The 109,811-nt window shown below is 65.6% G+C and carries 114 protein-coding genes and 1 pseudogene (1 of these 115 only partly in view); 68 read left to right on the top strand and 47 right to left on the bottom strand.

Translation table 11 applies throughout. The annotated features are described in order from the left end of the window. Positions 1–115: the 3' end of a LysR substrate-binding domain-containing protein gene (locus ACT6UX_RS11905; protein ID WP_444775360.1), read on the top strand. The gene continues 797 nt to the left of window position 1, outside the view; 115 of the gene's 912 nt are visible here — the last part of the coding sequence; the start codon falls outside the window, past its left edge; it ends in the stop codon at positions 113–115. Here ACT6UX_RS11905 and ACT6UX_RS11900 read toward each other — a convergent pair. The 10 genes from ACT6UX_RS11900 to ACT6UX_RS11855 form a co-directional block, all read right to left on the bottom strand. Next, on the bottom strand, positions 69–827 hold the full coding sequence (locus ACT6UX_RS11900; protein ID WP_444775359.1) for an SDR family NAD(P)-dependent oxidoreductase: 759 nt from the start codon (positions 825–827) through the stop codon (positions 69–71). The genes ACT6UX_RS11905 and ACT6UX_RS11900 overlap by 47 nt on opposite strands. Positions 828–854: 27 nt before the next feature. Then, positions 855–1,655, bottom strand: coding sequence for an SDR family NAD(P)-dependent oxidoreductase (locus ACT6UX_RS11895; protein WP_444775358.1), 801 nt, complete (start codon positions 1,653–1,655; stop codon positions 855–857). Position 1,656: 1 nt separating this feature from the next. Continuing rightward, positions 1,657–2,211 (bottom strand): carboxymuconolactone decarboxylase family protein, encoded by a 555-nt coding sequence (locus tag ACT6UX_RS11890; protein WP_444775357.1) that lies wholly within the window; start codon positions 2,209–2,211, stop codon positions 1,657–1,659. Between the two features lie 31 nt (positions 2,212–2,242). Next, complete coding sequence (locus tag ACT6UX_RS11885) at positions 2,243–3,064, bottom strand: SDR family NAD(P)-dependent oxidoreductase (RefSeq protein ID WP_444775356.1); 822 nt, start codon at positions 3,062–3,064, stop codon at positions 2,243–2,245. Between the two features lie 10 nt (positions 3,065–3,074). Beyond that, a complete protein-coding gene (locus ACT6UX_RS11880) occupies positions 3,075–3,914 on the bottom strand; it encodes an SMP-30/gluconolactonase/LRE family protein (protein ID WP_444775355.1) in 840 nt (279 codons plus the stop codon). A 100-nt stretch (positions 3,915–4,014) separates the two neighbouring features. Beyond that, complete coding sequence (locus ACT6UX_RS11875) at positions 4,015–4,893, bottom strand: MBL fold metallo-hydrolase (protein WP_444775354.1); 879 nt, start codon at positions 4,891–4,893, stop codon at positions 4,015–4,017. Positions 4,894–4,934: 41 nt separating this feature from the next. Further along, positions 4,935–6,047 carry an S-(hydroxymethyl)glutathione dehydrogenase/class III alcohol dehydrogenase gene (locus ACT6UX_RS11870; protein WP_444775353.1) on the bottom strand — a complete coding sequence of 371 codons (1,113 nt, stop codon included), beginning with the start codon at positions 6,045–6,047 and terminating at the stop codon, positions 4,935–4,937. Between the two features lie 57 nt (positions 6,048–6,104). Continuing rightward, positions 6,105–7,085 (bottom strand): NAD(P)H-dependent flavin oxidoreductase, encoded by a 981-nt coding sequence (locus ACT6UX_RS11865; protein ID WP_444775352.1) that lies wholly within the window; start codon positions 7,083–7,085, stop codon positions 6,105–6,107. 3 nt (positions 7,086–7,088) lie between these two features. Beyond that, positions 7,089–8,216: a CaiB/BaiF CoA transferase family protein gene (locus ACT6UX_RS11860; RefSeq protein WP_444775351.1), complete on the bottom strand. Its 1,128-nt coding sequence runs from the start codon at positions 8,214–8,216 to the stop codon at positions 7,089–7,091. Beyond that, entirely contained in the window at positions 8,213–9,307 is a 1,095-nt protein-coding gene (locus ACT6UX_RS11855; RefSeq protein ID WP_444775350.1) for a CaiB/BaiF CoA transferase family protein, read from the bottom strand. Before ACT6UX_RS11855 ends, ACT6UX_RS11860 begins: the two co-directional genes overlap by 4 nt. A gap of 77 nt (positions 9,308–9,384) precedes the next feature. Here ACT6UX_RS11855 and ACT6UX_RS11850 point away from each other — a divergent pair, with 77 nt between their 5' ends. Both ACT6UX_RS11850 and ACT6UX_RS11845 read left to right on the top strand, forming a co-directional pair. Beyond that, positions 9,385–10,599, top strand: coding sequence for an LLM class flavin-dependent oxidoreductase (locus ACT6UX_RS11850; protein WP_428685585.1), 1,215 nt, complete (start codon positions 9,385–9,387; stop codon positions 10,597–10,599). A gap of 52 nt (positions 10,600–10,651) precedes the next feature. Beyond that, positions 10,652–11,068, top strand: a complete 417-nt coding sequence (locus tag ACT6UX_RS11845) for a DUF4019 domain-containing protein (RefSeq protein WP_444775349.1) — start codon at positions 10,652–10,654, stop codon at positions 11,066–11,068. A 15-nt stretch (positions 11,069–11,083) separates the two neighbouring features. On the opposite strand, the gene ACT6UX_RS11840 is transcribed toward ACT6UX_RS11845, so the two are convergent. Next, complete coding sequence (locus ACT6UX_RS11840; RefSeq protein ID WP_444775348.1) at positions 11,084–11,896, bottom strand: metal-dependent hydrolase; 813 nt, start codon at positions 11,894–11,896, stop codon at positions 11,084–11,086. Between the two features lie 128 nt (positions 11,897–12,024). Between ACT6UX_RS11840 and ACT6UX_RS11835 the strand changes: the two genes are divergently transcribed. Together ACT6UX_RS11835 and ACT6UX_RS11830 are read left to right on the top strand one after the other, a co-directional pair. Next, on the top strand, positions 12,025–13,197 hold the full coding sequence (locus tag ACT6UX_RS11835; protein WP_444775347.1) for a thiolase domain-containing protein: 1,173 nt from the start codon (positions 12,025–12,027) through the stop codon (positions 13,195–13,197). Positions 13,198–13,200: 3 nt separating this feature from the next. Beyond that, complete coding sequence (locus tag ACT6UX_RS11830; RefSeq protein WP_444775346.1) at positions 13,201–13,596, top strand: Zn-ribbon domain-containing OB-fold protein; 396 nt, start codon at positions 13,201–13,203, stop codon at positions 13,594–13,596. 19 nt (positions 13,597–13,615) lie between these two features. Here the strand turns inward: ACT6UX_RS11830 and ACT6UX_RS11825 are convergent, their stop codons facing one another. After that, positions 13,616–14,869: an alginate O-acetyltransferase AlgX-related protein gene (locus ACT6UX_RS11825; RefSeq protein ID WP_444775345.1), complete on the bottom strand. Its 1,254-nt coding sequence runs from the start codon at positions 14,867–14,869 to the stop codon at positions 13,616–13,618. 59 nt (positions 14,870–14,928) lie between these two features. Beyond that, positions 14,929–17,265, bottom strand: a complete 2,337-nt coding sequence (locus ACT6UX_RS11820) for a xanthine dehydrogenase family protein molybdopterin-binding subunit (protein WP_444775344.1) — start codon at positions 17,263–17,265, stop codon at positions 14,929–14,931. A gap of 79 nt (positions 17,266–17,344) precedes the next feature. On the opposite strand from ACT6UX_RS11820, the gene ACT6UX_RS11815 reads away from it, so the two are divergent. The 3 genes from ACT6UX_RS11815 to ACT6UX_RS11805 are packed head-to-tail and all read left to right on the top strand — an operon-like array spanning position 17,345 to position 20,582. Further along, positions 17,345–19,042, top strand: coding sequence for a hydantoinase B/oxoprolinase family protein (locus tag ACT6UX_RS11815; protein ID WP_444775343.1), 1,698 nt, complete (start codon positions 17,345–17,347; stop codon positions 19,040–19,042). After that, complete coding sequence (locus ACT6UX_RS11810; protein ID WP_444775342.1) at positions 19,039–19,566, top strand: hypothetical protein; 528 nt, start codon at positions 19,039–19,041, stop codon at positions 19,564–19,566. The genes ACT6UX_RS11815 and ACT6UX_RS11810 overlap by 4 nt, the downstream gene beginning before the upstream one ends. Further along, complete coding sequence (locus tag ACT6UX_RS11805; RefSeq protein WP_444775341.1) at positions 19,563–20,582, top strand: asparaginase; 1,020 nt, start codon at positions 19,563–19,565, stop codon at positions 20,580–20,582. The genes ACT6UX_RS11810 and ACT6UX_RS11805 overlap by 4 nt, the downstream gene beginning before the upstream one ends. Here ACT6UX_RS11805 and ACT6UX_RS11800 read toward each other — a convergent pair. Continuing rightward, on the bottom strand, positions 20,579–20,965 hold the full coding sequence (locus ACT6UX_RS11800) for a DUF983 domain-containing protein (RefSeq protein ID WP_444775340.1): 387 nt from the start codon (positions 20,963–20,965) through the stop codon (positions 20,579–20,581). The two genes, ACT6UX_RS11805 and ACT6UX_RS11800, sit on opposite strands and share 4 nt — an antisense overlap. Before the next feature lie 74 nt (positions 20,966–21,039). Here ACT6UX_RS11800 and ACT6UX_RS11795 point away from each other — a divergent pair, with 74 nt between their 5' ends. The 4 genes from ACT6UX_RS11795 (at position 21,040) to argC (ending at position 26,204) form a co-directional block, all read left to right on the top strand. Next, the gene (locus ACT6UX_RS11795) at positions 21,040–22,413 is read left to right on the top strand and encodes an aminotransferase-like domain-containing protein (protein WP_444775339.1); all 1,374 of its coding nucleotides are present in this window, start codon (positions 21,040–21,042) and stop codon (positions 22,411–22,413) included. Positions 22,414–22,423: 10 nt separating this feature from the next. Beyond that, a complete protein-coding gene (locus ACT6UX_RS11790) occupies positions 22,424–23,857 on the top strand; it encodes a cytochrome ubiquinol oxidase subunit I (RefSeq protein ID WP_444775338.1) in 1,434 nt (477 codons plus the stop codon). Next, on the top strand, positions 23,854–24,861 hold the full coding sequence (cydB, locus tag ACT6UX_RS11785; protein ID WP_444775480.1) for a cytochrome d ubiquinol oxidase subunit II: 1,008 nt from the start codon (positions 23,854–23,856) through the stop codon (positions 24,859–24,861). The genes ACT6UX_RS11790 and cydB overlap by 4 nt, the downstream gene beginning before the upstream one ends. Positions 24,862–25,226: 365 nt before the next feature. After that, on the top strand, positions 25,227–26,204 hold the full coding sequence (argC, locus tag ACT6UX_RS11780; RefSeq protein ID WP_444775337.1) for an N-acetyl-gamma-glutamyl-phosphate reductase: 978 nt from the start codon (positions 25,227–25,229) through the stop codon (positions 26,202–26,204). Between the two features lie 36 nt (positions 26,205–26,240). On the opposite strand, the gene ACT6UX_RS11775 is transcribed toward argC, so the two are convergent. Next, positions 26,241–26,588, bottom strand: a complete 348-nt coding sequence (locus ACT6UX_RS11775; RefSeq protein ID WP_444775336.1) for an MliC family protein — start codon at positions 26,586–26,588, stop codon at positions 26,241–26,243. Positions 26,589–26,636: 48 nt separating this feature from the next. Between ACT6UX_RS11775 and ACT6UX_RS11770 the strand changes: the two genes are divergently transcribed. The 4 genes from ACT6UX_RS11770 to ACT6UX_RS11755 are packed head-to-tail and all read left to right on the top strand — an operon-like array spanning position 26,637 to position 29,747. Next, positions 26,637–27,431 carry an alpha/beta fold hydrolase gene (locus ACT6UX_RS11770; RefSeq protein WP_444775335.1) on the top strand — a complete coding sequence of 265 codons (795 nt, stop codon included), beginning with the start codon at positions 26,637–26,639 and terminating at the stop codon, positions 27,429–27,431. Between the two features lie 5 nt (positions 27,432–27,436). Then, a complete protein-coding gene (locus ACT6UX_RS11765; protein WP_444775334.1) occupies positions 27,437–28,612 on the top strand; it encodes a M20 aminoacylase family protein in 1,176 nt (391 codons plus the stop codon). Further along, complete coding sequence (locus ACT6UX_RS11760) at positions 28,609–29,142, top strand: hypothetical protein (RefSeq protein WP_444775333.1); 534 nt, start codon at positions 28,609–28,611, stop codon at positions 29,140–29,142. Before ACT6UX_RS11765 ends, ACT6UX_RS11760 begins: the two co-directional genes overlap by 4 nt. Then, on the top strand, positions 29,139–29,747 hold the full coding sequence (locus tag ACT6UX_RS11755) for a DsbA family protein (RefSeq protein WP_444775332.1): 609 nt from the start codon (positions 29,139–29,141) through the stop codon (positions 29,745–29,747). The genes ACT6UX_RS11760 and ACT6UX_RS11755 overlap by 4 nt, the downstream gene beginning before the upstream one ends. On the opposite strand, the gene ACT6UX_RS11750 is transcribed toward ACT6UX_RS11755, so the two are convergent. Next, a complete protein-coding gene (locus ACT6UX_RS11750) occupies positions 29,744–30,127 on the bottom strand; it encodes an HPF/RaiA family ribosome-associated protein (protein ID WP_444775331.1) in 384 nt (127 codons plus the stop codon). The two genes, ACT6UX_RS11755 and ACT6UX_RS11750, sit on opposite strands and share 4 nt — an antisense overlap. Before the next feature lie 127 nt (positions 30,128–30,254). Beyond that, positions 30,255–30,500, bottom strand: a complete 246-nt coding sequence (locus ACT6UX_RS11745; RefSeq protein ID WP_444775330.1) for a DUF6356 family protein — start codon at positions 30,498–30,500, stop codon at positions 30,255–30,257. Positions 30,501–30,590: 90 nt separating this feature from the next. On the opposite strand from ACT6UX_RS11745, the gene ACT6UX_RS11740 reads away from it, so the two are divergent. The 3 genes from ACT6UX_RS11740 to ACT6UX_RS11730 all read left to right on the top strand — a co-directional run bounded on the left by ACT6UX_RS11740 (position 30,591) and on the right by ACT6UX_RS11730 (position 33,202). After that, the gene (locus ACT6UX_RS11740; protein ID WP_444775329.1) at positions 30,591–31,070 is read left to right on the top strand and encodes an Lrp/AsnC family transcriptional regulator; all 480 of its coding nucleotides are present in this window, start codon (positions 30,591–30,593) and stop codon (positions 31,068–31,070) included. Positions 31,071–31,145: 75 nt separating this feature from the next. Next, positions 31,146–32,141, top strand: a complete 996-nt coding sequence (locus ACT6UX_RS11735) for a hydroxyacid dehydrogenase (RefSeq protein WP_444775328.1) — start codon at positions 31,146–31,148, stop codon at positions 32,139–32,141. Positions 32,142–32,221: 80 nt separating this feature from the next. After that, a complete protein-coding gene (locus tag ACT6UX_RS11730; RefSeq protein ID WP_444775327.1) occupies positions 32,222–33,202 on the top strand; it encodes an aldo/keto reductase in 981 nt (326 codons plus the stop codon). Here the strand turns inward: ACT6UX_RS11730 and ACT6UX_RS11725 are convergent. Beyond that, a complete protein-coding gene (locus tag ACT6UX_RS11725) occupies positions 33,175–34,341 on the bottom strand; it encodes an MFS transporter (RefSeq protein WP_444775326.1) in 1,167 nt (388 codons plus the stop codon). The genes ACT6UX_RS11730 and ACT6UX_RS11725 overlap by 28 nt on opposite strands. A 149-nt stretch (positions 34,342–34,490) precedes the next feature. On the opposite strand from ACT6UX_RS11725, the gene ACT6UX_RS11720 reads away from it, so the two are divergent. Genes ACT6UX_RS11720 through ACT6UX_RS11705 form a run of 4 tightly spaced genes read left to right on the top strand, consistent with a single transcriptional unit; the run spans position 34,491 to position 37,803 of the window. Beyond that, positions 34,491–35,249, top strand: coding sequence for a TerC family protein (locus tag ACT6UX_RS11720; RefSeq protein WP_444775479.1), 759 nt, complete (start codon positions 34,491–34,493; stop codon positions 35,247–35,249). A gap of 40 nt (positions 35,250–35,289) precedes the next feature. After that, the gene (locus ACT6UX_RS11715) at positions 35,290–36,042 is read left to right on the top strand and encodes an SDR family oxidoreductase (protein WP_444775325.1); all 753 of its coding nucleotides are present in this window, start codon (positions 35,290–35,292) and stop codon (positions 36,040–36,042) included. Position 36,043: 1 nt separating this feature from the next. Further along, on the top strand, positions 36,044–36,886 hold the full coding sequence (locus ACT6UX_RS11710; protein ID WP_444775324.1) for a phytanoyl-CoA dioxygenase family protein: 843 nt from the start codon (positions 36,044–36,046) through the stop codon (positions 36,884–36,886). 2 nt (positions 36,887–36,888) lie between these two features. Further along, positions 36,889–37,803: a polysaccharide deacetylase family protein gene (locus ACT6UX_RS11705; protein ID WP_444775323.1), complete on the top strand. Its 915-nt coding sequence runs from the start codon at positions 36,889–36,891 to the stop codon at positions 37,801–37,803. Positions 37,804–37,807: 4 nt separating this feature from the next. Here ACT6UX_RS11705 and ACT6UX_RS11700 read toward each other — a convergent pair whose 3' ends face one another. The 4 genes from ACT6UX_RS11700 to ACT6UX_RS11685 are packed head-to-tail and all read right to left on the bottom strand — an operon-like array spanning position 37,808 to position 42,786. Beyond that, on the bottom strand, positions 37,808–38,680 hold the full coding sequence (locus ACT6UX_RS11700) for a pentapeptide repeat-containing protein (RefSeq protein WP_444775322.1): 873 nt from the start codon (positions 38,678–38,680) through the stop codon (positions 37,808–37,810). Continuing rightward, on the bottom strand, positions 38,677–39,840 hold the full coding sequence (locus ACT6UX_RS11695; protein ID WP_444775321.1) for a serine hydrolase domain-containing protein: 1,164 nt from the start codon (positions 39,838–39,840) through the stop codon (positions 38,677–38,679). Before ACT6UX_RS11695 ends, ACT6UX_RS11700 begins: the two co-directional genes overlap by 4 nt. Continuing rightward, entirely contained in the window at positions 39,837–41,921 is a 2,085-nt protein-coding gene (locus ACT6UX_RS11690) for a S9 family peptidase (RefSeq protein WP_444775320.1), read from the bottom strand. The genes ACT6UX_RS11695 and ACT6UX_RS11690 overlap by 4 nt, the downstream gene beginning before the upstream one ends. A gap of 16 nt (positions 41,922–41,937) precedes the next feature. Then, positions 41,938–42,786: an HpcH/HpaI aldolase family protein gene (locus ACT6UX_RS11685; RefSeq protein WP_298309604.1), complete on the bottom strand. Its 849-nt coding sequence runs from the start codon at positions 42,784–42,786 to the stop codon at positions 41,938–41,940. Between the two features lie 112 nt (positions 42,787–42,898). Between ACT6UX_RS11685 and ACT6UX_RS11680 the strand changes: the two genes are divergently transcribed. Beyond that, on the top strand, positions 42,899–43,813 hold the full coding sequence (locus ACT6UX_RS11680) for a D-2-hydroxyacid dehydrogenase (RefSeq protein WP_444775319.1): 915 nt from the start codon (positions 42,899–42,901) through the stop codon (positions 43,811–43,813). A gap of 34 nt (positions 43,814–43,847) precedes the next feature. On the opposite strand, the gene ACT6UX_RS11675 is transcribed toward ACT6UX_RS11680, so the two are convergent. Further along, positions 43,848–46,157, bottom strand: coding sequence for a DUF6600 domain-containing protein (locus tag ACT6UX_RS11675; protein WP_444775318.1), 2,310 nt, complete (start codon positions 46,155–46,157; stop codon positions 43,848–43,850). Positions 46,158–46,244: 87 nt separating this feature from the next. On the opposite strand from ACT6UX_RS11675, the gene ACT6UX_RS11670 reads away from it, so the two are divergent. Continuing rightward, positions 46,245–46,826, top strand: a complete 582-nt coding sequence (locus ACT6UX_RS11670; RefSeq protein WP_444775317.1) for a hypothetical protein — start codon at positions 46,245–46,247, stop codon at positions 46,824–46,826. A gap of 220 nt (positions 46,827–47,046) precedes the next feature. Here ACT6UX_RS11670 and ACT6UX_RS11665 read toward each other — a convergent pair whose 3' ends face one another. Continuing rightward, the gene (locus tag ACT6UX_RS11665; RefSeq protein WP_444775316.1) at positions 47,047–48,066 is read right to left on the bottom strand and encodes an LLM class flavin-dependent oxidoreductase; all 1,020 of its coding nucleotides are present in this window, start codon (positions 48,064–48,066) and stop codon (positions 47,047–47,049) included. A gap of 23 nt (positions 48,067–48,089) precedes the next feature. Further along, entirely contained in the window at positions 48,090–48,938 is an 849-nt protein-coding gene (locus tag ACT6UX_RS11660) for an amino acid ABC transporter substrate-binding protein (protein ID WP_444775315.1), read from the bottom strand. Positions 48,939–49,014: 76 nt separating this feature from the next. Here ACT6UX_RS11660 and ACT6UX_RS11655 point away from each other — a divergent pair, with 76 nt between their 5' ends. Together ACT6UX_RS11655 and ACT6UX_RS11650 are read left to right on the top strand one after the other, a co-directional pair. Beyond that, a complete protein-coding gene (locus tag ACT6UX_RS11655) occupies positions 49,015–49,470 on the top strand; it encodes a VOC family protein (protein WP_444775314.1) in 456 nt (151 codons plus the stop codon). Between the two features lie 80 nt (positions 49,471–49,550). Beyond that, positions 49,551–51,053 (top strand): aldehyde dehydrogenase family protein, encoded by a 1,503-nt coding sequence (locus ACT6UX_RS11650; RefSeq protein WP_444775313.1) that lies wholly within the window; start codon positions 49,551–49,553, stop codon positions 51,051–51,053. A gap of 72 nt (positions 51,054–51,125) precedes the next feature. Here ACT6UX_RS11650 and ACT6UX_RS11645 read toward each other — a convergent pair whose 3' ends face one another. Genes ACT6UX_RS11645 through ACT6UX_RS11635 form a run of 3 tightly spaced genes read right to left on the bottom strand, consistent with a single transcriptional unit; the run spans position 51,126 to position 53,651 of the window. Beyond that, positions 51,126–52,547, bottom strand: coding sequence for an amidase (locus ACT6UX_RS11645; protein ID WP_444775312.1), 1,422 nt, complete (start codon positions 52,545–52,547; stop codon positions 51,126–51,128). Next, the gene (locus tag ACT6UX_RS11640) at positions 52,544–52,744 is read right to left on the bottom strand and encodes a hypothetical protein (protein WP_444775311.1); all 201 of its coding nucleotides are present in this window, start codon (positions 52,742–52,744) and stop codon (positions 52,544–52,546) included. Before ACT6UX_RS11640 ends, ACT6UX_RS11645 begins: the two co-directional genes overlap by 4 nt. Positions 52,745–52,754: 10 nt before the next feature. Continuing rightward, positions 52,755–53,651: an acyl-CoA thioesterase gene (locus ACT6UX_RS11635; RefSeq protein WP_444775310.1), complete on the bottom strand. Its 897-nt coding sequence runs from the start codon at positions 53,649–53,651 to the stop codon at positions 52,755–52,757. A gap of 185 nt (positions 53,652–53,836) precedes the next feature. Here ACT6UX_RS11635 and ACT6UX_RS11630 point away from each other — a divergent pair, with 185 nt between their 5' ends. The 6 genes from ACT6UX_RS11630 to ACT6UX_RS11605 all read left to right on the top strand — a co-directional run bounded on the left by ACT6UX_RS11630 (position 53,837) and on the right by ACT6UX_RS11605 (position 58,389). Then, on the top strand, positions 53,837–54,136 hold the full coding sequence (locus ACT6UX_RS11630) for an HU family DNA-binding protein (protein ID WP_298309615.1): 300 nt from the start codon (positions 53,837–53,839) through the stop codon (positions 54,134–54,136). Between the two features lie 159 nt (positions 54,137–54,295). Next, positions 54,296–55,084, top strand: a complete 789-nt coding sequence (locus ACT6UX_RS11625) for a YdcF family protein (protein ID WP_444775309.1) — start codon at positions 54,296–54,298, stop codon at positions 55,082–55,084. Further along, entirely contained in the window at positions 55,081–56,100 is a 1,020-nt protein-coding gene (locus ACT6UX_RS11620; protein ID WP_444775308.1) for an ABC transporter substrate-binding protein, read from the top strand. The genes ACT6UX_RS11625 and ACT6UX_RS11620 overlap by 4 nt, the downstream gene beginning before the upstream one ends. Before the next feature lie 20 nt (positions 56,101–56,120). After that, positions 56,121–57,281, top strand: coding sequence for an acyl-CoA dehydrogenase family protein (locus tag ACT6UX_RS11615; protein WP_444775307.1), 1,161 nt, complete (start codon positions 56,121–56,123; stop codon positions 57,279–57,281). A 58-nt stretch (positions 57,282–57,339) separates the two neighbouring features. Continuing rightward, positions 57,340–57,888, top strand: a complete 549-nt coding sequence (locus ACT6UX_RS11610; protein ID WP_444775306.1) for a hypothetical protein — start codon at positions 57,340–57,342, stop codon at positions 57,886–57,888. Positions 57,889–57,909: 21 nt separating this feature from the next. Next, entirely contained in the window at positions 57,910–58,389 is a 480-nt protein-coding gene (locus ACT6UX_RS11605; RefSeq protein ID WP_444775305.1) for an anthrone oxygenase family protein, read from the top strand. A 1-nt stretch (position 58,390) separates the two neighbouring features. On the opposite strand, the gene ACT6UX_RS11600 is transcribed toward ACT6UX_RS11605, so the two are convergent. Next, positions 58,391–59,077 carry a DJ-1/PfpI family protein gene (locus tag ACT6UX_RS11600; RefSeq protein WP_444775304.1) on the bottom strand — a complete coding sequence of 229 codons (687 nt, stop codon included), beginning with the start codon at positions 59,075–59,077 and terminating at the stop codon, positions 58,391–58,393. A 78-nt stretch (positions 59,078–59,155) separates the two neighbouring features. Between ACT6UX_RS11600 and ACT6UX_RS11595 the strand changes: the two genes are divergently transcribed. Then, positions 59,156–60,115 carry a GlxA family transcriptional regulator gene (locus ACT6UX_RS11595; RefSeq protein ID WP_444775303.1) on the top strand — a complete coding sequence of 320 codons (960 nt, stop codon included), beginning with the start codon at positions 59,156–59,158 and terminating at the stop codon, positions 60,113–60,115. Here the strand turns inward: ACT6UX_RS11595 and ACT6UX_RS11590 are convergent. The 3 genes from ACT6UX_RS11590 to ACT6UX_RS11580 all read right to left on the bottom strand — a co-directional run bounded on the left by ACT6UX_RS11590 (position 60,104) and on the right by ACT6UX_RS11580 (position 63,612). Further along, positions 60,104–61,423, bottom strand: coding sequence for an MFS transporter (locus ACT6UX_RS11590; RefSeq protein ID WP_444775302.1), 1,320 nt, complete (start codon positions 61,421–61,423; stop codon positions 60,104–60,106). The two genes, ACT6UX_RS11595 and ACT6UX_RS11590, sit on opposite strands and share 12 nt — an antisense overlap. 72 nt (positions 61,424–61,495) lie before the next feature. Continuing rightward, positions 61,496–62,371, bottom strand: coding sequence for a TauD/TfdA dioxygenase family protein (locus tag ACT6UX_RS11585; protein ID WP_444775301.1), 876 nt, complete (start codon positions 62,369–62,371; stop codon positions 61,496–61,498). A gap of 11 nt (positions 62,372–62,382) precedes the next feature. Further along, positions 62,383–63,612: a serine hydrolase domain-containing protein gene (locus ACT6UX_RS11580; protein ID WP_444775300.1), complete on the bottom strand. Its 1,230-nt coding sequence runs from the start codon at positions 63,610–63,612 to the stop codon at positions 62,383–62,385. Between the two features lie 75 nt (positions 63,613–63,687). Between ACT6UX_RS11580 and ACT6UX_RS11575 the strand changes: the two genes are divergently transcribed. The 3 genes from ACT6UX_RS11575 to ACT6UX_RS11565 all read left to right on the top strand — a co-directional run bounded on the left by ACT6UX_RS11575 (position 63,688) and on the right by ACT6UX_RS11565 (position 66,425). Continuing rightward, a complete protein-coding gene (locus ACT6UX_RS11575) occupies positions 63,688–64,587 on the top strand; it encodes an SDR family NAD(P)-dependent oxidoreductase (protein WP_444775299.1) in 900 nt (299 codons plus the stop codon). Between the two features lie 29 nt (positions 64,588–64,616). Then, the gene (locus ACT6UX_RS11570; protein ID WP_444775298.1) at positions 64,617–65,591 is read left to right on the top strand and encodes a Bug family tripartite tricarboxylate transporter substrate binding protein; all 975 of its coding nucleotides are present in this window, start codon (positions 64,617–64,619) and stop codon (positions 65,589–65,591) included. Positions 65,592–65,933: 342 nt separating this feature from the next. Then, on the top strand, positions 65,934–66,425 hold the full coding sequence (locus ACT6UX_RS11565; RefSeq protein WP_444775297.1) for a hypothetical protein: 492 nt from the start codon (positions 65,934–65,936) through the stop codon (positions 66,423–66,425). Positions 66,426–66,438: 13 nt separating this feature from the next. Here the strand turns inward: ACT6UX_RS11565 and ACT6UX_RS11560 are convergent, their stop codons facing one another. Beyond that, positions 66,439–67,860: an amidase gene (locus ACT6UX_RS11560; RefSeq protein ID WP_444775296.1), complete on the bottom strand. Its 1,422-nt coding sequence runs from the start codon at positions 67,858–67,860 to the stop codon at positions 66,439–66,441. Between the two features lie 105 nt (positions 67,861–67,965). Between ACT6UX_RS11560 and ACT6UX_RS11555 the strand changes: the two genes are divergently transcribed. The 3 genes from ACT6UX_RS11555 (at position 67,966) to ACT6UX_RS11545 (ending at position 69,585) form a co-directional block, all read left to right on the top strand. Further along, on the top strand, positions 67,966–68,274 hold the full coding sequence (locus ACT6UX_RS11555; protein WP_444775295.1) for a hypothetical protein: 309 nt from the start codon (positions 67,966–67,968) through the stop codon (positions 68,272–68,274). Positions 68,275–68,359: 85 nt separating this feature from the next. Beyond that, positions 68,360–69,247, top strand: a complete 888-nt coding sequence (locus tag ACT6UX_RS11550; RefSeq protein WP_444775294.1) for an MBL fold metallo-hydrolase — start codon at positions 68,360–68,362, stop codon at positions 69,245–69,247. Positions 69,248–69,258: 11 nt separating this feature from the next. Next, positions 69,259–69,585, top strand: a complete 327-nt coding sequence (locus ACT6UX_RS11545; protein ID WP_298309634.1) for an NIPSNAP family protein — start codon at positions 69,259–69,261, stop codon at positions 69,583–69,585. Positions 69,586–69,588: 3 nt separating this feature from the next. Here the strand turns inward: ACT6UX_RS11545 and ACT6UX_RS11540 are convergent, their stop codons facing one another. Then, positions 69,589–70,572 (bottom strand): tripartite tricarboxylate transporter substrate-binding protein, encoded by a 984-nt coding sequence (locus tag ACT6UX_RS11540; protein ID WP_444775293.1) that lies wholly within the window; start codon positions 70,570–70,572, stop codon positions 69,589–69,591. Positions 70,573–70,686: 114 nt separating this feature from the next. Between ACT6UX_RS11540 and ACT6UX_RS11535 the strand changes: the two genes are divergently transcribed. From ACT6UX_RS11535 to ACT6UX_RS11525, 3 genes are read left to right on the top strand one after another with little or no spacing between them, the layout of a single operon-like run. Beyond that, a complete protein-coding gene (locus ACT6UX_RS11535) occupies positions 70,687–71,592 on the top strand; it encodes a Bug family tripartite tricarboxylate transporter substrate binding protein (RefSeq protein ID WP_444775292.1) in 906 nt (301 codons plus the stop codon). 2 nt (positions 71,593–71,594) lie between these two features. Next, complete coding sequence (locus ACT6UX_RS11530) at positions 71,595–72,404, top strand: alpha/beta fold hydrolase (protein ID WP_444775291.1); 810 nt, start codon at positions 71,595–71,597, stop codon at positions 72,402–72,404. A 37-nt stretch (positions 72,405–72,441) separates the two neighbouring features. Further along, positions 72,442–73,809, top strand: a complete 1,368-nt coding sequence (locus tag ACT6UX_RS11525) for an ABC transporter substrate-binding protein (protein WP_444775290.1) — start codon at positions 72,442–72,444, stop codon at positions 73,807–73,809. A gap of 33 nt (positions 73,810–73,842) precedes the next feature. On the opposite strand, the gene ACT6UX_RS11520 is transcribed toward ACT6UX_RS11525, so the two are convergent. Then, entirely contained in the window at positions 73,843–74,742 is a 900-nt protein-coding gene (locus ACT6UX_RS11520) for a LysR family transcriptional regulator (protein ID WP_444775289.1), read from the bottom strand. 118 nt (positions 74,743–74,860) lie between these two features. Here ACT6UX_RS11520 and ACT6UX_RS11515 point away from each other — a divergent pair, with 118 nt between their 5' ends. Together ACT6UX_RS11515 and ACT6UX_RS11510 are read left to right on the top strand one after the other, a co-directional pair. Continuing rightward, positions 74,861–75,841, top strand: a complete 981-nt coding sequence (locus tag ACT6UX_RS11515) for a Bug family tripartite tricarboxylate transporter substrate binding protein (protein ID WP_444775288.1) — start codon at positions 74,861–74,863, stop codon at positions 75,839–75,841. 16 nt (positions 75,842–75,857) lie between these two features. Beyond that, entirely contained in the window at positions 75,858–76,742 is an 885-nt protein-coding gene (locus tag ACT6UX_RS11510) for a TauD/TfdA dioxygenase family protein (RefSeq protein ID WP_444775287.1), read from the top strand. 6 nt (positions 76,743–76,748) lie between these two features. On the opposite strand, the gene ACT6UX_RS11505 is transcribed toward ACT6UX_RS11510, so the two are convergent. The 3 genes from ACT6UX_RS11505 to ACT6UX_RS11495 form a co-directional block, all read right to left on the bottom strand. Next, positions 76,749–78,041, bottom strand: coding sequence for an MFS transporter (locus ACT6UX_RS11505; protein WP_444775286.1), 1,293 nt, complete (start codon positions 78,039–78,041; stop codon positions 76,749–76,751). 69 nt (positions 78,042–78,110) lie between these two features. Then, positions 78,111–79,400, bottom strand: coding sequence for an MFS transporter (locus ACT6UX_RS11500; RefSeq protein WP_444775285.1), 1,290 nt, complete (start codon positions 79,398–79,400; stop codon positions 78,111–78,113). A 160-nt stretch (positions 79,401–79,560) separates the two neighbouring features. Beyond that, the gene (locus tag ACT6UX_RS11495; protein WP_444775478.1) at positions 79,561–80,718 is read right to left on the bottom strand and encodes an ABC transporter substrate-binding protein; all 1,158 of its coding nucleotides are present in this window, start codon (positions 80,716–80,718) and stop codon (positions 79,561–79,563) included. 194 nt (positions 80,719–80,912) lie between these two features. Between ACT6UX_RS11495 and ACT6UX_RS11490 the strand changes: the two genes are divergently transcribed. From ACT6UX_RS11490 to ACT6UX_RS11465, 6 genes are all read left to right on the top strand, one after another. Beyond that, on the top strand, positions 80,913–81,671 hold the full coding sequence (locus ACT6UX_RS11490) for an ABC transporter ATP-binding protein (RefSeq protein WP_444775284.1): 759 nt from the start codon (positions 80,913–80,915) through the stop codon (positions 81,669–81,671). Continuing rightward, positions 81,664–82,368: an ABC transporter ATP-binding protein gene (locus tag ACT6UX_RS11485; protein WP_444775283.1), complete on the top strand. Its 705-nt coding sequence runs from the start codon at positions 81,664–81,666 to the stop codon at positions 82,366–82,368. The genes ACT6UX_RS11490 and ACT6UX_RS11485 overlap by 8 nt, the downstream gene beginning before the upstream one ends. A gap of 7 nt (positions 82,369–82,375) precedes the next feature. Next, complete coding sequence (locus tag ACT6UX_RS11480; RefSeq protein ID WP_444775282.1) at positions 82,376–83,257, top strand: branched-chain amino acid ABC transporter permease; 882 nt, start codon at positions 82,376–82,378, stop codon at positions 83,255–83,257. Then, positions 83,254–84,183, top strand: coding sequence for a branched-chain amino acid ABC transporter permease (locus ACT6UX_RS11475; protein WP_444775281.1), 930 nt, complete (start codon positions 83,254–83,256; stop codon positions 84,181–84,183). Before ACT6UX_RS11480 ends, ACT6UX_RS11475 begins: the two co-directional genes overlap by 4 nt. Positions 84,184–84,268: 85 nt before the next feature. After that, the gene (locus ACT6UX_RS11470) at positions 84,269–85,003 is read left to right on the top strand and encodes an RraA family protein (RefSeq protein WP_444775280.1); all 735 of its coding nucleotides are present in this window, start codon (positions 84,269–84,271) and stop codon (positions 85,001–85,003) included. Between the two features lie 9 nt (positions 85,004–85,012). Then, positions 85,013–87,139, top strand: coding sequence for an adenylate/guanylate cyclase domain-containing protein (locus ACT6UX_RS11465; RefSeq protein WP_444775279.1), 2,127 nt, complete (start codon positions 85,013–85,015; stop codon positions 87,137–87,139). A gap of 3 nt (positions 87,140–87,142) precedes the next feature. Here ACT6UX_RS11465 and ACT6UX_RS11460 read toward each other — a convergent pair whose 3' ends face one another. The 3 genes from ACT6UX_RS11460 to ACT6UX_RS11450 form a co-directional block, all read right to left on the bottom strand. After that, on the bottom strand, positions 87,143–87,772 hold the full coding sequence (locus tag ACT6UX_RS11460; protein ID WP_444775278.1) for a MarC family protein: 630 nt from the start codon (positions 87,770–87,772) through the stop codon (positions 87,143–87,145). A 219-nt stretch (positions 87,773–87,991) separates the two neighbouring features. After that, positions 87,992–88,810, bottom strand: a complete 819-nt coding sequence (locus ACT6UX_RS11455) for an efflux RND transporter periplasmic adaptor subunit (RefSeq protein WP_444775277.1) — start codon at positions 88,808–88,810, stop codon at positions 87,992–87,994. Between the two features lie 274 nt (positions 88,811–89,084). After that, positions 89,085–90,002, bottom strand: coding sequence for a LysR substrate-binding domain-containing protein (locus ACT6UX_RS11450; RefSeq protein ID WP_444775276.1), 918 nt, complete (start codon positions 90,000–90,002; stop codon positions 89,085–89,087). A 107-nt stretch (positions 90,003–90,109) separates the two neighbouring features. Between ACT6UX_RS11450 and ACT6UX_RS11445 the strand changes: the two genes are divergently transcribed. Both ACT6UX_RS11445 and ACT6UX_RS11440 read left to right on the top strand, forming a co-directional pair. Next, on the top strand, positions 90,110–90,433 hold the full coding sequence (locus ACT6UX_RS11445; protein ID WP_444775275.1) for a nuclear transport factor 2 family protein: 324 nt from the start codon (positions 90,110–90,112) through the stop codon (positions 90,431–90,433). Then, positions 90,430–91,209 (top strand): SDR family oxidoreductase, encoded by a 780-nt coding sequence (locus ACT6UX_RS11440; RefSeq protein WP_444775274.1) that lies wholly within the window; start codon positions 90,430–90,432, stop codon positions 91,207–91,209. The genes ACT6UX_RS11445 and ACT6UX_RS11440 overlap by 4 nt, the downstream gene beginning before the upstream one ends. Positions 91,210–91,227: 18 nt before the next feature. Here ACT6UX_RS11440 and ACT6UX_RS11435 read toward each other — a convergent pair whose 3' ends face one another. Next, positions 91,228–91,707 carry a MarR family winged helix-turn-helix transcriptional regulator gene (locus tag ACT6UX_RS11435; protein WP_444775273.1) on the bottom strand — a complete coding sequence of 160 codons (480 nt, stop codon included), beginning with the start codon at positions 91,705–91,707 and terminating at the stop codon, positions 91,228–91,230. 155 nt (positions 91,708–91,862) lie between these two features. Between ACT6UX_RS11435 and ACT6UX_RS11430 the strand changes: the two genes are divergently transcribed. Beyond that, a complete protein-coding gene (locus ACT6UX_RS11430) occupies positions 91,863–93,470 on the top strand; it encodes a GMC family oxidoreductase (RefSeq protein WP_444775272.1) in 1,608 nt (535 codons plus the stop codon). Positions 93,471–93,545: 75 nt separating this feature from the next. Here the strand turns inward: ACT6UX_RS11430 and ACT6UX_RS11425 are convergent, their stop codons facing one another. Together ACT6UX_RS11425 and ACT6UX_RS11420 are read right to left on the bottom strand one after the other, a co-directional pair. Next, entirely contained in the window at positions 93,546–94,169 is a 624-nt protein-coding gene (locus ACT6UX_RS11425) for a response regulator transcription factor (protein ID WP_444775271.1), read from the bottom strand. After that, positions 94,166–95,590 (bottom strand): sensor histidine kinase, encoded by a 1,425-nt coding sequence (locus ACT6UX_RS11420; RefSeq protein WP_444775270.1) that lies wholly within the window; start codon positions 95,588–95,590, stop codon positions 94,166–94,168. Before ACT6UX_RS11420 ends, ACT6UX_RS11425 begins: the two co-directional genes overlap by 4 nt. A 393-nt stretch (positions 95,591–95,983) precedes the next feature. On the opposite strand from ACT6UX_RS11420, the gene ACT6UX_RS11415 reads away from it, so the two are divergent. The 6 genes and pseudogenes from ACT6UX_RS11415 to ACT6UX_RS11390 all read left to right on the top strand — a co-directional run bounded on the left by ACT6UX_RS11415 (position 95,984) and on the right by ACT6UX_RS11390 (position 100,762). Further along, positions 95,984–96,826: a neuromedin U gene (locus ACT6UX_RS11415; protein ID WP_444775269.1), complete on the top strand. Its 843-nt coding sequence runs from the start codon at positions 95,984–95,986 to the stop codon at positions 96,824–96,826. 13 nt (positions 96,827–96,839) lie between these two features. Next, entirely contained in the window at positions 96,840–96,992 is a 153-nt protein-coding gene (locus ACT6UX_RS11410; protein ID WP_444775268.1) for a hypothetical protein, read from the top strand. Between the two features lie 54 nt (positions 96,993–97,046). After that, a complete protein-coding gene (locus tag ACT6UX_RS11405) occupies positions 97,047–98,369 on the top strand; it encodes an alpha/beta fold hydrolase (RefSeq protein WP_444775267.1) in 1,323 nt (440 codons plus the stop codon). Between the two features lie 3 nt (positions 98,370–98,372). After that, complete coding sequence (locus tag ACT6UX_RS11400; protein ID WP_444775266.1) at positions 98,373–99,761, top strand: OprD family outer membrane porin; 1,389 nt, start codon at positions 98,373–98,375, stop codon at positions 99,759–99,761. Between the two features lie 316 nt (positions 99,762–100,077). Continuing rightward, positions 100,078–100,335 (top strand): annotated as a pseudogene (locus ACT6UX_RS11395) (ferritin-like domain-containing protein); the annotation flags it as partial. A gap of 25 nt (positions 100,336–100,360) precedes the next feature. Continuing rightward, a complete protein-coding gene (locus ACT6UX_RS11390) occupies positions 100,361–100,762 on the top strand; it encodes a c-type cytochrome (RefSeq protein ID WP_444775265.1) in 402 nt (133 codons plus the stop codon). Between the two features lie 3 nt (positions 100,763–100,765). Here the strand turns inward: ACT6UX_RS11390 and ACT6UX_RS11385 are convergent, their stop codons facing one another. Together ACT6UX_RS11385 and ACT6UX_RS11380 are read right to left on the bottom strand one after the other, a co-directional pair. Continuing rightward, complete coding sequence (locus ACT6UX_RS11385; protein ID WP_444775264.1) at positions 100,766–101,452, bottom strand: 5-formyltetrahydrofolate cyclo-ligase; 687 nt, start codon at positions 101,450–101,452, stop codon at positions 100,766–100,768. Between the two features lie 10 nt (positions 101,453–101,462). Then, positions 101,463–101,918, bottom strand: a complete 456-nt coding sequence (locus ACT6UX_RS11380; protein WP_444775263.1) for a DUF6306 domain-containing protein — start codon at positions 101,916–101,918, stop codon at positions 101,463–101,465. Between the two features lie 87 nt (positions 101,919–102,005). Here ACT6UX_RS11380 and ACT6UX_RS11375 point away from each other — a divergent pair, with 87 nt between their 5' ends. Genes ACT6UX_RS11375 through ACT6UX_RS11365 form a run of 3 tightly spaced genes read left to right on the top strand, consistent with a single transcriptional unit; the run spans position 102,006 to position 103,325 of the window. Continuing rightward, positions 102,006–102,872 carry a LysR family transcriptional regulator gene (locus tag ACT6UX_RS11375; protein ID WP_444775262.1) on the top strand — a complete coding sequence of 289 codons (867 nt, stop codon included), beginning with the start codon at positions 102,006–102,008 and terminating at the stop codon, positions 102,870–102,872. An 18-nt stretch (positions 102,873–102,890) separates the two neighbouring features. Next, the gene (locus ACT6UX_RS11370) at positions 102,891–103,064 is read left to right on the top strand and encodes an MFS transporter small subunit (protein WP_444775261.1); all 174 of its coding nucleotides are present in this window, start codon (positions 102,891–102,893) and stop codon (positions 103,062–103,064) included. Between the two features lie 18 nt (positions 103,065–103,082). Beyond that, positions 103,083–103,325, top strand: coding sequence for a helix-turn-helix domain-containing protein (locus ACT6UX_RS11365; protein ID WP_444775260.1), 243 nt, complete (start codon positions 103,083–103,085; stop codon positions 103,323–103,325). A 167-nt stretch (positions 103,326–103,492) separates the two neighbouring features. Here the strand turns inward: ACT6UX_RS11365 and ACT6UX_RS11360 are convergent, their stop codons facing one another. Beyond that, positions 103,493–104,272, bottom strand: a complete 780-nt coding sequence (locus tag ACT6UX_RS11360) for a Crp/Fnr family transcriptional regulator (RefSeq protein WP_444775259.1) — start codon at positions 104,270–104,272, stop codon at positions 103,493–103,495. Positions 104,273–104,506: 234 nt separating this feature from the next. Between ACT6UX_RS11360 and ACT6UX_RS11355 the strand changes: the two genes are divergently transcribed. The 5 genes from ACT6UX_RS11355 to ACT6UX_RS11335 all read left to right on the top strand — a co-directional run. Then, positions 104,507–105,778, top strand: a complete 1,272-nt coding sequence (locus ACT6UX_RS11355) for a substrate-binding protein (protein ID WP_444775477.1) — start codon at positions 104,507–104,509, stop codon at positions 105,776–105,778. A gap of 78 nt (positions 105,779–105,856) precedes the next feature. Then, positions 105,857–106,702: a branched-chain amino acid ABC transporter permease gene (locus ACT6UX_RS11350; protein WP_444775476.1), complete on the top strand. Its 846-nt coding sequence runs from the start codon at positions 105,857–105,859 to the stop codon at positions 106,700–106,702. Between the two features lie 29 nt (positions 106,703–106,731). After that, positions 106,732–108,552: a branched-chain amino acid ABC transporter ATP-binding protein/permease gene (locus tag ACT6UX_RS11345; RefSeq protein ID WP_444775475.1), complete on the top strand. Its 1,821-nt coding sequence runs from the start codon at positions 106,732–106,734 to the stop codon at positions 108,550–108,552. After that, positions 108,549–109,247: an ABC transporter ATP-binding protein gene (locus tag ACT6UX_RS11340; RefSeq protein WP_444775258.1), complete on the top strand. Its 699-nt coding sequence runs from the start codon at positions 108,549–108,551 to the stop codon at positions 109,245–109,247. The genes ACT6UX_RS11345 and ACT6UX_RS11340 overlap by 4 nt, the downstream gene beginning before the upstream one ends. 200 nt (positions 109,248–109,447) lie before the next feature. Continuing rightward, the coding region (locus tag ACT6UX_RS11335) for a tripartite tricarboxylate transporter substrate-binding protein (protein ID WP_444775257.1) at positions 109,448–109,811 on the top strand (364 nt) is incomplete at its 3' end.

Here is a 109,811-nt window from a genome sequence, read left to right as displayed (position 1 = left end):
TCTGAAGGAGCGGCAGAAGGCGCGCCTCGTGCACGCCTTCCTTCAGGTGCTCACCGGCCTGCTGCCGGTCAGTTCGCCATCCAGCCGCCGTCGACCATCAAATTCTCGCCGGTGATGAAGCTCGCTTCGTCGGAGGCGAGGAACAAGGCGGCGTTGGCGACGTCCTCCGATCGGCCGAGGCGCGGCAGCGGCGTGCGGGCGTGGGAATAGTCGATCCAGCGCGGTTCGATCGCGCGGCCCGTCTTGCCGGTCAGGATCTTGCCCGGCGCGACGGCATTGCAGATGACGCTGTCGCGGCCGTAGTCGGAGGCGATCTGGCGCGTGATGTAGACCACCGCCGATTTGGAGACGCCGTAGGAGAAATCCTCGGGCGAGGAGATCATGCCGTGCTGTGAGGAGATGTTGACGATGCGCCCGCGCGCCTCGTTGCGGATTTCCTGTGTCAGCATCCGGCGCACGGCGGCGCGGCACATCAGGAAGACGCCGGTGACGTTCACCTCCATCACCCGGTTCCATTCCTCTAGGCTGGTGTCGGTGAGCTTCTTCGCCGATCGGATGGCCGCGTCGTTGACCACGATGTCGAGCCGGCCGGTCGGCAGGGCCGCCCGGCGGACGGCTTCCTCGACATCCTTCTCGTTCGAGACGTCGCCCTGGAAGAAGGGCACGTCGAGGATCCTGTGTGTCGGCTCGCCGCCTTCGACGACAGCTTCGGTGACGTCCATCAGCAGGAGGGTCGCCCCCTCGGCATGGAACTTCTTGGCGATGGCACGGCCGATGCCCGAGGAGGCACCGGTGATGAGGGCGGTCTTGCCGGCAAGTCGGTTCATGGCGTCACCCGACGCAAGGATCGTGCCCTAGCCGCGCCGCACGCTGGCGCCGCCGTCCACCGGCAGGGTGACGCCGGTGATGAAGCTCGCCTCGTCGGAGGCGAGGAAGAGAGCGGCATTGGCGACATCCCAGCCGGTGCCCATCTTCTTGCGCAGCGGCACCTTGGAGTCGCGTTCGGCCTCAACCTCGGCGCGGCTCTTCTTGAAGGTACGGGCGCGCGTGTCGACGGCCATGGGCGTGTTCATCAGACCGGGCAGGATGACGTTGGCGCGGATGCCGTATTGCGCGTTCTGGTAGGCGAGCTGCTCGGTGAAGGAAACCATGGCCGACTTGGTCGCCTTGTAGGCGACGTAGGGATAGGTGGTGATCACTGCCATCGACGAGATGTTGATGATCACGCCGCTCTGTTGCTCGCGCATGATCGGAAGCACGTGCTTGGCGGCAAAGATGCAGCTCTTGAGGTTGATCGCCACGCAGCGGTCGAAGGCCTCGCTGGTGATGTCGAGCAGCTCGGCGTCGCCGCCTGAGAGCGACACGCCGACATTGTTGTGCAGGATGTCGATCCGGCCCCAGCGGGCATGGGCGTCGTCGACCATCGCCTTGAGGTCGGCGTTGCTGGTCACATCGGCCTTGAAGGCGGCCGCCGTACCCTGATTGACGCCGATCATCTCGACGGTTTCCTTCGCCGAGTCGACATTGTGATCGACGCACAGGACCTTGGCGCCCTCGCGTGCGAAGGTGAGGGCGGTGGCGCGGCCGTTGCCCATGCCTTCGCCGGGGCTCTGCCCGGCGCCGACGACGATGGCGACTCGATCTTTCAGACGCATGTCACTTCACTCCGGGGATCGGGTACTGTTTGAGTACCTCTTTGTATTGCGGCTCGTTGTCGATCTGCATGGTAGCGAGCACGCGGACGACGGCGCAGTAGAAGGCGATGGTGAGCACCAGGTCGGTCATGTGCTCGTCCGACAGATCCTTCTTGATCTCGGCGAAGGTCGCGTCGGACATGGCAAGAGTCTTCACCATCTCGCGCGCGCCCTTGAGGATCGCCTTCGTGAGCGGCTCGAGTTGGGAAGGCTTGCCCTCGGTCTCGGCCATCAGGCCCTTTATGTCCTCGTCGGTGACGCCGAATTCCTTACCGATCTTCACATGGTGGGTGAATTCATATTCCGACTTCTCCAGCCAGCCGACTTGAAGGATCGCCAGCTCGCGCAGGCGAGGATCGAGCTTGCTCTTGAAGCGGATGTAGCCGCCCAGGCCGTTGAAGGCGCGCGCCATGTCGGGCGAGTTGACCAGAAGCTTGTGCAGGTTGGTGTTTCGCTTGAGCATGTCGCGATACTCGGGCGCGACCTGGTCGGGCTCGAGGTAGGGCAGGCGGGCCATCTTGGTTGTTCTCCCTTATTGGTTGGTTGCTTCAGTGATCTTGTGAATCGCGCTCCGGCCCCTGCAGCGTCACACCGCCGTCGACGACCAGAACTTGGCCGGTGATGTAGCGGGCATGGTTGCTCAGCAGGAAACGCACGGCGTGACCGACGTCCCAGCCCGTACCCTCGGTCTTGAGGACGGAGGCCCTGGCGCGCTGGGCGCGCGCCGCCTCGCTCATGCCGTTGCCGCGGGCATAGACCATCGGCGTGTAGACCGGGCCGGGGCAGATGCAGTTCACGCGGATATTGTCGCGGCCATGGTCGACCGCCATCGCCTGGCTGAGGCCGATGACGGCGGCCTTGGAGGTCGTATAGGTCGTCAGCCCGCGCGGCCGCAGCGCCGAGATCGACGAGATGTTCACGATCGAGCCGCCCTTGGCCGTCTTGATCATCGCCGGGATGGCATGCTTGGAGAGCAGGAACATCGTCTCGACGTTCACCTGCATCACGCGGCGATAGTCCTCGGGCTTCTCCTCGACCACCGAGCCGCGGCTGCCGATGCCGATATTGTTGTCGAGGAAGTCGAGCCGTCCCCAGCGATCGACCGCGGCATCGACCAGCCGCTTGCACTCGGTCTCCTGCGTCATGTCACCGGCATGAGCCGCGGCATGCTGGCCGCCCTCGGCCTGAATCATTTCGACCGTGCGCTGCGCCAGCTTCAGGTCCCGGTCGGCCACCAGCACATGGGTGCCGGCGCGGGCCAGCAGGATCGCTGCCGCGCGGCCATTGCCGATACCGTCCCCGGCCGCGCCGCCGCCGGAAATGATCGCCACCTTGCCGGCCAGCCCGGCATCGTCCTCTGGGCCTTTCATGAATTCCTCCCTAGGGCAGGCCGGCGCCGGGTACGTCGACCCGCATCGTCTCGATGCGGCCGTCCTTCTTCTCGGCGATGGCGGGGCCGCTGCCGCTGTTGGTCACGACGAACAGGGTGCGGCGGTCACGGCCGCCCAGCATGCAGGCATAGGCGGCACGTTCGCCGAGATCGAGATCGTGGGTGACCGTGCCGCCTTCGAGCACGCGGATCATGTGATGGGTGAAGGCGCCGGTGACCCAGATGCCGCCCTCGGCATCGAGGCAGATGCCGTCGGGATTACAGGTCGGCGTCTCCGCCCAGACGCGCCGATTCGACAAGGTGCCGTCCTCCCTGATGTCGAACGCCGTGAGCCGCTTGGCGAAGGTCTCGCCGATGATCATCGTCCTGCCGTCGGGCGTGATGACGGTGCCGTTGGGGAACATCAGCTCGTCGGCGGCGGCATGGACGGAGCCGTCGGGATCGACGCGGGCCAGTACGGCGGGGCGCGGCTTCTCGCCGGCGTGCCGGTCGAAGCCGAAATTGCCGACATAGGCGCGACCCTTGGCATCGACGATCATGTCGTTGCACAGGCCGGTCGCGATCGCGCCCAGTTCCGCCTCGACGGCGAGCTTGCCGCCTGCAAAGCGCATCAGCCGGCGGTCGGTCATGCTGACGATCAGCATCGTGCCGTCGGGGCGCCAACCCAGTCCGGACGGCTGGCCGGGCACTTCGACGATCGTTTCAGTCCTGCCGCTCTCGTCGACGGTCCGCACCTGGTGGACATAGAAGTCGGAGAAATAGAGCCGGTCGTCGCGCCAGCGCGGGCCTTCGCCGAAGGAGAGGCCGGCGAGCAGACGTTCGAGTTTCATGATGCGTCCTGCCGGGGGCGCGCCACTCCAGTCGCGCGTCTTTGTCGGTTCAGGAGACGATCGCGCCACTGGAGTGGCGCGCCCCCAGCGAAGATACGCGTCATCGATCCCACTCGATCCTGAAGGAATTGCCCTCGGGTCTGACGTAGCCCGCATTGGCGCCGGGGAAGTGGGCGGGGCAGAGCAGGGCGTTGCTCTCGACGCAATCCTCGAGAAGCTTGCGGCGCGAGACGGCCGACATCGCCTGGTCCCAGCAGAACTGGCTCGACCAGTCGGGATGATAGACCTGGATCGGGTGGTGCATGATGTCGCCCGAGAAGCAGGCCTGCTTGCCCTCGTCCTTCAGGTTGATCGCGATCGAGCCCGGCGTGTGCCCGGGATAGTCCCTGATGGTGAGCAGCGGATCGGGCTGGTGGTCGCTCTCGATCATCACGGCCTTGCCGGCCTCGACGATCGGCAGAACCGAATCGTCGAACGAGCCGTCGTTCACCTGGCTTTCGCCTTGAGACTTTCGCTCGCTTTCCCAGTGCGCGTATTCGCGCTTGGCGAACAGGTACTTCGCATTGGGGAAGGTCGGCACCCAGCGGCCGTTCTCGAGCTTGGTGTTCCAGCCGACATGGTCGACGTGCAGGTGCGTGCACATCACGAAGTCGACGGATTCAGGTGGACATCCGCAGGCCTTCAACCTGTCGAGGAACGGCGTATCGAGGTTGTTCCAGCCGGGATTGTGCCGCTGCTTGTGATTGCCGAGACAGGTGTCGATCAGGATCGTGTGCTTCGGTGTCCGGACGATCCAGGTATGGACCGAGCCGATCAGCCGGTCGCTGCCCTCCTGCACGTGCTCCGGTACCATCCAGCCTTTCTGGGCGTCGAAGGCTTCCTGGTCGAACCTGGGAAACATGCGGCCGGGCTTGAAGCCCGGGCCGCAGATTTCCTCGACCTTCTCGATGGTGGCTCCGCCCAGCTTTCGCACGGTCATGGCGTGGCTTCCTCCGGAACGCGGCAGCGAGAAGGGAACGATCAGAACGTGACGACGCTGCGAATCGACTCGCCCTTGTGCATCAGGTCGAACGCATCGTTGATCTTCTCGACCGGCATCGTGTGGGTGATCAGCGAATCGATGTCGATCTTGCCGTCCATGTACCAGTCGACGATCTTCGGCACGTCGCGGCGGCCCTTGGCGCCGCCGAAGGCGGTGCCCATCCAGGTCCGCCCGGTGACGAGCTGGAACGGGCGCGTGGCGATCTCCTGGCCCGCGCCGGCGACGCCGATGATCACCGACTTGCCCCAGCCGCGATGGCAGCATTCCAGCGCCTCGCGCATCAGCTTGGTGCTGCCGACGCATTCGAAACTGTAATCCGCGCCGCCGTCGGTCAACTCGACGAGGTGGGCGACCAGATCCTTGTCCCCGAGGGTCGAGGGATTGACGAAGTGCGTCATGCCGAACTTGCGGCCGAGCGCCTCGCGCGCCGGGTTGAGATCGACGCCGACGATCATGTTGGCGCCGACCATGCGCGCACCCTGCAGCACGTTGAGGCCGATGCCGCCCAGGCCGAACACCACGACATTGGCGCCGGCCTCGACCTTGGCGGTGTTGATCACGGCACCGATGCCGGTGGTGACGCCGCAGCCGATGTAGCAGACCTTGTCGAACGGCGCGTCGGGGCGAATTTTCGCCAGCGCAATCTCGGGCAGGACCGTGTAGTTCGAGAAGGTCGAGCAGCCCATATAATGATGGATCTTCTTGCCCTTGATCGAGAAGCGCGAGGTGCCGTCGGGCATCACACCCTGTCCCTGGGTGGCGCGGATCGAGGTGCAGAGATTGGTCTTGCCCGAGACGCAGGATTTGCACTGGCGGCATTCCGGCGTGTAGAGCGGGATCACGTGGTCGCCCTTCTTCAGCGACACGATTCCGGGCCCGACATCGACGACGACGCCCGCGCCCTCATGGCCGAAGATCACCGGGAACAGGCCCTCGGGATCGCCGCCGGACCGCGTGAACTCGTCGGTGTGGCACACACCCGACGCCTTGATCTCGACCAGGACCTCGCCGAACTTCGGCCCTTCGAGATCGACGGTCTCGATCTCGAGGTTCTTGCCGGCCTCGAAACAGACGGCTGCCTTTGTCTTCACGCGGATACCCCCTCGAAACTCTGGAGCCGAAACCTAGAGCAGGGGGGCGCCCACCGTCTACGCTGCGGCGCGGCCGGCGAGAGCACGTGCCATTTCAGACTTCGCCTCGCGATATTGGCTGACAAGGCGCCGGACGAGATCGGCGGCCGCCGGCACGTCCTCGATGTTGCCGACGCCGTGACCCGCCGTGAAGATATCCTTCCAGCGCTTCTTGTTCTCCTGCGCGCCGACGATCTTGCCAGGCAGGGTCGTGCGCAGCACGTCGAGGTCGATGCCGGCGGCCAGCAGGCTGGGCGTCAGCCAGTTGGCGGGCGCGCCGTCGATCGAGGCGGTGAGGAACACGTCGGTCGCGCGGGTGCCGAGGATCATGTCCTTGTGCGCCTGCGCCGCCATCGCCTCCTGGGTCGCGATGAAGCGCGTACCGATATAGGCGAGGTCGGCGCCCATCGCCTCGGCCGCCAGCACGTCGCGGCCCGTGGTCTGGCCGCCGGCCAACACGACCGCGAAACCGTCGCCCAGCTGTCGCACTTCGTTCATCAGCGCGAACGGATTGATGGTGCCGGTATGCCCTCCGGCGCCGCCCGCCACCGCAATCACGCCGTCGACGCCGGCCTCCAGCGCCTTTTCGGCATGGCGCCGGTTGGCGATGTCGTGCAGCGCGACGGCCCCCCAGCCATGGATGCGCTTGATGGCGTCGCCCGGCGCGCCCTTGGAGGTGAGCACGACCGGCACCTTGTACTTCTCGACCAGTTCGAGATCGCCCTGGTAGCGTGGGTTCGAGGCATGGACGACGAGGTTCACGGCCCAGGGCGCAGGCTTCTTGCCGGCATCCTCGAGTCGCTTCATCCCCTCGACCATCTCGTCGAGCCAGGCCTGGAATTCCTCGCGGCTGCGCGTGCCATGGGCCGGGAAGCTGCCCATCAGGCCCTCACCGCAACACGCCAGGGTCAGCGCGGGATTGGAGACCAGGAACATGGGGGCGGCGATGGCGGGGATCGCCATGCGCTCCATCAACTTGTGCACTTCGGCGCGTGGCATGGATCAAACCTCTCCGATGGTGGGCGTGGTCGACGTCACGCCGCTGTCGTTCAATTCTTTCAGGCGGGCGTCGTCGTAGCCCAGCAGTTCGCGCAGCACTTCGTCGGTGTGCTGGCCGAGATTGGGGGCAGGGCGCTCGATGGCGAGACCCTTGCCGTCGAGCCGGTAGGGCAGGCCCTTCACGAGGCCGCCGCTTTCGTCACGGACAAGCGTGACGCCCTGCAATCGGGTGTCGCGCAGCAGGTCGTTGCCATCGAGGCAAGGCGCGGCGGCAATACCCTTGTCGAGCAGCATCGCCACTGCGGTGTCGCGATCCTTGCTCGCACAGAAGGCTTCCATCGATGGATCGGGTGTGTCGAGGCTGACCGCCAGCCACTTGCCGTCGGCGCAACGGTAGGCGTCCTGCTGTGCCACGCCGGCTTCGCTGTTGCCCCGAGGCACGAACAGGTGTGCCGGATCGGCCGACGCGGCGAGAATCTCTTCGCCGAGCGTGAACGAGGCGACCTCGCGCTGGGAGAAGTCGAGGAACGCGCCCTTGCCGGTGTGGCGCGCCTCGGTGACGGCGGCGATTACGACGCCGGTGGCGAACAGCGATACGATCTGGTCGGGATAGTTCACGTCCATGCCCGAGATGCGCGGCTCCTCGCCTTCGTAGCCGGTGAGCGAGGCGATGCCCGATGTGGCGTCGAGCGTGCTGCCGAACGACACGTTCATGCGCTCTGGTCCCGTGTCGCCCTGGCTCGAGATGGCGGCGAACACGAGACGCGGATTGATCGCGCTCAGCTCCTTGTAGCCCAGGCCTGCGCGATCGAGCACGCCGCGCCGGAAATTCTCGACCACGACGTCGCAGTGCACCGCGAGTTCGCGGATGACGCGCTGACCCTCGGGGTCCTTCAGGTTCAACGCGAGCCCGCGCTTGTTGCGGTTGGTGAAACGGAACTGCGGCGAACGGTTCCACCATCCCTCGTCGCTGTCGATCTTGCCGACCACGCGGAAGGGATCGAGATAGGCGCCGGATTCGATCTTGATTACGTCGGCGCCGAGATCGGCCAGCATGGCCGAGGTGTTCGCGCCGGCTGTGAGCAGGCCGAAATCGAGGACGCGGATGCCGGCGAGGGGACGCTCGCTCATGGCGCGAGTTCCGGCGCAGGCCGCGGCGTGAAGGAGCGGCCGTTCCATTGCACGGGAAGTTGCGGCAGGCGCAGCCGGCCTTGCGTCGGATGTGTCATATCGGCCAGGAAGCCGCGCGCCACGTACTGCTCCGTCAGCAGCAACTCGGCCGGCGAGAAGATCGGGCCGAACGGCACGCCCTTGGCCTGCGCCACCTTCTGAATCTCGTCGCGCGTCTTGTCTTCGAACCAGGGCGCGAGCGCTGCATAGAGTTCGGCGATGTTCTGGCGACGGCCGGCCCGCGTACTGAATTTCGGATCATCGAGCCGCGCATCGCCGATCAGCGTGCGCGTCGCCGGCCACTGGGTGACCGTGTAGACGAGGGCGACATGGCCGTCGCGGCAGGGCAGGACCTGGAATTCCGAGTTCCTGCCCTCGCGACCGGGTGAGATGCCTGAGGCGGCGGCGCCGGACGCAGCCTTCCAGTTCACCCACTGCATGACTTCCGCGAGCGACACGCGCACCGGGGGCGCCCGGCGCCCGGCATCGCGCGCAGCGAGGGCCGTCATGAGCCCGGTGAAGGCGGTGAGGCCTGCGGCGTAGGAGGCCTGATGGCCGCCCAGCTTCAGCGGCTTGCGTGCCGGCTCGCCCACCATGTGCATCAGGCCGCCCAGCGCCTGGATCGCCAGTTCGCTGACGGGACGTTGCGCCGCATCCGTCTCGAGTGGAAAGGCCGCGATCTCGACCGGCGTTGCCTTGCCCGCGCGAAGTGCCGAGGCGATGGAAGCCGGCTCTTCGAACAGCACGACATCGGCTTTCTCGACGAGTTGCGTGAGCGCGGTGCGGCCGGACTCGCTCGCCAGATCGAGCATCAAGGAGCGCTTCGACGTATTGAGGAATTGAAACAGCGCGCTTCCGCCCTGCGGCAGCACGGGCGGCGCACGACGCACCGGATCGCCGCCCGACGGCTCGATCTTGAGAACGTCGGCACCGAGATCGGCCGCGATCTTGGCCGCGAGAGAGGTCGCAAGACGCAGGCAGAGCGGGATTTTTGCGTCGTTCACCTCGATGATCGTGAAGCGCGCGAGCGGTCGGGAAGAAGCCTCGGTCATTGCGCGATGATCTGCGCAAGCCGGTGCTGCGGTCAACGTCGCGCGCATGCTACCGTCGCGGGTGACGGAGGACTTCTATGGCACAGACCGGTAATCACAAGGGACTTACGTTCGGCATCTTCCTGGCGCCGTTCCATCGCGTCGGCGAGAATCCCACTCTCGCGATGGCGCGCGACATGGAGCTGATCGAGTGGATCGACGAGCTGGGCTACGACGAAGCCTGGATCGGCGAGCATCATTCCGCCGGCTGGGAGACGATCGCGTCGCCGGAAGTGTTCATCGGCGCCGCCATCGAGCGCACGCGCTACATCCGCCTCGGCTCCGGCGTGACCAGCCTGCCCTATCACCATCCGCTGATGGTGGCGAACCGCTTCGTGCAGCTCGATCACATGTCGCGCGGCCGCACGATGCTGGGCTGCGGTCCCGGGGCGCTGCCGTCGGACGCCTACATGATGGGTATCGATCCTTCGACCCAGCGCCCGCGCATGGAAGAGGCGCTGGAGGCGATCATGCGCCTGCTCGAATGCAAGGAGCCGGTCACCATGAAGACCGACTGGTTCGAGCTGAAGGAGGCGCGCCTGCATCTCGCACCCTACAGCTATCCGCATTTCCCGATCGCCTGCGCCAGCACCATCACGCCCTCGGGCATGATCGCCGCCGGCAAGCACGGGCTCGGCGTCCTGTCGATCGGCGCCGGCATCCCGGGCGGGCCGGAGATGTTGGGCAAGCAGTGGGGCATCTACGAGGAGACCGCCGCCAAGCACGGCAAGACGGCGGATCGCAGCAAGTGGCGCGTGGTTGTGAACTGCCATGTGACGGAGGACGACGAGCAGGCGTTGCGTGAAGTCCATGCCGGCGAACGCCGCGAGACCGTGACCTATTTCGAGGACACGCTCGGCCGTCCGCCGGGCCGGGCCGACGACCCGCTGCGCGATGGGGTGAAGATGGGCACGACCCTGGTCGGCAGCCCCGACACGGTGGCCAAGGGCATCGAGCGGCTGCTGGGCTTCTCCAACGGCGGCTTCGGCGGCGTCCTGTTCCGCGCCCACGAATGGGCGACGCGCGAGCAGATCCTGCGTTCCTATGAGCTGTTCGCGCGCTACGTGATGCCGCGCTTCCAGGGCTCGCTCGACACGATCGTCAATTCCAACCAGTGGGCGAAAGACAATCGCAAGGGCATCTTCGGTCCCAACGTCGCCGCGGTGAAGAAGGCCTTCACCGACGCCGGTCGCGAGGCCCCCGAGGAGTTCCGAAACCGCACGCCCGGCGCACGCGACGTGGCGGGGGACTGATTGATCGGAATGGTGGCCTCAAAAATGGTGGCTTCAAAACGAGTGACCTGAAATGCGTGCTTTTCTGAATGTGTTCCTCGCTTGCGCACTCTTCTTAACGGCAGCGTGCTCCAGTGCCGAGCAGTTGGCGGCGGCAGAACGTGAAGTCGAACGATTCCACAAGGCGTTTGACGAAGGGCAGTTCGGCGAGATTTACGACAAGGCGGCAGATGCGTTTCGCAAGGGGGCAACGAGGCAGGAATTCATCGCCTTCATGGAGACCGTGCAGCGCAAGCTGGGCAAGGTGGAAGAGGCCAAAAGAGGTAACTCCAACCTGAACTATAGCGCCGGAGGCACGCTGGTCTCGCTTGCCTATGCCACCACTTTCGCGAATGGCAAAGGCACCGAACAGTTTGGCTTTGCCGTCTCGGGTAAGAAGGCTGTGCTGGTCGGGTATAATCTCAACTCGAAGGATCTGCTCCTTCGATAGGAAGCCTCCTGCGATTCAGAACTGCTTCTTCGTGCCGGGCACGGCGTCGATCACTTCGATCGAAGACTGGCCCAGCGCTGCCTTGTATTCGGCCGGCGTGCCCCGGAGGAACGGGTTGCTGGCATAGTGCATGGGCCACGCCATTTTGGGCTTGATCAGCTCCTTGGTGGCATAGGCGGCGGCCTTCGGATCCATCACGTAGTGGCCGCCGATCGGGATCAGCACCAGGTCGGGCTTGTAGTATTCGCCGATCAGCTTCATGTCGCCGAACAGGCCGGTATCGCCCATGTGGTAGATCCTGAAGCCGTTCTCGAGCTCGATGATGAAACCGCACGGCTCGCCGGCGGCGAAGCTCGTGTCCTTGCCGGTCGCCGGGTCCTTGAGGATCATCTCAGAGGAATGGTCGGCATGGACCATGGTGATCTTCACGCCGGGAAAGGGCTCGATCGCGCCGCCCTTGCTCATGCGGGGCACGAGATTGGCGGGCATCAGCCCGAGCGTCGCGAGAGTCTGGTTGAGGCCGGCCGGCGCCCAGATGGGCGCATTGTTCCTCTTCGATATCTCCATCGCGTCCCCGAGATGGTCGCCATGGCCGTGGGTCACCAGGATCAGGTCGACCTTGCCGATCTTGTCGAGATCCTTCAGCTCCGGCGGGATCCTCGTGGCGCCCATGATCCAGGGATCGATCATGATGACCTTGCCGCTCTGGGTCGTGAGCTTGAAGGCGGCCTGGCTGTACCAGAGAAGCTCGGCCTTGCCTTGCGCCTGTGCGGCGCCGGCGGAGGCGACGACCGCGGCCAGGATGACGGAAAGAAGACGAAAGACCACGTGGCGTTGCTCCCCGTTCGTTTCGCAGAGCCTAGCATCGTTCTTCGGAGCGAAAGTGCGCACTTTCCTGTGAGGCTCCGATCCCCCACGATGTGCGCTGCACAATCGACAAGGGGGATGGCTCGCCGATGAGCATCAAGGGCAAGGCCTATATCGCGGGAATCTATGAGCATCCGACGCGCCTCGCGAAGGATATCTCGCTGGCCCAGATCCACGCGCAGTGCGCCAAGGGCGCGCTGGAGGATGCGGGTCTCACCAAGGACGATGTCGACGGCTATTTCTGCGCCGGCGATGCGCCGGGCCTCGGCCCGATGTCCATGGTCGAGTACATGGGCCTGAAGGTCCGTCACGTCGATTCGACCGACACCGGCGGCTCCTCCTACGTGCTGCATGTCGGCCACGCTGCCGAAGCGATCGCTTCGGGCAAGTGCAAGGTGGCCCTGATCACCCTGGCCGGCCGGCCGCGCGCCGAGGGCATGGCGACCGGCACCGTGCCGCGCAGCCGCGGCGGCACGCCGACGCCCGACGATCCGTTCGAGTTCCCCTACGGCCCGACGGTCGTGAACATGTACGCCAACTGCGCCATGCGTCACATGTACGAGTTCGGCACGACCTCCGAGCAGCTGGCCTGGATCAAGGTCGCGGCCTCGCACCACGCGCAATACAATCCGCACGCGCTGCTGAAGGACGTGGTCACGGTCGAGGAGGTCGTGAACTCGCCGATGATCTCCGATCCGCTGCATCGCCTCGACTGCTGCGTCATCACCGACGGCGGCGGTGCCATCGTCGTCGTGGCGCCGGAGATCGCGGCCAAGCTCAAGCGGCCGAAGGTCAAGCTGCTGGGAGCGTCGGAATTCATCAAGACGCAGATGGGCGGCAAGGTCGATCTCACCTATTCGGGCGCGCGCTTCACCGGCGCGGCGGCCTTCGCCGAAGCGGGCGTCAAGCCTTCCGACATGAAGTACGCCTCGATCTACGACAGCTTCACCATCACGGTGCTGATGCAGCTCGAGGATCTCGGCTTCTGCGAGAAGGGCAAGGGCGGCGCTTTCGTGGCCGACGGCAACCTGATCTCGGGCACCGGCAAGCTGCCGTTCAACACCGATGGCGGCGGCCTGTGCAGCAATCACCCCGCCAATCGTGGCGGCCTCACCAAGGTGCTGGAGGCCGTGCGTCAGTTGCGCGGCGAGGCGCACCCGAAGGTGCAGGTGAAGAACTGCGATCTGGCGATCGCGCACGGCACGGGCGGATCGCTCGGCCTGCGCCACGGCAGCGCGACCGTCATTCTGGAGAGAGAGTAGACCATGGCCGAGACCAAGGAACGCAAGCTGCCGCCTCCCGCCATCAGCGAAGAGACGCAGGCCTATTGGGACGCTGCCGGTAAGGGCAAGCTGCTGGTGCGCAAGTGCACGAGCTGCGGTCAGGCGCATCACTATCCACGCACGATCTGCCCGTTCTGCTTCAGCGACAAGACCGAATGGGTCGAGTCGTCGGGCAAGGGGACGATCTACTCCTACAGCGTGATGCGTCGCGCGCCGGTGCCCTACGCGATCGGCTATGTCACCCTGGCCGAAGGTCCGCGGATGCTGACCAACATCGTCGACTGCGACTTCGACAAGCTGAAGTGCGATCAGGCGGTGACACTGGTCTTCAAGCCGACCGATGGCGGCCCGCCGCTGCCGATGTTCACGCCGGCCTGACGCTCGATTGCGGGAGGCTCTAGCGAGCCTCCCGCAATTTCTGGAGCGCCGCGGCGAGACGCTTGGCGGCGATCTCGGTGCCGAGTTCGGTCCAGTGTCCGTCCGAGACCCGGTAGGTGCCGGGCACGCCTTTGAGATCGTCCTCGAGGTCGACGACCGTCACGCCCTGGGCCTCCAGCGCGGCGCGCAACAGGCGGTGCTTGGCCTCATTCTCTCTTGGATAGCTCATATAGCGCGGCCACGGGCGCCAGAATTCGGCGTAACTCGGATCCACCACGCCCACCGGCGCCAGCGCGATCAGGAACTTGATGCCGCGTTCGCGCGCCAGGTCGCGGGCGCCCAACAGCCAGGTCATGGTCGCGGCGACCTGTCGCTTGTCCATCGATTGCTCGATCTCCGCAGGTGTCACCGGCACCGTCCACGTGGCGGTCTCCCAGTCGACCATGCCGGCGAGCCACCAGGCCTGGAGATACTCCTGGTCCCGATCGCGCGGCTCGAACCGGTCCCAGAACTTGTCGCCGCCGCGCGACAGGATCTCGCGAATCACCTTCTCGTCCTTTTCCGGGTAGTAGCGGGTCTTGATGAGCCGGACCATGGCGTCGAGCCGTTCGGCGCGCGGCTTCTTCATGATCTCTTGCGCCGCGTCGGTTGTGCCCTTGTTGGCGCGCCCGAACTCCGACAGGCCAAGCCGGTTGACCAGCAGCCAGGTGAGACGGGGCGCAACCGCCCCGAGCCACGACGGCCGCGGACGCTCGGCGATGGGGGGTGAGATCCGCCAAGGCGACAGGGCATCGGACACGAAGTCGTTGCCCGAGTAGAACGTCAGCACGAGTGCGTCGGGCTGCAGCGACAGCGCGATGTTGCGGATGCGGTAGTAGTATTGCGGCGGCCCGGTTGCCGAGATGCCGAGACTCATCACTTCCCAGTCGCGGTGGCCTTCCGCTTGCCAGATCTCCTCGAGCCGCGCGCCAACCGACTTTCCGACGAAGGCACCTTCGAGGAAGCTGTCGCCGACGAGGACGGTGCGGGAGATGCCGGCAGGCTTCTGCAGCGGATGCTCGCGGTCACGCAAGCCCCAGCTATTGTATTCAGGGACCGCCGGCGCGCCGCCGAGGGTGCTCGCAACCGCGTTCTTGGACACCTCGATCGGGCGCAATTCACGGGCCGGCCACGGCGGCACGACGAAGGAGCTGAGGATCTCGAGCCCGGCCAGGGTGATCGCCACGAGCAGGGCCGCGAAAATGGCTGAGAACCAGAGACGCTTGTGCTTCATCGGCCCTGCTCATAGCCGATCGATGGCGTCTCTCCAACAGGACGGTATTGTCGCGCCTGTCAGCCGTTCAGCGCCTCCCAAACGCGTTCGGGCGTTGCCGGCATGTTGATGTGCCTGCCGCCCAGCGCGTCTGAAATGGCGTTCATCACCGACGGCAGGGAGCCCGCGCAGCCGGCCTCGCCGCAGCCCTTGGCGCCCAGCACGTTGGTCTTCGCCGGCACCGAGTGATAGTCGATCTTGAAGGACGGGGCGTCACCCGCCCGCGGGATCGCATAGTCGGTGAAGCTGCCGGTCAGCGGCTGGCCCTCTTCGCTGTAGACGACATGCTCGAAGATCGCCTGGCTGATGCCCTGGACCACGCCGCCATGGCTCTGACCCTCGACCAGCAGCGGATTGATGACCGTCCCGAAGTCGCCGACCATCGTGTATTTAACGACCTCGACATGGCCGGTGTCGGGATCGATCTCGACCTCCGCCACATGGGTGCCGTTGGGATAGGCCGACGGCGCCGCCTCGTGGACATGACTGACGTCGAGCGTGCTGGGCATGCCCTCGGGCAGCTTCAGGCCGCCGCGCAGCCTGGCTGCCAGCTCCAGGATGCCGATGCCGCGGTCGGTGCCGACGATCTCGAAGCGGCCGAGCTTGAACTCGATGTCGGCGGCCGAGGCTTCCAGCACGACGCCCGCGATCTCCTTGCCCTTTTCGATCACCTTGTCCGACGCTTCGACGATCGCCGCGCCCGAGGCCATGATCGACTTGGAGCCGCCCGTGCCGCCGCCGGCGATCAGCAGGTCGCTGTCGCCCTGCTTCAGCTTGATCCGGTGGAACGGGATGCCGAGCTTGGTGGTGAGCACCTGCGCGAAGGCCGACCAGTGACCTTGGCCGTAGTCCAGCGTGCCGGTGATGATCGTGACGTCGCCGTTCTCCTCGAAGCGCAGGCCGCCCATCTCGTTCGTGGGCGGCGCCGTCACTTCGAGATAGTCGCCGATGCCGAGGCCGCGCAGCTTGCCGCGCCGTGCGCTCTCCTCCTTCCGCGCCTCGAAGCCCGACACGTCCGCCAGCTCCAGCGCCTTGTCGAGCAGGACGGTGAACTCGCCGCTGTCGTAGGTGGTGCCTGACGCGGTCTTGTACGGCATCTCTTCGGGCTTGATGTGGTTGCGTCGGCGCATCTCCATCTGGTCGAGGCCCATCTCGCGGGCGGCGGTGGTGATCAGGCGCTCCATGAAATAGTTGGCCTCGGGGCGGCCGGCGCCGCGATAGGCGCCGATCGGCGAGGTGTGAGTGAAGGCCACCTTGGTCTGCACCTCGATCAGCGGCGTGCGGTAGACCGCGGCGAGATTACGCGAGACGCCCAGCGCGCCCATGGCCGCGCCGACATTCGAGAGATAGGCGCCGAGATTGGCGTAGCCCTTGAGGCGGACGGCGAGGAAGGTGCCGTCCTTGTCGAGGGCCAGCTCGGCGTCGAAATCATGGTCGCGCCCATGCTGGTCGCTGAGGAAGCTGCCCGACCGGTCGTCGGTCCATTTGACCGGACGGCCGAGAATCTTCGAGGCATGGAAGAGGCCGGCATATTCCGGATAGGGCGAGCCCTTCATGCCGAAGGAGCCGCCGACATTGCCCGTCACGACGCGCATCTGTGCGGGCTTGATGCCCAGCAGGGCCGCCATCTGGTTCTTGAGGCCGAACACGCCCTGGCAGCCGGCATAGAGGGTCGAGCGATCGGTCTCCTTGTCGTAGTGGCCAATCGCCGTGCGCGGCTCCATGGCGCAGACGACGATGCGGTTGCTGACGATGTGGAGCTTCGTCACGTGCGCGGCCTTGGCAAAGGCGTCGGCGACCACGGCGCTGTCGCCGAACTGGAAGTCGGCGCAGACATTGTCAGGCACGTCGTCGAATACGGTCGGCGCGCCGGGCTGGGCGGCGGCGCGCGCCTCGGTCACCGCGGGCAGTGCTTCGATGTCGAGCACGACCGCTTCGGCGGCGTCCCTGGCCTGCGCCTGGGTCTCGGCGACGACGAAGGCCACCGGATCGCCGACGAAGCGCACCTTGTCGGTGGCCAGCGAATAGCGCGTCGGCGTCTTCATCTGCGAGCCGTCGCGGTTGGGCACCATCATCACCGTCTTCAGCGCGCCGTAGCCTGCGGCGTTGAGATCGGCCCCGGTCCAGATCCCCAGTACGCCCGGCATGCCGCGCGCTTCCTCGGTGTCGACGCCTTTCAGGAGTCCGTGCGCCACCTGGCTGCGGACCATCACCGCATAGGCCTGCCCCGGAAGGTTGATGTCGTCGGTGTAGCGGCCCTGGCCCTTGAGCAGGGTCGGGTCCTCCTGGCGCGGCACCGGCTGGCCGACACCGAATTTCATCAAATCGAGATTGTCCGCATCGAGAGGCGCGTTCATGGGAATTCCGCTTCGAAAAGTGGGGGATTTGACCGCCATCATAGCGCAGCAAGGCACGGGCTGTGCTAGTGATTCGGATATGTCGAACCTCGATCCCGTCACATTGACAGTCATCCAGAACGGCCTGGTCCAGGTCTGCAACGAGATGGACCTGGCCTTCGTGCGAGCGGCCTTCTCGCCGGTGATCTCCGAAGGCATGGACCGCTCCGACGGGATCTACGACACGGTCGATGGCTCGCTGATCGCCCAGGGGGAACTCGGCCTGCCGGTGTTCGTCGGCACCATGCAGTTTTCCACCCGTGCCGTGATCGAGCGAGTGAAGACGCACTATGCGGGCAAGGTCGATCCGGGCGATGTGTTCATCGTCAACGATCCCTATCTCGGCGGCACCCATCTGATGGACGTGCGGTTCGTGAAGCCGTTCTTCTACAAGGGCGAGCTCTTCGCGTGGCTCGCCAATACCGGCCACTGGCCCGACGTCGGCGGCATGGTGCCCGGCGGCTTCTCCGCCAGCGCCACCGAGGTCGAGCAGGAAGGCTTGCGCCTGCCGCCGGTGAAGTTCTTCAAGAAGGGCGAGATGGACCAGGAGATCCTGTCCATCATCATGTCCAACATCCGCATCGCCGATCAGCGCATCGGCGACATCAAGGCGCAGGCCGCCGCGCTCACCACCGGCGAGGTGCGTCTCACCGAGCTGGTCGACCGCTACGGCGCCGACGTGGTGCGGGCGGCGATCGCCGAAATGCGCCACCGCGCCGAACGGCAGATGCGTGCCAAGATCGCCGGCATTCCCGACGGTCTCTATGAAGGTACCTCGCAGGTCGACAGCGACGGCGTCGTCGACGAGCCGCTCACCATCCAGATGAAGATCACGAAGAAGGGCGACGAGCTCACCTTCGACATGACCGGATCGAGCCCGCCCTGCCGCGGCCCGATGAACAGCGTCATCGCCACGACCAAGTCGGCGATCTATCTCGCGGTGAAGCACGTGTTTCCCGACGTGCCGATCAATGCGGGCACCTTCGAGCCGCTGCACATCGTCGAGCCCGAAGGCACGTTCCTGTATGCGAAGTATCCGCGGCCGGTCTCGGGCTGCGCGGCGGAGGTGAGCCAGCGTATCGCCGAGGCCGTGTTCGCAGCGTTGACCAAGGCCATTCCCGACCTGCTGTTCGCGGCACCCGCAGGAACCTCGGGCAACCTGGGCATCGGCGGCTACGATCCGGAGCGCAAGCGCAACTACATCATGTATCTCTTCACCGGGGGCGGCTATGGCGGCTTTCAGGGCGGCGATGGCTTGAGCAACGGCTGCTCGACGATTGGCATTTCCAAGATGCCGCCGGTCGAGGTGCTGGAACAGTTCTACCCCGTGCTGTTCGAGGAGTTCTCGCTGCGCGAAGGCTCCGGCGGTGCTGGCGAGTTCCGCGGCGGGTTCGGCATCAACTACGCCATCAAGCTGCGGCGCGGCGAGGCGCGTGTCTCCATGGTGATGGATCATGGCCGCACCGGCCCGCAGGGCGTGCTGGGCGGCAGTGCCGGCGGCACCAACACGGTGCAGATCGACCAGGGCGGCAAGGCCTATCACCCGCCGCACATTTCCAAGGACCAGGACATCGAGATCTGCGTCGGTGACGTGGTGCGCGTCTCGACCCCCGGAGGCGGTGGCTTCGGCGATCCCGCGAAGCGCAACGCCGAGGCGGTCGCCCGCGACGTGGCGCGCGGCTACTACAGCGCGGCGGAAGCGCGCGAGAAGTTCGCCCGGGCACAGGCTGCCGAATGAGCGCCCGTCGACGCGCGTTCCTCGCCCTGCCGGTGGTCTTGCTCGCGGCCGATGCCGCGGCGCAGTCGGCGTCGTGGTTCCCGGTCGAAGGGGCTGACAAGTCCTTCTTTGTCGAGATGCCCGGCGCACCGGTCTACAAGGTGCTCGACACGGTCTCGCCCGGTGGCACGCCGTTCGTCTATCACTCCTACAGTCTCGAATATCGGCGCCTGTCCTTCGTGGCGCAGAGTGCGCTCTATCCGGCCGACGTCGATGTACGACAGCCGAAACTCAATCTTCAATCGGCGCTCGATGACCGCGCGCAGCGTCTCGCCGGCGGCAAATGGACCAGCGTCGACTGGAAGACGGTGCAGGGCGCGCCGGCAGTCGAATCTATCGGCCCGCTCGCCGGCGGCAACGCGCTGCGCCAGCTGGTCCTGCTGAAGGGCAGTCGCTACGTCTCGCTCGGCTATCTCGCGCCGGCCGATGCCATGCGCGCCCCCGAGGCCGAGCGTTTCTTTCGTTCCCTGAGGCTTTTGTCATGACCCTTCCGCGTATCCAGATCCTGGCCCTTGGCGGCACCATCGCGACGGCGCCGGACGCATCGGGCGCGATGCAGATGGGCCTGGGCGCCGACGATCTCGTCGCCGCCGTGCCGCTGCTGGCCAAGCTGGCCGACATTCGCGCCGAGACGGTGTCGCGGGTCGGCAGCCATTCGCTGTCCTTCGACCAGATCCATGCGCTCGCGCAGAAGATCATGAGCCTCGAGGTCGACGGCGTGGTGGTGACTCAAGGGACCGACACGCTGGAAGAAACGAGCTTCCTGCTCGACCTTCTGGTCGAACGCGACATCCCCGTCATCGTGACGGCAGCGATGCGCAATCCCGCGCTCACCTCGCCGGACGGGCCGGGCAACCTGCTCGCCGCGGTGCGCGTCGCCTGCGATCCCTGGGTGAAGGCCCATGCGAAGGCGCTCGGCGTCGTCGTGGTCATGCTGGACGAGATCTACGCCGCGTCCGACGTGCTGAAGGTCCATCCGACCCGGATCAATGCCTTCGCCTCGCCGCAGACCGGACCGCTCGCGGCACTGGTCGAGGACCGTGTGGTGCCGCTGTCGCTGCCCGTCCGTGCGCCGATCGAAGCGGCGCGCAAGCGATTGGGTGCGGCTGCCGGGGGCCGGGAGCAGCCGGTGGCGCTGCTGTGGCAGGGACTGGACGAACCCGGCTACATTCTCGAGGCGATGGTCGATCATCGCGACCAGCTTGGCTATCGCGGCGTCGTCGTGGGCGCGATGGGCGGCGGCCACGTTCCCGAGCGGGTCGCCTCTCTGGTCGGGCAACTGGCCGAGATCATTCCGACCGTCGTGTCGCCGCGGGCCGGCGGCGGCCCCCTGCTGCATCAGACCTATGGCGGTCCGAGCTCCGAGATTGCGCTCCGCGAGGCCGGCCTCATCTGGGGCGGCCGGCTCAATCCGCTCAAGGCGCGCGTGCTGCTTCAGACTTGTCTGCGCGCCGGACTGGAAAAGGCCGCGATCGCCGAGGTCTTCGAGGCTTTCGCCTAACAGGGCTCGGCGCGCGCCTGCTTCGCCGCAGCGAAGCCGTGCATGCCCATGTGCCACTGCAGGGCGACGATCAGGCCCTTGATCGGCTGCAGCAGGCCGATCGACAGGATGATCACCATTGGCGCCCATAGGAAGGTATGGAGCCAGTAGGACGGCTGGTAGACGATCTCCACATACATGGCGATCGGGACCACCAGATGGCCGACCAGGAAGATCGTCAGATAGGCCGGGAAATCGTCGGCGCGGTGATGGTGCAGGTCCTCGCCGCAGGCCGGGCAACGATCGGCGACTTTCACGAAGGCGCGAAAAAGCTTGCCCTCGCCGCAGGCCGGGCAGCGACCCAGCATGCCCCGCAGAAGATAGAGACCACCTTTCTCAGCCATCATTCCCTCCTGAATTGTCGAGCTTGTATATCCATACAGTTGGCCATACATTCAAGGACAAGGAGTGATATTGTATGGATTGGAGCCCTACACTCGACGCCGACGGGCCGGTCTACGAGGGGATCGTCGAGGCGCTCGAGCGCGATATCGCCTCCGGTCGACTGCATCGTGGGCAACGCCTGCCGACCCACCGGGCCTTGGCGAATTCGCTCAACGTCGACCTCACGACGGTGACCCGCGCCTATAACGAGGCGCGCCGCCGGGGGCTCACCGATGCCAGAGTGGGGCAGGGCACCTTCGTCGCCGAAAACCGCACCCGGCCGGCCAGCCGCGTTGCCGCCGGCATAGACGTCGACCTGTCCATGAACCTCCCGCCGTCGCCTATCGAGGCCGATCTCGAAGGACGCATCGTGCGGGGACTGGCGGCCTTGCAGCGTGACCACGGCTTCTCCGATCTCATGAGCTACCAGCAGGCGGGCGGCAGTGTGGTGGACCGCGGCATTGCGGCCGAGTGGCTGCGGCGGCGCGTCCCCACGGTCGAGGCCGACCGGCTCGTCATCTCGCCCGGCACGCAGAGCGCGCTGGTGGCGCTCCTGCTGGCAGTGACCCGGCCCGGCGATGTCGTGCTCACCGACCGGCTCACCTATCCGGGCTTCAGGTCGGCAGCCGCATCGCTCGGTGTGCGCCTCGTGGGCGTGGTGTCGGACGACGAGGGCATGAATCCCGAGGCGCTTGCCGAAGCCTGTCGCCTGCACGCGCCCCGGGCCGTCTATCTCTTGCCGACCATTCACAACCCGACGACAGCAACGATCGGGTCACAACGTCGCGAAGAACTTGCGGCGGTCATTCGTCGTAACGATCTGATTTTGATCGAGGACGATGCCTATGGAAATTTCGAGCCGAAGGCCCTGCCGATCGCGACGCTCATTCCCGAGCGCAGCTACCTCGCCATGACGCTGTCGAAGTGCATGGCGCCGGGATTGCGCGTGGCGCATGTGCTAACGCCCGATCGTGCGGCCGCGTCGGGCGTCGCCAATGCCTTGCGCACGGTGTCGCAGATGCCGGCGCCGCTGATGGTCGCGCTGGTCTCACGGTGGCTTGCGGACGGAAGCGCCGACGCCATCGTGTCGGCCGTCGCGGCAGAGGCTGCGGCGAGACAGGGTCTGGCGACGAAGGCGCTTTCCGGCCAGAGTTATGCTGCTCACCCGAAGGGGCTTCACGTGTGGCTGAGATTGCCGAAGACGTGGACCCGCGCCGAATTCGCGGCACATGTTCAGCGACAGGGACTTGCCGTGGTCACGAGCGACAGTTTCAGCGTCGACGGAGAGCCGGAGCACGCCATTCGCATCGCGCTGGGCGCGGCGCGCAGTCGCTCGGACCTCGTGGCGGCGCTGGATGTACTGGTCGTTGCGCTGAAGTCGCCCGCATACGCGTCGCGCATCGTTTAGGGAGGACGTGATGTTCGAGGGATTGGACGCCATTTTCCTCGCGAGACTGCAATTCGCCTTCACCGTCTCGTTCCACTTCATCTTCCCGTCCTTCTCGATCGGTCTGGCGAGCTATCTCGCGGTGCTCGAGGGGCTGTGGCTGTGGACCGGACGACAGGTCTATCTCGATCTCTTCAAGTACTGGCTGAAGATATTCGCGCTCGCCTTCGGCATGGGCGTCGTCTCGGGCATCGTGATGTCCTACCAGTTCGGCACCAACTGGTCGGTTTTCTCCGACAAAGCGGGACCGATCGTCGGCCCGCTGATGGCCTACGAGGTGCTGACGGCCTTCTTCCTCGAGGCGGGTTTCCTGGGCGTCATGCTGTTCGGCATGAACCGCGTGGGCAAGGGACTGCATTTCGCGGCGACCCTCGCCGTCGCGGTCGGGACCTTCTTCTCGGCCTTCTGGATCCTCTCCGCCAACAGCTGGATGCAGACGCCGGCCGGTTACGCGATCAACGCCGGCGGCCAGTTCGTCCCGGCCGACTGGTGGGCGATCGTCTTCAACCCGTCCTTCCCGTACCGCCTCGTGCATACGGTGTTCGGCGCCTATCTGACGACGGCGCTGGTCGTCGGTGCGGTCGGCGCGTGGCACTTGCTGCGCGCCAGGCCCGCCGAAAAGGGTGCGAACGAGGGCGCGCGCGTCATGTTCTCGATGGCGATGGGCATGATCACCGTCGTGGCGCCGTTGCAGATATTCGCCGGCGACCAGCACGGGCTGAACACGCTGGAACATCAGCCGGTCAAGGTCATGGCCATGGAAGGCCACTTCCAGAGCCATCCCGACGGGGCGCCACTGGTTCTGTTCGGCTGGCCGGACGAAGCCGCGGGCAAGAACCTGTTCGCCGTCGAGATTCCCAAAGCCTCGTCGCTGATCCTGAAGCACTCGTGGGATGCGCCGCTGAAGGGGCTCGACACGGTCGACCGCAAGGACTGGCCGCCGGTGCCCGTCGTGTTCTGGTCCTTCCGAATCATGGTCGGCATGGGCATGCTGATGCTGACACTCGCAGCCTTCAGCCTGCTCGCGAGGATGCGCAAGCGTCTCTACGACTGGCCGCTGCTGCATCGCCTCGCGCTGGCGATGGGACCGGCGGGCTTCGTCGCCGTCATCGCCGGATGGGTGACGACGGAAGTCGGCCGCCAGCCCTACACGGTCTACGGCCTGCTCCGCACGGTCGATTCGGCGTCGGCGCTGGATGCGCCGGCCGTCGGAGCGTCGCTCCTTGCCTTTGTCGTCGTCTACTTCTTCGCCTTCGGCGCGGGCACCTATTACATCCTGAAGCTCATGTCCCACCCGCCGCATTTCGGCGAGGAGGGGCCACGGCGCGACCAGCCGGTGCGGGCCGCGGGCATCACGCCCGCTCCCGCGGTGGCCGAGTCGCTCGCGACCGGCAAGGAGGCCTGATCATGCCGTTCGACCTTCCGATGTTCTTCGCCTTCATCATCGCCTTCGCCATCCTGGCCTATGTCGTCATGGACGGGTTCGATCTCGGCGTCGGCATCCTGTTCCCGCTGCTGCCGGTCGGCCGCGAGCGCGACAGCGCCATCAACTCGGTGGCGCCGGTGTGGGACGGCAACGAGACATGGCTGGTAATGGGCGGCGGCGGCCTGCTGGCCGCCTTCCCGCTGGCCTACGGCATGATCCTCTCGGCGCTCTATGCGCCCATCATCGCGATGTTGCTGGCGCTGGTCTTCCGCGGCGTGGCCTTCGAGTTCCGCTGGCGCGATCCGCGTCATCGCCCTCTCTGGGACATGGCGTTCACCGGTGGCTCGATCGTGGCGGCGCTGGCGCAGGGCATCACCCTGGGCGCCCTGCTGCAGGGAATTGCCGTCCAGAACCGCAGCTATGCCGGCGGCTGGTTCGACTGGCTGACCCCGTTCAGCCTGCTGGTGGGGATCAGCCTCGTTTGCGGCTATGCGCTGCTGGGCTCGACCTGGCTCGTGATGAAGAGTGAAGGCTCGCTTCAGGAGCGTTGCCACCGCTTGGCCTTCCGCCTGGGTATCGCGACCATCGTGGCGATGGCGGCGGTGAGTGCCGCGACGCCCTTCCTCCGCGACGCCTACTGGATGCGCTGGTTCGCCTGGCCGCAGGTCCTGTTTACCGCGCAGGTGCCGCTGCTGGTGGCGATCGTTACCTTCGTGCTGTTCTGGAGCCTGCGCCGCGGCCACCATTACACGCCGTTCCTGATGGCGCTGGCGCTGTTCGGCCTCGGGCTCGCAGGCCTCGGCGTCAGCATTTATCCGTTCGTGGTGCCGCCGTCGGTCTCGATCTGGGATGCCGCCGCGCCGCATGACAGCCTGAGGTTCATGTTGCCCGGCGTGCTGATCATGGTGCCGATCATCCTCGCCTACACCGGCTATTCCTACTGGGTGTTCCGCGGCAAGACCGGACACGAGGGCTATCACTGAGATGCCGGGCCCGCGCCAGTGGCTGTGGTTCGTCGGCCTGTGGGCTGCAGGCGTCGGCGTGACGGCGCTGGTCGGCTACGTGATCAAGCTCTGGCTGAAGTAGCCGGTCGGCGGACATTCCGCTTGACGCTTGCTGGGTGTGGCGACAGTGTCGAATGACATGCTCAGGAACGGGACCTTCTGTGATCGACGCCGACGCCGCTTCATCAAAGCGGCGGCTCTTCGGGCTGCGCGTCGATCTGCGTCCGTCGGTGTGGTGACTTCGTCACCCTAAGTCCCGCCGGATACGACCCGGCTCGTTCCCGAACCCCCGCAGCCCCCGGCTCCGGGGGTTTTGTTTTGCCCGCACCTAAGAGGACATCACCATGAACATCCGTGTCGGTATCGTTGGGATCAGCGGCTTTGGCGGCGGCGAGGCCTTGCGCCTGGTCGCGAGCCACCCGTTCTTCGAACTGGTCTACGCCGCAGGCGAGGGCAGTGCGGGCAGCCGGCTGGTGGACCGTTTCCCCGGACTGCCGGCGAGGCTGGCGGGATTGACGATCGAGAAATGGGTTCCCGAGAAGCTGCCGAAGCTCGACCTGCTGTTCGCGTCCTTGCCCACGGGCGCTTCGGCCGATGCACTGGCGCGCGTTCCGAAGGACGTGAAGATCGTCGATATCGGCGGCGATCATCGCTACGTCGAGGGATGGGCGTATGGCCTGGCTGACGTCTGGCCGGGCGAGATCGCCGGGAAGACCCGCGTTGCCAATCCCGGTTGCTTCCCCGCCGCGACCCTGACTGCGCTGGCGCCGCTGCTCGTCGACGGGCTGATTGAGCCCGGCAACATCGTGATCGACGCCAAGACCGGTATCTCCGGTGCCGGCCGGGGCGGCGCCGACAGCAGGTTCGGCTACGCCGAGAGCAACGAGAACCTGGTGCCCTACGGTCTGCTGAAGCACACCCACATGCCGGAAATGGTCAGGACGATCGAGCGACTGAGGGGCGGCAGCGCCGACGGTCTGGTGTTCACGCCTCACCTGGTGCCCATGACACGCGGCGTGCTTGCCACCATCTACTGTCGCGGCCGTGCCACTACGGACCAGTGCCTGGACGCGGCCCGGCGCTTCTATGCCGGGCGGCCGTTCATCCGCGTCACCGACAAGCCGCCACAGACCAAGTGGGCAACCGGCTCGAACCTGGCTTTCGTGAGTTATGCGGCCGATCCGGAGCGCAACCTGGTGATCGCGTTGGGTGTCGTCGACAATCTCGGCAAGGGAGCCGCCGGGCAGGCGGTGCAAAATGCGAACCTGATATGCGCCCTTCCGGAAACCGCGGGGCTGGACGGTATGCCCGTTTGGCCCTGATGAAGCGGGCCACCTGCAGCCATGGAATCCGCCGCGTCAGGTCGTGCGGCGGGTCGGACGGCAGTTGAAGGCGAGGGGGTTGCCGGCGGTTTCCCGGAGCGTGGCGAGATCGTCGCGGCCCGCCCATTCGGTCGTCGTGCTGGCGTAGCGGAAGCCGGGCACGCTGCCCTGGTACTCGAGCCGCCAGGTCCGGTCGCCCATCGTCACCGAAGCGCGATTCTTGGCATAGACCACCGACACTTCCTTGCGGCCGTCACAGAGATAGGCGATGCCGGTCGGAGTCGCCTCGTCGGGCGACGGCCGCGGAATCGTGGTGGTCAACGGCTGCTCCTTCGGAGCGCAGCCTCCGATCAGGATCAACGCAAGAATCGACAGGCGCTTCATGGTGCGCTTACCTCCCGGGGCAACATAGCAAATCGCCGAGGAGACGGAATGGCCCTGTTCAAGCTGCGCGACGGCGCCGAACTCTACTACGAGGTTCATGGCGCCGGCCCCGCGCTGTTTCTGGTCGCTGGCCTCGGGGGCGATGGCCGCTGGTGGGGCGACAACGTGTCCGAGCTGGCGAAGAATTTCACCGTCGTCGTGCACGATCATCGTGGCACCGCGCGCAGCAGCCTGTCGCGGATCGACTACAGCGTCGAGCAGATGGCCGACGATGCGCGGCAGCTCATCGAGGGGCTGGGGTACGAGAAGGTCCACTGGTGCGGACACTCGACCGGTGGCGCGATGGGGCAAATTCTCGCGATCGACCATCCAGGGCGGATCGACCGGCTGGTACTGAGCGCCACCTGGGCGAAAACCGATGCTTTCTTCCGCCGGCTGTTCGAGATGCGGTCGCTGATGCTGCGCGAGCTGGGGCCGGCGGCCTATCTGAAGTCGAGCGCGCTGGCGCTGAATTCACCGGCCTGGGTGCGCGATCACGATGCCGCTCTCGTAGCCGCCGAGGCGAAGGCGCTGGAGACCATTCCGGTTCCCGAGATCGTCCTCTCGCGCATCGCCGCCATCGTGGCCCACGACCGGCGTGCTGAGCTGCAGAGGGTGACGGCGCGCACCCTGGCCGTCTGCGCCCGCGACGACACGGTCACGCCGCTCTATTTCACCGAGGAGCTGGTGCGCCTGGTCCCCGGCGCGCGCGCCTATGTGCTGCCGGACGGCGGCCATGCATATCCGAACGTGCACGGCGCAGAATTTCGTCGTGTAATGACCGCCTTCCTTTTGGAGTCCTGACCGCCATGAAGATCGAACCGCTGATCGCCGCCGCTGCCGCCGAGTTGACCGCCATCCGCCGCGACATCCATGCGCACCCGGAGCTGGGCTTCGAGGAGGAGCGCACCAGCACGATCGTGGCCCAGAAGCTGAAGGAGTGGGGCTGCGAGGTCACGACGGGCATCGGCAAGACCGGCGTCGTCGGCACGATCCGCGTCGGCAACAACCCGCGTGCCATCGGCCTGCGCGCCGACATGGACGCGCTGCCGATGGACGAGCTCAACACCTTCGATCATCGCAGCACGCACAAGGGCCGCATGCATGCCTGCGGCCATGACGGCCATACAGCGATGCTGCTGGGCGCCGCCAAGTATCTCGCCGCGACCCGCAACTTCGACGGCACGGTGCATCTCATCTTCCAGCCGGCCGAAGAGGGCCGCGGCGGCGCCGAGGCGATGGTCAAGGACGGGCTGTTCCAGAAGTTTCCCTGCGAGACCATCTTCGGCATGCACAACAGGCCGAAGCTCGACGTCGGCAAGTTCGCCATCCGCTCGGGCCCGCAGATGGCCGGCGGCGGCCTGTTCGACATCCACATCACCGGCAAGGGCGCGCATGGGGCGCGTCCCGAAACCGGCATCGATCCGGTGATCATCGCCACTCAGATCATCTCGGCGCTGCAAAGCGTCGTGTCGCGCAACGTGGCGCCGCTCGATTCGGCGGTGATCTCGGTGACGCAGATGCATTCGGGCGACGCCTACAACGTGATCCCGCAGGAGGCCGTGCTGCGCGGCACGATCCGCGCCTTCAGGAATGAGACGATGGCCCTGATCAAGGAGCGGATCGAGACCATCTCCAGCGGTATCGCGCAGACGTTGGGCGGCAGCGCCAAGGCCGATGTGCGCATCACCTTCCCGCCGCTCGTGAACGACAAGGACGCGGTCAAGTTCATCGCCGACGTGGCGGCGGAGATCGTTGGGCCGGAGAACATGAACCGCGAAGGCCCGTTCGTCATGGCCTCGGAGGATTTCTCCTACATGCTGGAGCAGGTGCCGGGCGCCTTCATCAACATCGGCAACGGTGGCGGCGAGGGCGGCTGCGAGGTCCACAATCCCAGCTACGACTTCAACGACGAGGCGCTCACACTGGGCGCGACGCTGTGGGCGCGCGTGGTCGAGACGCGGCTGGCAAAGGACCCGCGTTGAGCACCGCCGGCGAGGGCGCCAGCCGGCACTGGCTGGTCCGCGAACTCCCCTATGTGGCGATGCTGGCGCTGGCGGTCGGCGGCATCATTCTGACGGGATTTCGCGGGCCCACGACATACGCCTACTGGATGGTGCTGGCGCCGATCTACGGCCTCGCCTGCGTGATGTCGGGTTGGCGGGAGGTCGACAAGACCGCCGATCACCTGCGGCTCATCGTGACACAGGCGCTCCACTGGCTCGCCTTCCTGGCCGCGATGTGGCTGATGTTCCTGCCTGAGGTGCGTGGCGTGGTGAACGACAACGCGACCAGCCTCGCGCTGCTGATCCTGCTGGCGCTCGGCACCTTCGTGGCGGGCGTTCACGCACGGGTCTGGCGCATCTGTCTGGTCGGTCTCTTCCTCGCCGTGTCCGTGCCGGCCGTGGCGTGGATTCAGGATTCCGCCATGCTGCTCCTGGTCGGCACGTTGATGGTCGTCGCGGTCGGCGGCGCCTTCTGGTGGCTGTGGCGGCGGGAGACGCGCACACCGTGACGGGGCGCGCGAAGGTCGTCCTCTGGAGCGACTATGTCAGCCCCTATGCCTTCGTGGCCAAGGCGTGGGCTTACGAACTCGAGGCCGACTACGAGATCGACCTCGACTGGCGGCCCTACACGCTCGACATCGCCTCGTTCCAGGGCTCGGTCGAGCAGCGCGATCCGCATCACTGGCGCCGCGTGCGCTATGCTTACATGGACGCGCGGCGCTTCGCCAACAAGCAGGGCCTCACCCTGATGGGCCCGAAGAAAATCTATTACGCCCGCGCGATCAATACCGGGATGCTCTATGCCCAGCAGCACGGCGTCTTCCGCGCCTACAACGACCTGGCATTCGAGCGATTCTGGCGGCGCGATCTCGATCCCGAAAGCGTGCAGGCTGTCAGTGGCGTCCTCGAACAGGCGGGCGCACCAACGGGCTTTGCCGCCTTCCTTAACGGCGAAGGCGGTGCCCGCCATGACGCGCTTCGCAGCGAGGCCGAAGCCTCCGGCATCTTCGGCGTCCCGAGCTTCGTGTTCGATGGCGAGATTTTCTGGGGCGGCGATCGAGTCTTTCTCCTGAGAGAAAGACTCGACAAAAAAGGCGTGCCGCGCCGCTATTAGGGCTCTGGTCGATCCAGTGCGCGGTTGACCCGCTCATGGAGATTCTTCACCTCACCGCGTTGCTTGCGCGCGCGTTCCTTGATCTGGCGCTTGGCCCTCCGGAACGCGTCGTTCACCGCGAAGGTCGGATCTGCGAACCGCTCGTCGTCGTGCGAACTGTGGTCGATGTTCACGTCGATATGGCCCGGCAGGGCGATGTGAATGTTGACGCTGAATAGGTTGCTCGTGCGGTGGTGCCGGTCGGGCACCTGCACGATAACCTGGCAGGAGGTGAGCCGGCCGTGCAGCTTTTCGAGCGTCTCGATATGTTCGCCAATAAGCGTGTTCAACGCTTCGCTCGGCGTGCCGCCCTGATAGGTAATCCGTACGGGTGTTTCCATTCGAGCCTCCGCTGCTGTTAACTCCCCCACTCGGGAAACGTAACATGACGGAGAGAAGTTGCGGAAGCCGATGGTGGCAGGCCGGGCAGGTCTGCGCCTTGAGATCGCCGCGTTCGTCTGGCCGGAGCTACTCCGCCGCGACGACGACGGCGTCGTCCTTGGCCGGACGCACCACGCGATGGCTCACCATACGATGATGGAGCGTGCGGACCGTGTCGCTGCCGCGGGTCAGGCACATCCATGGGAAGATGCCATGGACGAAGCAGGCCAGCGAGCCGACCAGCATCCTGGCGCCGAAGCCGAAGGCCATGCCCATGTGTTGAAGGTAGGTCTCGTTGACCGAGGCGGGATGTTCGGTGAAGCGGCGGATCATGGAACGAATTCTACCGGCGGGGCCCGGAAACGGCTTGCTACCTTTGCGTCGCCGCAGCCAAACTTGAGAACGTCATTCTCAGGAAAGCCCATGGCTGGAAAATTCGTACTCGATTCCTTCGACAAGAAGATCCTGGATTGCCTGCAGGACAATTCGGATATCCCGCTCGCCGAAGTTGCAAAGCGCGTCGGCCTGTCGACGACGCCCTGCTGGCGCCGTATCAACCGCCTGCAGGAAGAGGGCATCGTGCGGTCGCGCGTGGCGCTGCTGAACCGCAAGGCCGTCAACGCGGGCGTCACCGTCTTCGTCGCGGTGCGCACCGCCCAGCACAGCGCCCAGTGGCTCACCCGATTCGCCAAGGCGATTGCCTCGTTCCCAGAGGTCATGGACTGCTATCGCATGAGCGGTGAAATCGACTACCTCATCCGCCTCGCACTGCCCGACATCGAGGCCTACGACGCCTTCTACAAGCGCCTCATAGCCAAGATCGAGCTGTCCGACGTGACCTCGATGTTCGCGATGGAGGAGATCAAGTCAACGACGCGGTTGCCCCTGAATTACCTGCCCTAGTTGCAGGCTCTGGCCTCCTGCGCCGGCCGGCCTTAGGATCGCGCCCGTTTGCATGACAAGATCGCAGGGGAAACGATGAATACGGGTCCGAATACAGGCAAGAACCGCAAGAAGGTGCTGATCGTCGGCCGCATGCCGGAGGCGGGAATTGCCGTCCTCAAGGCGCGTGACGATGTCGACTACGAGATCCTGACCGACGACACGGTGCCGTCGCTGCATCCCAAGCTCGTCGACGCCAACGCGGTGACCCTGGGCGCCACGCCGTTCCGCCAGGCCGAGCTCGACGCGGCACCCGGCATGATGGTGGTGGCCCGTCTCGGCGTCGGCTTCGATGCCGTTGAGATCCCGGCGCTGAACAAGCGCAAGATTCCGCTGATGACCACCGGCATCGCCAACTCGGTCTCGGTGGACCAGCATGCGATGTACATGCTGCTGGCCTCGGCGCGCCTGGTGAAGAAGTACGACCGGTTCGTGCGTGAGAAGGGCTGGCTGCAGCGTCTCACCGACCTGCCGGCCGATCTGTCGGGCAAGACCATCCTCGTCGTCGGCATGGGCCGCATCGGCTCACGCACGGTGAAGCGCTGCGTCGCCTTCGACATGGAAGTCTTCGTCCTCGATCCGAATATCTCGGAGGCCGATATCCAGAAGGCCGGCGCCACCAAGGTGACCGACCTCAAGGCGATCCTGCCCAAGGTCGATTTCGTGTCGATCCACTGTCCGAAGGCACCCGAGACGATCAACCTTTTCAACACGGAGACGCTGGGTCTCATGAAACCCGAAGCGTTCCTGGTGAACACCGCGCGCGGCGGCATCGTGAACGAGGATGCGCTTTACGAGGCGCTGAGCACCGGCAAGCTGCGCGGCGCCGGTCTCGACGTGCTCGACAAGGAGCCGCCGGATCCGGCCAACAAGCTGTTCACCCTGGAGAACGTGATCTTCAGCCCGCACATGGCCGGCGTCACCAAGGAGGCGAGCGACCGCATGGCCGTCACCGCCATCGAGAACATCCTGAGCGTGTTCGACGGCAGGCCCAATGCGGCGAACTGCGTGAACAAGGAAGTGCTGGGCTAGGAGTCCGCACACAGGCGGAGTCTGGATATGCGGCATCGGTCGGAAGCGACCGGTGCCGCAACTTTTTGGAGGGGGTAGCGATGAAGTATGGACCGCTCGGCCGTTCGGGCCTGATCGTCAGCCGGATCTGTCTCGGCGGAAACTCGTGGGGCGCCAAGGGCCGGCGGGGCTGGGGCAAGTTCGACGAGTCGGAGGCGCCGGCCTATTTCAAGCGCGCGCTCGACGTCGGCATCACCTTCTTCGATACCGCCGACACCTACAATTTCGGCCGCTCCGAGGAGATCATGGGCGCCACGCTCATGAAGATGGCGAAGCGCGAGGATTTCGTGCTGTCGACCAAGGTCGGCATCCGCATGAGCGAGAACCAGAACGATGTCGGCACCGGCCGCAAGCACCTGATGGCGTCTGTCGACGCCCAGCTGAAGCGCCTGCAGACCGACTATATCGACGTCTACCAGGTCCACCGGCTCGATCCGCACACGCCGATCGAGGAGACCATGTACTCGCTCGACCAGATCGTGCGCTCCGGCAAGGTCCGCTACATCGGCGGCTCGACCATGCCGGCCTACAAGTTCGCGCAGATGGTCATGATCGCCGACTGGAAGGGCTATGCACGGCCGATTGCCATGCAGAACCTCTACAACCTGATCCAGCGCGAGGAGGAGCATGAGATGAACCGGCTCTGCCACGAGCAGGGCGTCGGGCTCATCCCCTATTCGCCGCTGGCGCGCGGCTTCCTCGCGGGCAATCGCAGCAAGGAGGGTGGCGGCGCCACCGAGCGGGCGAAGAACGATACGGTCGTGAAGGACGGCACCTATCGCGACTGCGATTGGGAGATCGCCGAGCGGTTGAAGAAGCTCGCCGCGGTGAAGGGCTGCACGCCGGCGCAGGCGGCGCTCGCCTGGCTGTTGCACAAGCCGTACATGGGCGCCCCCATCATCGGCGCCACCGATCTCGACCAGCTCACCTCCGCCGCCGAGGCGACCGAGATTTCTCTGACCGCCGAGGAGTGCAAGGAGCTCGAGGCGCCCTATCAGTTCCGGGTTTCGCCGGTCAACTGAGGCCGCCGGCCGATCGCGGCGGAGAACCAGAAGGCCAGCAGCGGCAGCACGAGGGCCGCCGCCCAGAAGACGGGTGGCGCGCCCCAGCGATCGACGATCGGTGCAGCGATGGGCACGCCGATCGCCTGGCCAACGAACAGGCAGAGCGCGAACAACGCCATGCCGGCGCCGCGGGCTTCCGGCGCCATCTGGGTGCCGTTGGTCTGCAGCGTGTTGTGGAACATGTAGAACGACACGCCCGACAGGACGATGGCGGCGAACTCGACTTCGGCGGTCGGCGCCAGCGCCATCGCGGCGAAGGCGATGCCGAGGCCGGTGCCGCCCCAGGTGCAGAGGCCGCGCTCGCCCAGGATGCGCACGAGATGGTGCGCCATCATCACGTAGAGGAAGCCGCCGGCGCCGAAGGCGGCAACGGCGAGACCGATGGCGGCGAATCCAAGGTCGAAGCGCTGGTGGAGGTCGGCGCCGACGAAGGTGAAGGCGCCCCAGAAAACCCCGCCCTCGAGCGCCACGACCAGGATGACCGTGAGCGCCCAAGGCCGCCGGATAACGCGGACCATCTGGCCGATCATCGAGCCCGCCGCCCGCTCGCCCGGCCGGGCAATGTCGGGCCGGGCGCGCATGACGGCGAACAGGGCGCCGCCGGCCAGAATGTAGATCGCAGCCAGCACCCAGAAGACCGATCGCCAGCCTAGCCAGTCGCCGATCGCGCCGCCCAGGGCCGATCCGGTCATCAGACCGAGTGTCTGGCCGGTGAGGAAGCGGGCCAGGGTCGCCTGCCGCTTCTCGTAGCTTACATTGTCTCCGACCCAGGCGATGGCGAGCGGGATGATCGCGGACCCGGTGACGCCCGTCAGGAAGCGCGCCAGGGTGAGCATCCCCAGCGACGCCGAGACGGCGCTCAACATGCAGCAGAGGGCCGCGCCGATGCAGGCGATGGCGACGACGGGCATCTTGCCGTAGCGGTCACCGAACGGGCCGTGCACCAGCACGAAGACGCCGTTGGCGAACAGGAAGGCAGTGGCGGCGATCGAGGCGGCGCCGACGGTGACCCCGAACGCGGCGGAGAGCTGCACCAGCAGCGGGTCGATCACGCGCATGTTGGCGGCCGACGCGAAGGCGGCAACCGATAGCAGCACGATGGCGATCGTCGGCGCGGCAGGCGGGAGGCTGGCGGGGGAGGGCCGCGACGGGGCGGCGGGGGAAGGCATCGGGTGCGGGCTTAGCGGGTCGCCTGTGTAAAAGAAAGGTCTCTTGGCGGGAAGCAGCAATGACCTATGTTGCGGCCATGGAAGAACTCCTCGCCCTTGCCCGCGACCCCCAGGCTTGGGCCGCGCTCGCGACCCTGATCGTCATGGAAGTCGTGCTGGGCATCGACAACCTGATCTTCATCTCCATCCTGACCAACAAGCTGCCGGAAGAGAAGCGGTCCAGCACCCGGCGCATCGGCATCGGGCTGGCGGTATTCCTGCGCCTTGGCCTGTTGGGCAGCATCGCTTTCATCGTCCAGCTTACCTCGCCGCTCTTTTCACTGTTCGACCATGGCTTTTCCTGGCGAGACCTCATCCTGATCGCCGGCGGCCTGTTCCTGATCTACAAGGCGACCAGCGAGATTCGCGATCATGTCGTGGGAGAGCACGAAGACGAGGAGGCTGCAGTCGCCAAGGCCGTGCGCGTCACCGTGGCGGGCGTCATCGGCCAGATCCTGATCCTCGACCTGGTTTTCTCGCTCGACAGCATCATCACGGCCGTGGGCATGACCGACGATATCCCGGTCATGGTGATCGCCGTCGTCGTGGCGGTTGGCCTGATGCTTGCTTCGGCTGACGGTCTTGCCAGGTTCATCGGCAACAATCCGACCATCGTCATGCTGGCTCTGGGCTTTCTGCTGATGATCGGCATGACCCTGATCGCCGACGGCATGGGCGTGCACGTGCCCAAGGGCTACATCTATGCGGCCATGGCCTTCTCGGGCCTGATCGAGGGGCTGAACATGATGGTGCGTCGCGCACAGCGCAAACGACCGTTGCGTAAGCGGCCACGCTGACGCACTGACAAGGGGCGGAGGCGCGCGCTAAGCTTCCGCCATGAAGCTCAAGGATCAGGTGGCTATCGTCACGGGCGCGGCATCCGGCATCGGTGCCGCGACCGCCCGGTTGTTCGCAACCGAAGGCGCGAAGGTCGCACTGGTCGATCTCGACGAGGCGGGGTTGGCGAAAGTCGCCGCCGAGATCGGCAGCGAGACTCTCGTCATCCCGGCCGACGTCAGCAACAACGACCAGGCGCGTGCCGGCGTGGCAAAGGTCCTCGAGAAATGGGGCCGCGTCGACGTACTGGTCACGGCGGCGGGCGCCTCCTTCGGCGGCACCGTCGATAAAGTCGACGAGGCGACCTGGGATCGCACCTTCGCGATCAACGTGAAAGGCACCTTCCTCTGGGTTCATCACGCCATCCAGCCGATGATCGCGGCGAAGTCCGGCGCCATCGTCACCCTGGGCTCGCAACTCGCGCAGTCGAGCCTCGGCACCAACGTGGCGTACATCGCCTCGAAGGGCGCGATCGTGTCCTTCACCAAGACGGTGGCCGTGGATCATGCGGCGCAGGGCATCCGCGTCAATGCGTTGATGCCCGGCGTCATCGACACGCCGATGCCGGCGCGCTCGCTGAAGCGCCAGCCCGATCCGGAAGCGGCGCGCGCCTTCTGGAAGGTGCGCCATCCGATGGGCCGCATCGGCCAGCCTGAAGAGGTCGCCAAGGCGGCGCTCTTCCTTGCCTCTTCCGACTCATCCTTCACCACGGGATCGCTGCTGTTCGTCGACGGCGGCTGGACGGCGCACTGACATGCCGAAGAAGCTCACGACTGAACAGGTCGAAGCCTATGCGCGCGATGGCTATGTCTGCCCGGTCGATGCCTTCTCGACCGAACGGACACGGGCGTGGCGCGACAGGCTCGAATCCTTCGAGCGCGCCCAGGGCCAGAAGCTGACGCGGGGCCATAATTTCAAGCCGCATCTTCTCTTTCCGTGGGTCGATGAGATCGTGCATTCGCCCGAGGTGCTCGATGCGGTCGAAGACCTGATCGGCCCCGATATCCGGCTGTTCCATCTCAGCGTCTGGCCCAAGGATGCAGGCTCGGGCACCTTTGTGAGCTGGCACCAGGACGCGACCTACTTCGCGCTGGAACCCGCCTGCCACGTCACCGCCTGGGTAGCGCTTTCCGACGCGCCGGTCGAGGCGGGCTGCATGGAAGTCGTGCCGGGGTCGCACAAGCTCGGCCAGCTGCCGCACGCGGAGATGCAGGACCCCGAGAACCTGTTGTCGCGCGGCCAGGAGCTGGCGGGCGACTTCGACCGCAGCCGGACGGCCTTCATGCCGGTGAAGGCCGGCCAGTTTTCGCTGCACCATACCCATCTCGTGCACAATTCGCGGCCCAACCGCTCGAACGACCGTCGCATCGGGCTGGGCATCAGCTACATCCCGACCTCGGCGCGCTGCACTTCGTCGACTCGTGTCAGCGCCATGCTGGTGCGCGGCGAGGATAGCTACGGACATTTCGACGACGAGCGCCGGCCGTTGCAGGATGCGGGGCCGGAGGAGCGCACCTTCCACGCCGAGGCGGTGGACAGGTTCCGACGAATGAATACCGAGCAGACCGACAACAAGGTTGCGGTCGTCAAGAGGTAGGAATGCACACGATCAAGCTGCCGTATCACGACCGCTATCCCTATTCGCCGATCACCGAGCGCAAGGACTATTCGTGGCCCGAGGGCAAGCGGCTCGCGGTCTATATCGGCCTCAACATCGAGCACTTCGCTTTCGGGGCGGGCGAAGGGCACCTCCTCACCGTCGCCAATCCGCCGCCCGATCCGCGGACCTTCGCCTGGCGCGACTACGGCAACCGGGTCGGCGTGTGGCGCCTGCTGGAAATGTTCGACGAGCTCAATCTGCCCGCCGCGCACCTGATCAACACGACGGTGTTCGACTATGCGCCGCAGATCGTCGACGCGCTGAAGGCCCGCGGCGACGAGTTCATCGGCCATGGCCGCACCAATGCCGAGCGCCACGGCGGCATGTGGGAGGCCGACGAGAAGCGCTTCCTGCAGGAGATCAGCGACTCCATCGAGAAGGCATCGGGCCAGCGTCCGCGCGGCTGGATGGCGCCGTGGATGGCCTCGACCCGCGTCACGCCCGACCTCCTCAAGGAGACCGGCTACGACTTCCTGATGGACTGGCCCAACGACGACCAGCCGATCTGGATGAAGACGCGCTCAGGCCCTCTGATGAGCATTCCCTACCCGATCGAGGTCAATGACAGTCCGCAGGTCCTGGTGCGCCATCACAGCGGCGAGGAGTTTCGCGACATGATCATCGGCCAGTTCGAGGAACTGCTGCGGCAGTCGGCGAAGCAGCCGCTGGTCTGCGGCATCGCGCTGCATACGATGATCGTGGGTCAGCCCTACCGGCTTCGGGCGCTGCGCGAGGCGCTGCAGCACATCGCGAACCACCCCCAGAAGGACAAGGTCTGGTTCACGCGGCCCAGCGACATCTACGACCATTGCGCGGCGCTGCCCAAGGGGGCCATGACGCCGCCGCCGGCATAGACTCTCAGTCGGGGTTTACCGAGACGCCGAGTCGTTCGAGGAGCTCGGTCTGCTGGCTTTCGCCGATCATCAGGCCGGCGTAGCCGGACAGAACGGCCAGGTTCAATCCGGAGATCGTCGAGCCGCGAAAATCCGCGCGGGTCAGATTGGCCCGCTCCCATTCGGCCTTTTCGAGCGAGCAGTCGCGCAGGATTGCGTCGGTGAGGTTGACGTCGAAGAAGGCCGTGTCGAGAAACCTGCAGGTCTGAAACTCGCAGCTTTCGAGCGACACGCCGGAGAAGTCCGTGAAGGTGAAGTTGCAGGCTTCGAAACGTGCCCGCGTCACGATCACCCGCTTCGAGATCGCCTTGGTAAACGTCGAGCTGTGGAAGCGTACGCCCCTGAAGCTGCATTCCCGTGCACCGAAATCGTGCATGTCGCAACGTTCGAAGCTGTTGACCGCGAAGTTGCACTTCTCCGCCTCGACGCCGCGCAGATCGCAGAAGGCGAAGGTGCTTCCCTTCTTCTGATCGGCGTCGAAAAAGCTGCTGTCATGGACGCGGACTCCCGCAAGCTTGCAACTCGCAAACCGCACCGGCGAAAAGCGGCACCCCTTGAAGTGGGCTCCTGAGAAATCGGCGCCGCGGATGGAAGGCGGTTCGAAGATGCAGTCGATGAAGCGACACTCCGTGAGGTTGAGTTCGTCGAGCGTGACGGCAGCCGTAAAAGCCACGGCCTCGAAGAGGCGGCTCGCCTCCAGCCCTGCATCAAGTTCGTCCTGGCGAAGTGGCTTATGTGTGGGGGTGGTGTTCGCCATGGGTGTGGATTTCCCGCTAGCAGCAGGGTCGGCTGGTCGATTCGCCAGATCCTTCGCGGCGCTCAGGCCGACAGAAATCATCGCCCATAGACGGCGCTCTCGAAGGCGTGGAAGAGGGGCAGCGACTTCACGTCGGCGAAGGGCAGGATCTGGGTCATGTAGACGCCGCCCAGGCGTTTCTTGCGATCGATCCAGTAGTAGGTGTTGGGCAGGCCGGCCCAGGAGAGGCTGCCCGGCGAGCGGCCGGTCGGGGCTTCCGCGTTGTTGATCATGAAACTGAGCCCCCATTGCTTGGCCACACCGGGAAAGAACTCGGCATCGTTGGACAAAGCTGGCATCACGGTCCTGAGCAGGCTCACTGTCGAATCGCCCATCGCGTTGCCGGCCATCGCATCGACCGTCTCGGGCTTCATGACGATTTCGCCGTGGGCCGACTTGCCGCCGTCCAGCACCATGCGCACGAACTTCAGATAGTCGTTGGCCGTCGAGTAAAGGCCGCCACCGCCCGCCTCGAATTCGGGCTCCTGCGGGATCTCGCGCTTCAGGTCGGCGACGAGGCTGCCGTCGGCCTTGCGGTGATGGACGCGGGCCATGCGGGCGCGCATCGCCGGGGTGATTCGGAAGGCGGTGCTGTCCATGCCGAGCGGCGCGAACAGATCGTCGTGCATCACCTGGCCAAGTTTACGACCCGTCACCGCCTCGACCATCTTACCGGCCCAGTCGATGCCGATTCCGTACTGCCATCGCGCGCCGGGATCGAACAGCAGAGGCGTCGTCAGCGACCTGTCGAGGCCGGTGCCGATGGTTGGCACGTCCATGACTTCGCGATACCGCAGGATCTCGGGATTCCAGATATCGTAGCCGAAGCCCGCCGTGTGCGTCAGCAGGTGACGCAGGGTGATGTCGCGGACCGGTTTGCGCAGGCGGGGCTGGCCCGCTGCGTCAAAGCCTTCCAGCACCTGCACCTCGCCGAGATAAGGAATCACGCTCTTGGCCGGCGCGTCGAGCTCCAGCGTGCCGCGTTCAACCTGCTGCATCGCCACCGCGCCGGTGACGGCCTTGGTCATGGAGGCGAGCCAGACGACCGTGTCGGGCGTCATGTCGGCGTCCTGTCCCAGGATCGCCTTGCCGAAGCCACCCTCGTAGATCGTGCCGTTCCCATCCGTCGCGACGGCGGCGACGCCGGGTACGTCGCCGCGCTGCACGGCGTCGTTCAGGATCGTATCGATGCGCGTTTTCATGGCTTAGCTCCCGCAAGGCCAACGGTATCCAGGGCAAAGGCGTAGCCGATCGCCACCTCGTCGAGGCGGGAGAAGCGGCCCGAGGCGCCGCCATGGCCTGCGCCCATGTTGGTGTGCAGGATCACCGGTCCGCCGCCGGTCATGGTCGCGCGCAGCCGCGCGACCCACTTGGCCGGCTCCCAATAGGTCACGCGCGGGTCGGTGAGACCGGCCATCGCCAGGATCGCCGGATAGTGCTGCGCCGTCACATTGTCGTAGGGCGAGTAGGAGCGGATATAATTGAAGGCCGCCGCATCGGTGATCGGATTGCCCCACTCGGGCCATTCCGGCGGGGTCAGCGGAAGCGTCTCGTCGAGCATGGTCGCCAGTACATCGACGAACGGCACCTCTGCGACGATGCCGGCAAAGAGTTCGGGAGCCCGGTTGGCGACCGCGCCCATCAGCATGCCGCCGGCACTGCCGCCATGGCCCACGATGCGTCCGGCCGACGTGTACCTGGCCTGGATCAAGGCACGACCGGCCGCGACGAAATCGTCGAACGTGTTGGTCTTCTTCTCCCGCTTGCCGTCGAGATACCACGACCAACCCTGGTCGGAGCCGCCGCGGATATGGGCGATGGCATAGACGAAGCCGCGGTCGACCAGCGACAGCCGGTTCGCCGAGAAGGAGGCCGGCATGGCCATGCCGTAGGAGCCGTAGCCATAGAGCAGCAGCGGCGCGCTGCCGTCACGCACCAGGTCGCGGCGATGCAGGATCGACACCCGCACCTCGGCGCCGTCATGTGCGATCGCGGTGATGCGGGTCGTGACATAGGCTGCAGGATCGTGACCGGAGGGGATCACCTGGCGTTTTCGCAGAGTCCGCTGCCGGGTGGCCATGTCGTAGTCGTAGACCTCCGACGGGGTCGTCATCGACGAATAGACGAAGCGCAGGGTCGTGGTGTCGAACTCATAGCCGCCCGCCATGTCGAGCGCGTAGGCCGTCTCGTCGAAGGCGATCGCATGCTCTTCTCCGGTCGCGAGATCGCGGATCACGATAGAGGGCAGGGCGTCGGCGCGCTCCAGCCGGGTGAGATGGCCGGCGAAGAGTTCGATATCGAGGATGTAGGTGCCCGGCCGATGCGGCACCAGCTCGCTCCAGTTCGCCCGTTCCGGTGCGGTAAGCGGCGCGATCGCGATCCTGAAATCGATGGCGCCTCCCTCGTTGGTGAGAATGAACAGCTCGTCGCCGCGATCGGCCACGCTGTAGCGCACACCCTTCTCACGCGGGGCGATCAGCCGCGGCTCGGCATCGGGCGAGGAGAGATCGAGCAACCATTGTTCGGTCGTGTCGTGGTCGCCGCCCGAGACGATGCAGAAGCGGCCGCTGGCGCTTTCGCCGATGCGGGTGAACCAGCCCACATCCTTTTCCTCATAGACCAGCACGTCGTCGGCCTGCGCCGTGCCCAGCCGATGCCGGTACACTTTCAGCGGGCGATGGTTTTCGTCGACCCGTACATAGAAGAAGAACGAGCCGTCGCGGCCCCAGACGACGCTGCCGCTGGTCTCGTCCAGGATGTCGGGCAGGTCCTCACCTGTGTCCCAGCGCCGGATGCGCAAAGTGTAGAACTCCGAACCGAGCAGGTCGGCGCTCCATGCCTCGAGGCGATGGTCGGGCGAATGCCGCGTGCCGCCGAACTTGAAATAGGTCGACTGTTTCGCCAGCGCGTCGCCGTCGAGGATCGTCCGCATCTCGCCGCCGTCGCGCGGCGTGCGTCCGATCTGCTGATGCTGGCCGCCTTCGCGGAACTTCCAGAGATAGGCGAAGGGCCCGTCCGGCATGGGTACGCCGGAATCGTCCTCCTTGATGCGGCCGCGCATCTCGGCAACCAGCGTCTTCTGCAGGGCCTGCGTCGGCCTGAGCTTCTCCTCGGCGTACGCATTCTCGGCTTCGAGGTAGGTGCGAATCTCAGGATCAAGCAGCGATGGCTTGCGCAACACCTCCTGCCAGTTCGCGTCCTTGAGCCAGGCGTAATCGTCCGTGATCGTAACGCCGTGCAGGGTGCGCCGCGACGGGTGTCGCGGCGCGATCGGTGGCTTCATGAGGAGCTCGCAGAGGTTAGTAGTTGCCGGCCTTCGCGGGCGCCTTGGCCGGCGCCGCAGGCTTGTCGCCCAGCAGGCCGCGCATCTCGGCGCCCTTGGTGTCCCACCAGTCGGCGAGGATGCGGACGTCCCAGCCGATGCAGAAATGCTTCACGCCCATGTCGAGATACTTGGCCGCCTGGCTGGGATCGCGCAGCTCGACGCGGGGATGCAGTCCCTTCTTCAGCGCGGTCTCGATCGTCTTTTTCTCGGCCGCCACCACGTCGGGGTGGTTGGCCTGGCCGGTCAGGCCGATGCTCATCGAGAAGTCCGAGGCGCCGAACTGCACCATGTCGAGGCCGGGCACGTCGAGGATGGCGTCGAGATCGTCCACGCAGGACTTCTTCTCGACCATGATGGCGATCACGACCTCGTTCAGCGCATCCACGTAAGCCGGCGAGCCGCCCGTGCGGACCGTGCCGACATCGCGCCGCATGCCGACACCCAGCCGGCCGCGACCGCGTGCGCCTTGGGCCATCGTCGTCTCGGCACGCACGGCGTCGACTGCGGCCTTGGCATCCTCGACCGAGCGGATGTCGGCGAACAGCACGCTCTGGAAGCCCGAGCCGATCGCTCGCATGGCCTGGTGCGTATATTGGGTCTGCTCGATCTTGATCATACCCGACATGCCCATCAGCTCGAATGAGCGGCCGAGATTGTCGAGATCGTGCATGGTGAAGGGCGCGTACTCGGCGGTGAATTCCACATAGTCATACTGTTTGGAATGACCGATCAGTTCGACCAGCGTCGGCCAGGCCGACAGGATGTGCGTGCCGAGCGTCGGCTTGCCTTCGTTCAGGCGTTCGCGAAGTGGATTGCGGCTCATCTTGTTCCCCCAGGGTGGTCGTTCGCGCTAGTGTGGCATCTAGTGCAGGGGGAGTTCCATGTTTCCGACGAGAGATAAACTGACAATCTGCTTCGCGCATGCGGCATACCAGATGAAGGCGCGGTTCGATGCCCGGAATACAGGCATCAACAGCTTTCAGGTGCGCAGCTACGACGAGTTCGTGCAGAGGGTCGGCGAGGCTGATGTCGTCTCGGCCTCGGGCATGTGGAAGAACGACATCATCCCCCATGCCACGAAACTGAAGTTCGTCCAGTCGATCAGCTCCGGCATGGACCAGTATTCCAAGGAGTTGCTGGGCGCCAAGGGCATCCGTCTCGCCAGCGCGGCCGGCGTCAACGCCCGCGCCGTGGCCGAACACGCGCTGGCCCTGATCCTCGCGGTCTTCCGCCGGATCCCGGAGGCCCGCGACAACCAGCACAAGAAGGTATGGCGCGGCATGCTGGGCGATCTCACCCAGCGCGAGGACGAGCTGGGCGGCAAGACGCTGCTGATCGTCGGTATGGGCCGGATCGGCAGCCATCTCGCCAAACTCGCCAAGGCCTTCGACATGAAGGTGATCGGCATCCGCCGCGACCCGAAGGCCGGCACCAATGGCGCCGATGAAATCTACGCCATGGACGACTTGGTGAAGCTGGTCCCGGAAGCCGACATCGTGGCGCTGGCCTGCGCGCTGACGCCTGAGACCACTGGCCTGATGAGTGCGGCGGCCTTCGCGGCGATGAAGCCTTCGTCGGTCTTCGTGAACGTCGCACGTGGCAAGGTCGCGGACGAGGTGGCGCTGATCAAGACCATGGAAGGCAACGAGATCTGGGCGGCGGCGCTCGACGTCACCGCGGAGGAACCGTTGCCGGCGGCATCGCCGCTCTGGACGATGCCCAATGTCTTCATCACTCCGCACACCGCGGGCGAAACACGCGCCTATGAAGACAACGTCATCGACATTCTGATCGAGAACCTCGACCGCCTGTGGCGGGGCGAGACGACGCTCCGCAACCAGGTTCTGTAGACCGAACGAACGACCGCTTCTCAGGGAGAACGAGCTAGTCCTTGTCCTTCTTGCCGCCGCCGCCGCCGTTGTTGTTCCGCTGAGGCTGCTGCTGTTGTTGCTGCTGCTCAGCCTTCGGCGGCTGGGCAATCTGCTGCTGCTGTGGGGCCGGCGCGCGGGTCTCCCGATCCTTGGGAGCCTGCTGCGGCTGCGGGCGCTGTGGCTGGGCCTGTTGCGGCTGCTGTTGCGGCTCTGCCCGTGGCTGCGGGGCAGGAGCGGGGGCGGCCTGACGCGGCGCTTCCTGGCGGGGCGCAGCCTCGGGCTTCGGCGCCGGCTGCTGCTTGGGCTCGTCCTGACGCGGCAGGGGAGCAGCGGCGGGAGACCGCTGCGGTGCTGGCGTCGCCTGTCTCGGTTCTTCCTGCTTCGACTGCGGGGCAGCATTCGGCTTCTGCTGGGCAGGTGCCGCCTGCTTGCGCTCTTCCTGACGAGACTGCGGCTCGCCCGGCTTGTCGGAGGACGGAGCCGCCTGCTTGGGCTCGTCCCGCTTCCCGTCGTCCCGCTTTGACGGCGACGGGTCAGGCGAGGCGAGGGCGGGCTTCGGCGGTGCGGGCGCGGCCTCCTTCTGCGACGGGGCGGCCGCCTTGCCAGGTTCCTGTTTCGCCGGCTCCGACTTTCCAGTCTCCTGTTTAGCTTTCTCCGGTTCTGCCTTGTCCGTCTCCTTGAGGGCAGGCGGGGCCGCACCTTGACGCGGCTGCAGAGGCGGCACTGCCGTCTTGGTGTCGGCCTTGTCGGTCGTCGCCTTGCTGTCGGTTGAGGCGATCTTCGGACCCGGCGCGACAGCCTTCTTCTCGTTTTCCGCGGGCTTGGGCTTGGCGAGGGTCTGCATGTCCGCCACGGCGGTTTTGGACACCGAGACGTCTCCTGCCTTGGCCTTCGCGTCTGCCGGGCCCTTGACCTCGGCCGGCGCCTTGTCGTCGGCCGGCTTCGCGGCGGCCTTGCCAGCGGCGACGGCGGCAATGGACGCGGTCGGCGCCGGCGGCGCGGAGACGGGCGCTACCGCCGCCTTCGTGATCTGATCGGCGGTGACTTTCAGGGCCGCGCGCTGGACGGGCTGCGAGCGCACGAAGGCCTGCGAGGGCACGATCGTCGCGAAACGCTGGTTGGCCAATACCGAGTTCTGACCCGCGACGAAAGCCTCACGGCGTTGCGCGCGCGCCCAGCGATCGTTGAGGTCGCGATCCTGGATTCGCGCCGCGCGGTTGATGCGCTGGTAGTAGTCGCGGTTGGTCGAGTAGGGCGGCACATAGGCTTCACGCGGTCCGAGGGGGAACCAGCCCACCGGTCCGGTATTGCTGCCCTGGTTGCCGAGCTGCGCCGCCAACTCCAGGCCGCCCACGAACGCGACCAGCGCGGGTGCGTAGACCGGGCGCTCCTCGCGTTGCGGCGGCACCCACACCCAGCGATTGTTGCTGTTGGCCCAGCGCCCATAGTGATAGGGCGCGAAGCCCCAGGGCTGTTCGTCGATCCAGGTCCAGCCCCACGGCTTCACGTAGGACCAGTGGCCGGTGCGATAGGGCGCCCAGCCGGCCGGCGTCGAACGCGGCACCCAGACCTGCCCGTAGCTGCCGTCGTTCACCCAGTTGCCGTAGGCGTTCAGGTCCTCGTAACCGGTCATGCCGGCCGGCAGGTATTGCGGCTGCTGGTCGTAGACCACCTGCTTGTCGCGCGCGGCCCACGAGGCCGCCGGAGCCGGCGGTGCGGCGCGCACGGCCTTGAGCTGCATCGAAGAGCCGTCACCGTAGACTTCGCCCACTTCACCGGGGCGCACGGCCAGCGTCTGGCCGTTGAGGCCCTGGATCTGCGCCGCCCCGGCGCGCACGCCGAGACGTGTCGGGTCCTGCTGCGAGCCGGCCTCGATATAGTAGTCGCCCTGCTGCTGCAGGGTGATCGTCCCGCGCGGCGTCACGATCTCGTAGGGCTGCGTGGCGTCCATCTGGGCTGTGGTCTTCACGTCGACGCGGCCCTGCGCCAGCTGCAGGCGAACCTGTCTGTCGTCGATCTGCGTCATGTCGAGCTCGGTGGAGCCGTCCAGGCGGATGCGCGTGCCGGCAAGCGACACTTCGCTACGTGAATTCGGCTCGGTCCAGAGTGCGTCGCCACTCGTCAGGGGCGTGTTCACTACGGCCTTCGTCCAGCCATTCTCTTCGTCGTCATGGAAGGAGACTGTGCCGTCCACGAAGGCGAGACGTCCGACGCGGCCCGGCGGGTCGTTCTGGGTCTGTGCCATGACGGTGCAGGTGATCAGCGAGGCCCCGACGAAACCGGCGAGAAGCTTCATCGTCGTGCGTCCAAACACTTCGCCCATACGGGACCTCCTGCTAGGCTAGGTCTCGTGAACGCCCAGCCGGTATCCCGGTTGCGGGCGTCGAGAGAAACACAGGGGGAAGAGAAGATGAGCGTCGCCGACCCGCACCGCGTCGTCCTGACCGGCGAGAATCCGTTCCTTCGCCTCAGCGAGAAGGACGGCGATCCCAATTCGACCGACGCCAGCTACTGGCGGATCCTGTTCTGCCCGGCTGGACCGGGACATGTGCTCTATCTGAAGAGCGAGCTGACGCACGGCCATTGGCGCATCTATTCCGACAACATCGCCATGGCGCGCTGGCTGCAGCAGACCGTGCAGGGGATGCTGAACCCCGAGCTGAAGGACCTGTCGATCCCGGTCATCGATGCCGATTTCAGCAAGGCCGGCGATCCGCGCTACTTCTGGACCGAATATGTTTCGGCGGCTGATGCCGAGATCGCGCTCACCTGGCACGACATCGGCGATCCGCTGCTGATCCACACCGAGCCCAACCAGGAACCCAACCCGCGTCCCTACGGTGTCTGCACCGTGCTGGTCCCGGCGCTTTCCGGCCGGCTGACGCTGAACGGCCAGCAGGCCCGCGGCAAGCCGTGGCCGCGCGAACGCGAAGGCCGCCCCTTCAGCACCTCGGCGCTGGCCTTCTCGGAGAGCTGGACGGAAGCGCGCTGACGCGTTTTCTCGAGCAAGACTGAGATCTCCCGCGGACCAAAGACCTCATGCTGAGAGGCTGCCCCTCGAATACCTCGGGGTAAACTCCGCGGCCGTCTCGAAGCATGGGCACGCGCACCACGTGTGTTACCCATCCTTCGAGACGCGGCCTGCGGCCGCTCCTCAGGCTGAGGTGGTATGGGTGGTCAAGGGAGTGGAAAGACTCTTTGCTAAAATTGTTCTACGGCGCGAAGCCGTAGGCCTTGGCGAGTTCGGTGTAGCTGTCGCGGCGGACCTGCTCGTCGTGGGTCCAGGTGACGACGGCCATCTCGTCGACGCCGACGCGTTCCTTGAGTTCGGTGATGCGCGCCGCCACTTCGGGGCCGGTGCCGACGAAGGAGTCCTTGCGGAACTGTTCCATCCTCGCCGCCTCGTAGGCGGTGACCGGCGCCTGCGCCGCCTCGTCGGGCGGCAGCAGCGGGCCCAGGATGTTCTTGTCGCGATTGATCCGGCTCAGCGCCCGCGACGTGAAATGGTACTGCGCCTTCTCCATCGTGTCGGCGGCCAGCGCCCAGACGCAGAGGGCGGAGTGTGGCTCAGGATGGCGCGCGCTCGGGCGATAGTTCTTCTTGTAGAGCTCGATGGCGCGCTCGCCACCGGCGCCGTCGCTGAAGAACCAAGCATAACAGTAGGGCAGGCCGAACAGCGCGGCGACCTGCGCGCCGTAGTCGGAGCTGCCCAGGATCCAGACCTCGGGTGCGGTCGGGCTCTGGGGAAAGGCCTTCACCGTCGCGAAGGGGTGGCGCTCGACCAGCGGTTCGTTGTGGACCCAGGCGATCAGGTCGCGCACGTCGGCGGGGAAATGCTCGGGCCGCTCGTTGGCCGCGGGATTGAGGGCAAAGGCGGTGCGGCCGTCCGAGCCCGGTGCCCGGCCGAGGCCCATGTCGATGCGGCCGGGCGCCAGGGCGTCGAGCACGCGGAAGACCTCGGCCACTTTGAATGGCGAATAGTGCGGCAGCATGATCCCCGCGCTGCCGATGCGGATTCGCTCGGTCGTGGCCGCGATCGCCGCCATCACGATCTCGGGCGCGGTCCCGACGATGGTCGGATGGTTGTGATGCTCCGACACCCAGAAGCGCTCGTAGCCCAGCGCCTCGCAGTGCCTGGCAAGCGACACGGTGTTGCGGATCGACTGGTCCTGCGGCCGTCCCGACACGGCGATCGACTGGTCGAGGACGGAGAGGCGGAAGGAACGCGACATGGAAGGGAGATGGGCCTTGCGGCCTATTCCGGCAAGGTCGCGATCATATAGAGCGTCTGGAGTTGCTGAGTCGGCCGCGCGTTCTTGCCAAACACGTCGCTGAAGATCGTGGCGACCTGGCCCGACCGATAGATGTGGCTGAGTGCCCGGTCGACCGCGAGGCGGAAGGGGCCTTCGCCAAGCTTCATCGCCAGGGCAAAGGGTTCCAGGCTGAGATAGGTGTTCGCCAGCAGGATCTTGGCCGCGTCCTTGTGGTCCTTGATCATGGCTGTGAGCATCGCCCCACCGGCGAAGTAGGCGGCGATCTCGCCCTTCTCCAGCGCCGTCATTGCTGCGGTAAAGTCGGTGAAGGGCACGACAGTCGCTTTGACCTGGATGGAAGCCAGCGCCTTGCGCAGCTCTTCCTCGGTCAAGGTGCCGGCAACCGCGCCGACCTTCTTGCCGGCGAGATCCTGCATGTCGCGCGGTCCGTCACTGCGGATGGCGAAACTCGTGCCGTCGACGAAGGTGGTGATGGAGAAATCGACCACGGCGCGGCGGTCGAGCGTCTCGGTGAGCGAATCGCAGAGCAGGTCGATCTTGCCCTGCTTGATCATGTCGAGGCGGTTCTCTGTCGTGACGGGCACGAACTCGACCTTGAGCCCAGGCAGCTTGAGCTGCTGGGCGATGTCCTTGGCCACCGCCTCGCAGAGCTGGACCATGAAGCCGGCCGGCTGGCCGTTCGAACCCTTGTAAGCGAAGGGAGGGGCGTTCTCGCGAAAGCCGCCGCGGAGTACGCCGTTCTTGGCGATATCGTCCAGGGTGCCGGCCCAGGCGCTGCCGGTGGCCAGGAAGCCCAGCGTCACGGCAAGGCCGCTCAGGAATCGCTTCATCTCGTCCCTCTATCGAATGACGGCGAAACAATCCGATATTCGGCCCGTTGTGACCACTGGAAATCCGGAGGACGCCATGGCCCGTTCCAAGATGTCTGCTCCCGTCTCCCGTGTCGTGGGCATCGACCACATCTCCATCCGGGTCAGAGATTACGAGAAGTCGAAAGCCTTCTATGGCGGGCTGTTCGCCTTCCTCGGCTTCGAGATCTCCGACGAATATCCGTCGACCATCGGCTGGACCAACGGCCAGACCCGCTTCTGGATCGCGCCGGCGGAGGGGCGCAAGACGCATCGCATCGGCGATGTCGGCTTCCACCATTATGCATTCCAACTGCGCACCCGACGTGACGTCGACGCGCTGCAGGGCTACCTGGAAGGGCAGGGCGTGCGTATCGTCGATCCGGCCGCCGAATATTACGAGGACTACTATGCCGTCTTCTTCCTCGATCCCGACGGGCTGAAGCTGGAAGGCATGAAGTACGGCGAGTTGATCGCGAAGCGAAAGCGCAAACCCTCCCGGAAGAAGGGCTAGGAACGGGCCCGTTCTGCTTGTAGCGCGGCGCCCTGCGGGCCAAACTCCGGCCCGATTTTCTGGACCCCGGAGGACCGCCAATGTCGACCGCCACTGCCGAAATGAAGACCCAGGCCCAGCCGGCCAACACCTACAAGCCCAAGGGCATGCTGATCGGCGGCAAGTGGGTGGAGAGCGCTTCGGGCGCCCGCATCATCATCGAGAATCCCGGCAAGCGCACGGCCGTGGCCGAAGTGCCGCGCGCCGCGGAAGCCGATGTGAACGCCGCCGTCGAGGCGGCCGAAAAGGCCTTCCCGGCCTGGAAGAACGTGGTGCCGCGCGAGCGCGGCAAGGTCCTGCTGAAGATCGCCGAGGTGCTCGAGGCGCGCAGCGAAGAGATGGCGCGCACGATTGCGCTCGAAACTGGCAACGCGCTGCGCACCCAGGCACGCGGCGAGGCCAAGCTGGCCGCCGACATCTTCCGCTATTTCGGTGGCCTGGGTTCGGAACTCAAGGGCGAGACCGTGCCGCTCGGCGAGCATGTGCTTTCCTACACGCGGCGTGAGCCGATCGGCATCGTCGGCGCCATCATCCCGTGGAACGCCCCGGTCATGCTGGGCGCCCTCAAGATCGCGCCGGCTCTGTGCGCAGGCAACGTGCTGGTGATGAAAGCGGCCGAGGACGCGCCGATGGCGGTGCTGCTGATGGCCGATATCTGCCAGGAGTTCCTGCCACCCGGCGTGCTCAACGTCCTGACCGGCTACGGCGCGGAATGCGGCGGACCGCTGGCCAATCACCCGAAGATCCGCAAGCTCTCCTTCACCGGCTCGACCGAGGTCGGCAAGGTGATCATGCGCGCCGCGGCCGAGCGCATCGTGCCGGTCTCGCTCGAACTGGGCGGCAAGAGCCCCTCGATCGTCTATCCCGATGCCGACGCGGACTGGGCGGTCGACGGCATCATCAACGCCATGCGCTTCACCCGCCAGAGCCAGAGCTGCACGGCCGGCTCGCGCATGTTCCTGCATGAAGACATTTTCGACAGCTTCCTCGCGAAGCTCGAGAAGAAGACCACGGCGCTGAAGATCGGCGACCCGCTCGACGAGGCGAGCGACATCGGCACCATCATCAACAACAAGCAGTACTCGAAGGTCTGCAAGTATGTCGAAGACGGGCTCGCCCGCTCCGACGCCAAGCTGGTGTTCGGCGGCCTGCCGCCCAAGACCGGCCCGTTGAGCGAGGGCTACTTCACGATGCCGACCGTGTTCGCCGATCGCTCGAACGACTGGCGCCTCGCGCGCGAGGAGATCTTCGGGCCGGTGCTGGTGGCGATCCGCTGGAGCGACGAGGCCGAGGCGATCCGCATGGCTAACGACAGCCACTACGGCCTCGCGGCCTATGTGTGGACGCACGACATCGGCAAGGGCCTGCGCGCGGCGCATGCCATCGAATCGGGCTGGGTGCAGGTCAACCAGGGTGGCGGCCAGACGCCGGGCATGTCCTACGGCGGCTACAAGCAGAGCGGCCTCGGCCGAGAATTCTCGCTCGAGGGCATGCTCGACAGCTTCACGCAGCGCAAGAGCGTGACGGTGAATCTGGCGGTCTGACGCCGGGGGGGCGCCACTCCAGTGGCGCGTCTTCTCTTCTTGAACGCGCCACTGGAGTGCCGCGCCCCCAGCCTAAACTGGCACTTTCAGATGATGGTCGGTCGCGCCCTGATAGGCGTGACCGATCCGGTAGAGCATCGCCTCGTCGAACGGCCGGCCGACGAGCTGCAGTCCGATCGGCGCACCATTCGGGTCGAAGCCGCACGGCACCGACAGCGCGGGAATGCCCAGCGTGTTGAACGGCCGCGTGAGGCCGGTGAAGCCCGCCACCATCTTCAGCACCGCCGGACCGCCCTTGGTCTCGGTATCCGTTTCCTCGATCGTGGGCAGCGGGAAGGGGATCGCCGGCAGCAGCACGGCATCGACTCCGTCCATCGCCGTCGACAGGAACTCCGTCACGAAATGCGCGCGCAACCGCAGCGCGTCGATGTACTGCGTCGCCGGTATAAAGAAGCCCGCTTCCATGCGCGTGCGCACCTGGTTGGCATAGAGTTCGGGCGTCTTCTCCATCCACGGCCGGTGCATGGCGGCGGCCTCGCATTTCACCATCACTTCAGCGGCGCGGTAGAGCGCGGTGAAGTCGGGCAGCGTGACGGTCGAGACCTTCGCCCCGAGCCGGCCCAACGCATCGGCGGCGGCCTGGATTGCGGCGCCGATCTGTGGGGCCAGCGGCGCAAGTCCTTCCTTCGGCAGAGCGAGGCCGATACGCAACCCGGCAACGCCGCCGTCGAGCAGCGCTTCGTAGTCGGGGACCGGCTTCTCGCTGGTCGTCGAATCGTCGGGATCGTGGCCGGCGATCACCGAGAGCATGCGGGCATTGTCACGCACGGTGCGGGTCAACGGGCCGACATGGTCGAGGCTCCACGAACGCGCGACGGCACCGGCACGGCTCACGCGACCATAGGTGGCCTTCATGCCGACCACGCCGCACGCTGCCGCCGGTAACCGGATCGAACCGCCCGTATCGGAACCGAGGGCGCCATAGACCATGCGTGCAGCCACCGAGGCGCCGGAGCCGCTCGAGCTTCCGCCCGTCACGCGGCTCTGATCCCAGGGATTGCGGCAATGCCCGTGATGCACGTTGTGACCGGTGGGACCCGCGGCGAACTCCGCCATGTTGAGGAAGCCCAGCTCGACCACGCCCGCGGCATCGAGCTTGCCCAGCACCGTCGCCGTCACCGGCGCGGCCCAGTCGCGGCGGATCGCACTGCCGCCGGTCGAGATCTCGCCCTTGCGGTAGTACATGTCCTTGTGTGCCATCGGCACGCCGTGGAGTGGCCCGCGACACCGGCCGGCGGCGAGTTCCGCGTCCATTGCCTCTGCCTGGGCCAGCGCCTTCTCCCGGTAGATGCGCAGGAAGGCGTTGGTGCGCGGCTGCCAAGTCTCTATGCGGGCGAGGCAGGCTTCGGTCGCTTCCACTGAAGTGATGCGCCGCGCGGCAATCGCGTCGGCGATCGCGGTGAGATCCTCCAGGGCGAGATCGTCGTTTCTCACGAGCGCGCTGCCTTTGCCAAGACGCTGGCGAACGCGGCCGGGTCGTCATCGAAGGTGAGTCGCTGGGCGGCGGCCTTGCGCACGGCGTCGTTCAGGATCTCGACCTCGGCCGCCAGCTCGGCCAGCCGCTTGTCGTCATAGGGCATGCCCTGGAGGCCGGCGGCGATGCCGGCGGCCGTCTTCGTCTTCTCATCCATTGGCGTCTCCTCAGAGCTTGAGCCGGCACGCTTCCAGCCGGGCACGATCCTCGGGCGTGAAGGTCATGATCTTGCGGACCTTCTGGTCGAATTTCATGCCCACCGCCTCGGCGCAAGCAGCAAGCGTGCCGCTCTCCGCCTCGAACAGGAAGTGCGTGAAGACCACGACCTTGTCGGAGAAGCTCGCCAGTCCGCTCATCACCACGGCGAGGTCTCCCGCCTGCAGTGGCCGGCGATAGTGGTTCAGCATCTCGACGACGACCGAACCTTCCTCGCGCTCCTGCATGGCGGCGCGGTCGAAGCCCAGATGGTTCCACAGCACCGGCGCGCCGTCGGAATAGCGACCGAACTGGTGACGCGGCAGGAACTCAGCCCTCTCGTCGCATTCGTCCGGCGTGATCTGCGTGCGGCCGACTTCGATCAGCCCCACGGACGGCGCCTCCGCGAGGGTCAGGTCGGGCAGCGAGAGCTTGCCGACGCTGCGCGGCTTCGCGGCTTCGGGCAGGGCGATGCACGCCGCCTCGGCGCGGGCGCGGAAGTCGGTGGGCCACGGGCGGTCGCAGACGATGCTTCGTCGGATGGTGGCGGCGACCTCTCCCTTCGCCGGATTGCGCACCTCGTGATAGGCGACGATCTCGCGCTCGCCGACCTCGACCGGCGCGGAATGCACCTCGACCGGCTCGACGACGCGGAACTCGCGAACGTAGCGGACATGGTCGTCGACTGCGCGCGTCATGACGCCGGCCGCACGCTGGGCGCGCGGTCCGAAGCCCAGCTTCGCCAGCAGGTTGGCCGAGGCCTCATGGGCGAACTCGGTGTAGAACTGGACGTTCAGATGGTCGTTCTCGTCGCACTGCCAGGTGTTCACGGCGGTGCTGAAAGTCGGGATCAGGGCGGGGCTCGACACGCTAGACGCTCTCTGCAATCTGTGGATGACTGCCTCTGATGGCCCAAAAAGCCCCAAAAATCGACATTTTCCGTGCATTCCGGACTTGCGGGGGATCGATTCGTGGATAACCTTGGCGCCGTCAACGGGACCCTGGGGCGTCAGGAGACGTTGGCGAAACCAAAAAATGTAAGGACCCCCTCAACATGGCTACCAAACCCACCACCGTTCCCACCATTCCGCTTTCGAAGGTCGCAGCCGAGCTGGCCGAGAAGACGGGCATGACGAAGAAGGACGCGAGCGGCGCTCTCGACGAGTTCGTCGGCCTGGTCGTTCGTCACCTCAAGAAGGGTGCCAAGGTCCGCATCACCGGTCTCGGCATCCTGCAGGTCCGCGCCCGTCCGGCGCGCATGGGCCGCAACCCGGCGACCGGCGAAGCGATCAAGATCAAGGCGTCCAAGAAGGTCGCTTTCCGCGTCGCCAAGGATCTCAAGGACGCGATCTAAACTCGTTCTCGACGGGGCAAGATTGGGCGGGTTCCGGCGCAGGCCGGACCCGCCCTTCTTTTTGCGCGGGCTCCTGTCATCGCAGGGCGGTCAACACACGCGTTTGGACGAGCCTGCCGCGCATTGTTCTAGTATAGCCGGAGCGCGACACGAACCGGCATGAACACTTTCGTCCTCCTGAAGGTCCTCACCAACATGATGGTTCCGCCGGCTTCGCTGGCGGTCGGCGTCGTGCTCTGGCTCGTGATGCGTGCAGTCGGTTGGCGCCGACTCGCCGCCACCGTGCTTGGCCTTTCGATCTTCCAGACACTCATCCTGTCCTTTCCACCGGTATCGGGAATGCTGATGGGGCACATGGAAGAAAAGGCTCGCGCTCTCGTCGCCGGCAACAGGCCGTGCTGCTATGAGGCGATCGTCGTGCTCGGCGGTGGTATCGTGCCGGCCGCTCCGCCCTACACGACGATGCCGGAACTCACGGATTCCTCAGATCGCATCTGGCTTGCGGCGCGCATGTTTCATGCGGGCGCCGCGCCGAAGATCGTCGTGAGCGGCGGATCGTTCATCGAACAAAAAGGCGGCCCGGCCACCACCGAGGCCGAGGCCATGCGGCGCTTCCTGCTCGACCTCGGCGTTCCCGACGATGCGATCGTTTCCGAGGGCAAAGCGCTGAACACGATCGAGAACATCCGCAACGTGCGGGACATCGTGAAGGGAGCGCGGGTCGCCATCATCACCTCGGCCTATCATGTGGCGCGTAGCGCCAAGCTCGCGACCCAGGGCGGCCTCGATTTCGCGATCTTCGGCGTCGACTGGAGTGTGCCCGACGATGAGACCGTGTGGTGGGACGTCTGGTTGCCGTCGGTCCGTGCGCTGGGCGATTCCAACGTTGCGATCCGAGAACTGATGGCGCTCGCCTTCGACCGTCGTGGGGAGAGCCTGGCGCCATGACGGCCTACCGCCTCAATCGCCGGACTGCCCTTGGCCTCGCTGCCGGGCCGCTCTTGTTCCCACTGGTGCGGGCAGCCCGCGCGCAGTCGCTCGACAAGCTGGTCTTCCAGACCGACTGGCGCGCCCAGGCCGAGCACGGCGGCTACTATCAGGCGCTGGCGGCGGGCCTTTATCGAAAGGCCGGGATCGACTGCGAAATCCGCCAGGGGGGGCCGAGCCTCAACATCGGCCAGTTGCTGCTGACGGGCCGTGTCGACATGACCATGTCGAACAGTTTCGAGGCTTTCACCTATGTGCGCGAAGGCGCGCCCTTCTTCACCATCGCCTCGATCTTCCAGAAGGATCCGCAGGTCCTGATCGGTCATCCCGACACCGGCTTCGATGGCTTCGAGGATCTGAAGGAACGTATCCTGCTGATCGGCAACGGCGGGCGCGTCACCTACTGGCCGTATCTCCGCAGGAAGTTCGGGCTGCGCGACGACCAGCTCCGGCCCTACACGTTCAACATGGCGCCCTATCTCGCCGACAAGAACGTCGTGCAGCAGGGCTTCATCTCCTCGGAACCCTATTCGATCTCGAAGGCCATCGGCCGCATGCCGCCATATTTGCTGATCGCCGACGCAGGATTCAGTGCCTACCAGACCACCATCGCCATCTCCCGCAAGCTGGCAACCGAGAAGCGCGACGTGATCCAGCGCTTCGTCGATGCCACGCTGCAGGGCTGGGCACAGTATCTCGAGGGCGGGCCGGCAATCGAGGCTGCCAATGCGCTCATCAAGAAGGCCAATCCGGAACAGACGGATGATCGTATCGAGTATGCGATCAAAGTGATGAATGAGCGTGGCATCGTGATGTCGGGGGATGCATTAAAGGGCGGAATCGGTGCCATGACGGATGCGCGCTGGCGGGGGTTCTATCAATCGATGACCGATGTCGACGTGCTGCCGAAGGGGCTCGACGTAGCCCGGGCCTACACGCTCGACTTCGTCAATAAGGGTATCGGAAAGCCGAAGTGATCGGATCAGGAGGAGCTGCAATGTACCAGGTCAACGAAGAACATCAGATGCTGCGCGATCTCGTGAAGAAGTTCGTGCGCAACGAGCTCATGCCGCTCGAGAAGAACGTGCTGGAGCGTTTCGCCTCGGGCCAGCAGGCCTCGCTGTCGGACGAAGAGAACGCCAAGCTTTTCAAGCAGTGCAAGGATCTCGGCCTCTGGGCGCTCGACGTGCCGGAGGAAGTGGGCGGCGCCAACCTGCCGGCCGTGGCGCTGGTCGGCGTCAACGAGGAGCTGGGCTACACCTGTGTGCCCTTCACGTTCCCGCCGGACTCGCCCAACCTGCACATGCTTCTGGCGACCGCGAATCCCGAGCAGCGCAAGAAGTATCTGGAGCCCTATGCCGCCGGCGAGACCAGCTCGGCCATCGCCATTTCCGAGCCGGGCGCGGGTGGCGACCCCGCCGGCATGAAGACCAAGGCGGTCAAGGACGGCAACGACTGGGTGATCAACGGCCGCAAGATCTGGATCAGCCGGATCGCCAAGGCCGATTTCACCATCGCCATGGCCGTGACCGATCCCAACCTCGGTGCCCGCGGCGGCATCACTGCCTTCCTGATCGACAAGGGTACGCCGGGCCTCGTCGTGGCCCGCGCCATCCCGATGCTGGCCGGCCAGCGCACCTACGAGGTCGTGTTCGAGGATTGTCGCGTCCCCGAGACGCAGGTGCTGGGCCGCATCGGTGCGGGCTTCGCGCCCATGCAGCTCCGCCTCACGGTGCGCCGCCTGCAGATGGGCTCCTGGTGCATCGGTATGGCCCAGCGCGGCCTCGACATGCTGGTCGAGCATGCTAGCCAGCGGGTCACCTTCGGCGAGAAGCTGGCCGATCGACAGGCTGTCCAGTGGTGGGTGGCCGACGCGGCGATGAAGCTGCATGCCTGTCGCCTGATGGTGATGGACGCCGCCGTGAAGCAGGACGAGGGCCGCGACGTGCGCATGGAGGCCTCGATGATCAAGGTCTATGCCACGGAGATGGCAAGCGAAGTCCTCGATCATGCCCAGCAGGCGTTCGGCGCCATGGGCGTGACGCAGGAACTGCCGCTGTCGATGATGGCCCAGAAGGTGCGCACCATGCGCGTCTACGAAGGCCCGTCGGAAGTCCACCGCATGGTGATCGCCCGCCGCATCTTCGGCGGCCGTTGACAGCCGTGGACAGGCAGGCGGATCATTTCCGCCTGCCATTTGAGGAGGGAGCCGCCGCATGACCTACACACTCGACACGTTCGTGAAGGACGCCCAGGCTGCGCTCAAGACATATGAGGGCCCTGCCGGCCGCGAGCAGGTTCGCGTGCTGCTGGAGAAGCTGCTGGCCAACCCGGCCTTCGTCGACGAGGCCGTGGGGCCCGCTGCACCGATCGGCACCCGCAAGCTCCATGAGGACAAGGACCTCGGATTCGTCGTGCTGGCGCATTGCAATCCCAAGCCGCACAAGAGCCCGCCCCACGATCACGGCGCCTCGTGGGCGGTCTACGGCCAGGCGGTGAAGTACACCGACATGAGCGAGTACAAGCGTGTCGATGGTGGCACGGACGCGGGCGACGCGAAGCTCGAGAAGGTGAAGACCTATCGCCTCGAGCCCGGCCATGCCGGCGTCTATGACGTCGGGGCGATCCACGCCATCGACTATCCCGACGGCAGCCGCTTCGTGCGCGTCACCGGTCGCGACCTCGACTATGTGCGCCGCCTCAAGTTCGACATGGCAGCGGGCAAGGCCATCACCATCGAAAGCGCGACGGCCGGGGCGAACTAGCGCGCGTCGCTGCCGCTGGCGATGATCGATCAGGCGATCTTCTATGCGACCCTCGCGGCCGCCGTCGGCAGCGGGCTGGTCGCTGGAATTTTCTATGCTTTCTCGTCCTTCGTCATGCGGGCGCTGGGACGCGTGCCGGCGGCGCACGGCATGGAGGTCATGCAGACGATCAACGTCGTCGTCATCAACCGCAGCTTCATGCTCGTCTTCTTCGGCACGGCGCTGCTCTGCTGCGGACTCCTGATCGCGGCGTATCTGCGATGGCATGACGGGAGCGGCAGGCTGCTCCTGCTCGGCAGCCTGCTCTATCTCGTCGGCACGATCGGGGTGACGATGGTCTTCAACGTGCCGCTCAACGATGCGCTCGCGGCGGCCAAGCCGGACAGCGCGGAGTCCGCGCCCCTGTGGGCGCACTATCGCGAGCGATGGACGATGTGGAACACGGTGCGGACGGTGGCGTCGGCCGCCGCCATGGTCCTGTTCATCCTCGCATTGCGCTAGTCTAGGCGAGTCGCGTGGCGGCGGCCTGGTTGGCCTCCTCGCGCTTCTGCAGCATGGCGTGGATGCGCTCCTTCAGCCGTTGCACGCGCTCGGGCCCGGCCTTCTCGGGACTGCCGGAATCGAAGGGCGGCTGCGGATCGTACTCGAGCGTGAGCTGGATCGACTTGGCGACTTCCTCGCCAGCCAGTTCGGCCACCAGGGTGAGCCCGAAATCGATGCCGGCCGTGACGCCGCCGCCCGATAGGCGATTGCGGTCGCGCACGACGCGCTCGGCGACCGGGATCGCGCCGAAGGCCGGCAGGAATTCGCGTGAGGTCCAGTGGCAGGCGGACTTGTAGCCCTTGAGCAGTCCCGCGGCGCCGAGCACCAGCGAGCCGGTACAGACGGAAGTGACGTAGCGCGCGGCCTCGGCCTGCTTGCGCAGGAAGGAGAGCGTTTCCTCATCGGTCATCAGCGCGACCTGGCCGCCGCCGCCCGGCACGCAGATCACGTCGAGCTGCGGGCAGTCGGCGAAGGTGGTCGTCGGCACGATCGAGAAGCCGGAGTCGGTCCGCACGGGATCGAGCGTCTTCCAGATCATGTGAAGCTTGGCGTTGGGCACCCGGCACAGGACCTGGGCGGGCCCGGTCGCGTCGAGCTGCGTGACGTCCGGGAAGAGCAGGATGCCGATATGGACGGTGTCAGCCATGGAATGTCTCCTCTGTTGACCAGACCCTACGCAATCCTGTCGTTGGCAGAAATGACAAATATGAAGTAATTTCTGCCAATGGCCAAAGTGCACCGGATCGCCATCCTCGCCTACGAGGGCTGCCAGCTCCTCGATGTCACCGGCCCCGCCGCCGTGTTCGGCGCGGCCAACGAGGGGCGCGGGCAGCCTGCCTACGACGTGCGGATCGTCTCGCCCGACGGCGGCCCGGTCGTCTCCAACTGTGGCGTCGTGCTGATGAGCGTTCCCGTCGGTGGACGCTACGATACGCTGCTCGTCGCGGGTGGGGCGCGCGGACTGAAGACGGTGATGGCGCGCGATGACGTACGACGCTGGCTGCGCAAGGTCGCGCCGCAGACAAGGCGCTTCGGCTCGGTTTGCACCGGCGCCTTCGTGCTGGCCGCGGCCGGCCTGCTCGACGGCAAGCGGGTGGCGACGCACTGGGCGAGCTGCACGCGTCTTGCCGAGAAATTCCCCGCGCTGACCGTGGATGCCGATGCGCTCTATGTCGTCGATGGCAAGGTCTGGACCTCGGCCGGGGTGACGACGGGCATCGACATGGCGCTGGCGCTGGTCGAGGCCGATCTCGGTGCGGCGACGGCCAACCTGATCGCGCGGCACTTCGTGCTCTACGCGCGAAGGCCGGGCTACCAGTCGCAGTTCAGCCCGCTGTTGCAGGTGCAGACCGAGGCCGACGCTCCGTTTGCGCGCCTGATCGAATGGATGCAGACCCATCTCGACGAGCCGCTCGACGTCCCCGCCCTGGCCGCTCGCGCGGGCCTGTCGGAGCGCAGCTTCTATCGCAAGTTCGTCGAGGCGACCGGCAAGACGCCGGCGCACTTCGTCGAAGGGCTTCGGCTCGATGCGGCGCGCACCCTGCTGGCCAAGGGCCTCCCGCTCAAGACGATCGCCGGCCGGGTGGGCCTGCGCTCATCGGCGCGGCTCGGCCAGGCCTTCGAGCGCCGCTTCGGCATGGCACCGTCGCTGTTCCGCGAGATGCACGCGGCTTCAGTGCCGTAGCCGCAGGCTGCTCAGGATCAGGGCGGTCAGGGCAAAGCCGGCGCCCAGCCAGATCGCCGCCCGTGCCGCGTCAGCGGCGCCGCCGCCGGAGAAGTCGAACAGGCCGAAGACCAGGGCGACCAGGGCCGAGCCCATCGTCTGGCCGAGCGTCCGGGCCGTGGCAATGATGCCGCCGGCGCTGCCGCTGCGGTCGCGCGGTACGGCGTTCATCATCAGCCGGTTGTTGGGCGAGGCGAAGATGCCGAAACCCGCGCCGCACAGGACCAGCCTCCACATGATGTCGAAGGCGGACGGATCCGGCGGGAGCAGCGCCGTCAGGATCAGTCCGGAGGCCATGCAGGTCAGGCCGATCGTGCCGAGAGCACCGGCATGGTGACGGTCGGCCAGCCGGCCGGCGATCGGTGCGATGCCGGCCAGGGCGAGTGGCCACGCCGTCAGCAGCAGGCCGGTGGCCGTGGCGTCACGGCCCAGCACCGTATGGAAGAAGAAGGGCAGGCTGACGAAGGCCAGACCCTGGGCCGTGAAGGTACAGGTCGAGGCCGAGATCGAGAGCGAGAAGATCGGCCGGGTGAACATGTCGATCGGCATCATCGGATCGGCGAGCCTGCGCTGGCGCCAGACGAACAGCGTGCCGAACAGGGCCGCGCCGACCAGCTCCGCCACGATCACCGGCACTGGATGGCCATGGCCGACTCCGTCGATGCCGAAGATCAGCAGGCCGAAGGTGCCGCCGGACAGGACTGCCGAGAGCACGTCGAAGGGCCGCTTGACGTGTGTCGTCACCGGCAGGAAGCGGCCGGCCAGGAAGAAGGAGAGAACGCCAAGCGGAATATAGACGGCGAACAGGATCGGCCAGCTGGTGATCGCGAGCAGCGCGGCGCCGAGGCTGGGTCCGGCGGCCAGCGAGGTCGCCACGACGGTGGTGTTGAAGCCGAGCCCTCGGCCGAGGGCGGCACGTGGGTAGATCGATCGAACCAAGGCTGGCTGGATGGCCATGATGGCCGCGCCTCCCAGCCCTTGGAGCGTGCGCGCCGTGATCAGCCAGGCGAGCGAGGGCGCGAGCACGCAGCCGATCGAGGCCAGCGAGAAGACGACGAGGCCCGAGCGATAGACGGTTCGGTAGCCCACGATGTCGCCCAGCGCCGCCACCGGCAGCAGCAGGATCATCAGGGCGATCTGGTAGGCGTTGACGATCCAGATCGAGCTCTCCGCCGTGATCGCGAGGTCGTTCGCGATGTAAGGCAAGGCGAGATTCGTCATCGAATTGCTGAGCACCGCCATCGACAGGCCGATGGTGATGGTCGCCACGGCGGCGAGTCGCCGTGGCCCCGACGGCATCCCGTCGGGGAGCGGACCAGCTGAAGCGGGTTCGGCCATCTGTTACTGTGGGACCGTCAGCTCGTCGCCGCCGATGGTCGTGCGCTGCATCAGGCGCTTGTGCTTGGTCGCATCGTAGTGGGTGGCGCGATGCAGGACGGCACGATTGTCCCAGACGATCACGTCGCCCTCGCGCCAGGCGTGCGACATCATGAACTCCGGCTGCTCCGCACGCTGTGCCAGCTCCCACAGGATTGCCTTCGACATCGGTTCGGGCCAGTCGAGGATGCGGCCGGCATGGGCGCCGATATAGAGCGCGCGGCGGCCGTTGATCGGGTTGTCGCGGAACATGCGCTGCTTGACCGGCGGCAGCTCCGACAGCGACTTGGCGCTGAGGATGCCCTTCTGCACGCGGTCTCGCGAATGGGCCAGCGCATGCTCGGCGACCAGCGGATGAATCGTCGCCTGCAGGGCCGGCGGCAGCGCGTCCCAGGCCGCGCGCATGTTCAGGAACTCGGTGTTGCCGCCCTCGGGCGGGCAGATCCGCGCCGTCAGGATCGAGCACAGCGATGGGACACGCTTGAAGGACGAGTCCGAGTGCCAGAAGTAGTTGGCCTTCTGGTAGATCATGCGCATGTCGTCCGGCGGGATCGGCTCGCCGGTCATGATGTCGAGGTTGGACTGGCGCGCGAACTTGGTCCCGGCGGCGGGATTGGCGCTGAGCGTCGTCTCCAGCGGGCCGAAATTCTCGCTGAAGGCGATCTGGGTGTCGTCGTCCATCGCCTGGTCGCGGAACAGGAGCACGGAATGCTCCTCGAACGCAGCGCGAATCGGACCGAATTCGCGGGCTGACAGAGGCCGCGTGATGTCGATGCCGGATATCTCCGCGCCGAACAGCGGATGGAGCTTGCGGACTTCGATGCTGCCGGTGTTGCGCATGACTTCGTCCCTCAGTCGATGATCGCCTGGTAGGTGAGCACGCGCAGCTCGCGCCGGATCGGATAGGTCGAAGAGGGCATGAGCTGCGTCAGCAGCACCACGGCCATGTCCTCGACCGGATCGATCCAGAAGGCGGTGGAGGCGGCGCCGCCCCAGGCATATTCGCCGGGCGTGCCCGCGATATGGGCCTTGGCCGGGTCGATCATCACCGAGAAGCCGAGCCCGAAGCCGATGCCGGTGTAGGTCGATTCGGAGAAGCGCGGCGTCCCCATGTCGGCCATATCGCCGTTGAGGTGGTTCGTGGTCATGAGCTCGACCGTCTTGCGGCCGAGCAGGCGCACGCCGTCGAGCTCGCCCTCGTTCAGCATGAACTTGCAGAAGCGCAGATAGTCGGCAGCGGTCGAGACCAGGCCGCCGCCGCCCGAGTTCACCTTGCGCGGTGCGAGGTAACGGCTCTTGGCCGGATCGTCGATCAGCTCGAGCTTGCCGCCGGCGCCGGCGGCGTAGTTCGCGGCAAAGCGGTCGTGCTTGGCGGCCGGGACATGGAAGTCGGTGTCGACCATGCCGAGCGGATCGATGACCTTCTCCTTCAGGTATTTCTCGAAGGGCTGGCCGGAGATCACCTCGACCAGATAGCCCAGCACGTCGGTGGAGACCGAGTAGTTCCACGCCTTGCCCGGCTGGGCGATCAGCGGCAGCTGCGCCAGCCGCTCGACGACCTGCTTCAGGCTGGTGTCGGCGGTCTGGAAATCGACGCCGCCTTCCTTGGCACGATAGGCCGCGTCAACCGGATTGCTCTCCATGAAGCCGTAGGTCAGGCCCGACGTGTGGGTAAGCAGGTCGCGGAAATTGATCTCGCGCTCGGCCGGCACGGTCTCGATCTTGCCGCGGCTGCCGCCCACCATCACGCGCGGGTTGGCGAAGGCGGGGATGAACTTGGAGATCGGGTCGTCGAGCTGAAAGCGGCCCTCTTCGTAGAGCATCATGATCGCCGTCGAGGTGAGCGGCTTGGTCATGGAATAGATGCGGAAGATCGTGTCAGCGCGCATCGGCGTGTCACGGGCTACATCCGACTTGCCCACGACCTCGGCGAAGGCCAGTTCGCCGTTGCGCATGACGCAGGTGACCATACCGGCCAGCTTCCCGCTATCGACCCATCCTTTCATCCAGGTACGCACGCGGTCGAGCCGCGCTGCGGAAAGTCCGACCTGTTCGGGGGTAACGAGCGGCAGCGTATCCATGGCGATCCTCCCTTGAGCCCCGCTAGACTAGCCCAGGACGATAGGGTTCAGACACGCAAAAGACGGGAGGCACCAATGGCGAGATTGTGCGAGGGACGGGTTGCGATCGTGACGGGAGGCGCCCGAGGCGTCGGCCGGGAACATTGCCTGATGCTGGCGGAGCACGGCGCCAAGGTCGTCGTGAACGACCTGGGCGGCGACCGGGCCGGCAAGGGCAATGACGTCGGACCCGCCCAGCAGGTGGTGAACGAGATCAAGGCGATGGGCGGCGAAGCGGTGGCCAACGGCGACGACGTCTCCGACTGGAACGGCGCCAAGCACATGATCGACCAGGCGGTCGAGGCGTTCGGCAAGCTCGACGCCATCGTGCTCAATGCCGGCATTCTGCGCGACCGCATGCTCGTCAACATGAGCGAGGACGAGTGGGATGCCGTCATCAAGGTGCACCTCAAGGGCACCTTCGCGCCGGCCCGGCATGCCGCCGCCTACTGGCGCGACCAAGCCAAGCTGAAGGGCGGCCCGGTCGACGCGCGCATCATCACCACCACCTCGGTCTCGGGCATCTACGGCAACATCGGCCAGACCAACTATGGCGCGGCCAAGGCCGGCATCGCCTCTTTCACCATCATCGCGGCGCGTGAACTCGCCCGCTATGGCGTCACGGTGAACTCGATCTCGCCCTCGGCCTTCACGCGCATGACCGAGGACCTGCGCGAATATACGGAAGAGGACAAGAAGCGCCGTGACCCGAAGTGGATCGCCCCGGTCGCGACCTGGCTGGTGAGTGAGGACAGCCGAGAGGTGACGGGCCGCGTCTTTCAGGCCGGGAACGGTATTTTCGCCGTCGCCGAGGGCTGGCATAAGGGCCCGACCGTCGAGCAGATCATGGATCCGGTGCAGGCCGGCAAAGTGCTGGGCGAAATTGCCCGGAAGGCCCGCAAGAACGCGGGCATGAACGGTCTCGATCTGGACTGAAACAAGCAGGGACGGAGAAGGAATAACAGATGTTGAAGATCAATCGCCGCACGGCGCTGGCGACGACGGCTGCGGCTGCCCTGGTTCCAGGCGCTGCGCGCGCCCAGGCTTGGCCGAACAAGCCGATCCGCTGGGTCGTGCCCTACACGGCCGGCGGCCTGACCGACGTGACCACACGGCTCACGCTCGAGAAGATGAATGTTGGCCAGACCTTCGTGGTCGACAACAAGCCCGGCGCCAATTCGCTGATCGGAGCCGAGATCGTCACCAACGCGGCGCCCGACGGCTACACCTTCCTGACGGTGATCGCCGCGCACGCCGCCAACAAGACGCTCTACGCCGGCAAGCTGAAATTCGATCCGGTTTCGGGATTTGCGCCGGTGTCGCTGGTCGGCGTCGCGCCGCTGATCATCTGCGTCACCAACGGGCTCCCGGTGAAGAACGTGGCCGAGCTGATCGCCTACGCCAAGGCCAATCCGGGCAAGCTCTCGTTCGGGTCGTCGGGTGTTGGTGCCGCCGCGCATCTCACCAGCGAACTCATGAAGCAGGTTACTGGAATCGATATGGTGCACGTGCCCTACAAGGGCACCGCGCCAGCGCTGGCCGACCTCGCCTCGGGCAACATCCAGCTGCTGATCGATGCGCCGATCGGGGTGATGACGCAGGTCCGCGCCGGCAAGATCCGCGCTCTGGCCATGCTGTCCAAGAATCGCGTGCCGGGCGTCGAGGAAGTGCCGACGATCGTCGAGGCGGGCGGACCGCTGATCGAATCCTCGACCTGGGTGATGTTCCTCGCGCCCGCGGGAACGCCGAAGGAGATCGTCGACAAGGTGTCATCCGAAGTGTCCAAGGCCGTGAAAGACGAGGCGCTGCGCAAGCGCCTCGCCGAGCAGGCGGTGATCCCCGTCGGGGCCACGCCGGAGGAGACGGGCAAGTTCCTGCGAAGCGAGATCGACAAGTGGGAGAAGGTGATCACCACCGCCGGCGTCAAACCCGACGCCTGATCCAAAGTCCCGAAGTTGGAGCAGCGGCGCCGGTTTACTCCGGCGCCGCTGTCGTTTTGGCGATCGTCGGCCGGCGCATGTGTGGCCTGCGACGACGTGGCCGGGCGAACCGTTCCGCGCGGAGCGATGGTCTGAGCCCTGGAACCGAAGGAGAGGCGCCGCGGAATTTCCCTTGTGTTTTCGCCTGTTCGTCGACTTTCGGGGGCGCGTTCAGGGCTGGTGAGAGGCGAGAAATTCTCACCGGCTGCAAGTGCACAAGGCATTCTGTTGACAGTCCAAGTGCAGCCTCAGCGCTTTACTCGCTGCCAGCCTTATCGTTTGCTTCCGACCATGATTTCGACTTTGAGCCTGGCGAACGGCCTTACGCTTCTTTTCGCCGCCCTTTGCCTCTGGACGATGGCGGCTCAGTCGCGCGGCGGCGTGACGACGCTCGGCCGCGTGGCCCTGCCGGGGGGCTTCGCGCTGATGGCGACGCTGATGCTGCTCGCAGGCGTGTTCGAAGCGAGCATCCTGTTCGACTTCCTCTGGGTCGCGGCCTTCGCATTGGGATCGATGATCGGCCGCATCCGCGGATGGAGGCTGACGGTGCAGACCAACAAGGAAGCCGGCCTCGTGATGCTGCCGGCGACCGTCGACGGCCTCATCGTGGCGGTGGTCCTCGCGGTGCTGTCCGCGATCGATTTCGCTTCCGCCATGATCGGAGAACCGGTGGTAGCGCCAGGATACATTGCCGCCGCCAGCGCCCTTTGTGCGGGCTTCCTCGGCTACCGTGTCCTCGTCATCGCGCTGCGCGTCGTCCGTCCGACGCCCAGCAAGGTCTCGAACGCCGTCTGACGGCGTCCCGACGTCACAAGCCCTTCAATGTCTCCAGCACCTTCGGCTGCGGCCAGGTCCAGCCGCTCGCGCTTTCGAAGGCGCGCATCGCGCGCAGCACGAGTTCGTCCGCTCGCGGCGCGCCGATGATCTGTATGCCGACGGGAAGTCCCGCCTTTGTCAGGCCCGCGGGCATTGAGGCCGCCGGCTGGCCGGTGAGATTGCAGGGAAGGGTGTACGGCGCGCCCTTCGTCCAGCGCGGAAATGCCTCCGAATTGTAGAGCGTTTCGACCGGAGGACCCGCCGTCGGCGCGACCGGCGCGAGCAGCAGGTCGTACTTGCGATGCCAGAGCGCGAGATCGCGCGCGAGCCGGCTCCGCGCCTCGAACGCCCTGGCATAGTCGGCAAGCGTTATCGCCAGACCTTTTTCCATGAGCGCGCGCAGGCCGGGATCGAGCTTGTCGTGAAGCTGAGTCGGGATCTGCCGGAAGCGGGTGGCGAAGCTGCCGATCCACAGCGGTTCGAAATGTTCCTGCAGCGGCTCGAACATCGGACCGACATCCTCGACGTGGGCGCCCAGCTCCTCGAAACGCTTCGCCGCGGCGGCCACGAGCTCACGCACTTCCGGATCGGCCTTCACATGACCGAGGTCGAGGCTGAGCCCGATCTTCCAGCCGCGCACGCCGGCGTCGAGGCCGACCGTGTAGTCCCGCGCTTCGGACGGCAAGGAGCGCCAGTCGCGCGCGTCCGGGCCTGCGGTGACGTTCAAGGCCATCGCCGTGTCGAGGACGGTGCGTGTAAGCACGCCCTGGCTGATCACGTCGGCGAACGGCGCATCGGCCGGATACTGCGGGATGCGGCCATAGGAGGGCTTCAGGCCGACGAGGCCCGTGTGGCTGGCGGGAATGCGGATCGAGCCGCCGCCATCGTTGCCATGGTTGAACGGATTGATCCCGGCCGCCGTGAGCGCCGAGGCACCGCCTGACGACCCGCCGGGTGAATGGCCGAGATCCCACGGGCTGCGCGTGACACCCTGCAGCGGCGAGTCGGTCAGCGCCTTCCAGCCGAACTCCGGCGTCGTGGACTTGCCAAATATGATCATGCCCGCTGCAAGGAACCTGTCGGTCACGGCGGCGTTGTCGTGGGCCGGAGTCTCATCCGTCGAATGCGATCCGTAGCGAGTAGGCCACCCTTTGACGTTCGTCGTGTCCTTTATCGTCGTCGGAATTCCATCCAGAGGCGACAACGGCTGGCCGTCGCGCCACCGGGATTCTGCAGCCTGTGCAGCAGTTTGCGCGCGATCTTCATCAATCAACACGAGCGCGTTGAGCTGATGTTGCAGCGACGATGCGCGATTCAGCATCGCGTCGAGAACCTCGACCGGAGAAGCCTCTCCGCGGGAGAAGAGTTTTGAAAGTTCCGCTGCAGAAAGCCAGTCGAATGCGGACTGAGACATGCGTTTTTTGTCGGTTCTCGACGAGGGTTAGATGTTTCAAAGTACAGGGGTTGCAGCAGTGTCGACTCTGAATTCTCCCAAGTCGAGAGCGTATTGGAGGACGTGATGGAAACCATCGCCGCGCTTGTCGCCGCCAGTGCCGCCTTCGGGGCGAGTTATCTCATCGGCCGCTCGTTGACCGCATCGTCTCTCCTCGTGGCCTTGGGCGGCCTGCTGTGGGGCGTCGGCTTTGCAGTCTTGTTCTTCGTGGCGACCGTGACGGTGGGACATCTCACGCCCGGCCTGTTCGAGCCGTGGCTGCTCGGTGTTCACTTCATCGCGCTGATCGTCGCGGCGCCGCTTGGCGGTGCTGCCATCGCGGCCCTCACTCATTGGCGCGTAGAGCGTGCCGATGCGTCGCGCCTGCCCTTCTGATCTCGAAACGGTAGACAGCGAAACGATCGCCTTTCCCGTAGTGGCTTCCCGACGCTAAGCTCCCCTGCAAACGAGGGGAGGCTCCATGGTCGAGGTGAAGCTGGGCGCCGGTACGGCCGTGCGCATCGAGGAAAGCTACGAACCCAACTTCGATGCCAAGGCGTTCTTTCCGGATTGGGATCCCGCCGTCGTCGAGCGGCATCGTGACTGGCTGGTGCCGGCGCACTATGACGAAGCCTCTGCTTTCCTGAAGCTCAGTGTCCATAGCTGGCTGCTGAAGATCGGCGGCAAGACCGTCCTGATCGACACCTGCGTCGGCAATCACAAGTCGCGTCCCCATCGGCCGAAGTGGCACCTGATGGAGACCAAGTACCTCGAGCGGCTGAAAGCCGCCGGCGTCGAGCCCGACGAGATCGACATGGTGATGTGCACGCACCTCCATGTCGATCATGTCGGCTGGAACACACGCCTCGAGAACGGCAAGTGGGTGCCGACGTTCAGGAATGCGAAGTACGTGTTCAGCCGCGCCGACTACGATCACTACCTGAAACTGGACAGCGATCCCGCGACCGGTCCGGTCAACGCGGGCTCCTTCCGGGACTCGGTTCTGCCCGTCGTCGAGGCGGGTCTCACGCAGATGATCGAAGGTGCCGCGCAGCTCGACGAGAACCTCTCCGTCGAACCGGCGCCGGGACACACGCCGGGCACGATCGCCATCAAGTTCGAATCGCGCGGGGAGAAGGCGCTGTTCTGCGGCGACATCCTGCACCACGCGCTACAGGTCTATCATCCCGAGTGGAACAGCTTCGCCTGCGCCGACGGTATCGGTGCGCGCAAGAGCCGGCGCGCGGCGCTGGAACATTGCGCCGGTAGCGGCGCGCGTCTGATGCCGTGTCACTTCGGGGCGCCGTTCAGTTGCCACATCGACCACAAGGACGATGGGTTCGTGCCGCGCTTCGGCGGGCAATTCTAGGGAGAGCGAAGATGATCTACGAAATGCGGGTCTACAGGTGCGTGCCGGGTCGCCTCCCGGCACTGCTCAATCGCTTCAATACGATCACGCTCAAGATCTGGGAGCGGCACGGCATCAAGCAGGCCGGCTTCTTCACCACCCTGATCGGCGAATCGAACCAGGAACTGACCTATTTCCTCGCCTGGGAGTCGCTGGCCGAGCGCGAGAAGAAGTGGAATGCCTTCGCCGCCGATCCGGAATGGTTGGCCAAGCGCGCCGAGACCGAAAAGGACGGCGCCATCGTCGAGAACGTCTCCGTTCAGATGCTCACGCCGACCGGCTTCTCGTCCGTGCAGTAGCGGTCAGTCGGCCGTGAGGCCGGCAGCTTTGCCGAGGTAGGCCCACTTGACGTAGTCGTGGGCCACGTAGGCCGCGAACTCGGCGGGCGATCCAAACCGGGGATCGACGCCGAGGGCCGCGAGCTTCTTCGCGACGGGCGGCGCGCGGAGCGTGGCTTCGACGGCCGCATTCAGCTGTTCGATCAGTGCGGAGGGAGCACCGACGGGCAGAAAGAGGCCGTAGAAGACCACGGCCTCGTACCCGGGCAATCCCGACTCGGCGATCGTCGCGATGCCGGGCGCGGCAGCCGAGCGCGCGAGCCCCGACTGTCCCAGACCGCGCATCTTGCCGACTCGGACACGGGGGATCGCAGCCGGCAGGTCGGCGAAGCAGATATCGATCCCACCGGCCATCAGAGCCGCCATCGCGGGACCGCTTCCCTTGTACGGCACATGCACGATGTCGAGCTTCGCCATCGCCTTGAAGAGTTCGAGCGCGAGGTGGGTCGAGTCGCCGACACCGGCCGAGCCGCCCTTCAGGCTGCCCTGGTGAACGCGCGCCAGATCCAGCAACTCCGCGGCGTTGCTGACCTGCAGGTCGGGCCGTGCGACGAGCAGCATCGGCGTGAACCCGACCGGGCACGCAGCGGCGAAGTCGGTGCGAATGTCATAGGGCAGGGTACGCCCGAGCGCTGGCGCGAGCGTCGTCGGGCTGTTGGAGGCCAGCATGAAGGTGGCGCCATCGGGCGCGGCGCGGGCGGTGAAGCCCGCGGCCATCTCACCGCCGGCCTTGTTGTCGACCATGACGGCGCGGCCCAGCCGTTCGCCGACCCCGGCCGCAATCAGCCGTGCCAGGGAATCGCCGGTGCTGCCGGGTGGGAAGCCCACGACGAGGCGAAGCGGCGGGTCGGGAAAGACCGGTGATCTCGCGTCGGACCTAATCGACAGCGAGGACAAGGGCAGGGCGGCGAGACCGGCGAGGGCACCGCGGCGAGAAAACTTGCGCATGCGAGAAGTATGCTAGGCTTTTCTCAACACAGGGAGGAAACAAGAATGCAACGTAGAACTTTCACGAGCGCGAGCGCGGCTGCACTCATAGGGTCTCTCGCCGGATGGCCGGCGATGGCGCAGAAGATTTCCGGCGATGTCCGCTTCCTCTGCGGCTTTGCGCCGGGCGGCACGGCCGATCTGCTGTGCCGTATCGTGGCCGAGGCCGTGACGCCGGAAGTCGGGCAGAAGGTCATCGTCGATACCAAGACCGGCGCCAGCGGCTTCATCGCCAACGAGATCGTCGCGAACGCGCCACCGGACGGCCGCACCATCGGCCTCGCTGCCATGGCGGCGCTGTGCGTCTCGCCGGTGATGCCGGGGCAGAAGCTGCCGATCAACGTCGACACCGACCTCACGCCGATCGCCAACATCGCCGGCGTCACCAACATGCTGGTCGTCGGCAAGCACATGAAGTACCGCACGGTCCCGGAGATCATCGACTTCGCGAAGAAGAACCCGGGCAAGCTGACCTATGCCTCCGCCGGCAACGGCACGTCGCAGCATCTCGCCGCCGAACTCTTCAAGAAGATGGCGGGCATCAACATCCTGCACGTGCCCTATCGCGGTGGCGCGCCTGCCATCCAGGACATGATCTCCGGCAATTGCGACATGATGTTCGGCAACATGCCGGAATTTCTGGGTCAGATTAATGGCGGAGGGCTGATCCCGGTCGCCTTCGGCTCGCCGAAGCCCTCGCCGCTGTTCCCCAACCTTCCGTTGATGTCGAAGTTCCTGCCCGGGTTCCAGGTGGTCAACTGGTTCGGCGTGTTCGGCTCCAAGGGCATGCCGGCCGACCTGGTCGATCTCTGGAACAAGGCGCTCCGGGCGGCCGTCGCCAAGCCGGACGTGCAGAAGCGCTTCGCCGAAAGCGGCATGGATTCGATCATCGGGTCGCCGGCCGAATTCAAGGCGACCATCATGGCCGATCGAAAGAAGTGGGAAGAGGTCATCAAAAGCGCGGGCATCCGCGCCGACTGACCATGCCTGTCGCCGCTACCAACCACGGGACCCTCTGCTTCGATGTCGTGGACCTCGTGGCGCCCTGGCAACGCCCGCGCGTGCCGATCCTGTTCCATCACGGGATCGGCGCCAGCGCAGGAATCTGGGTGGGGTGGCAGCCCGCGCTGGCCGATGCCTATCGGCTCGTCACCTTCGACATGCGCGGCTACGGACGCTCGAACATTCCGCCGGCCGACTTCAAATGGTCCCTGGATCTGATGGTGGAGGATCTTTTTGCCGTGGCCGACGCCGCCGGGCTCGAGCGCTTTCATCTCGTGGGCGAGTCGATCGGCGGGACGGTGGCGCTGGCGGCCGCACTCGCCCGGCCGGCGAGGATCGCCACTCTCACCGTCAGTAACGGCGCCCATCTCGGAGCCTCGATCCAGAGGGTCGAGGCGTGGCGGCGCCAGCTCGACGAAGGCGGCCCGAAGCTCTGGTCCGACGCCTTCCTGCGGGACCGTTTTCACGACGATGCGTTGTCAGCCGAACGCCGCGCCTGGTTCGCCGCGGAGCAGGAGAAGTGGTCGCGGGACTCCATTTTGAATGCGCTGGGTGTGCTCATCGGCACCGACCTCACGTCGCGGCTGGCCGAGATCAGGTGCCCGACGCTCTTGCTGCATCCTGATGGCAGTCCATTCATTCCCGTGAGTGTCATGGCCGAACTGCACAAGGGGTTTTGCGATGCCGAACTGAACGTGTTCGGTCGGTCACGCCACGGCCTGCCCTTCTCGCATGCTGCGCAATGCGCGCAGGCCTTGAGGACTTTTCTCGACTCGCGCAAGGCGGACTGATACCCGAGTCGTCAGGCAGCCTTCAAGCGAGGAAGCAATGAGACGGATTCTGGCTGGGGCCGCGGCGTTGGCGATCGCCTTGTCGGCCGTCCCGGGCTTTGCCCAGGAGAAGCTCGCCGTCTGGTGGATCAAGGGAGTCCACAAGGCCGAGGACGAGGCGCTGTTCGCCGCGATCAGGAAGTTCGAAGCCAAGACAGGGGGCAAGGTCGACCTGTCCCAGTACGCGGCAGAGGATATGATCCCGAAGACGGTCGCGGCCCTCGAGTCGGGTTCGCCACCAGACATTGCCTATTCGGACACGTACGACGTTCAGGTCGTGGCCAAGTGGGCATTCGATGGCAAGCTTGAAGACATCTCCGACGTGATCGAGCCGATCAAGGACCGGTTCCTGCCGGTCACCATCGAGTCGGCGTATCTCTACGACGGCAAGGTCAGGAAGAAGGCCTTCTATGGCTTCGTGCTGAAGCAGCAGATGCTGCACGTCGAGTATTGGAAGGACATGCTGGCGGCGGCCGGATTCAAGGAAAACGACATTCCCGGCACGTGGAAGGAATACTGGTCCTTCTGGTGCGACAAGGTCCAGCCGGCCTACCGCAAAGCGACCCGCAGCCAGGTGTACGGCATCGGCAGGCCGATGGGTGTCGACTCGAGCGACTCGTTCCGCTCGTTCATGAGCTGGGTCGACGCCTACGACGTGAAGCTGGTCGACGGGTCGGGCAAGCTTCTGGTCGACGATCCCAAGATGCGGCAGGGGCTGATCGCCGCCCTTCGTGACTACACTGACGTCTACACCAAAGGCTGCTCGCCGCCCTCGTCGACGGGCTGGAAGGATGGCGACAGTGGGGCGGCTTTCAATGGTCGCACGACGATCATGACGCACGACTATTCGATCGCGGCCTCAGCCAAGTGGCTCGACGATGCCAATAATCCGAACCGCACACCGGCGGAGCGCACCGCCGGCCGCAGGGCCTACGACGAGCTGATTGCGACGGCGGGTCTTCCCCGCAAGCCCGATGGCACGCCGATGGTGTATCGCACCGTCGTCAAGGTCGGCGTGATCTTCCGGGAGTCGAAGAACAAGACGCGTGCCCGCGAGTTCCTGCGGTTCCTGCTCGAGGAGGAGAACCTGCGCCCCTATGTGGAGGCGGGGCTCGGCCGCTGGTTTCCCGTCACCAAAGCAGGCCGGGAGAGCCCGTTCTGGCAGGCCGACAAGCATCGCAGCGCCGTGTACGACCAGTTCAAGACGTCACCGCAGCCTTCCGAGTTCGCGAAGAACTGGAAGTTCGCGCGCCTCGACGCCGAGAACGTCTGGGCCAAAGCGATGAACCGCGTGGTGACCGACAAGGTGTCCGTCGAAAAAGCCGTCGACGAGCTGATCGCGCGCATCAAGGAAATCGCACAGTAGAGTGACGCGTGCGGAACCCGCTTCAGCCGGTCGTCAGGCGCGCCGCGTGCGGCGGCGGGAGGCGAAGGACGCCCTGAGCCGGTCGGCGAACTGCTCGACCTCCGTGCGCCACCGAAGCGTCGGATCCCAGATTGCGGCGAGGTCCATGCCGAGGACGATGCCGTTGGCGATGATCTTGGCGGTGTGCAGATCCGTGTGCGTGGTCGCCGGAATGACGGCGGTGCCGAGGCCAGCCCGCGCCAGCGCCAGGATCACCGTTCCCGATCCGCCTTCGTGGCGGATGCTCGGTGAGAGCGACAGCAGGCGCAGCGCCGCGTCGAGGGTTAGCCTCGACTGGTATCCGCGGTCCAGCACCAGCAGGTCGCGCTCGCACAGCGTCCGGAGATCGATGCCGTTCCGGCGCTCGGCGGGGCTGAATGGTTTCGGCGAGGCCGCCAGGATGTCGAGACGAACGATCTGCTGATCGACCAGACCCGCATCGTAGCGCGGGCGTCCGGTGATGCCCATCGAGGCGTCGCCGCTCAGCACGAGATCCTCGATCTCGACGCCGTTCGCTTCGACGACGCCGATGCGGACATGCGGCTTTGCTTGCGTGAATTCGGCGATGCCGGGCGCCACGACGGTTTCGATCGTGTGCGCCGTCGCCGCGACCGTAATCTGGACCGCCGGCTGCACGCTGTTGGCGCGGGCCGCCGCTTCCAGTCTCGCGATGCCTTCGAGAGCCGATGAGGCGAGCGGCAGCAGATCGTGCGCGTCGGTCGTCGCGGCCATGCCTCGTCCCGACGGCTCGAACAGGGCCAGTCCGAGCCGGTGCTGGAGTTCCGTGATGCGGCGCGACAGGGCCGATTGCGAAATGTTGAGACGGTCCGCGGCTTCGACGAGCGATCCCGATCGATATACGGCCACGAAGGACTCCAGCAGCCGTTTGTCCATTGTTGCGTAGTCCTCAGCGATTTATCTGCAAATAATGCACTTCATGCATAAGGTGGATCGGTGCTAGCGCTGCGTCAACCGCACCCGTCACGGGGCGGATCGAGAAAGGAATCCAGGGATGAAGCGCCGCCACCTCCTGTCGCTCGCGTCTGCCGCCGCCGGATCGATGATCGCCAGCCCCGGCGCCAAGGCACAGAGCGACTATCCCGACCGTCCCATCACGCTGGTCGTCGCCGCCCCGCCGGGCGGTGGCACCGACATCGTGGGACGCATGTTCGCGGACCATCTGTCCAAGGAGTTCGGCCAGCAGGTCATCGTCGACAACAAGGGCGGCGGCAACGGTAACATCGCCACGGCGATCGTCGCGAAGGCCAAGCCGGACGGCTACACGCTGCTGATGCAGTATTCGTCATTCCATTCGGCGAATCCGGCGATGATCAAGAACCTGAACTGGTCGCCCAAAGACCTGACCGGCGTCGCAATGGGCGCGATCGCGCCGCAGCTCATCGTCATCACCAAACGGGTGCCGCCCGATACCCTGAAGGACTTCATCGCCTACGCGAAGGCCAATCCCGGCAAGCTGAACTATGCCTCCTTCGGGCCTGGCTCCGTCGCCCATATCGGTGGCGTTATGCTGAACAAGGCCGCCGGCATCGATCTGGTCCACATCCCGTACAAGGGCGCCGGACCGGTGAGTGCCGACCTCGTGGCCGGCCAGGTCGAACTGGCGGTGATGAGCCCGCCGTCGCTGGCGTCGCACATCCGCAACGGCAACGTGAAGGCCCTCGCGCTGGCGAGCGATGCCCGCCTGGCGGCGTTCCCCGACATTCCCACGACGGCGGAAGCGGGCCTGCCGAGCTTCATCTTCGATGCCTGGTACGGAATGTTCGCGCCGGCCGGGACGCCGAAGCCGATCATCGACAAGCTGAACGCGGCCATGAGGAAGATCGCCAAGTTCGACGTCGTCGTGGAGCGGGCGAAGCAGCTCGGGATCGTCCTCAGGGACTGGAGTCCCGAACAGTTCGACCGGTTCGTCGCCACCGAAGGCGACGTCTGGTCGAAGATCATCAGGGAAAACAAGATCAGCCTCGACGAGTAGGTCAACGGAGACAGTCATGACAGGTTCATTGAACGCCAATGCCGGCCCGCGTATCCGTTACAACCCGGACGAAAGCGCGCCCTACGAGACGATCACCGTCGACAAGCTGACGCCGATCATCGGCGCCGAACTGGGCGGCGTCGATCTCAGCAAGCCGCTCTCGAACCGCCAGCAGGACGAGATCCACCGCGCGCTGGCGGAGAACCTCGTCATCTTCTTTCGCAACCAGGTGCTGACGCCCGAGCAGCACATGGCGTTCGGCCGCCTGTTCGGCGACCTGCACGTCCATCCGGCGGCGCCGCACGAGGCCGGCATGCCGGAGATGATGATCATCCATTCCGACAAGAACAGCCCGCGCGCCAACGGCGAAGGCTGGCACACCGACGTGAGCTGCGAGGTCGAGCCACCCATGGGCTCCATCCTGCACATCAAGACCTGTCCGTCGCGCGGCGGCGACACGCTGTTCGCCAACATGTACGCGGCCTACGACGCCCTCTCCGACCGCATGAAGGCCTATCTCGCGGGCATGACCGCCCTGCACGATGGCGAGATCGTCTATCGCGGCCTGTTCAAGCCGATCGGGGTGGCCGACAAGCCGGAGTATCCGCGGGCGGAGCATCCGGTGGTGCGCACCCATCCGGTGACCGGCCGGAAGTGCCTCTACGTCAATGCCGGTTTCACCAGCCGCCTGATCGGTGTGCCGCGCGACGAGGGTGATGCCATCCTGCGTTACCTCTACCAGCACATGGAAAACCCGCTCTTCCAGTGCCGTTTCCGCTGGCGCGAGAACTCGATCGCCTTCTGGGACAATCGCTGCGCCCAGCATCGCGCCATGTGGGACTACTGGCCCCACACGCGCAGCGGCCACCGCGTCACCGTCACCGGCGACCGGCCGTTCTGATCGGGCTCAGGCCCGCACGGGCTGCAGTGGCGGCGCGGTGACGGCGCGCGCCGCCAGCCGCTTGCGATCCCGTTCCGGGCGAATGAAGAGCAGGCCGATGATGCCGCCGGCGAGTAGCAGGCCACCGAGAATGACATAGCCCTGTTCGTAGCCGGCAAGCGGCGTCGCCGCGTTCTGGATCATCGATCCCATGATCCGGGGCGCGAGAATGCCGGCGAAGGTCACGACCGAGTTGGTGATCGCCAGCATCGCGGCGCGCTGCGGGTGCGGGGTGAGTTCGCTGATGATCATCGGCAGGACGACGTAGATCGTGCTGCCGATGGCGGAGCCGAACACCAGGAAGGCGATCTTGAGTGCATCCGTCGGCATGGCGCCGACGAAGGGGAGGACGCATCCGCCGGCGATGATCGCGAGACACGGCAGCATGCCACGGCAGACCCGGCTCGATACTCCGTTTCTCTTGAGCCGCTGGGAGACGTAGCCACCCGTGAGAACGACCAGGGCGCCGAAGACCCACGGCAGCACGGTGAGGTTGCCGCCGAGTTTCTGGCTGAAGCCGAGGCCGGCGACGAGGTACGACGTGAACCAGGTGAGACCCAGCGCCAGCCCCCAGTAGCTCGCAAAGCCCGCGGCACAGACGGCAAGAATCGTGGGGCAGGTGAGGAGGTAGCGGTAGGGTATGCGCTCATTGCCGCCGCTCGTGCTCACCGGTGCATCGACGAGGGTACCCTCGCGACCGAAGATCAGCCAGAGGACGGTCCAGGCCAGGCCAGCGATGCCCAGCGCACCGAACGCCCAGTGCCAGGTGTGGGTCTCGATGATCCAGTTGAGCAGGGGGACGGCGATGATGACGCCGAACGCCGATCCCTGGGCGATCACCGCTGTCGGCAGTCCGCGCAGCGTGTCGGGAAACCATTTGTAGATGGCGTGGGTCGCGACGGGGCCGGCCGGGCCTTCGCCGGCGCCCAGAACGATCCGGCAGACGATCAGGGTCTCGACACTCACCATCCCCAGCATTGGAAACTGCACGATCGACCAGATGATCGCCATGACCAGCAGTGTGTGCCTGGTCTGCACGCGGTTTGAAACGAAGCCGACGACGATCGCCGAGACGGCGAAGAGCAGGAAGAAGGCCGAGCCGATGTCACCGAACTGCTCGGGTGTCAGGCCGAGATCGCGGCTGAGGGGAACCGCGGCCAGGCCGACGACGACCTTGTCGGCAAAATTGATCAGCATGAACAGGAACAGAAGGGCGGTCATGCCCCAGGCCCCCTTGAGGGGGCGGTCGTGGACGGTCACTTGGGCGTTTCTCCCGGCGTCCTGTTGATCGGACGCGCACCGCATCTGACAGGGGATCGCTCTGCTCCGTCAAGGAATGACGGGCGTGCGGCGACGCGCGGCAAGAGCGGCCAGTCTCCGGCGATCAGCTTCAGGCCGAATGAAGAGCAGCCCGATGAGGCCGCTTGCCAGCAGCAGGCCACCCAGGATGGTGAAGCCGTCGTCGTAGCCGGCGAGGCGCGTGGAAGCGTCCTGTACCACCACGCCCATTGCGAAAGGCGCGACGACACCCCCCAGGGTCATGATCGAGTTCACGATGGCGAGCATGGCTGCGCGTTGCGGCTGCGGCGTGAGTTCGCTCACCACGAGAGGCACGACCACGAAGATGGTGCTGCCGATCGCGGTACCGGCGACGAGGATCGCGAGCTTGAGGTCGGGTGCCGACGTGAGGCCGATGAACGGCAGGATGCAGCCACCGGCCATGACCGCGACCGAGGCAAGAACGCCACGAGACAGCCGGCTCGAAGCGCCGCCTGCTTTCAGGCGCTGTGAGATCCAGCCGCCGGTCAGCACCACCACCAGGCCGGCGATCCACGGCAGGACGCTGAGATTGCCGCCAAGCGTCTGGCTGAAACCCAGCCCGTCGACGAGATAAGGCGTGAACCAGGTGAGGCCGAGCGCCAGTCCCCAGTAACTCGCGAAGCCCGTGCAGCAGGCCGCCATGATGGTGGGGCAGGTGAGGAGGTCCCGGTAGGGCACGCCATTCTCACCGTCGACGACCCCCATGACCGGCGGGTCGACGAGCGTGCCTTCGCGGCCGAACAGGAACCACAGGACGCTCCACGCCAGGCCTGCGATTCCGATCGCGCCGAAGGCCCAGTGCCAGGAATGATGGACGATGATCCAGTTGAGCGCCGGCACCGCCACCACGACCCCGATCGCCGAGCCTTGTGCCACCACCGCCGTGGGGACGGCGCGCAGCGAATCGGGAAACCACTTGTAGAGCGCGTGGGTCGCCACCGGGCCGGCCGGCCCTTCGGTCGCGCCGAGCAGGATGCGACAGGCCAGCAACATCTCGAAGCTCACCAGCCCCAGCATCGGGAACTGCAGCAGCGACCAGAAGATCGCCATCGCGAGCAAGGCGTTTCGCGCCGGAAGGCGATTGGCGAGGAAGCCGACCAGAACCGCCGAGAAAGGAAAAAGGAAGAAGAAGGCGGAGCCGATCAGCCCGAACTGCTCGGGGGTGAGCTTGAGCTCCTCCATGATCGGCTTTGCGGCGAGGCCGACGACCATCTTGTCCGCGAAGTTCACGAGCATGAAGAGAAAGATGAGGAACGTGATTCCCCAGGCCCCTTTCAGGGGCCGATCCTGAACGGCCACGCGACGCTTCTCCCCTGCTCCCCTCACGCATCAGAAGAGATGCAGCGTGGTGCGTCAAGAAAAGGTGCTTCGCTCGCGGCCTCGACCCGCGCTCACTTCCTCCAGACAAAGAAAAGGGCGCCTCGCGGCGCCCCTTCCCGTTGGTCGCAATACGCCGAGACTACTTCTTCACGAACGGGCAGTTGCCATCCTTCATCGGACGATAGGCCTCGTTGCCGGGCACCGTGGCGACCAGCTTGTAGATGTCGTCCTTGCTCTTGGACTCGGCCGGCGTCTTGACCTGGAACAGGTACATGTCGCGCTCCAGGCGTCCGTCCTCGCGCAGCTTGCCGTTCTTGGTCATGACGTCGTTGACGGGGATCTCCCGCATCTTCGCCATCACCGCCTTCGGCTCGTCGGTGCCGGCAGCCTGCACTGCCTTGAGATAGTGCAGGGTCGAGCTGTAGACGCCGACCGTCAGCATGCTGGGGATCTTGTCCTTCTTGGCGCGGAAGCGCTTGGTCCAGGCCCGGGTCTCGTCGTTGAGATCCCAGTAGAAGGCTTCCGTGAGCACCAGGCCCTGCGCCACCGGCAGGGTGAGGGCGGCCACGTCGGTCGAGAAGACCAGCAGACCCGCAAGGCGCTGGCCGGCCTTGGTGATGCCGAACTCGCCGGCCTGCTTGATCGAGTTGATCGTGTCCTGGCCTGCATTGGCGAGGCCGATGACCTTGGCCTTCGAAGCCTGGGCCTGCAGCAGGAAGGACGAGAAGTCCTGCGTGCTGAGCGGATGCCTGACGCCGCCCACGACCTTGCCGCCGGCGGCCGTCACCACCGCGGTTACGTCACGCTCGAGCGCATGACCGAACGCGTAGTCGGCGGTGAGGAAGTACCAGGAATCGCCGCCGTCCTTGACGACCGCGCCGCCGGTCACCTTCGCCAGCGCGTAGGTGTCGTACACCCAATGCGCGCCGGTCGGCGAACAGGCGGCACCGGTCAGGTCGGCGGAAGCCGCACCGGTGTTGATATCGATCATGCCCTTTTCCTGGGCAATCTTGCGCACCGCCAGCGCCACCGAGGACGTGCCGATGCCGGTGATCATCTTCACGCCGTCGACGTCGTACCACTTACGGGCGATCGCGGCGCCGACATCGGGCTTGGTCTGGTGGTCGGCCTGCAGGATCTCGATCGGGCGACCGAGCACCTTTCCGCCGAAATCGTCGATCGCCATCTGCATGGCCTCGACCTCGCCCTGGGTGAGGTCGCCATAGACGCCGGAAAAGCCTTCCATGACGCCGATCTTCAGCGGCTGGGGCGCCTGGGCCTGGGCATAGGCGGCCATGCCGATGACGGCAAGACCGGCGACGGCCGCCGCCGCTCCGGCGTGCCTGATACTGGTTGTGAACTTCACGGTTTTAATCCTCCCAATGTTTTTCCCCGTTTCTAGTGGTCGGGAATCTATCCATCTGTTGAACGCGACGCCAGTGCTGGACAGCGGCTCAAAGCTTCGATTTATTCGCGAGACAGGGAGAGCCGATGGCCAACGAAGAAATAATTCTCGAGGCGACCGGGCTGACGAAGGAGTTCAAGGGCTTCATCGCGGTCAAGAACGTGGATCTGCGCGTGAGGCGTCATACGATTCACGCGTTGATCGGGCCCAATGGCGCGGGGAAGACGACGTGCTTCAACCTGCTGACGCACTTCCTGTCGCCGACGGCGGGCCAGATTCGCTTCAACGGACGCAACATCACCGGCAGTTCGCCGGCGGCGATCGCGCGCATGGGACTGGCCCGGTCGTTCCAGATCTCGGCGGTGTTTCCCCATCTCAGTGTGCGTGAAAACGTCCGCGTCGCCCTGCAGCGCAAGCTGGGCATCTCCTTCCAGTTCTGGCGCTCCGAGAGCGTGCTGGGCCGGCTCGACGCGCGGGCGTTGGAGCTGGTGGAGGCCGTGGGTCTTGCCGAGTTCGCGGAGGCGCAGGCCGTCGACCTTCCGTACGGCCGCAAGCGCGCGCTGGAGATTGCCACGACGCTGGCGCTCGAGCCCGAGATGATGCTGCTCGACGAGCCGATGGCGGGCCTCGGCCAGGAAGACATCAAGCGCATCGCCGAGCTGATCCGCACCGTTTCCAAGGATAGGACCGTCCTGATGGTCGAGCACAACATGTCCGTGGTCGCCGACCTCTCCGACACGATCACCGTGCTGGCGCGCGGCGAGGTTCTGGCCGAGGGACCGTATGCCACGGTGTCCAAACATCCCGCCGTCATCGAGGCTTATGTCGGAACCGGTCATGGCTGAGACCCTGCTGAAAGTCGCGGGCCTGCAGGCCTGGTACGGCGAATCGCACATCCTGCACGGTGTCGACTTCGAGATCCGCCGCGGCGAGCTCGTCACCCTGCTGGGACGCAACGGCGCCGGCAAGACGACGACCTTGCGGTCGATCATGGGGATCCTGGGGAAGCGCACCGGCTCGATCACCTTCGACGGCCGGGAGACGATCGGCCTGCCGTCGGATCACATCGCGCGGCTGGGCATCGCCTACTGCCCGGAGGAGCGGGGGATCTTCTCCAGCCTGAACGTCGACGAGAACCTGCGCCTGCCGCCGGTCGTCAAGCCCGGCGGCTTGAGCATCGAGGAGATCTACAAGCTCTTCCCCAATCTGCTGGAGCGGCGGACCAGCCAGGGCACGAAACTGTCGGGCGGCGAGCAGCAGATGCTGGCCATCGGGCGCATCCTGCGCACCGGCGCCACCCTGCTGCTGCTCGACGAGCCGACCGAGGGCCTGGCCCCGGTGATCGTCCAGCGTATCGGCGAGATCATCCGCCAGCTGAAGAGCCGCGGCTTCACCATCCTGCTGGTCGAGCAGAACTTCCATTTTGCCGCCACCGTCGCGGACCGCCACTACGTGATGGAAGACGGTCGCGTGATCGACACGGTCGCCTCGGGCGACGTGCAGCAGAGCATCGGCAAGCTGCAAACCTATCTGGGGGTATGAGGCCGCCATGTTCGAACTTTTAGGCATTCCACCCCAGGCACTGTTCGGCCAGCTCCTGCTCGGCCTGATCAACGGCGCCTTCTACGCCATGCTGAGCCTCGGCCTCGCCGTGATCTTCGGCATGCTGAACGTCATCAACTTCACGCACGGCGCGCAGTACATGATGGGCGCCTTCGCCGCCTGGCTGCTGCTCGGCCTGCTCGACGTGCCGTTCTGGGTGTCTCTCGTCGTCGCCCCGGTCATCGTCGGCCTGTTCGGCATCGTGATCGAGAAGCTGATGCTGAAACGCATCTACCATCTCGACCATCTCTACGGCTTCCTGCTGACCTTCGGCCTCGCGCTGGTGATCGAGGGCCTCTTCCAGTGGAAGTGGGGCTCCTCCGGTGCGCCCTATCCCAACCCGATCCCCGGCGGCTTCAATCTCGGCTTCATGTTCCTGCCGACCTATCGCGCCTTCGTCGTGGTGGCGGCGCTCGTGATCTGCCTCGCCACCTGGTACGGCATCGAGCGCACCAAGCTCGGGGCCTACCTGCGCGCGGCCACCGAGAACCCGACCCTGGTCCGGGCCTTCGGCATCAACGTGCCGCGGCTGATCACGCTCACCTACGGGCTGGGCGTGGCGCTGGCGGCGCTGGCCGGCGTGCTCGCCGCGCCGATCCAGCAGGTCTCGGCGCTGATGGGGGTCAACCTCGTGCTGGTCGTCTTCGCGGTCGTGGTGATCGGCGGCATGGGCTCGATCATGGGCTCGATCGTGACCGGCTTCGGCCTCGGCCTGGTCGAGGGCCTGACCAAGGTGTTCTATCCGCCGGCCTCCAACACGGTGATCTTCGTCGTGATGGCGCTCGTCCTGCTGGTCAAGCCGGCCGGCCTGTTCGGACAGACCAAATGAACGCGCAACGCCTCCTCGTCGCCGTCCTGGCCGCCCTGGCGCTGGCCGCGCCGTGGTTCGCCTATCCGGTGTTCCTGATGACGGCGCTGTGCTTCGCGCTGTTCGCCTGCGCCTTCAACCTGCTGCTGGGCTATGTCGGGCTGATGAGCTTCGGCCATGCCATGTTCTTCGGCACGGCGGGCTACTTCTTCGGCCATGTCGTGAAGGCCTGGGACCTGCCGCCGGAACTCGGCCTGCTGGCCGGCGTGGGCGGGGCGGCCCTGGTCGGGCTGGTCACGGGCGCGCTGGCGATCCGCCGCCAGGGCATCTACTTCGCCATGATCACGCTGGCCTTCGCGCAGATGGTCTTCTTCCTCTGCGTCCAGGCGCCGTTCACCCACGGCGAGGACGGGCTGCAGGGTATTCCGCGCAAGGCGCTGCTGGGCGGGCTGATCCCGACCAAGGACGACCGCGTCCTCTATTATGTCGTGCTGGCGATCTTCGTGTTCGGCTACTGCGCCATCTACCGCATCATCCACTCGCCGTTCGGCCAGGTGCTGAAGGCCATCCGCGACAACGAACAGCGCGCGCAGTCGCTGGGCTACGAGGCCGACCGCTACAAGCTGCTGGCCTTCGTGCTGTCGGCGTCGCTGGCGGGCCTCGCCGGGGCGACCAAGGCCATGGTGCTGCAGTTCGCCACCCTGACGGACGTGAGCGCGGCGATGTCGGGCGAGGTCGTGCTGATGGCGCTGGTCGGCGGCCTCGGCACCATCGTCGGTCCGGTGGTCGGCGCCTTCATCATCATCACGATGCAGAACTATCTCGCCGCCACCGGCGAGTTCGTGCTGGTGATCCAGGGCGCGATCTTCGTCGTCATCGTGCTCGCCTTCCGCAAGGGCGTCGTCGGCGAGCTCGCGGAATGGTGGAAGCGGCGTCAGGCACGATGAACCGGGCAGCCGGGGCGGCCGGGGCCTTGCCCGCCGCCTGCATTCGCGCGAAGAACGAGCCCGTACCCAGGGGGAAACCATCGTCATGACCGAGCTTTCCGAAGACCAGCTGTTCGCCGAGCTGCGCAAGATCGACACGCCGACCATCACCAACGTGGTCGCGACCTATCCGAAGAATCCCCTCTGCCTCGGCCTCTACAATCCCTGGACCGAGAACTGGTACACCGACACCTCGATCCGCTGCATGTATCCCGAGATGGGCGCCATCATCGGCTATGCAGTGACCTGCGTGTACGGCCTGCCCGACCCTAACTTCGCCGGCCGGCTGACTTTCATGGACGTGGTCGATGCGCTCGACGCCATGAATAAGCCGACGATCCTGGTCATCCAGCAGAAGTGGCCGCCCGAACTGATGAACAAGGCGGGCCTCGCCGGTGAGATGATGACGACCTCGATGCAGGCGGTCGGCTGCGTTGGCCTGCTGTCCAACGGCCCGTCGCGCGACGTCGACGCGATCCGCCGCATGAAATTCCAGATGCTGCTGGGCGGCGTCACGGCCGGCCATGGCGAGATGGCGGTGCAGTCGGTCAATGCGCCCGTGTCGGTCGGCGGCATGGACGTGGCGCCGGGCGAGCTGATCCACATGGACGAGAACGGCGCGGTGAAGTTCCCCGCCCAGCACGCGCGCGCGGTGCTGAAGAACGCCCAGGCGATGCTGGCCGACGAAGCCGAGAAGCTCGAGAAGATGCGCAAGGCCAAGAGCGCGGCGGAGATCCGGGCGATCAACTCCGGCGGGACCTACGGGGCGAAGAAGGGGTAGAGACGCGGCATGACCGAGACCGTCGCCGAGCCACGGCCCGTCCGCTGGGGGCTGGCGGCCAAGCTGTTCGCGATCCTGCTGCTGCTGGGCGCGGTCGCGGTCATGATCACCGGCGTCCTGGGCTACATTCGTGCGCGCGAGGCGCTGGAGCGGGCGATCTTCGCCCAGCTCACCGCAGCGCGCGAGACCAAGGCCCATCAGGTCGAGTCCTACTTCCGTACCGTACGCAACGAGGTGCGTCTGCTCGCTGCCTCGAAGATGGTCGTCGACGCCACGCGCGGCTTCCGCGAGGCCGTCGACGAGCTGGACGGCAAGGAAGTTCCCGAGAACGTGAAGCAGGCCGTGCACGGATGGTACGACAGCCAGTACATGCCGATGGTGCGCAAGCTCCTCGGCAAGGACGTGAGCGCGGACGAGTTCATGCCGATGAAGCCCGCGCCGTACTTCCTGCAGGACCTGTACATCGTCAAGAATCCCCACCCCGAGGGACGACGCGATCTGCTCGATAACCCGGGCGACGGCAGCGCCTACAGCAAGGTCCACGCGATCTACCATCCGCTGATGCGGACAGCCGGGGCGACTCTGGGCTTCCAGGATTTCATGATCGTCGACCCGCGGAACGGGCGACTGATCTACACCGTCGACAAGGATCCCGATTTCGCTACGTCTTTGCGGGCCGGCCCCTATCGTCATTCCAATCTGGCGGCGGCGGCGGCGCGGTGCGCCACCTCGCCCGACCCGTCGGCCACGTGCCTCGAGGATTTCTTCGCCTACCTGCCGTCGGACGGCCTGCCTTCGGCCTTCATGGCGGCGCCGGTGATCGAGCACGGGGTCGTGACCGGCGTGCTGGTCGCTGAACTGGCGATCGACGAGATCGATGCCATCGTCACCGGCGGCCGTCGGTGGCGCAACGAGGGTTTCGGGACCACGGGCGAGGCCTACCTGGTCGGACCGGATTTCCTGGTCCGGTCGAGCGGTCGCAACTACTTCGAGAATGCCGACCTTTATTTCTCCGAATTGAAGGCCGGTGGCGCCTCCGAAGCGGAAATGGCGGCGATCAAGCGATACGGGTCGCCCATCCTTCATCAGCATGCCGACACCGCCGCAACGCGGGCCGCGATCGGTGGCGTCGAAGGCGTGGGTGAGGTGATGGGCTATCGCGGTGTTCCGACTCTCGCCTCATGGGGGCCGATCCGGATTTCCGGAGTGAAGTGGGGCATCGTCGCCAAGATCGACGCTGCCGAGGCCTTTGCACCGGTCTACCGTCTGGAGCGCGATCTCCTGATCGTGGGCGCGATCGCTTTCTTTGTGGTGATCGTGACCGGTGCCTGGCTGTCGCGCTCGCTGCTCGGCCCGTTGCGAGAACTCACCGCCGGTGTGCGCCGCTTCGCGGCCGGCGACCACGATGCCCATGTGACCGTGCGGACGCGCGACGAGATCGGCCAGCTCTGCCTCGCCTTCAACGGCATGATCGACGACATCAACCAGAAGAACGTCGTCATCGAAACGAAGAACCGCGAGAACGAGGAACTGCTTCTCAACGTGCTGCCGGCCCCGATCGCCAACCGCCTGCGCGGGGGGGAGAAGGGCATCGCCGACGGCTTCGCTGAAGTGACGGTCGCCTTTGCTGACCTCGTGGGGTTCACGCAGCTGTCCTCGGAAATGCCGCCGGCCGAGGTGGTCACCCTGCTGAACGGCCTGTTCACCCGCTTCGACGTCGCGGCCAGCGAGCTCGGCATCGAGAAGATCAAGACGGTGGGCGACGCCTACATGGCGGTGTGTGGCCTGCCGGTGCCGGTGCCCAACCATGCCGAACGGATGGTGCGCATGGCGATCCGCATGGTGCACATCACGCGCGAGCACGCGATGGAGCATGGCGTGTCGATGAAGCTGCGCGTCGGCATCAACAGCGGACCCGTCGTGGCCGGCGTCATCGGCAAGAGCAAGTACATCTACGACCTCTGGGGCGACACCGTGAACCTGGCGAGTCGCATGGAGTCCGGCGGCATTCCCGACTCGGTGCAGGTCACGCGGCCGGTCTACGAGAAGCTCAAGGACCAGTTCGTCTTCGAGGCGCGCGGCGAGATCGAGGTCAAGGGCAAGGGCAACGTCGAAGCCTGGGTCCTGAGGCTCTGAGGGTCAATTCAGGCCGAAGCTCAGTTTGATGGCGATGACGAGGCCGGTGACGGCGATGCTCGACAGGATGAGGCCGAAGACCCGGCTCACGATCTCGATGCCGGGTTTGCCGAGCAGGCGGAACAGGGTGCCTGCCAGGGCATAGGACGCGAAGAGAAGGCAGAGGCAGAGCGCCAGGATCGCCGTCGTCGTCACCTGCTCGCCGAACGAACGCACATCGTTGTCGGTCAGCAGGACGACTGTGAGGATCGCGCCGGCGCCGGCGATGCCGGGAACGGCCAATGGAAAGACGGCGCGCTGCAAGGGTGTCGCGTCGGCCGGCATGGCCGCCGCATCCTCGCCCACCTTGCCGAGGACCATCTTGAGACCGAACAGCAGCAGGACCAGAGAGCCGGCGAGTTGAAACGAGGCCATCGGTATGTGGAGCGCCGCCAGGAGCGGCCGGCCGACCACGATGAAGAAGAGCATGATCAGGAACGCAACACCCACCGCATAGGCCGCGACCAGTAACGCCTGCCGCCTCGGCAGTCCGCCGGTGACCATGAGGAAGATGGGCACGGTGGCGACCGGATCCAGGATCACGAACAAGGTGACAAATTCGTAGAAGAAGTGGTTGATGAATGCTGGAGCCACGAGGGTGCCCTTTGCTGTTGCCCCGCCGAAGGCGAGGGTTTCGCTGAGGATCGAATAGCGATCACTGCCCTCGAGAACGCTCGGGCTCCTGCCGGGTGAACCGCCTGCAACGTAGTTGAACGAGTCTAGGTCACGCGCTCCCAATCAAGAAGCGCAAAAGCGCTCCCGAACGGGCAGAGCCTTGGCGACGGTGCGGACTGCATACTGCCAGCCTGTTGGTCACTCCGATGTTCCGGGTGACGGACCCTCGACGATCGCGACGCGGCTTCCCTCGGTCAGTTGCTCCTGGCCGTCTGTCACGATCACGTCGCCGGGCGACAGTCCCTCGCGGACGACCACGAGATCATCGGTGACGGTTCCCAGGCTGAGCGGGCGGACGTGAGCCGTTTCGCTCCTCGTGACCATGTAGGTGTAGTAGCCGGCGGTGGATCGCCGGACTGCGGCCAGAGGTATGGCAAGGGCGGTTCGTGTCGCATTTGCCGGAACCAGCATTTCGACCCGCATGCCGGGCGACAATGCGTGATCCGTATTCGGGAACGTCGCCACCAATTCTCCCTTACCCGCCCCCTGTTGGCTTTCCTGGTCGCCGCGGCGCAGGTGACCTTCGGCGAGGGCTTGCACCTTGTCGTCGCCATAGGCCCTTACCGGAAGGTTGCCGAGGAGCAGCTTCTCCCGGACGGCGCGAAGCATCGTCTCCGGCAGGGCGAAGACGACCGAAATGGGTTCGATGCGGCTGATGGTGACGATGCCTGTCTCGTCCCCGGGAGAAACCATGTCTCCCACATGTCGGGGCGCTCCTCCCACCCGGCCCGACGCGGGCGCGCGAATGTCGGTGACGTCCCGCTCCGCCCGAGGCCCCGCTACACGCGCGAGCAGATCGCCTGCCAGTACCCGTTGCCCCGCCGTGAAGTCGATCTCCGTGAGTTTGCCGCCGACCGGGCTCCGAACGACGGTGGTCTTGCTGGCGACGGCCGTGCCGACGCTCTTCAGATAGATTGGAACGGTCCGCCGGGCCGCCGACGCCGTGAAGACGGGCATTGGAGCCGCGTTTGGCTCCCCGAAGTGTGCGGTTGGCACTTGCGCTCGAGTGGGGCCGGTCACGGCGACAGTGCAAGCCAGAGCGAACGCCGCGACCTGTAGTCCCCCGGTCTTGCGTGCGAAGCGACGGAGATTCTTCAGACACATCGTGCAGCCCTCTCGATGACGGGATGAAGCTGCGTACCGCATTCGGCGATGGGATGTGCATCGCCCGAAGGGTTGACGGTCCTGCGCGTTCGTGTCGCCGGCCCATACCTTGGTTTAATGCGAACGATCAGCCCGCTTCGCGCCCCCTCTTCTTCCTGCCGAGATCGCGGGCCAGCGCGATGAAGGCCTTGAGGGCTGCCGATGGGTTGCGCCGGCCCGGATAGTAGAGGCAGAGATCGGCGATGGGCGGCGTCCAATCATCCAGGATACGTACGAGGCGCCCGTCTTCGATGTCGTCGCGCACATCCTGTTCGAGGAAGTAGCCGACACCGAGACCTTCCAGGACAGTGGCGCGCGCGAGGCTTGCTTCGTCCAGCGTGATCGGACCCGTCACGTCGATCTGGACCGTCTCGCCGCGCTTCTCGAAGTGCCATCTGAACATCGCCCCGTTGGGCAGACGGGTCCGGATGCAGGGATGCCGCGCGAGATCCGTCGGCACGCGCGGCTTTCCATGCTGCTTGAAATAGGCGGGCGAGGCGACGACGGCATGGCGCTGCGGCCGGCCGAGGGGCACGGCGATCATGTCGGCGGGCACGAGGTCCGCCCGGCGCAGGCCAAGATCGAAGCCGTCGGCGACGATGTCGACGAGGCGGCCCTCGGTCACGAGATCGACGTGCACCTCGCGGTGCCGGCGCAGAAACTCGAGAACGAGCGGGGAGATGATCTCCCGGGCGCCGGCGGCGAAGGCATTGATGCGCAGCGTCCCGGAAGGGGTTGCCTGCCGGGAGCGGGCGGTGTCGAGCGCGCCATGAATGTCCCGCAAGGCCGGGCTCACCTGTTCGACGAAGGCGCGGCCTGCATCGGTCAGGGAAACGCTGCGCGTCGTCCTGTTGAAGAGGCGCACGCCCACGCGCGCCTCCAGTTTCGCCACGGCATTGCTCAGCCCCGTCGTCGACATGCCGAGCCCTTGCGCGGCGGCGCGGAACGATCCCGCGCGGGCAATTGCGACCACGGCGTCGAGTTCATTGAGCAGGAGGCGGGACATCAGATTATCCGTAATTACGGGACAAGGCGTCCCGATTTGTCCCTCTTATCGGGATGCCTGTCCACGCGTACATCGCAGGCTGTCGACACATTCAGGAGGGAAAGACCATGAAGCTGCCCGCACCGCTGGAGACCTACTTCGAGGCCGACAAGGCCGGTGCCGACGCCGCGCCGCTGGGTGCCTTCGCGGCTGATGCCGTCGTTGCCGACGAAGGCCGGACGCATGTCGGCCATGCCGCCATCGCGGCGTGGTGGCGTGCCGCCAAGGCGCAGTATCGCCATACGGCGGAGCCATGCGAGGTCAAGGAGGAGGAGGGGCTGACCCTCGTTCGCGCCCGGGTGAGCGGAGACTTCGCAGGGAGCCCGGCGATGCTCACCTTCGCTTTCCGGGTTGCAGACGCACGGATCGCGGCGCTGAGGATCGGGGCATGAGCGGCTTTCTCGCTCTCGAAGACAGGACCGTCCTGGTCACGTCGGGCACCCGCGGTGCGGGCGCAGCGACGGTCGCGCTCTTCCGGCAACTCGGCGCGCGCGTCCTCACGACCGCGCGATCGCGACCCGACGCTTTGCCGGAGTCGCTGTTCGTCGCGGCCGACCTCACGACCGCGGAGGGCTGCGCCCAGCTTGCCGCAGCAGCGAGCGAACGGCTCGGCGATATCGATATCCTCGTCCACATGCTCGGCGGTTCTTCGGCGCCGGCCGGCGGCTTCGCGGCGCTGGGCGACGCCGAATGGACCCGGGAGCTCGACCTCAACCTGATGCCGGCCGTGCGACTGGATCGTGCCCTCGTGCCCGGCATGATCGAGCGCGGCCGCGGCGTCGTCATCCATGTCGGCTCGATCCAGAGCCGGCTGCCGCTGCCGGGGGCGACGACGGCCTATGCCGCGGCCAAGGCGGCGCTGTCGACCTACAGCAAGAGCCTCTCGAAGGAGGTCTCCCCCCAGGGTGTGCGCGTCGTGCGCGTGCAGCCGGGCTGGATCGAGACGGAAGCCGCTGTCCGGCTCACGGACCGGATCGCAAAGGAAGCCGGTGTCGATCGCGCGGGCGGCCGGGAGATCGTGATGCAGGCGCTGGGCGGCATTCCGATCGGCCGGCCCTCGAGCCCGGAAGAGGTCGCGAACCTCATCGCCTTCCTCGCCTCGGATCGCGCCGCGACCATCACTGGCTCCGAGTTTGTGATCGACGGCGGCACGATACCGACCGCGTGAGAGGAGAGCGTGATGCTCCTATCGGCCCGAGAGGTTCCAGCCTCCGATCCTGGCATAGATGGCGTCGCGCAGGCGCCGGACATGAGTGTTGAGGGCCGCCAGTCGCGACGCGGTCTCTCCGGAAACCGAAAGCAACGCCTCGCCCAGGCAGCCGGCCCGGGCGCGCAACGCCCGGCCCGGTTCGGTCAGTTCCACCAACACCTGCCGCTCGTTCTCGGCGTTGCGGGTGCGGCGCACCAGCCCTGCCTCCTCGAGCCGCTTCAGCAGCGGCGTCAGCGTGCTCGATTCGAGTCCGAGCTGGTCGGCGATGATGCCGACGGGTCGGCGGTCCTCGCTCCAGAGAACGTTGAGCACGAGATACTGGGGATAGGTCAGTCCGAGCTCGTCCAGGAGGGGTTTGTAGGCGCGCTGGATCGCCATGTTCGCGGAATAGATCGAGTAGCAGAGCTGGTCCTGGAGAGGGACCGGCCCGCCGGTCCCGTTCTTCGGCTTTTTCACGTTCGCCTCCTGCCCTCGTCGGGGCCATCGCCCGGAGTTTAACCGGTAAAATCATATCGCGATAATTGTTTCGGTTGACGTGGTTGGCCGCCGATACCATCTGACCTATATCGCAATAACAAATACTGCGATATATTAACCTCAGGAGCAGACTCATGAACGACAACGCTGTTTCAGACTCCGCCCGGCGCGGGCGGGAGAACCAGGCGCGGCTGACGGCGGCGCTTCGCCCCAGCTATGACTTCATCGTGTGCGGCGCCGGCTCTTCCGGGTCGGTGATCGCGCGGCGGCTGGCCGAGAATGCCGCCGTTCAGGTCCTGCTGCTCGAGGCGGGCGGCAGCGACGATGCCGAATCCGTCCTGAATCCGGCCTTGTGGCCCACCAATCTCGGCAGCGATCGGGACTGGGGATTCCAGGCCGAACCCAATCCCCATCTCAACGGACGCAGGATCCCCATGTCGATGGGCAAAGGGCTGGGCGGCGGGTCGAGCATCAACGTGATGGTCTGGGCCCGTGGACATAGGAGCGACTGGGAGTTCTTCGCGTCGGAGGCGGGCGATGCGCGCTGGGGCTACGAGAACGTGCTGGAGATCTATCGCCGCATCGAGGACTGGCAGGGCACTCCCGACCCCGCGTATCGCGGCACCGGAGGGCCGGTCTGGGTGCAGCCCGCTTCCGCGCCGAGCCCGCTCGCGCTCGCGATGCTCGACGCGGCGCGTGAACTCGACATCCCCGTCTTCGACCATCCGAACGGACGCATGATGGAGCAGGAGGGCGGTGCCGCGATCACCGACATGCTGGTGCGCGACGGACGGCGCCAGTCGCTGTACCGCGCCTACGTCCATCCGTGGCTCGATCGCCCGAACCTGACCGTGCTCCCCGGAGCGCTCGTTCAACGCGTGGTCTTCCAGGGCACGCGGGCGACCGGGGTCGAACTCTCGCACGGGGGGCGGACGATGATCATCGGCGCACGGACGGAAGTCGTGCTGTCGCTGGGCGCCCTACAGACTCCGAAGGTCCTGATGCATTCCGGGATCGGCGAGCGACAGGAGTTGGAGCGCTTCGGCATCCCGGTCGTGCAGAACTTGCCGGGCGTCGGGCGCAACCTGCAGGACCATGTTTCCGTCGGCTGTACCTGGGCCCTCTCGGAGCCTCTGGCGCCCCGGAACAGCGGCAGCGAAGCGACGATGTACTGGAAGAGCCGGCCCGACCTGGACGCGCCCGATCTGCTGTTCTGCCAGGTCGAGTTCCCTGTGCCGAGCGAACGCACCGCATTGCGCGGCGTGCCCGAGCACGGCTGGACGATGTTCGCAGGGCTCGCCCATCCGGAGAGCCGGGGCCGCCTGCGGCTTCAGAGCGCCGATCCGACCGCGGCGCTGGCGATCGACGCGAACTTCCTGTCGGACCGCAGGGACATGACGACCGCCTCGTCGTGCGTGGAGATCTGCCGCGCCCTCGGCAACGCCCGGGCCTTTCGTCCCTTCGTCAGCGGCGAAGCCATGCCGGGCGATCTGAAGGGCGACGAGCTCGACGCCTACGTCCGCGACGCAGCGGTCACCTACTGGCACCAGAGCGGCACCGCCAGGATGGGCCGGGACGACCTGTCGGTCGTGGACGCCACGCTTCGCGTCTACGGCGTCAGCGGGCTGCGGGTGGCCGACGGCTCGATCATGCCGCGGGTCACCACCGGCAACACACAGGCCCCCTGCGCCATCATCGGCGAACGCGCCGCCGGGATGATGCGGGAGGACCACGGTCTCTGACCCGTCAATCGTCGGGGCCCCGCAGGGGGCTCCGACGTCCTCCCCAGGCCCGATCGCGACGGGCAAGAGGATTCATCAGACTTCAGGTCCCTGACTGCCAGCTATTTGCGCGATTGTACCTCGATGCTGGTCATAGAAGCGGCCGATCTCGATCGGCGATTTCAGCTTCAGCTTGTCCCTCAGGAAAGACCGGTACATCTTGATCGTCCGCAACGACAGGCCGAGCTTTTCGGCGGCCTCGCTCTGCTGAAGGCCTTGTCCCAGCAGCAGCAGGACCTGTGCTTCCCGCCGGGTGATCGGGAGGTCCGGGCTGTGAGTCGGTTCGACAACGGTAGCGCGCTCCCAAAGCGCCTGGATGCTTTCCCGGATTTCATCCGCCGAGAAGGGCTTGAGGATGAAGTTGGCGGCGCCGCCGCGCCAGGCCTCGATGATGTCCGACTTGTCGGCGTCGCCACTCATGAAAATGATGGGCGGACGAGGGGCGGAACCCCTGAGCGCTTCCTGCAGGGCCAATCCATCCATTTCCGGCATTCGAAGATCGAGCAGGATGCAATGCGGACGCGCCACGCTTTCGCGGGCTGTCAGGAAGGCTTTCGCCGAGGCAAAGCACCGGACATCGAACTCTCGCGACAGAAAGGCCTCGAGCCCATCCCGCATATTGGCGTCATCGTCGATGACGACGATGAGTCGTCGCGTCATGTGGGCATTCCTGCTGCCGGGAATTCCACGCGTACGCAGGCACCCCCGTCCAAGTGATTGAACGCCGAGATCGTGCCCTTGTGCTTCTCAACGATCTGTCGGCACAGCCACAAGCCGATACCCGTGCCGCTTTCCCTCGTTGTCCGAAACAGGTCGAACAGGTTCTCAAGCACTTCCGGCGAAAAGCCGGGACCGTAGTCGCGCACGGCAAGCGCCGCTCGTCCGGGCCGTTCGGAGAATTCCAGTTCGATCGTTCTGTTCGAGGTGTTGCCGCCGGCCTCGATCGCATTGTCGATAAGATTGACGAGGACTTGCTGGATCTGGATGGGGTTGCCGAGAATGGGAATGGCGATGCGCCCCTTGATCGCGATGGTCACGCCGTCGGCCTTCGATGAGAATTGGACGAGCTTGATGACCTCGTCGCACAGCGGTCCGAGCATCAGTTCCTGGAACCCATCATCCCGCGCGCCAAACAAGGATCGCAGGTTGCGGACGACACCCAGGAGGTGACCGAGGATGTCGGTAACCTTCTCGACTCCCGGCAGGGCGTCGCCGCCCTCCCGGGAATCGATCAGCTTCTGCTTCACGGCCTCGGCTTGCAGGGCCGCCCCGGTCAGCGGCTGGCTGAGCTGGTGGGCGAGCGAGCTTGCCAGGGCACTGACGCTGGCGCGCCGGTTGGAGGCAACCAGCTTCTGCAGGAGAAGATCGCGCTCCCGCAAGGAACTCAAGAGCGTCCTGTTGAAGCGATTCTCTTCCGCGTGCGGCGTGTTCCAGGTCATCCAGATCGACTGGTAGCAAACGTACCGGAACACCAACAACGCCAGCCAGACCGCCAGCAGGATGAGATTTTGCGAGCCGTCCCGCATCGGGGTCAGGGCGGTACCGCTGATCTGGACGACGATGCGGAATAGCGCAAGAGCCAGGAGCGTCGCCTCGATGCAGGTCAGGATTCTCCAGAACGGCGCCCGGCGAAGTTGATCGTCCTCCGTCGTCATGCAGACCCAGATTGCGGAAGACGATATCGTGGCGAGAACGATCGCGTAGAGCTGTACCGGCAGGAAGTCGTCGTAAAGCCGGACGATTTCAATCAGGGCCGTGAGGACGAATATGACGAGTAGGAGTTTCGGGTAGATCCTGCTGCCCTGGTTGCGCGGAAGGGCATGGAGGCTGAAAACAAAAGTCAGTTCCGAGGAGTAGAAGAAGCTGTTGCCGATGAAGTATGCGAGGCCTGTCTTGAGATCCGGCGCCGCGTGAACGACGGCGATCGTGATGATCGTCGGAATTCGGAGAACTTCCGAGAACAGGAACAGGCGACCAGACAGGTTGAAGCTGTCTTTGAACGCCCAGAACAGGACGCATATCGTCCCACTCATGACGAAGCCATACATGACGAGGATCGTCACGAACGGATCGAGCGTCATTCGGCTCGCCCCCATTGCCGCCCGTTGAGCCATGGACAATCCTGTCGGGATTGTTTGCCTTGCACCTTCAGCCTGCCATGCCGTCGTCGCCATCGATAGTCGATGCACTCCTAGGGGCAAAACGACTCGTGGGATTGCTCCGGGCTTTTCTCTTGGTCACGCTGAATCAGGTCCGGGCACAATCTCGATCGTTTGCTCTAGCATGTATTTCTTCCTGATGATCTCACCCTCCAGCTCAAGCATCAAATGGCCGGACCTTTAATGCTCGGAATGGTCTCGTCTGCAGGCAGCAGGTCAAACGGATCTTGATCCGCTACCGATAAAGTAGAACCAATTCGGCTTTAGTGACTGTACTTAGGTACGTAGCGGCGCTGAATAGGATCAGTTACGCCGTTGCCCAAGATGATCGCTCGACGGGCAGGACTCATTCGGCTGGCGGCGGCCGCCGCGATCGTGGGTAGCGTCGTGCTCTCGAACGTCGACGCGTTCGCCGGCGGTGCCAGCAACGAGGGCCTGGCCAAACAGGTCCAGAATCCCGTCGCCAACATGATCAGCGTGCCGTTCCAGAACAACACCAACCTGAACTACGGGCCTGATCGCGGCGTCCAGAACATCATGAACTTCCAGCCGGTCGTGCCGTTCAACGTGTCGCCGGAATTCAACGTCATCACCCGCAGCATCCTGCCGATCGTGGCGAACCCCTCGCTCGGTCCGCGCGTGGGCGCCGTCGGCGGCCTGGGCGACCTGCAGTTCACGCCCTTCCTGTCGCCGGCCGCGCCTTCGAAGTGGGTGTGGGGTGTCGGCCCCATCATCCAGTTCCCGACCCACACCGCGGCAACGCTCGGCAACGACAATCTCGGCCTGGGGCCCTCAGTCGTGTTGCTCCACGTCTCGTCCGATTCGCCCTGGGTGGCCGGTGCGCTGGTCAACACGCTGTGGTCGCTTTCGACGGCGCCGCAGGCGCCCGCCTACACCAACAGTACCGTCCAGCCGTTCGTCAACTACAACTTCACGGGTGGCTACTACCTGACCTTCTCGCCGATCGTGACGATGGCCTGGAGAGCGCCGGTCAACCAGCAGCTGACGCTGCCGCTGGGCGGCGGTGGCGGCACGGTGTTCCACCTCGGCAGCCAGCCGATCAACGCGCAGGTCTCGGGCTACTACAACGTCGTGCGCCCCGACTACGGACCGAATTGGCAGATCCGGGCGCAGATCAGCCTGCTGTTCCCGAAATGACCAGTCGGCGCGCGTGGGCGTTGCGCGGTCCCCGGACGGTAAGGCCGGCACCTCGGACTACACGCAGATGACGATGGCCCGCGATCTGAAGAACCTGCACTACGACCACCGACTCGACACGTCTCCGGGGCGGCCCATCGTCGACACGACGTCGAAGCTGAAATGATCCTTCGCTTGCCCGGTCGGCAGGCAAACTCGCCAGGAATCCAAGGAGAAGCCAATGAAGTACTGGAAGAAATCGAGCGCGCTCGGCGCCTTGCTGGGCCTTGTCGTCTCGCTGCCCGGTGGTGCTGGCGCTCAACCAGCCGTTCCGCCCTTTTACCAGGCCGTCGCCGCGATGAAGGCGGAGGGCAAGCTGGGCCAGGTGATCAAACAGGAGCCGGTCGCGACGCCGGTCGCCGGCGCACAGGCATGGCGCATCGCCTACATCTCCTCGGACATTGCCGACCGCCCGACGATCTCCACGGCGCTGGTGGTGGCGCCCGCCGGCCCGGCACCGGCCGGGGGCCGGCCGATCATGTCGTGGTCGCATGGCACCACGGGCACGGCGGCGAACTGTGGCCCCTCACAGGTTGAGAACCCGGCACGCCCGCTCAACCTGTACTTCCTGGTCGGCGGCAACTCGTGGACCGACTACGGGCTTCCCAGCCTCGAGCAGTTCATCAAGGAGGGCTACGTGGTCGTTGGCACCGACTACCAGGGCCTGGGCAGCGGCGGCAGGCACCAGTACGCGGTCGGGATGAGCAACGGCCGGGACGCCATCAACGCCATCCGCGCGGCGGGCAGCCTGAAGGAGACCGGCGCCGGCAAGAAGGCCATGATCTATGGATGGTCGCAGGGCGGTGCCTCGACGGTCGCCGCGGCGGGCCAGACCGACTACATCGCGCGGACCGGCACGGCTTACGACGGCATCGAGATCAAGGGCTTCGTGGCGATGGCGCCGGCCTACCTCGCGATGTACGCCCCGGCGAAGCTGGATGAAGCCGGCGCCGACAAGATGATCGCCGACTTCGCGGCCGCCTTCGGAGCGGACGTCTTCGAATTCACCCACTTCGCCATGAACATCTGGGGCACGCAGGCGGCGTTTCCAGATAAGCTGAAGCTCACGGACCTGTTCACGGAAGAGGGCGCCAAGGCGATCGACGAGATCTTCAGCAACAAGTGCGTCCATGTCTCTTCGGACACGTTCACCTACACTTACGGAAACACCTACAAGTCACTGATACGGCCGAAGTTCAGCAACAGCTTCGCCTGGGCGCAGGCGATCGTCGAGGCAAGCGGGCGTGTGGACATCAAGCCGGCCGCTCCCGTTGCCATCTTCTGGGGCAACAAGGATACCGCCATGCCGCCGATCCAGGGCGAGGTCTATCGCCAGCGGGTCTGCGCGGCCGGCGGCAACGTGGCGCGCGTCCAGCTGCCGGGTGACCAGACGCACTTCTCGACGCCCTCGGCATCGGTGCCGTTCTACCTGCCATGGATCAAGGACCGCTTCGCTGGCAAACCGGCCGGTAACGGCTGCGCGGCGGAGAACGTCCTGCCGTAGCCGGTGACACAAAGGCAAGGAGCCGCCCCCACCTGCGGGCGGCTTCTCCTCCTGCTCTGGTTGGTGCTGGCGCCGGGATCGCTCCTCGCCCAGGGCATCAACCAGTCGGAGCCGCTGACCGTCCATCCGCGGCAGAGCCTGACGACGATCGAGCGCAGCTTCGCCCTGCCGACATGGGGCGAGGCGACACTGTTCGATCGACGGCGCGAGACCTTGCCGGAGACCGTTCCGGCGTTCTTCCGCGATTCGACCCTGAAGGCCGACCTTCGCACGTACTACCGCGACAAGGTGACGACCGGCACGCAGCCCGCGGCGGTCACGGAAGCATGGGCCGCCGGCGGTTCGCTGTCGTGGGAGAGCGGCAAGCTGTTCGAGCGATTGCACGGCGGTGTAACGCTCTACACCTCGCTGCCGCTCTACGCGCCGGAGGCGTACGGCAACACCGGGCTGCTGCTGCCGAACCAGAGCGGCTTCGCGGTCGTCGGCGAACTCTACGGCAAGGTCGACCTGCCATTGGATCACACGGTGACCGCCGGCCGCTACACCTGGAGCACGCCCTATGTCGGGCGCCAGGACAACCGGATGGTTCCAAACACCTTCTACGGCTACATGCTGACGGGCAGCCAGGAGGACAAGGGGCGGGACCTGTCGGTCCGGTACGGTGGCGGCTACCTTGCGACCATCAAGCAGCGCGACTCCGACACCTTCATGTCGATGGCCCAGGCGGCCGGCGCGCCGGTCGACCGCGGCACCGTTGCCGGCGGTGCCGTGCTGACCTGGGGGCCGGCCTCGATCGGCGCCTTCGAGTACTACACCCGGGACATCCTCAACATCCTGTACGCCGAGGGCTCCTACGGCGCCGAGGCCTGGCCGGCAGTCGAGGCCATGCTGTCGATCCAGGCCGCCGACCAGCGTGCGACCGGGGCGAATCTGCTGACCGGGTCGTACTTCTCCACCGGCCAGCTGGGCGTGCGACTGCAGGTCGGGGCGGACCCGGTCATGGTCACCGCCGCCTTTTCACAGGTCGGCGGCGGCGCGGCGATGCAGAACCCGTGGAGCAACAATCCCTTCTACACCGACGGGCTGGTGCTCGATTACCAGCGTGCGGGCGAGGGTGCCCTCCTGCTCGGCGGCACGGTGAACCTGAGACATGTCGGGCTGCCCGGCGTGACGGTCCAGCTCCAGTTCTTCGACGGCTGGACCACGGCCGCGCCCGGCGGGCCGCTGGTCGAGTCGGAGTGGGACGTCACCGTCGACTGGCGTCCCCAGGTGATGCTGCCGGGCCTGTGGTTCCGGTTCGACTACGGCGTGGCCCAGACCTGGCAGGGATCGTCGTACACGCGCAGCAACGAGGTGCGGGCGATCCTGAATTACCGTGTCCGGGTCTTTTAGGCCGGTCACCTGCTGGGGTGAGAGAGACGAATCTGTCCAGGTCGTTGCGAATGACGTGATCCATCGATGCGGCGACCTGCGGCATAGCGTGTGTGCCTGGCCCTCGGCCTGGTCATCCGCCAATGCGCCCTCACGAGCAGCGAGCCCGCTTCCAGGCGCAACCGTGACGCGCCGGCCCACGCGTGTGGAAAGGAACAATCTTATCAATGGGTTAGTGGATTGATCTGGCGGGCCAGCTGGGATAAAAAAGCTAACGCGCATGTCATTGAAATTGTTCTCTGATTCCAGGTGAGCGCGGGCAACTGCGGCGGTTTGTAGGAGCAGCACGCCGGTCGCGGCCAAGAGTGCCTATAGCTTCCCGGTCGAGAGGCTGAAGAACCAGGCCGACGTGCTGGGCTTCGCCGCCGAACTCGAGAAGGGCGCGGTGAGCGCCTATCTCGGCGCCATTCCCATCCTGACCGATCGCGATCTCGCCAAGGTGGCCGCCTCCATCCTGGGCGACGAGGCAATGCATTGGGCGGTGCTGCGAAACGCGCTCGGCCAGCCGCCGGTACCGTCGGCCTTCGTGTCCTGACCGAACGCCCGTCGAGAGCATCACCATGAGATATCTGCCTGCCGTCGCCGTCGGCTTTATGGCCGTCACCTCCCTCACGGCCGCAACGTCACCCGGCCAGGCGGCGGATGGCGACGTCGCCAAAGGCGCGCAGATCTACCAGCGATGCCTCGCGTGCCACTCGCTGGAGTACAACAGGAGCGGGCCGCGTCATTGCGGCCTGTTCGGCCGCGCGGCCGGCAGCCTTCCGGGCTTCGACTATTCGAAAGCCATGAAGGCGACCGGCATCGTCTGGGATGAACCGACGCTCGATCGCTTCCTCGAGAATCCGCTCAAGACCGTGCCCGGCACGAAGATGGCGTATGCCGGCGTTAAGAACGAGCAGGAGCGCACTGACCTCATCGCCTATCTCAAGCACGCCACTCGAGACCTGGCGAAGTGTCCCTGACGCTCATCGGGTCAAGGCCCCCGACTCCGTGACGATCATGTCCATCGGGACATCGTAATTTTGTGGATAGATCGTGCGCACGGCCAACCGCCGATAGCCGACCCCGAGAATGCGTGGACGCTGCGGCAGGGCGGCGAGCGTGCGGTCGTAGAAACCGCCGCCATGGCCCAAGCGATAGCAGGCCTCGTCGTAGCCGACGACAGGCGAGATCACGATATCCGGCGTCACCGTTGCGCCACCGACGGGCACCGGAATGTTCCAGACGCCCGGGTGGAGCGGCTCGCCCCGCCGCCAGGCCCGGAACACAAGTGGCGACCGCGGCGCGACCACGACAGGCAGGGCCGCAATCGCCCCGCGTACCGCCAAGCCCTCGATCCATGATCGGAGATCGGGCTCCCCACGGAATGGCAGGTAGACGCCGACGATCTTGCCCGACAGGTCGCCCAGGATCCGGTCGAGCGCACGGGCGATCTTCTGCGACAGGCGCCGTCTCTCATCGACCGGTATTGCCAACCTGAGGGTGATCAGCCGCGTCCGTTCGGCAGTACGCCAACGCTTGAGGTCCTGCTGCTGGCGGAGATCGCCATCGCTGTCGATGCGTCCCGACACAGGATCGACGAGATGCATCATGCAGGGCGGCGAGCTGTAGTCCTGCGGAAGGTCCTCGTTGTCGTTCGCGCCTTCTGGCATGGCTCACCACTCAGGCGATCGCCGAGTTGGCGAGCGTGATGTTCGCTACATGCGACGACAGCATGTGTGCGAGGTCGGCATGGAGCGCCGGGTCGGGTACCCGGGGGGTCAACTCGCGCAGTTTGCGCACGACCCATCCCTGTCCACGATTGAGGAAGACGAGACGGTCCTTCAGGTTTTCTATGGCCATCGCCTTGGCATGGAACGCGCCGATGCGAGGCGACACGACACCGCCTAAAACTCTGATCTGCCGCAGCAACATGGCGCACCAGCGCGCCTCGTCCTCGTAGATGCCCCTCAGTAATTCGACGAGGGCGACGTCACGCGTCTCACGGCCGCTCTCAAGCGCCACCTTCGCGCCGGCTCGCTCCGCTTCGAGTAACTCGTTCAGGAAGTCGATCAGCTCTGCCGTTCCGATCGGGCTGTCTTCGTGAGGGCTGATATCCGCCTCTGCGATGTCGGTCATTTTCACTCCTGGCGCGAAGATAAGGAGTTTCCAAGTATTTGGAAAACGAAGAAAATGGGCTGATAATATCGATTACGGCGATTTAAAATGGATTCCGTGGACACAGAACAGGCCCGCACCTTCCTCGCAGTCGTCGCCGCCGGCAATTTTGTCAGCGCGGCCGAGCGGCTTCACGTCACGCAGTCGACGGTCAGCACCCGCATCCGCACGCTGGAAACCCTGCTGGGCTGCCGCCTGTTCGTGCGCAACAAGGGCGGCACGACGCTCACGGCAGCCGGACGGCATTTCCAGAAACATGCCTCAACGCTCGTGCGCACGGTCGAACAGGCACGTCACGACGTCGGCACCGCCAAGGGCTTCCGAGCCGCCATCACCATCGGCGCCCGCATGGGCCTGTGGGAGCAGTTCCTGATCAGGCAACTGCCCGAACTGCTGGCCAAGGCCGCCGATCTGTCCGTGCGGGCCGAGATCGGCGTCGAGGCCGACCTGATGGAAGGTCTCGTCGAGGGACGGCTCCACATCGCCGTCATGTATACCCCGGAGAGCAGACCCGGCCTCAAGGTCGAGTTCCTGTTCAACGACAGACTCATCCTTGTCTCGACACGTAAGAAGCGACGGGCCGAGCTCGACGGCAACTATGTCTATATCGACTGGGGGCCGGAGTTCCTGGCAAGGCACAGCACGAGCTTCCCGGAATTCTTCGGTTCGGCCCTGACCGCGGGCATTGGCTGGCTCGGCCTGCAGCATGTGCTGGAGAATGGCGGCTCGGGCTACTTCCCGTTCCGCCTCGTGCGCCCTCATTTGGAGGACGGGAAACTTCACCTTGCGCCCGGTGGGCCGGAGTTCACGATTCCGGTCTATGTCGTCTATCCAGCGGATTCCGATCCGAGCATCACCGGACCCGCGCTCGTGTCAATCCGGCGAGCGGCCGACATGGAAAAAGCACCAGGATAGTCATTGTCGGAGGCGGAGGTGGCCGCCCTGCAGGCCCGCATCCAGGCCGCCCTCGTCGTGCCGCACGGGTCGATGGGCATCGGCCGGTGGCAGCTCAACGCCACCTCGATCCTGGCGTGGCTGGTCGTCGGCATTCCCATCACCTGGGGCGTGTGGATCACGCTGAAGAGCGCCTTCGTGCTCTTCAATTAGGGTCGGGTGGGGGCTGACATGAGTGTCGCGTCGATTGAACCCTCGAGCCGGGCCGCGAAGCCCACGCGCCGCCAGGCACGACAACCTGCATTCTTGTCGGCTGATAAGGTGCCCATCCAATCGGTAGTGCGAGCCTTTTCCGTCCTGGAGGTCCTGGCCGGACACCCGGCCGGCCTCAGGCTGGCCGATCTCAGCAGGCTGGTAGGCATGCACAAGGCCACAGTCTTTCGGCTGGTCAGGACAATGATGCTGCTGGGATAGCCACGCCCCGCCGATCGCGCGTCATGCCGTTAGCTTCATCGAACAAGTGAATCAGACATTTGCTTAATTAGTCGCGCTGCGAGCGACCGCGTGGCTCTTGGATCAGATCCCCGGGCTTGCCACATCGCCGACACAGGTGAGGCAAGTACCGGGCCTTGTTCAACCCGTTAGGCGATCAGCCCGTGCTTGATTGGCAGGGCCGCCGGAATGCGGGCGAGCCGGGCCGGCTGGAAATGCGCAAGCAGGTGCAGCGCTTTCTTGTCGATGAACTGGATGCGGCGGTCGGCAATGGCGATCAGTCCTTCGCCGCGCAGCTTGGCGAGCATGCGATTAAGGTGCGGAACGCTGAGGCCGAGCGCGTCGCTTATCACCTCCTGCGAAATCGGCAGGTCGAAGCTGGCCTCCGTCGCGCACCCCACGAGGGCCAGGCGCCCATGGATCTCGAGCAGGAAGTGGGCGAGCCGTTCGGCCGGCGTGCGGCGACCGATGTCGACGATGCGATCGGCGTAGCTCATCGCCTCCTGGACGGCGAGCCAGGTTAGGATGAGGCCGAACTTGGGTTGGCGATGGCACGCGACAAAGAACCCATCGAGCGAACAGACCTCGAGCTTTATGTCGGTGAGCGCGATCACCGAGAAGGTGGCCTGGTCGAGAAAGCTGCCGGGAAGGCCGATGACGTCGCCGGGAACGACGACGTTGATGATCTGGCGCTTGCCGTTGCGCAGCAGCTTGTAGCGGGCGGCGAAGCCTTCCTTCACGAAGCTGAGCTTGCTGTATTCGTAACCTTCGACGACGAGATCGCGCCGCCGCCCGACGTTCAGCTCGCCTTCGATCAACGCGCGCAGCGCATCGAGATCGGCCGTGCCGAGATCGACGAACTGCCTGAGCCGGGCAACGATGGGACTGTCCCATCTGCCGCTCGAAATCTTGCGAGCCACCCTAGTCATGTTCCAGCCCCTCGGTAACTCCGCACGTTGGAACATTACTTTGAATCATAAAGACTCGTTAAAGCGACCCCTACCAAAGGAGGGCATGTTTCCCCGCAAGAAATAAACAATCTCCGGGAGGATCATGTGAAAACTACCAAGTCGTCGGCGGGTGAGCCGTTGGCCTCGCGCCGCAATTTCCTTCGCCAAGCCGCCGTTGCCGGTGCAGGCGTTGGTGCGCTTTCGTCGGCGGGCCTGACCTCCGCCAGCTTCTTCCCGAGCGCCTGGGCCAAGGACGAGCCGCCGCTCGGCACCTGGCCCGCCGGGTCGCAGGGCAATTCGGTGTTCATCGGCATCTCCGTGCCGCGCACCGGCCCTTATGCCGTGCAGGGCGAGGACGAGCTCAAGGGCTACGAGCTGGCGATCGAGCACATCAACAGCGGCCATCCGCTGATCAAGGCGATTTCGCCCAAGACGACCAAGGGCGTGCTGGGCAAGGAAGTGAAGTTCGGCGTTGCCGACGACGGCGCCAAGCCGAACAACGCGGTGCAGAATATTTCCCGCTTCATCAGCGAGAACAAGGCCGTGCTGATGACCGGCGGCACGTCGAGCGCGGTGGCCGTGGCGCTGAACAAGCTCGCGCAGCGCGAGAAGGTGCTCTACGCGGTCGGCATCTCCGGCTCCAACGACACGACGGGCAAGGACTGCGTCCGCTACGGTTTCCGCGAGTGCTTCTACGGCGAAACGGCGGCGAACGGCCTTGGCCCCGTCCTGCTCAAGACCTTCGGCAAGGGCAAGAAGGCCGCGTATCTGACGCCGGACTACACCTACGGGCACACCGTCCAGAAATCGATGTCGGAATACCTGAACAAGAACGGTGGCTGGACGACGGTGACCAACCAAGTCTCTCCACTCGGAGCGCCCGACTTCAGTTCGTTCCTGCTCAACATCGCCAATTCAGGCGCAGACGTCTTCCTCAACATCAACTGGGGTCGCGACGCCGTCCTGTCGATCCAGCAGGCCAAGCAGTTCGGCGTTCTGGCGAAGCAGAAGCTGGTCGTGCCCTACCAGGTTCCCTTCCTCGCGCCTGAGGTCGGCGGCAACCTGATGGAAGGCGTCTATGCCGCCACCGATTTCTGGTGGACGCTGCAGGACAAGTTCCCGCTGGCCAAGATGTTCGTCGAAGCCTTCGAGAAGAAGTACGGCTACAAGCCCGAATGGGGCGCCAACGCCTGCTACCTGCAGTTTGCCTTCTGGGCGAACTTCGTCGAGACGGCCGGCACCTTCTATCCGCCGGCGGTCATCAAGGCCTACGAGAGTGGCCAGAAGCTGCAATCGACGGTCGGCGAGGTCTACTTCCGTCCGGAGGATCACCAGCTCGTCCGTCCCGTCATCATCGTCCGCGGCAAGAAGGCGGCCGACATGAAGGGCAAGGAAGACTTCTGGGATGTCGTCGACGTCCTGCCCGGCGAGCCGCTGATGCAGAAGCCGGATGCCTTCGGATGCAATCTCGGGCCGTCCACCTGATCGCTGCCGGGAGATTGCAAGTCGTGTGCAGGGTAGGCGAGGCGCGCGTTGTTCACGTGGGGTAACCTCGTCTCTCAGATGTTCAACGGGCTGGTGCTGGGGGCGCTTCTTGCGCTCATCAGCTCCGGCCTGACGATCATCTATGGTACGCTGGGTGTACTCAACCTCGCCCATGGCGCGATGTTCATGGTCGGCGGCTATGCCGGCTACCTCGTCTTCGAGGGGACGGGATCGTTCCCGCTGGCCATCCTGGGCGGAGCGCTCTTCGTCATGATCCTGGGCGTGGCGATCGAGCGCCTGATCATCCGGCATTTCTACGATCGCCCGCCGGAGGACCAGATGCTGGTTACGTTCGGGCTGGCGATCTGCCTTGTCGAACTGGTGCGCTTCCTGTTCGGCAGCCTGTCCAAGTCGGTGCCGCCGCCAGCCTGGGGGCAGGGCGTCACGCAGCTCGGCTTCATGCTTTATCCGACCTACCGTCTGGCCGTGGTCGGGATCGTCGCCCTGGCGTTGGGCGCGCTCTACGTCGTTCTCTATCGCACGCGACTGGGCATGATCGTCCGCGCCGGCATCGAGGACGCCGTCATGGTCGATTCGCTGGGCATCAACGTGTTCCGCATCTTCATGGTGGTGTTCGGCATCGGCGCGATGGCGGCAGGTTTTGCCGGAATCGTGAACGCGCCGGTCGTGTCTTTGAGCCCTGATATGGGTGAGGCGATCCTGGTGCAGACGTTTGTCGTCGTGGTGATCGGTGGAGTCGGTTCCTTTCCGGGAGCCATTCTGGGGGGCCTGATCGCGGGCCAGATCCTCAGCATCACCTCGATGATCAACCCGGGCTATTCCTATGTCATGCTGTTCGCGGCAATGACGCTGGTCCTGCTGGTGCGGCCGCGCGGTCTATTTGGTCCGCGGAGCCGCGATTGAGCCCGCTGCGTACGCGCCATCCGCGTCCCATGGTGGTCGAGGCGCTGACTGCCCTCGGTTTGATCCTCGCGCCCTACGTGCTGCCATATCTCGGTTTTTCGCCCAACACGGTGAACCAGATCCTGATCTGGGGAATGTTCGGGATCGGCTTCGACATTCTGTTCGGCTACACCGGCCTGCTGTCGTTCGGCCAGTCGGCGTTCTACGGCACGGGCGGGTTCATCGCCGCCTACCTGCTGACCCGCAGCGGCATGACCAGCGTGCCGCTAGCCCTGCTCATCGGCACCATCGGCGCCACGCTGGTCGGTCTGCTGATCGGCATCATCGCGCTCCGGCGCACCGGCATCTACTTCGCCATGATCACGGTGGCGATCGCCGAGATGTTCTTCTTCATCGAGAACTCGCCGATGTCGGAGTGGACGGGCGGCGAGAACGGCCTGCCCGGCGTGCCGTCGCCGGCTTTCGAGCTGTTCGGCCTGTCCTGGAAAGTCGGCACCGGCTGGTCGATGTATGGCTTCCTAGCCGCCTGCTACTTCGTCGGCATCGTCGTTGCCCTGCGGATCGTGCGCTCTCCCGTTGGCGCCATCCTGAGCGCCATCCGCGACAACCCTTTGCGGGTGGCCGCCCTCGGCCATTCGGTCGCCCTCTACAAGCTCACGGCGTTCGTCATCGCCTCGGCATATGCCGGGTTCGCCGGCGGCCTGCTGGGCGTACTCCAGGGTTTCATGCCGCCCGATGCGTTCACCTTTGAGACATCCGGTCAGCTCGTCATGCAGACGGTGATCGGCGGAGTCGGCACGCTGTTCGGCCCGCTGCTCGGCGCCGCGGTCTGGCTGTTCCTGAGCGACTTCCTGCAGCAGACGATGGGGCTTGGCGCCACCTGGAAGCTGGTGCTGGGGGTGGTCTTCGTGCTGCTGGTGGTCTTCCTGCGCCACGGGCTGATCGGCGGCTTCAAGGACCTCCTGCATCTGGTCGGCTACAAGGATTTGGCAGAGGTCGAAGCCGAGCAGGCCGAGCCGGAGGGCCCGCGTCGCGTCGGCGCGGCAAAGGCGACGCCGATGCCGGCGCGCCATCGCAAACGCGACGATTTTACCGGTCCGATCCTGCAGGCCTCGGGCCTGACCAAGCGCTACGGCGGCCTGCTCGCCAACAGCGACATCGAGTTCACGGTGAAGCCGGGCGAATTGCGCGGCATCATCGGGCCGAACGGCGCGGGAAAGAGCACCTTCTTCAAGATGCTGACCTGCGAGGTGCCGCCGACCTCGGGCACCATTACTTTCGAAGGTCAGGACATCACCGGCAAGGGCGTGACCGACGCGTGCCAGCTCGGCCTGACCAAGAGCTATCAGGTCAACCAGCTGTTTTCCCGACTCACCGTCCGGCAGAACCTGACGATTGCCGCCCTGGCCGAACTGCGCGGCAAGTTCCGGCTCGATCTTTTCCGCAATCCCGACAGCATCCCGGGCCTTCACGAGCGGGTCGATCACACGCTCGACCTGGTCGACCTGACCGCTCGCGCCGACACCATCGTCTCGGCGCTAGCCTACGGCGAGAAGCGCCGGCTCGAGATCGGCCTCGCGCTTGCCACCTCGCCGCGCCTGTTGCTGCTCGACGAGCCCCTTGCCGGCATGAGCCCGCGCGAACGGGTGGAGACGGTGAGCCTGCTGAAGTCGATCAGCCGCGGCCGTACGATGATCGTCATCGATCACGACATGGACGCCCTGTTCGAGCTGGCGGAATGGATCACGGTCCTCCAGGAAGGTCGCGTGCTGGCCGAAGGCACGCCGGACGAAATCAAGGGCAACGTCCGGGTGCGTGAAGCCTATCTGGGCGGAGTGCTCGACGGATGAGCCTGCTCGAAGTCGACGGACTGAATTCGTACTACGGGGATTCCCATATCCTCTTCGATGTCGCCCTGCGTGTGGAGCGCAACGAGGTCGTGGCATTGCTCGGCCGCAACGGCGCCGGCAAGAGCACGACGCTGAAGAGTCTGATGGGCATCGTCCAGCCGCGCACCGGAAGGGTGATGTTCGACGGCGTCGACGTGGCCGGCCGCAAGAGCCACGCGATCGCCCAGGCCGGCATGCAGCTGGTCCACGAGGATCGGCGCATCTTTGGCAGCCTCAATGTCGAGGAGAACCTGATCCTTGCCGGCCTGACGGCGCCGGGCCGCTGGCCGCTGGATCGCATCTACGAGATGTTTCCGCGGCTCAAGGAGAGGCGCACCAGCCGCGGCACCGATCTCTCGGGCGGCGAGCAGCAGATGTTGGCAATCGGCCGTGCCTTGATCCGCGACCCGAAGATCGTGCTCCTGGACGAACCGTTCGAAGGCTTGGCCCCAATCCTGGTGCACGACCTGTTGGCGACCTGTCGCTTGCTGGCCGACACGGGACAGACCATCCTAATTGTTGAGCAAAACATCTCCGCCGCCATGACACTGGCCGACCGCGTCTATATCATCAACAACGGCCACATCGTCGAGAACCTCGATGTGCGGCAGGTGAGGGAAGAGCCGGAAGTGCTGCACCGCCACCTCGGAGTCTAGTCCAGGGTCACACCGTACCTTGATACCGGGATAGCCATCGAAACGCGCCAGATTGCCGCCGCCGCTGCTGCGCAAGAGCCCGTCGAGCGCGTCGACGACGAGGCTCTCCTTGCCGTTTATGAATTGCATGGCAGTTCTCATGTCGTCGGGTTGCAGCGAGTTGGGGCGCAGCCATCTCAGCCGGCGACGGCCGCGCGGCCGTGGTCAGCAAGGCAAAACCTGATGGTTATACTTTGCTTGCGAGCGCGACCTTCCTCCTGGTGAACCCGCTGGTCGATACGGAACTCGGCTGGCGTCCCTCTGACTTCCAGCCGATCGCAAGGTTGAGCATGACGCACGACCTTTTTACAGTTGGTGGTTCGTCTCCATGGCAAAGCCTTGCCGACTTTGTCGCCGCTGCTCGCGCCCGTCCGGGTCTTCCCATCGGCAGTGGCGGCGTAGGGTCGCCGCAATCCATGGCTCACGAATTGCTCCGCGTCAGGGCAGGGCTTGAATTCAACGTGATCCCCTACCGCGGTTCGCCGCCGATGATGATCGATCTATTGAACGGCTCCGTGGTCATGG

The organism is Reyranella sp. (assembly GCF_052439685.1).
Lineage (GTDB): Bacteria > Pseudomonadota > Alphaproteobacteria > Reyranellales > Reyranellaceae > Reyranella.
This window is presented reverse-complemented; position numbering and strand designations above follow the sequence as displayed.

Coding starts and splice junctions, on each gene's coding strand:
- ACT6UX_RS11900 (WP_444775359.1), bottom strand. CDS start 827: ATGAACCGACTTGCCGGCAAGACCGCCCTCATCACCGGTGCCTCCTCG.
- ACT6UX_RS11895 (WP_444775358.1), bottom strand. CDS start 1,655: ATGCGTCTGAAAGATCGAGTCGCCATCGTCGTCGGCGCCGGGCAGAGC.
- ACT6UX_RS11890 (WP_444775357.1), bottom strand. CDS start 2,211: ATGGCCCGCCTGCCCTACCTCGAGCCCGACCAGGTCGCGCCCGAGTAT.
- ACT6UX_RS11885 (WP_444775356.1), bottom strand. CDS start 3,064: ATGAAAGGCCCAGAGGACGATGCCGGGCTGGCCGGCAAGGTGGCGATC.
- ACT6UX_RS11880 (WP_444775355.1), bottom strand. CDS start 3,914: ATGAAACTCGAACGTCTGCTCGCCGGCCTCTCCTTCGGCGAAGGCCCG.
- ACT6UX_RS11875 (WP_444775354.1), bottom strand. CDS start 4,893: ATGACCGTGCGAAAGCTGGGCGGAGCCACCATCGAGAAGGTCGAGGAA.
- ACT6UX_RS11865 (WP_444775352.1), bottom strand. CDS start 7,085: ATGCCACGCGCCGAAGTGCACAAGTTGATGGAGCGCATGGCGATCCCC.
- ACT6UX_RS11860 (WP_444775351.1), bottom strand. CDS start 8,216: ATGAGCGAGCGTCCCCTCGCCGGCATCCGCGTCCTCGATTTCGGCCTG.
- ACT6UX_RS11855 (WP_444775350.1), bottom strand. CDS start 9,307: ATGACCGAGGCTTCTTCCCGACCGCTCGCGCGCTTCACGATCATCGAG.
- ACT6UX_RS11850 (WP_428685585.1), top strand. CDS start 9,385: ATGGCACAGACCGGTAATCACAAGGGACTTACGTTCGGCATCTTCCTG.
- ACT6UX_RS11845 (WP_444775349.1), top strand. CDS start 10,652: ATGCGTGCTTTTCTGAATGTGTTCCTCGCTTGCGCACTCTTCTTAACG.
- ACT6UX_RS11835 (WP_444775347.1), top strand. CDS start 12,025: ATGAGCATCAAGGGCAAGGCCTATATCGCGGGAATCTATGAGCATCCG.
- ACT6UX_RS11830 (WP_444775346.1), top strand. CDS start 13,201: ATGGCCGAGACCAAGGAACGCAAGCTGCCGCCTCCCGCCATCAGCGAA.
- ACT6UX_RS11825 (WP_444775345.1), bottom strand. CDS start 14,869: ATGAAGCACAAGCGTCTCTGGTTCTCAGCCATTTTCGCGGCCCTGCTC.
- ACT6UX_RS11820 (WP_444775344.1), bottom strand. CDS start 17,265: ATGAACGCGCCTCTCGATGCGGACAATCTCGATTTGATGAAATTCGGT.
- ACT6UX_RS11815 (WP_444775343.1), top strand. CDS start 17,345: ATGTCGAACCTCGATCCCGTCACATTGACAGTCATCCAGAACGGCCTG.
- ACT6UX_RS11810 (WP_444775342.1), top strand. CDS start 19,039: ATGAGCGCCCGTCGACGCGCGTTCCTCGCCCTGCCGGTGGTCTTGCTC.
- ACT6UX_RS11805 (WP_444775341.1), top strand. CDS start 19,563: ATGACCCTTCCGCGTATCCAGATCCTGGCCCTTGGCGGCACCATCGCG.
- ACT6UX_RS11800 (WP_444775340.1), bottom strand. CDS start 20,965: ATGGCTGAGAAAGGTGGTCTCTATCTTCTGCGGGGCATGCTGGGTCGC.
- ACT6UX_RS11795 (WP_444775339.1), top strand. CDS start 21,040: ATGGATTGGAGCCCTACACTCGACGCCGACGGGCCGGTCTACGAGGGG.
- ACT6UX_RS11790 (WP_444775338.1), top strand. CDS start 22,424: ATGTTCGAGGGATTGGACGCCATTTTCCTCGCGAGACTGCAATTCGCC.
- argC (WP_444775337.1), top strand. CDS start 25,227: ATGAACATCCGTGTCGGTATCGTTGGGATCAGCGGCTTTGGCGGCGGC.
- ACT6UX_RS11775 (WP_444775336.1), bottom strand. CDS start 26,588: ATGAAGCGCCTGTCGATTCTTGCGTTGATCCTGATCGGAGGCTGCGCT.
- ACT6UX_RS11770 (WP_444775335.1), top strand. CDS start 26,637: ATGGCCCTGTTCAAGCTGCGCGACGGCGCCGAACTCTACTACGAGGTT.
- ACT6UX_RS11765 (WP_444775334.1), top strand. CDS start 27,437: ATGAAGATCGAACCGCTGATCGCCGCCGCTGCCGCCGAGTTGACCGCC.
- ACT6UX_RS11750 (WP_444775331.1), bottom strand. CDS start 30,127: ATGGAAACACCCGTACGGATTACCTATCAGGGCGGCACGCCGAGCGAA.
- ACT6UX_RS11745 (WP_444775330.1), bottom strand. CDS start 30,500: ATGATCCGCCGCTTCACCGAACATCCCGCCTCGGTCAACGAGACCTAC.
- ACT6UX_RS11740 (WP_444775329.1), top strand. CDS start 30,591: ATGGCTGGAAAATTCGTACTCGATTCCTTCGACAAGAAGATCCTGGAT.
- ACT6UX_RS11735 (WP_444775328.1), top strand. CDS start 31,146: ATGAATACGGGTCCGAATACAGGCAAGAACCGCAAGAAGGTGCTGATC.
- ACT6UX_RS11730 (WP_444775327.1), top strand. CDS start 32,222: ATGAAGTATGGACCGCTCGGCCGTTCGGGCCTGATCGTCAGCCGGATC.
- ACT6UX_RS11720 (WP_444775479.1), top strand. CDS start 34,491: ATGGAAGAACTCCTCGCCCTTGCCCGCGACCCCCAGGCTTGGGCCGCG.
- ACT6UX_RS11715 (WP_444775325.1), top strand. CDS start 35,290: ATGAAGCTCAAGGATCAGGTGGCTATCGTCACGGGCGCGGCATCCGGC.
- ACT6UX_RS11710 (WP_444775324.1), top strand. CDS start 36,044: ATGCCGAAGAAGCTCACGACTGAACAGGTCGAAGCCTATGCGCGCGAT.
- ACT6UX_RS11705 (WP_444775323.1), top strand. CDS start 36,889: ATGCACACGATCAAGCTGCCGTATCACGACCGCTATCCCTATTCGCCG.
- ACT6UX_RS11700 (WP_444775322.1), bottom strand. CDS start 38,680: ATGATTTCTGTCGGCCTGAGCGCCGCGAAGGATCTGGCGAATCGACCA.
- ACT6UX_RS11695 (WP_444775321.1), bottom strand. CDS start 39,840: ATGAAAACGCGCATCGATACGATCCTGAACGACGCCGTGCAGCGCGGC.
- ACT6UX_RS11690 (WP_444775320.1), bottom strand. CDS start 41,921: ATGAAGCCACCGATCGCGCCGCGACACCCGTCGCGGCGCACCCTGCAC.
- ACT6UX_RS11685 (WP_298309604.1), bottom strand. CDS start 42,786: ATGAGCCGCAATCCACTTCGCGAACGCCTGAACGAAGGCAAGCCGACG.
- ACT6UX_RS11680 (WP_444775319.1), top strand. CDS start 42,899: ATGAAGGCGCGGTTCGATGCCCGGAATACAGGCATCAACAGCTTTCAG.
- ACT6UX_RS11675 (WP_444775318.1), bottom strand. CDS start 46,157: ATGGGCGAAGTGTTTGGACGCACGACGATGAAGCTTCTCGCCGGTTTC.
- ACT6UX_RS11670 (WP_444775317.1), top strand. CDS start 46,245: ATGAGCGTCGCCGACCCGCACCGCGTCGTCCTGACCGGCGAGAATCCG.
- ACT6UX_RS11665 (WP_444775316.1), bottom strand. CDS start 48,066: ATGTCGCGTTCCTTCCGCCTCTCCGTCCTCGACCAGTCGATCGCCGTG.
- ACT6UX_RS11660 (WP_444775315.1), bottom strand. CDS start 48,938: ATGAAGCGATTCCTGAGCGGCCTTGCCGTGACGCTGGGCTTCCTGGCC.
- ACT6UX_RS11655 (WP_444775314.1), top strand. CDS start 49,015: ATGGCCCGTTCCAAGATGTCTGCTCCCGTCTCCCGTGTCGTGGGCATC.
- ACT6UX_RS11650 (WP_444775313.1), top strand. CDS start 49,551: ATGTCGACCGCCACTGCCGAAATGAAGACCCAGGCCCAGCCGGCCAAC.
- ACT6UX_RS11640 (WP_444775311.1), bottom strand. CDS start 52,744: ATGGATGAGAAGACGAAGACGGCCGCCGGCATCGCCGCCGGCCTCCAG.
- ACT6UX_RS11630 (WP_298309615.1), top strand. CDS start 53,837: ATGGCTACCAAACCCACCACCGTTCCCACCATTCCGCTTTCGAAGGTC.
- ACT6UX_RS11625 (WP_444775309.1), top strand. CDS start 54,296: ATGAACACTTTCGTCCTCCTGAAGGTCCTCACCAACATGATGGTTCCG.
- ACT6UX_RS11620 (WP_444775308.1), top strand. CDS start 55,081: ATGACGGCCTACCGCCTCAATCGCCGGACTGCCCTTGGCCTCGCTGCC.
- ACT6UX_RS11615 (WP_444775307.1), top strand. CDS start 56,121: ATGTACCAGGTCAACGAAGAACATCAGATGCTGCGCGATCTCGTGAAG.
- ACT6UX_RS11610 (WP_444775306.1), top strand. CDS start 57,340: ATGACCTACACACTCGACACGTTCGTGAAGGACGCCCAGGCTGCGCTC.
- ACT6UX_RS11605 (WP_444775305.1), top strand. CDS start 57,910: ATGATCGATCAGGCGATCTTCTATGCGACCCTCGCGGCCGCCGTCGGC.
- ACT6UX_RS11600 (WP_444775304.1), bottom strand. CDS start 59,077: ATGGCTGACACCGTCCATATCGGCATCCTGCTCTTCCCGGACGTCACG.
- ACT6UX_RS11595 (WP_444775303.1), top strand. CDS start 59,156: ATGGCCAAAGTGCACCGGATCGCCATCCTCGCCTACGAGGGCTGCCAG.
- ACT6UX_RS11585 (WP_444775301.1), bottom strand. CDS start 62,371: ATGCGCAACACCGGCAGCATCGAAGTCCGCAAGCTCCATCCGCTGTTC.
- ACT6UX_RS11580 (WP_444775300.1), bottom strand. CDS start 63,612: ATGGATACGCTGCCGCTCGTTACCCCCGAACAGGTCGGACTTTCCGCA.
- ACT6UX_RS11575 (WP_444775299.1), top strand. CDS start 63,688: ATGGCGAGATTGTGCGAGGGACGGGTTGCGATCGTGACGGGAGGCGCC.
- ACT6UX_RS11570 (WP_444775298.1), top strand. CDS start 64,617: ATGTTGAAGATCAATCGCCGCACGGCGCTGGCGACGACGGCTGCGGCT.
- ACT6UX_RS11560 (WP_444775296.1), bottom strand. CDS start 67,860: ATGTCTCAGTCCGCATTCGACTGGCTTTCTGCAGCGGAACTTTCAAAA.
- ACT6UX_RS11555 (WP_444775295.1), top strand. CDS start 67,966: ATGGAAACCATCGCCGCGCTTGTCGCCGCCAGTGCCGCCTTCGGGGCG.
- ACT6UX_RS11550 (WP_444775294.1), top strand. CDS start 68,360: ATGGTCGAGGTGAAGCTGGGCGCCGGTACGGCCGTGCGCATCGAGGAA.
- ACT6UX_RS11545 (WP_298309634.1), top strand. CDS start 69,259: ATGATCTACGAAATGCGGGTCTACAGGTGCGTGCCGGGTCGCCTCCCG.
- ACT6UX_RS11540 (WP_444775293.1), bottom strand. CDS start 70,572: ATGCGCAAGTTTTCTCGCCGCGGTGCCCTCGCCGGTCTCGCCGCCCTG.
- ACT6UX_RS11535 (WP_444775292.1), top strand. CDS start 70,687: ATGGCGCAGAAGATTTCCGGCGATGTCCGCTTCCTCTGCGGCTTTGCG.
- ACT6UX_RS11530 (WP_444775291.1), top strand. CDS start 71,595: ATGCCTGTCGCCGCTACCAACCACGGGACCCTCTGCTTCGATGTCGTG.
- ACT6UX_RS11525 (WP_444775290.1), top strand. CDS start 72,442: ATGAGACGGATTCTGGCTGGGGCCGCGGCGTTGGCGATCGCCTTGTCG.
- ACT6UX_RS11520 (WP_444775289.1), bottom strand. CDS start 74,742: ATGGACAAACGGCTGCTGGAGTCCTTCGTGGCCGTATATCGATCGGGA.
- ACT6UX_RS11515 (WP_444775288.1), top strand. CDS start 74,861: ATGAAGCGCCGCCACCTCCTGTCGCTCGCGTCTGCCGCCGCCGGATCG.
- ACT6UX_RS11510 (WP_444775287.1), top strand. CDS start 75,858: ATGACAGGTTCATTGAACGCCAATGCCGGCCCGCGTATCCGTTACAAC.
- ACT6UX_RS11495 (WP_444775478.1), bottom strand. CDS start 80,718: ATGGCCGCCTATGCCCAGGCCCAGGCGCCCCAGCCGCTGAAGATCGGC.
- ACT6UX_RS11490 (WP_444775284.1), top strand. CDS start 80,913: ATGGCCAACGAAGAAATAATTCTCGAGGCGACCGGGCTGACGAAGGAG.
- ACT6UX_RS11485 (WP_444775283.1), top strand. CDS start 81,664: ATGGCTGAGACCCTGCTGAAAGTCGCGGGCCTGCAGGCCTGGTACGGC.
- ACT6UX_RS11480 (WP_444775282.1), top strand. CDS start 82,376: ATGTTCGAACTTTTAGGCATTCCACCCCAGGCACTGTTCGGCCAGCTC.
- ACT6UX_RS11475 (WP_444775281.1), top strand. CDS start 83,254: ATGAACGCGCAACGCCTCCTCGTCGCCGTCCTGGCCGCCCTGGCGCTG.
- ACT6UX_RS11470 (WP_444775280.1), top strand. CDS start 84,269: ATGACCGAGCTTTCCGAAGACCAGCTGTTCGCCGAGCTGCGCAAGATC.
- ACT6UX_RS11465 (WP_444775279.1), top strand. CDS start 85,013: ATGACCGAGACCGTCGCCGAGCCACGGCCCGTCCGCTGGGGGCTGGCG.
- ACT6UX_RS11455 (WP_444775277.1), bottom strand. CDS start 88,810: ATGCCCGTCTTCACGGCGTCGGCGGCCCGGCGGACCGTTCCAATCTAT.
- ACT6UX_RS11450 (WP_444775276.1), bottom strand. CDS start 90,002: ATGTCCCGCCTCCTGCTCAATGAACTCGACGCCGTGGTCGCAATTGCC.
- ACT6UX_RS11445 (WP_444775275.1), top strand. CDS start 90,110: ATGAAGCTGCCCGCACCGCTGGAGACCTACTTCGAGGCCGACAAGGCC.
- ACT6UX_RS11440 (WP_444775274.1), top strand. CDS start 90,430: ATGAGCGGCTTTCTCGCTCTCGAAGACAGGACCGTCCTGGTCACGTCG.
- ACT6UX_RS11430 (WP_444775272.1), top strand. CDS start 91,863: ATGAACGACAACGCTGTTTCAGACTCCGCCCGGCGCGGGCGGGAGAAC.
- ACT6UX_RS11425 (WP_444775271.1), bottom strand. CDS start 94,169: ATGACGCGACGACTCATCGTCGTCATCGACGATGACGCCAATATGCGG.
- ACT6UX_RS11420 (WP_444775270.1), bottom strand. CDS start 95,590: ATGACGCTCGATCCGTTCGTGACGATCCTCGTCATGTATGGCTTCGTC.
- ACT6UX_RS11405 (WP_444775267.1), top strand. CDS start 97,047: ATGAAGTACTGGAAGAAATCGAGCGCGCTCGGCGCCTTGCTGGGCCTT.
- ACT6UX_RS11390 (WP_444775265.1), top strand. CDS start 100,361: ATGAGATATCTGCCTGCCGTCGCCGTCGGCTTTATGGCCGTCACCTCC.
- ACT6UX_RS11385 (WP_444775264.1), bottom strand. CDS start 101,452: ATGCCAGAAGGCGCGAACGACAACGAGGACCTTCCGCAGGACTACAGC.
- ACT6UX_RS11380 (WP_444775263.1), bottom strand. CDS start 101,918: ATGACCGACATCGCAGAGGCGGATATCAGCCCTCACGAAGACAGCCCG.
- ACT6UX_RS11375 (WP_444775262.1), top strand. CDS start 102,006: ATGGATTCCGTGGACACAGAACAGGCCCGCACCTTCCTCGCAGTCGTC.
- ACT6UX_RS11365 (WP_444775260.1), top strand. CDS start 103,083: ATGAGTGTCGCGTCGATTGAACCCTCGAGCCGGGCCGCGAAGCCCACG.
- ACT6UX_RS11360 (WP_444775259.1), bottom strand. CDS start 104,272: ATGACTAGGGTGGCTCGCAAGATTTCGAGCGGCAGATGGGACAGTCCC.
- ACT6UX_RS11350 (WP_444775476.1), top strand. CDS start 105,857: ATGTTCAACGGGCTGGTGCTGGGGGCGCTTCTTGCGCTCATCAGCTCC.
- ACT6UX_RS11345 (WP_444775475.1), top strand. CDS start 106,732: ATGGTGGTCGAGGCGCTGACTGCCCTCGGTTTGATCCTCGCGCCCTAC.
- ACT6UX_RS11340 (WP_444775258.1), top strand. CDS start 108,549: ATGAGCCTGCTCGAAGTCGACGGACTGAATTCGTACTACGGGGATTCC.